The sequence below is a fragment of the Mycobacterium sp. NGS61 genome, from assembly GCF_059812325.1.
The window spans coordinates 398,598-511,217 of sequence record NZ_JCALCL010000004.1; the positions used below are offsets into that span (position 1 = coordinate 398,598).

The window sequence follows — 112,620 nt, forward strand, 5'->3', positions numbered from 1 at the left end:
TGCTGCGGGTGCGCAGGTGCCTTGGGCCGCGGCGCAACACGTAGGTCCGGCCTGACCTGGTGAAGCGCAGCATCACATTCTGGGTGCCGCCGGTGATCGGAACGACGTCGTGCAGCGGACCTTCACCCAACCCCTGATCTGTCATCCAGCGGCCGACGGCGGCCAAGTCGACGCCGCTCATGCGCCGGCCTGCGCAGTGCACCGGTTTGACACGTCCCGCTCCCTCTGCAGCCTGTCGATCGTCTGGCAAAAAGCGTAGGGGATGCTCGGCCCGCCGCCCGAGGCGCAACCGGCTGGAACAATCGTCCTCGTGCCGCGCACCGACAATGACTCCTGGGATATCACCGAAAGTGTGGGCGCCACCGCCCTGGGCGTGGCTGCGGCGCGCGCCGCGGAAACCGAGAGCGCCGACCCGCTGATCCAGGACCCGTTCGCGCGGGTGTTCCTCGACGCGGCCGGCTCCGGAATGTGGAACGTCTATGCCGACCCGGCGGTGCTTTCCGGCGCGGTCGAGGTGGAACCCGAGGTGCTCGCCCGGGTGCGGCTGATGGTCGACTTCATGGCAACGCGCACCGCATTCTTCGACGAGTTCTTCCTGGGCGCGGCTGACGCCGGTGTTCGGCAGGTGGTGATTCTGGCGTCCGGCCTGGACTCCCGAGCGTGGCGGCTGGACTGGCCCGACGGCACCGTCGTGTACGAACTCGACTTGCCGCGGGTGCTCGACTTCAAGTCTGCCGCGCTGCGCGAGCACGGTGCGCAGCCCACGGCGCAACTGGTGAGCATTGCCGTCGACCTGCGACAGGACTGGCCAAAAGCGTTGCGGGACGCCGGTTTCGACCCACAGCTGGCCACCGCGTGGTCGGCCGAGGGCCTGGTGCGTTACCTGCCCGCGCGGGCGCAGGATCTGTTGTTCGAACGCATCGATGTGCTGAGTCCGGCCGGCAGTCAGCTGGCGACGAACGTGCCCGGGCCGGGCTTCCTGGATCCGGACCTGGTACGACGCCAGCGCGCGGACATGGCGCAGATGCGCACCACCGCGGCGCGGCTGGCCAACGTTGAAGTCAACGACAACGACGACCTGTGGTACGCCGAAGAGAGAACCGCCGTCGCCGACTGGCTGCGTGAGCGCGGCTGGGACGCGTCGGCGACCACCTTCGCCGAGCTGCTGGCCCGCTACGGTCGCAGCGTTCCGGACGATCTCGATCACTCGATTCCGCCGACGCTGTTCGTTGCAGCGTTGCGGCGGTGATGAATTCGCTACGTCGACGGCTCGGCCTGTTCCAGATCTTTCTTGATCGCTGCGATCGCATCGACCGGGGTGAGGTTCTGGCCCTGGCTGTCCTGCCCCAGCTGCGGCCAGCCGGCGCCCTGCGGTCCGCGCAGCTGATCCCAGATCTCGCGCACCTTGGTCAGCAGTTCGGTCTGCTCCTCATCGCTGAGCGCCATCAGCGGTCCTCCGTTCGTCACGATGCCGCACGCGGCGGCAAATTGTTGCGGTGTCAGTCCATTCGCGGAATTCATGTCACACCGACCGAACGGCGGTGCGCCTTGCGGCAGGTTGGGGCTGTACCCCTGCCCGTCGGTGTATTGGTGTGCGACCTGCCCGGGAAGGTTGGGGTTGGATCCGTAGCCGGCAGCCACCACCCGTAGTCCGGCCGGTCGCACCTGCCACATGTTGTAGAAGTCGTAGGCGTTGGCATAGCCGATGATGCGGGCCGGCGAACCCGCGTAATCGGCCAGGTTCCAATACAACTGGTTGATCCAGCTCGAGCCGTCACCTGGCGGATTACCGCCCGATTCGACGTCCAGCATCAACGCGACCCGCGGGTGCAACCCGCCCTCAGCTTCGATCATCGAGCGCACCGTGTCGGCGTTGGCCGACCAGTTCGGGCGTACATAGGTGTAGATGATCGCGAATGTCATTCGCCCACTGTCCAATGCCGCACGCACCCAGGCGTAATTGCGCGCGAAGTTGTGGTCCCGATAGGTGCCGTCGCAGACCCGGAACGACAACACCTGGTAGGGGTACGAGTCGTCCACCGGCACTTGATATTCCGAGACATCCGCGAACAACGTGTCGGGCACGGTGCCGTTAACCTCCTTGGCCGCAATGGTTGTCGGGACATGTTACCGAGGAGTTCCTCCGCACCCCGCAGCCGGATTGTGCCTATCCGCAGACCAGTGCGCGCTATGCGGACGTGATCATGAGCTGGCTGGAATCTGGGAGCGATCCGTCGGTGCGTGTCCGAGCCAATTGGCTGCCTGAAATCGGCGTCACCGAATTACCTGGGCTGGCCGCGGACACGTGCTGTCTCGCCCGTCGAAAGGCGGGCTGCCAGGTGGCTTGCCGAGCAGTCCGGATAGTACTCCGCCACGCCGCCTTTCATGTTTAGACACAGGTCCAACGGGTAACGCTCATCACACAGAAATTGGTTTCGGGATCAATGGAGGAAATTATGGTGCGCGGTCGCGGAATTCTCGGTGCAATTGTGCTGGTGTGGCTGCTCATCGGAGTCCTCGCGGCCTGGCAGCGCGACTACTTCAAAGGCGAGGCCACCAGCTGTGCGTCAGCGGGAACCGTTGCGGTAACGGTGATTGCGGGTCCGCTGAATTACATGGGAGTAAATCCGAAAGTAACTGACTGCCGCACCCCGCGTTTACCGCAGCCGAGTGCGATGCAAGCAATTGACCACATCCCCTCTATGTAAAGGAATCATCATGATTGTCGTGGGCGCTATCTTGCTCATTCTGGGATTTGTCTTCAACGTGCATTTATTGGCGATGCTGGGCGTGGTGCTGTTGGTCATCGGTGCGGTGATGTGGGCCATGGGTTCGGTGGGCCGGCCGGTAGCCGGACGGCGCAACTGGTACTAATCAGTCATTTCCCGAAGGTCGCGTGATCGCTGGTGCGGTCACGCGACCGTCTTGTTTCACAGCCGACACACAGTGCGGCCATAGCGCCGCCCTAGTGGGTTGTGCGGATACTGGAAGCCGTGGCCTCCCCCCGAACTTCCACCGAGCGCGTTGTCATGTGCCGCGCCGACGGCCAACCGGTCAACGTGCTGGTGGTTGACGACGAACCTGTTCTCGCGGAGATGGTGTCGATGGCCCTGCGCTACGAGGGCTGGAATATCGCCACCGCAGGGGACGGCACGACCGCCCTCGCTACCGCTCGCACCGAACGTCCCGACGTCGTGGTCCTCGACGTGATGCTGCCCGACATGAGTGGCCTGGAAGTGCTGCGCAAGTTGCGCGAAGAGAATCCGCGCCTGCCGGTGCTGCTGCTGACGGCCAAGGACGCGGTGGAGGACAGAATCGCCGGATTGACCGCTGGCGGAGACGATTACGTCACCAAACCGTTCAGCATCGAGGAGGTGGTGCTGCGGCTGCGTGCGCTGCTGCGGCGCACCGGCGTCACCACGGTCGACAGCGGTGCCCAGCTGGTGGTGGGCGATCTCGTCCTCGACGAGGACAGCCACGAAGTGTCCCGCGCCGGCGAGCCGATCTCGTTGACATCCACCGAATTCGAGCTGCTGCGCTTCATGATGCGCAACGCCAAGCGGGTGTTGAGTAAGGCGCAGATCCTGGACCGCGTGTGGAGCTACGACTTCGGCGGTCGGTCCAACATCGTCGAGCTCTATATCTCCTATCTGCGCAAGAAAATCGACAATGGTCGCGAACCCATGATCCACACATTGCGCGGCGCGGGGTATGTCCTCAAGCCGGCGCGCTAGACGGCCCCGGGTCTGGTCGCTGCGGCTGCGGCTGCTGGTCGGACAGGTGGCCGTGTTGGCCATGGTGTGCGTCGGCATCACCGCGGCAACCGAACTCGCGTTACGGCACCACCTGCTGGCCCAACTCGACAGTCAGCTCAGCGGCACCTCCTACCGCTCCTCGCTGCTCTACCCCGAGCCGCCGCGCCGTCACGAACCCCGCTACGTCAAAACCGGGCCCGGACCCAGATTTCTCGACGCGCCGGGCCAGCCGGCCGGCATGGTCGCCGCCGTGGTCAGCGACGGCACCACGGTGGACGCCGGATACCTGACCAGCAGCGGTGCGCGGGCCGCGCTGTCCGCGACCGCGAAACACCAACTGGAACAGATTGCCGGTAGCCGCTCGCCGGTGACGCTGGACCTCGACGGACTGGGCCGCTACCGGGTGGTGGCGGCTCCGAGCCGAAACCGGGCCGACGTGATCGTCACCGGCCTGTCGATGGCCAACATCGATGCCACCGAACTACGGATGCTGGTCATCTTCGGCGTGCTCACCTTCGTTGCGCTGGTCGCCGCGACCACCGCCGGGGTGATGATCATCCGGCGGGCGCTGGCGCCGCTGCGACGGGTCGCGCAGACCGCGACCGAGGTCGTCGACCTGCCGCTGGACCGGGGCGAAGTCGAATTGCCGGTGCGGGTGCCCGAGCCCGACGCCAACCCGGACACCGAAGTCGGCCAGCTCGGGTCGGCGGTCAACCGCATGCTCGACCACATCTCCGCTGCACTGTCGACGCGGCAGGCCAGCGAGACCCGGGTGCGCCAGTTCGTTGCCGACGCCAGTCACGAACTGCGTACCCCGCTGGCCGCGATCCGTGGTTACACCGAGCTGGCGCAGCGGATGGGGGACGACCGCGAAGCGGTGGCACACGCCATGAGCCGAGTCGCATCGGAGACCGAACGGATCACCCGCCTGGTGGAGGATCTGTTGCTGCTGGCGCGGCTGGACTCCGGCCGACCCCTGGAACGCGAACCGGTGGATCTGTCCCGGCTGGCCGTCGACGCGGTCAGCGACGCCCACATCGCTGGCCCGGATCACCAATGGGAACTGGATCTGCCGCCCGAACCGGTGGTGGTCATCGGCGACGAGGCGCGGTTGCACCAGGTACTGGCGAATTTGCTGGCCAACGCCCGCGTGCACACCGGCGCCGGCTCCGTCGTCACCACCCGGTTGAGCACTGAGCCGACGCACACGCTGCTGCAGGTGATCGACAACGGGCCCGGCATTCCGGCGGCGCAGCAGACCGAGGTGTTCGAGCGGTTCGTGCGCGGCGATACCTCGCGTTCCCGGAAGGGCGGCAGCACCGGGCTGGGCCTGGCGATCGTCTCCGCCGTCGTCAAAGCGCACAACGGGATGATCACCGTGCACAGCTCGCCCGGTCGTACCGAGTTCGCGGTGCGGTTGCCGGTTAATGGTCGGCAACCGCCCGCGTCCTCAGCTCAGCCCGTCAGCCCGAGCAGGTGACGTCGATTTCGAAGGACTTCTTGACCGGTGCCATGGGGTTGGCCATGTCCACTCCGGTGGCGGTGCCGCTGATCTTGTAGGCGTTGCCGTTCTTGGTGGCTTCGGCTTTGGCGTCCGGGGTGCCGGGGGCGTACCCGAGCGACACGCCGTTGACATTGCCGAGCGCAACCGACTTCACCTCAGGGGGATTGGCGTCGGAGAGGACCGCGCCGATGCCGGTCGCCGATCCGCCGATCGCGATGTTGACGGTGCCACCCGCCGTGGTGCACAGAGTTGTGCCGGTGACGTGCTGGTCCTGCCCGTCGATCAGCACCTTGGTCCCGGAGGCGCTGGCGCCTCCGCTGGCTGCAGCCGAACTGGAGGATCCACCACTCGATTTCGGCTTGTCATCCGAACACCCCGAAAGACCCGCGACCAGAATGGCCGCCCCCGCCACCGCGACCGTCAGTCCACGCTTCACCTGAGCTCCTTTGCTCGTCGTAGCGACCCTCGTGGTTGAAGACCGCTTCGGCAGTATGCGGCTTAACCGGAGCTGAGGTCTAGCAACTCAGGAAAATCGGCACTGCATGCGGGCACTTCCGGTGGAATCGCACTAGTGGCAAGGTGGAGACGGTGGACCACAAACCCCCGACCGCAACCATTGAAGCGGCGCATGGCAAACATTCCCTACCATGGCACGACTCAAGGGATTTCGACGACGCCGACCGCGGATTCCTTGCCGCACTATCACCGTGCGTGGTCAAAGCCGCCGACGGCCGGGTGGTGTGGGACAACGACGCCTATTCATTCCTGACCGACTCGGCACCGGTGTCGGTGCACCCCAGCCTGTGGCGCCAATCGACACTGGCCGCCAAACAGGGCCTCTACGAAGTGGTGCCGGGCATCTATCAGGTCCGCGGACTGGACATCTCCAACATCAGCTTCATCGAGGGCGACACCGGTGTCATCGTCATCGATCCGTTGATTTCTACCGAGACCGCCGCTGCGGCGCTGCAGCTGTACCGCACGCACCGTGGTGGGGACCGGCCCGTCGTCGCCGTGATCTACACCCACAGCCACGCCGACCACTTCGGCGGTGTACTCGGTGTCACCTCGCAGGCCGACGTGGACGCCGGCAAGGTGGCCATCCTGGCGCCCGAAGGCTTCACCGAACATGCCGTGCAGGAGAACGTGTACGCCGGTCCGGCGATGCTGCGTCGGGCGACGTATATGTACGGCGCGTTGTTGGACCGGGGTCCGCTGGGGCAGGTGGGGTGTGGTCTCGGACAGGTTGCCTCGACCGGCGAGGTGGCCCTGATCGTCCCGACGATCGATATCCGGACCACGGGGGAGACGCACACCATCGACGGGGTGCAGATCGAGTTCCAGATGGCGCCCGGCACCGAGGCGCCGGCCGAAATGCACTTCTATTTCCCGCAATTCCGTGCGCTGTGCATGGCCGAGAACGCCACCCACAACCTGCACAACCTGCTGACGCTGCGCGGGGCACTGGTCCGCGATCCACGCGCCTGGTCGGGGTATCTCACCGAAGCGATCGACACCTTCGCCGATCGCGCCGAGGTGGTGTTCGCCTCCCACCATTGGCCGACGTGGGGGCGGGAGCACATCATCGAGTTCCTGTCGCTGCAACGCGATCTGTACGCCTACCTGCACGACCAGACATTGCGGTTGCTCAATCAGGGTTATACGGGCGTCGAGATCGCCGAAATATTCCAGCTGCCGCCGGCTTTGGAGCACGCTTGGCATGCGCGGGGCTACTACGGCTCGGTCAGCCACAACGTGAAAGCCGTCTACCAGCGCTACATGGGCTGGTTCGACGGCAACCCCGGCCGGCTGTGGCCACATCCGCCCGAGGCGCTGGGACCCCGCTACGTCGAGGCGCTCGGTGGCATCGACCGGGTGGTGGAACTGGCAAGGTCCGCCTTCGATTCCGGTGATTTTCGCTGGGCGGCAACGCTACTCGACCACGCGATGTTCACCGACGAGCAGCACGGGCCCGCGCGGGAGCTGTATGCGGACACGTTGGAACAGTTGGGCTACGGCGCGGAGAATGCGACATGGCGCAATTTCTTCCTCAGTGGCGCCACCGAATTGCGGGTCGGCAAATTCGGCACCGCCGGCCAGGTCACCTCGCCGACCCTGTTGTCTCAGTTGACGCCCGAGCAGGTCTTCGACGGCCTGGCCATCCGGGTGAACGGTCCGCGCAGCTGGGACCTCGATCTGTCCATCGACGTCACGTTCGCCGATTCGAACACGAATTATCGGCTGGCCCTGCGCAACGGGGTGCTGGTACATCGCCAGGTGTCCGCCGATCCCGCCTCTGCGAACGTTACGGTCAAGCTGGCCAACAAGATTCGACTGCTGCTGGTCGCGACCGGTGACTTCACGTCGCCGGGCTTGGAACTGTCCGGTGACCAGACGGCGCTGCAGTCGCTGATCGAGGTCCTCGATGCGCCCGACCCGAATTTCAACATCGTCACGCCGTAACAACGCTTGTCATCCTGCGCTGGTGGCGTGGGCTGCTCGAACCTCACCGCCATAGCCGCAGGGTCAACGCCTAGTCGGCGACGTCGATGATCACCTTGCCCAGCACCTTGCGGTCGGCGACGTAGCGCAAGGCGGCCGCGGTATCGGCCAACGGGAACCGCGCGCCGATGTACGGACGAATCTTGCCGTCGGCGAACAACTTTGACAGCTCAGCGATGTCGCGCGCGCACTGCTGTGGGTAATCGTCGGCGAACGTGCGGATTTCCATGCCGCGGACCGTCACGTTTTTGAGCATCACCAGGTTGAGCGGAATGGCCGGGATGGAGCCTGCCGCGTAGCCGAGCGTGACGAACATGCCACCCCGGGCGAGACCGCGCAGGGCCGGCTCGGCATACGATCCCCCGACGGGATCGAGGACGACGCGCGCGTTGTCCCCGGTGAGTTCGCGGATACGCAGCTTGAGGTCCTCGTTGTCGTAGTCGACGGTGGCTTCGGCGCCGCGCTCCCGGCACAACGCCAGCTTCGCCGGACTCGACGCCGCCGCCAGCACGCGTGCCCCCATCGCCACCGCCAGATCGACAGCAGCCAGGCCCACCCCACCGGCCGCGCCGAGCACCACCACCCAATCACCTGTCGTCACCTCGGCCACCGAACGCAGTGCGTGATAGGCGGTGCGGTATGTCACGCCGAACGCCGCTGCGGAATCGAAGTCGACGCCATCGGGAATCGGTTCCGCAATAGCTTCTTCCAGCAACGCCAGTTCGGCGAACGCTCCGAACGTGGTGCCGAACACCCGTTGTCCCGGACGCGATGCTGCACCGGGGCCGGCCGCTACCACTTCGCCGGCAATCTCGTTGCCCGGTATGAACGGTGGCGGGATTTTGATCTGGTATTTGCCGGCGACGAACAGCACGTCCGGAAAGTTCACCGCCGCCGAGTGCACCCGCACCAACAGCTGACCAGGCGCCGGAACCGGGTCCGGCATGTCGGACAGCACCAGGTCTTCGGGCGGGCCGTACGCGCGGCAGACGATCGCGCGCATCAACCGACCCCGAGCCCGCGCAGGCAGAACCGCGAAAGGTGCTGTATGTCCGCATGGCCCGGCCGGTCGCAGGATCCCACATACCGCCGCATCATCGCCACCGTGCAACCGTAGACGGCCTCGACGTCGCGATCGACGTCGGCGCTGCCCAGAGCGGTGACCGGTTCGACGAGCAGGTCGCGCAGTGGCCGCATCAGCTCCTGGTCGGCGACGTGCCAGCTGGACAGCTGCCCGGTGACCGCGCGACTCATGCTGATCAGGTGCGGATCGGCGACCTGGGCCAGGGTCCCCTCGATCCAACGGGTCACTTTGTCCTGTGGGCGCAATTCCTTGGCCATCTGATGGTCGAGATAGGACACCACCAGCCCCACCCCACGCTCCATCACGGCCAGGATCAGATCGTCCTTCCCGGCGAAGTAGCGGTAGAACGCCTTATTCGACGAGCCCGCTTCGGCCACGATGTCGCTGACGCGGGGCGGATCCGGTGCGACGCGTTCCATCACCCGCACGGCGGCGGCCAGGATGCGCTCCACTTCCTCGGTGGCGCCGCGTTGCCGGTCGTCGAGAGCGCGTTCGACGGCCGCCACGGCTCTGGTGTTCACGGCGAATCGGGCAGCGCGGGAACGCGATCGATCAGGTCGGCGTACTTCTTCAGCGCGGCCTCGCGGCGCACGTGCAGCATCTCGCTGGGCCACTCACCGTCTTCGGCGTCGTAGCCTTTGAGCAGCATCCGCGCCAGGTTCACCTTGTGCGCCTCGGTGGGTCCGTCGGCCAGGCCGAGTGCGATCCCACCGAGCAACGCGTTCACCAGCGGCAGCTGGTCACTGAGTCCCAGTGCGCCGTGTACCTGAATGGCGCGCAGCGCAATGGACTTCAGTACCTGGGAGGCCAGGATCTTGCAGGCCGCGATCTCGGCGCGGGCGGCCCGCTCGTCCCCGGTGTCGATCAGCCACGCCGCGTGCAGGACGGTCAGTCGGAACGGGATCAACTCGGTGTAGGAGTCGGCGACGAACTCCTGCACCAGTTGTTTGTCGGCGAGCAGACTGCCTTGGGTGAAGCGGCTTTTCGCGCGGCGCGACATCATCTCGACCGCGCGGTGGGCAACGCCGAGCGACCGCATCGCGTGGTGCAGCCGACCACCGGCCAGCCGGGTTTGCAGGATCAGGAAGCCTTGTCCGGCCTCGCCCAGCAGCGCCTCCGGCCCGACCCGCACGTCGTCGTAACGGACCAGGGAATGCCCCGGCTCGTGCGGGTCCGATCCGACCAGGTGGTGGTTGGCCTCGATGGTCAGTCCCGGGGTGCCGGCCGGGATCAAGAAGGTCGACGCGCCGTGGTGGACCGGTACATCGGGGTCGGTGACGGCGACGACGATGAAGAACGATGCCACCGATGCGTTGGAGGAGAAGAACTTTCGTCCGGTGATCACCCAGTCTTCGCCGTCACGCACCGCCCGTGTGGTGAACACCCGCGGATCGGCGCCGCCTTGCGGCTCGGTCATGGAGAAACAGGAGAAGATCTCCCCGGACAGCAGACCCTGCAGGTAGCGGTCCTTCTGTTCGGGGGTGCCGAAGCGCGCGATGATTTCGGCGTTGCCGGTGTCGGGCGCCTGGGTGCCGAAAATGATCGGCGCCCAGGGGCTGCGTCCGAGGATCTCGTTGATCAACGTCAGCTTGACGGCGCCAAAGCCCTGCCCGCCCAGCTCCGGCCCCAGATGCGGGGCCCACAACCCCTGGTCGCGAACCTGCTGCTTGAGCGGATCGACGATCCGGCGCCGCTCCTCGTTGAGTGGCAGGAATTCGCAGCCCGGGAACAACACTTCCAGGGGTTCGACTTCGTCGCGGACGAAGTCGCGCACCCAGTGCAGCTTCTGCTCGAATTCCGGTTCGGTGGAAAAGTCCCACGACATACGAATCTTCCTCTCGTTAGGGGATGCCGCCGTCGGCCCGCACGATCGAGCCGGTGGTGAAACTCGACGCGTCGGAGGCCAGAAACAGTGCGGCACCGACGATTTCAGTCGGATCGCCGGCACGTTTGAGGGAAAGGTGCTCGAACGGGTTGCGCGTCGCCTGATCCAGATTCCACGCCTTGCTGACGTCGGTCAGGAACGGCCCGGCCATCAGTGTGTTGACCCGCACCGACGGGCCGAACGCCTTCGCCAGCGCCTCGGTCATCGCGTTGAGCCCGGCTTTGGCGCAGGCGTACGGAACGATGTCGGGTGTCGGACGCAACGACCCGGCGGTGCTCACATTGATGATCGAACCACTGCCCGCAGCCACCATCCGTTCCCCTACCAGTGTTGAAAGGCGAAACGGCCCTTTGAGATTGAGGTTGATCACCGAGTCGAACAGTTTCTCGGTGACATCGGTGAGCTTGTCGTACAGGGGCGACATGCCGGCGTTGTTGATCAGCGTGTCGACCTTGCCGAAAGCGTCGTACGTCGCCTCGACGAGCCCGTCGAGTTGGTCCCAGCGGCCCACGTGCACCTGGTACGGCAGGGCGGTGCGACCGGTCTGGGACTCGATATCTTTGGCGACGGCCACACAGTTGTCCATGTTGCGACTGGCGATCACCACTTCGGCGCCGCATCGCGCCGCGCCGAAGGCCATCTCGCGGCCCAGGCCACGGCTGCCGCCGGTGATCAGCACTACCCGATCGGTCAAGTCGAAAAGCTGTTCGGCGTAACTCATTTCACCTCCCGCTCGACCGCGCCAGCTCTGCCGCGGTGGCGATCAGCTGGGGGATCATCGCCCCGAACGCGTCTTTGATCTTCGGATCGACTTTTCCGGTCCGCACCCCGGCCGCATATGTCTTTTCCAGCACGATGCCCAGCTTCCAGTTCGCCAGTACCAGGTAGTAGTCGATGTTCTCGGTGGACAATCCGCTGATCGACTCGTAGTGCTGCAAGAGCTCACTGCGGGTCGGCATGCCCCGCATATCCAGATAGAAGCCGTCCGAACGGGGTTGCTCACCGTCGTAGCCGAGCAATGCCCAGGCCAGGTCCAGCAACGGGTCACCGACCGTGGTCATCTCCCAGTCCACGATCGCGGCCAGCCGGGCCGGCTCTCCGTGCGCGAACATCACGTTGGCGAATTGATAGTCACCGTGCATGATGCCGGCCGGGTAATGCGCGGGTCGATTGCGGCGCAACCACTCCGACGCTTCGTCCAGGCCCGGCAAGTCGCGCACCTTGTAGGCGTCGAGAAAGCTCAGCCACCGGTCGACCTGCCGCTCGTGGAAACCGTCCGGGCGGCCGAAACCGTCCAGACCCTGCGCGCGCCAGTCCACCCGTCCGAGCCGTGCGGCGCCCTCGACCAGTTGGAACGCCAGTTCACGCCGGGCAGTCAGGTCGTGGTCGAACGGCGCCTGCCAGCCGCCGTCCATCGGGCTCCACCCGTCGATCGCGCGCATCAGGTAGAACGGCATGCCGAGCACCGATCCGGTCTCGTCGGCGGCGATCAGTTCCGCGTGCGGCACGTCGGTGCCGTTCAGCGCCCGCACCAACCGGATCTCGCGCACCAGTCCGTCGATACGCGCGGCGTCGGCGCGCGGGCCGGGCATGCGCAGCACCATGCGCTCGGGACCGCGCTGCACCAGGTACAGGGTGTTCTGCGAGCCACCGCCCAGCTGCTCCAGCACTGGTTCCACCCCATGGCCGGGCGCCTGATTCGTATCGAGCCAACGACCCAGCACGCCGGTGTCCAATTCAGTTCTGCTCGCCGTCATCGCACACCCCAATCTCCGTAGGGAGAATAGCATTCTCCGCGCTGCACCGAAGCGGCCAGTGCCATCGTGTAAGGGTTGAGCCATGCAACTGCTCCTGGTCCGGCACGCGTTGCCGCTGCGTAGCGATCATGGCGAAGGTTCTGATCCGGAGTTGTCCGAGACCGGATTTCAGCAGGTGGCACGGCTGCCGGAGGCGCTGGCCCGATTTCCGATCGCCAGGGTGGTGAGCAGTCCGCAGCGCCGCGCGATCCAGACCGCCGATCCCGTCGCGCAGGCCCGCGAGCTGAAGGTCGATATCGACGACCGGTTGGCTGAGTACGACCGCGACCTGCAGTCCTACATTCCGGTCGAGCAGATTCGTACCGAGTTCCCCGACGAGTGGGCGCGCATGTCCCGGGGCCACCTGCCCAGTGGCGTCGACGAGGACGCGTTTCGCGCCCGGGTCCGGTCGGCAATCGACGATCTGGTCGCTACGGCCGACCCGGAGGAGACCGTCGCGGCGTTCAGCCACGGTGGGGTGATCAACGTGGTGCTGCACGAGGTGCTGGGCACGGCTCGGTTGTTGTCGTTCCCGATCGATTACGCCTCGGTGAGCCGGCTGTTGTTCTCCCGGACCGGCCAGGCGACCGTCGCGGCGGTCAACGGCACCGAGCACGTGTGGGATTTGCTGCCGCGGAATCAGCGGTGGTGATACGACGATGCAGGCTGGGTGCGGCCTGCGGAGGAGTGAACCAATAGGCAATGGTGAGGCGTGGTAAACAAGTTCGGTGACTTCGGTGGACCGCCTCGACGGCTTGGACCTGGCCGCGCTGGACGGGTATCTGTGTTCGCTCGGCATCGCACGCGACGGTGAGCTGCGTGGCGAGTTCATCTCCGGTGGACGTTCCAATCTGACCTTCCGCGTCTACGACGACGCGACGAGCTGGCTGGTGCGGCGCCCGCCGCTGCACGGGCTGACCCCCTCCGCGCACGACATGAACCGCGAGTTCAAGGTGGTGGCCGCGCTGCAGGACACTCCGGTGCCGGTGGCGCGCACGATCGGGCTGTGTCAGGACGAGTCGGTGCTGGGCGCACCCTTTCAGGTCGTGGAATTCGTTGCCGGGCAGGTGGTGCGGCGGCGCACCCAACTCGAGTCGCTCGGCCGCCGCGCCATCGACGGTTGCGTCGACGCGCTGATCCGGGTCCTGGTCGACCTGCACAACGTCGACCCGGCCTCAGTCGGGTTGGGCGACTTCGGAAAACCGAACGGTTACCTGGAACGCCAAGTGCGACGGTGGGGTTCGCAGTGGGAGTTGGTCCGGCTGCCCGACGACCGCCGCGACGGCGACGTCTCGCGGCTGCATTCGGCTCTGCAGCAAGCTATCCCGCAGCAGAGTCGGACCTCGATCGTGCACGGCGACTACCGGATCGACAACACCATCCTGGACGCCGACGATCCCACCATCGTTCGGGCGGTGGTGGACTGGGAGCTGTCGACGCTGGGCGATCCGATCAGCGACGCCGCCCTGATGTGCGTCTACCGCGACCCCGCGCTGGACCTGATCATCGACACGCAGGCGGCGTGGACGTCGCCATTGTTGCCCACCGCCGACGAGCTGGCCGACCGGTATTCACTGGTCTCCGGGCGTTCGCTGGGACCGTGGGAGTTCTACATGGCGTTGGCCTACTTCAAGCTGGCAATCATCGCCGCCGGTATCGATTTCCGGCGGCGGATGTCTGAGCAGGCCGACGGCCGGGACAGTGTCGACGACGCACCCGAAGTGGTGGCGCCGCTGATCTCTCGCGGACTGGCGGAGATCGCCCGGCTGAGTTAGCGGATGCCGGCGGTCAGGTTTTTCTTGGCCGCGCGGCGCAACTGCAAGATGCGCGCGGTGCCGACGGCCACCGTGAGCAGTCCGCCGGCGACAGCCGCCAGCAGCAGGGCCACCCCCTTGGGCAGGCTCCAATGCCAGCCAAGGAAGGTGAACGACGCGGGCTCGATGTTCTGGGTGACGAAGATCAGCAACAGGATCAGGACCAGGAAGCCCATGAATAGCGACGTCCACAGAGCGCCGGCGCGGGTGAACCGGGAGGCACTGTCCTTGGGTAGCGGACGGGATCGCTCTTCCGGGGTTAGCGCCGGCGGCTCACCGGACGCCTTCTTGTCGAAGGGCGCCGAGCCGGGAGGGTTGCTGCTCATGTCTACATCTTTCTCCCCTTCCACGCGGATTGAAACCAAACCACGCGGGAAAACTTGGATAGTGTCGGCACGGTGAGACTGCTGCGCCGCGTAGCACTTGTCGCGGCAGTGCTGTGCCTGGTCGCTGCCTGCAGCAATCCGGACCCGTTCGGGTCGGGTGCGGGCGGCCCGACGTCTATCGTAGTGGGGTCCGGCGATTTCCCCGAGTCCGAGATCGTTGCTGAGATCTATGCGCAAGCGTTGCAGGCCAATGGTTTTCAGGTCGGACGGCGGATGGGTATCGGCAGTCGCGAGACATACATCCCGGCCCTGAAGGACCATTCCGTGGACCTGGTGCCGGAGTACGTCGGCAATCTGCTGCTCTATTTCGAGCCGAACTCCAAGGCGACGGTCCTGGACGCCGTCGAATTAGAGCTGTACCGACGCCTGCCCGGGGACCTGTCGATCCTCGCCCCGGCGCCGGCCTCCGACACCGACTCTGTCACCGTCACCGCTGCGACCGCGGCGAAGTGGCACCTCAAAACCATCGCAGATCTGGCCGCGCATTCCGCCGAGGTGCGGTTCGCGGCGCCGTCGGCATTCGCCACCCGCCCGGCCGGACTGCCGGGACTGAAGCAGAAATACGGACTCGACATCAGCGCAGGCAATTTCGTGACCATCAACGACGGTGGCGGTCCGGTGACGGTGCGTGCCCTGGTCGAGGGCACCGTGACGGCCGCCAACATCTTCAGCACCTCCCCGGCCGTGCTGCAGGATCATCTGGTGGTGCTCGAGGATCCCGAGCACAACTTTCTGGCCGGCAACATTGTGCCGCTGATGAATTCGCGGCAGAAGTCCGACCGGCTCAAGAACATCCTGGATGCGGTGTCGGCCAAGCTCACCACCCAGGGCATCGCCGAACTCAACGCAGCCGTATCCGGCAACGGCGGCGTCGACCCGGATCAAGCAGCACGAAATTGGCTGAAGGACAACGGCTTCGATCACCCCATCGGCAGCCGATGATCAGATTCGACGATGTCAGCAAGCAATTCGCCGGTGGCACCATTGCCGTCGACCGGTTGACCCTGGACGCGCCTGTCGGCAAGCTCACCGTCTTCGTCGGTTCGTCGGGCTGCGGCAAGACCACGGCGCTGCGCATGATCAACCGGATGATCGAGCCCACTTCGGGCACCATCACCGTGGACGGTGCCGACGTGTCGGCGGTCAACCCGGTGCAGTTGCGCCGCGGGATCGGCTATGTCATCCAGAACGCGGGTTTGTTGCCCCATCAGCGGGTGATCGACAACGTCGCGACGGTGCCGGTGCTCAACGGGCAGTCGCGCAAGGCCGCCCGCGCCGCCGCCTACGAGGTGCTCGAACGCGTCGGTCTGAATCCCCAACTCGCGAACCGGTATCCGGCCCAGCTCTCCGGCGGGGAACAGCAGCGCGTCGGGGTGGCGCGCGCCCTGGCCGCCGACCCGCCGATCCTGTTGATGGACGAGCCGTTTTCTGCCGTCGACCCGGTGGTGCGGCACACCCTGCAGGACGAAATACTGCGGCTGCAAGGCGAATTGCGCAAGACCATCGTCTTCGTCACACACGACATCGATGAGGCGCTGCGGCTGGCCGACCGGGTCGCGGTGTTCGGCTCCGGTGGCGTGCTGCAGCAGTATGCCGAGCCGGCGCAGTTGCTCGCACGCCCGGCCAACGAGTTCGTCTCGAAATTCCTCGGCACCGGCCGGGGGTACCGCTGGCTGCAACTCCTGGACGCGACCGGGCTGCCCGTGCATGACATCGCACTGATCACCACCGGCGAGCTCGCCCGTGCCGAACCGCCGGACGGCTGGGTCCTGGTCGTCGACGACGGGACACCGAAGGGTTGGCTCGACGCCGACGGATTGCGCCGGCACCGCGACGGGCTACCGCTGGCCCACGCCATGACGTCGGTCGGGTCGGTGTTTCACCGCGGCGGCGATCTCAGCCAGGCGCTGGATGCGGCGCTGTCCTCGCCGGCGTCGGTAGGTGTCACCGTCGATGAGGCACGCCGGGTGATCGGCGGCGTCCTGGCCACCGATGTGCTGGCCGCGGCCGAAGCGCTCCGGCGGGCCTGATGCATTACCTGCTGACGCACTTGGACTCCGCGTGGGCGCTCACCGTGATCCACTTGCGACTGTCGCTGGTCCCGGTGCTGATCGGGCTGGCGATCGCGGTGCCGCTGGGGTTGGCGGTGCAGCGCGCCCCGATTCCGCGGCGGTTGACCACCGCGGCGGCCAGCGTGATTTTCACCGTCCCGTCCCTGGCGCTGTTCGTGGTGTTGCCGTTGATCATCGGCACCCGAATTCTCGACGAGGCCAACGTGATGGTCGCGCTGAGTGCGTACACCACCGCGCTGATGGTGCGCGCCGTGCTCGAGGCGCTCGACGCGGTGCCGGGCCCGGTGCGCGACGCGGCGATCGCAGTCGGCTATGCGCCGATCGCCCGGTTGGTGAAAGTTGAACTGCCGCTGTCCATCCCGGTCCTGGTGGCCGGTTTGCGGGTGGTGGTGGCGACCAATATCGCGATGGTGTCGGTGGGTTCGGTGATCGGCATCGGCGGTCTGGGCACGTGGTTCACGGCTGGATTCCAGACCAACAAGAGCGATCAGATCGTGGCCGGCATCATCGCAATGTTCGTGCTGGCGGTGGTCGTCGACGCGCTGATCGCCGTGAGCGGCCGGTTGCTCACCCCGTGGGAGCGGGATCGTGGCATCACCGGGCCGATCGTGGGAGGTGCCCGGTGAACTTCATCGGACAGGCCTGGTCGTTCCTGACGACGGCCGGCAACTGGGCCGGCCCCACCGGGGTGGCCGCCCGCATCGGTGAGCACCTCGAGTACACCGCCCTGGCGGTGGCGGCATCAGCGGTCCTCGCCATCCCGGTCGGGCTGATCATCGGGCATACCGGCCGCGGGCAGGTGCTGATCGTGGGTGCGGTCAACGGGTTACGGGCGCTGCCGACGCTGGGCGTACTGCTGCTGGGTGTACTGATGTTCGGTCTGGGGCTGGGGCCACCGATCGTCGCGCTGATGCTGCTGGGCATCCCGTCGCTGCTGGCCGGCACCTATGCCGGCATCGCCAGCGTCGACCCGCTGGTGGTCGATGCCGCTCGCGCGATGGGCATGACCGAATCGCAGGTGCTGCTGCGCGTCGAGGTACCCAATGCCCTGCCGCTGATCCTGGGCGGACTGCGCAACGCCACCCTGCAGGTGGTGGCGACCGCGACGGTCGCGGCGTACGCGAGCCTGGGGGGACTGGGCCGTTATCTGATCCACGGCATCCAGGAGCGGCAATTTCACACGGCGTTGGTCGGTGCGGTGCTGGTGGCTGCGCTGGCGTTGTTCCTGGACGGCCTGCTGGCGGTCGCGGCATGGGCCTCCGCCCCGGGCAGCGGGCGGCTGAGCAGGCCCACCGACCGAATTGACACCGCAGTTGGTGACAAACGTGTCGCGGCTCCCCCGGAGGTCCTACGGTAGAAGGGTGAACGCAGCCCCTTCGGAACCTTCGCGCGCTTTGACGGCGATGTTGACCTGGCGTGCCCAGGATTGTTCGCGCATGGAATCAGTACGAATTCAGTTGTCCGGCAAGCGAATCAAAGCCAATGGCCGCATTGTGGCCGCGGCTACCGAAACCAGTCCGGCGTTCGGTGCGTACTACGAATTGCAGACCGACGAGTCGGGGGCCACCAAACGGCTCGGGCTCACCGTCACGCTGGCCGAGCGGGAGCGCCAGCTCGCCATCGCACGTGACGAAGAGAACATGTGGTTGGTGACCGACCATCAGGGCGAGAAGCGGGCCGGTTACAACGGCGCCCTCGACGTCGACCTGGTGTTCAGTCCGTTCTTCAACGCGCTGCCGATCCGCCGTCTCGGCATCCACCAGAACGCGGAAGTGATCGCGTTGCCGATGGTCTATGTCAACGTGCCGGACATGTCGGTTGACGCGGCGACCGTGAGCTACGCCAGCGAGGGCCGACTGGACGGCATCAAACTTCGGTCGCCGGTGGCCAACACCACAGTGACCGTCGACGCCGACGGGTTCATTGTGGACTATCCAGGGTTGGCAGAGCGGATCTGATCACGCCACCGGCTCGGCCGGCCGCGGCCAGCTGCTGACGCCAGTTCTCTTCGCCGACGACGACGGCGACGATGTCGGAGCGCGGGAAGCTCTCGTAGCGGGTGCGCGCGGCGTGACCCTGGTTGACCAGGTCGGCGACCGAGCCGTTGACTGCCAGCGAGTCGCGGGCGCGGCCGAGCAACTCGATGATCCGGCTCGTCGCCGGCACCAATTGGCTGGTGTTGGCCTCGCACATGGCGCGCACCAGGTCCGGGGCGGTGCCCGCGACCCGGGTCGCATCCCGGAACGAGCCCGCTGCCAGCGCGAAAGCCAACGGCACTTCGGCCGCGGTGACGGCCAGCGCCTCGGCAAGTAGGTGCGGCAGATGCGAGATGGCGGCGGCGGCGGCGTCGTGCTCGTCGGACTTGGCGGGCACCACTACCGCGCCGCAGTCCAGGGCGAGGGTCAGCACCGTCGACCAGATCGCGGGGTCGACGTGGTCGTCCACACTGATCACCCACGGCGCCCGGTTGAACAGCCCGCCGTGTCCGGCGGCCCATCCCGAGTGCGCGGTACCGGTCATCGGGTGCCCGCCGACGAACCGGTCCGACAGGCCGGCTTTGGCTACTTCGTCGAGCACCGCGGTCTTGACGCTGGTGACGTCGGTCAACGGGCAGTCGGGGGCCAGCGCCTTGATATGGGCGAGCATGCTCGGCAGCGCGGGCATCGGGACGGCCAGCACGATCAGCGCATTGCTGTCCGCTGCGCGCCTCAACACGTCGCCGAGGTCGGTGCTGGCATCGAATCCGTCGGCGCGAGCGCCGGCGGCGCTCGCCACGGACCTGTTGTAACCGAAGACCTCGCGGCCCGCGCCCGCGGCGGCCCGCACAATCGACCCTCCGATCAGACCCAGGCCGAGTACACAAACCGGTGTCCCACTCACAGTCCAAGGTTGGCACAACCGCCCGACCGGGCTTCGTCTGGCCAGGGAGACAGGTCGGGGACTAGCGTAAGCGCCCATGGGAGCACAACGGGCTTCAGCAGCAGGCCCGTCCTCGGACGTTCCGGACGGCTTCGGCGTTGCGGTCGTGCGTGAAGAAGGACGGTGGCATTGTTCGGCGATGGGTGCCAAATCGCTGACCAGTCTGTCGGCGGCCGAGACCGAGTTGCGTGAACTGCGCAGCTCCGGCGCCGTGTTCGGGCTGCTCGACGTCGACGACGAGTTCTTCGTCATCGTGCGCCCGGCCCCCTCGGGGACCCGGTTGTTGCTGTCGGACGCCACCGCGGCCCTGGATTACGACATCGCCGACGAGGTGCTCGACAGCCTGGACGCCGATATCGATCCGGATGACCTCGAGGATGCCGACCCGTTCGCCGAGGGTGACCTGGGCTTGCTGTCCGACGTCGGACTGCCCGAGGCGGTGCTCGGCGTGATCCTCGACGAGACCGATCTCTACGCCGACGAGCAGTTGGGGCGGATTGCCCGGGAGATGGGGTTCGCGGAGCAGCTGTCTGCGGTGATCGACCGTCTCGGTCGGTGAAAGTTCCCGTTTCCGACGAGTCGTTGATCCGGGCCGCGTTGGCGGTGGCTGCGACGGCCGGGCCTCGCGATGTCCCGATCGGCGCCGTGGTAGTCGGTGCTGACGGCACGTTGTTAGGGCAGGCCGTCAATGCGCGCGAGGCACTAGGTGATCCCACCGCGCACGCCGAAGTGCTGGCGTTGCGGGCGTCCGCTGCGGTTCTGGGCGACGGCTGGCGGTTGGCGGGCGCGACCCTTGCGGTGACGGTCGAACCGTGCACCATGTGCGCCGGTGCGTTGGTGCTGGCCCGGGTGGGCCGGCTGGTGTTCGGCGCCTGGGAGCCCAAGACCGGCGCAGTCGGCTCGCTGTGGGACGTAGTCCGTGATCGCCGACTCAATCACCGCCCAGAGGTCCGCGGGGGAGTGCTTGCCGACGAGTGCGCCGCGCCGCTCGAGGAATTCTTCGCTCGCCAGCGATTGGGGTGAGACGCGGATAGTTCGGTAAGCTGCTCGGCGGTGGCGTGTCCGAGCGGCCTAAGGAGCACGCCTCGAAAGCGTGTGACGGCTAAAACCGTCCGAGGGTTCAAATCCCTCCGCCACCGCCAACAGCTGTGCGCTGTATGTCCAGCTAGATTTTGTTGGGTTTGCTGATGGTCCACGCGACGCTGGTGCGGCCACACTTTGGCGTGAATAGAGACGATCTAACTTGTGCCACCCGCGTCGAGGCCTGTCGAAATGAGCCTTCTCCGCCGAATCGATGTCGCGCTGTGGATGCATGCCACACGACATTGATCTTGCCTTCAACGAGATGCGACGCGCGAAGAGTTGTGGTCAGAGCCGGCTGCGCCAGAAGGCTCGATAGTGCAGAGCGCTACCCCCATCAAATATTCGCTGAGGCACCTGATGGAAGTCGAGTAGGAACTCAGTAACCGTCCCGCATGGTCCTGTAAGACCGTTGTCCCGCCGATCTATTCGCGATCCTGCTAGCCTCACACTTGTCGCGCAGTGGTCAGTATTCAGTTGCCGCCGACAGAACGTGACCTTTGTGGACTGTGCCCGAACATCCATCGCAGGGCCAGGACGTCACGTCGGCCGACATTGCGGCGCGGATACATTTCTGTTGTACGCCAACGCTTTTCGCCAACAAGCTCAACAGCCGCTGTCGCAGATTTGCCTGACCGTGTCAGTGGTCGACGCTACGCTGACCGCCATGGCTACCGAAATTATGGTTCGCGGGTACTTCGCGGCGTCCCGGCCACCGGAGCGAGGCACTGTTCACGCCTCGATCAGCTACGAGGGTCCGTCGATGGAACCGGTGTACAGGCGGGTGGTACGTGACCTGGACGTCGTGCAGAAGTCAGTGGCATCTCTTAAGGACGGCGATAGCCCTACGGTCACCTGGTGGTCCGCCGAGCGTTTGCGCACCTGGTCTACCCAGCCGTGGAATCAGGACGGTGAACAGTTGCCGCTCGTGCATCACGCCAGTGTCGCCATCGAGGTCAAGTTCTGCGACTTCGCCGCGCTGTCGAGTTGGGTCGGTGAGCACGCCACTAACACCGAAGGATTTCGTGTCACTCACATCGAGTGGGCTTTGACGGCGAAACGACGCGATGAGCTGACCCGTCAGGTCCGCGAGCAGGCCGTCCATGACGCCGTTGCGCGCGCCCAGTTATATGCGGATGTTCTCGGACTCGGCACGATCGCCCCCGTTGCGATCGCTGACGCCGGAATGTTGGGTGCGAACCTGTATCCCGACTCAAGCAATGGGCAGCTTTACACCGTGGCGAGGGCCGGACGGGGACAGGCCGTTCAGGAACCCGGATTCGAACTGGTGCCACAAGACATCGAGGTCGCGGCCTCAGTCGATGCGCGATTCGTCGTCGAGGGATTGCCATCAACCATGTTGAGCTCGCACGCTGACGCCACGGAGTCGACGGAACTGGCGTGCGAAGCCAGCGCTGAGGCCTACGTGTGTGAGTTTCGGGACGACGACTCCGGCTATTTGGGCTGGCTCGCCGCCAACCCCAATGGCTACGTGATCAACATCGCGCGCAGCCACAGCGCGACCCAAGCGAGGTTGCACAAGGCCGTTTGCCGGACCATTAGCGTTGAGAACCCACATGGTGGCGCGTGGACCGGGGCATTTGTCAAGGTTTGCGCGGAGCGTCTGGCCGAGCTGGACCGGTGGGCGATCAGCCAGGTGGGGCAACCGATTGGGCGGTGCGGTACCTGCCTTCCTGCGGGCCAGCCTCTCTCACCTAGTCCGATCAAGCCGTCTGAGCAAATGCTAGGCGCCGCGGTGCCCGACGGTCGCTGCGAGGTTGTTGGACCTACGACCGACGGGGCCGTCGTCCAAGCTTGGGCCGATGACTACATCCGTTTCGAACACCTGCCAATCTGGCAAAAGGATCTGCGGGATGAGATTCGAAGTCGCTGCCGACAGCTCGAGCCGTCGACCGAACAGTTGCTGCACGCCACGTTCTTCGGTCCCAAGCTCCCCAACGCCGACATCGAGAACGTGTTGCTCTACTACATTGATTCGTTCAAAGTCGCTGGTAGAAATGGGATTCGCTTCGAGCACGGCGCCGGGGTGCCGGCGGCGCCAAATAGTGCCCCTTACCGGTTTTGTTACCGCTATGCGCTCGCGCCTCGGTCGGGCGCCTTCGACACCTGGCAGCAGGGTCGAACGGTGGCCTCGTTCGACTGGACTGACCTAGGCGCGTTCGCTGGCGAGAAGCAGCTGGCTCAAGTATGGCTGGCGCTGGCCCGCGGCGAGGTCAGAGTGTTTGCGCCAACTGCGCCGGAGACGCCCTTCGCTGTCAGAGTAAAGCTTCGGCCGCCGGTCAATCGCCAGCCGGTTTGGGGTGGGCTGGTGAAGGGAGTCTTCGATGGGGTGATTTGCGCCTTACAGGCTCACATCGATACCGCAGTCCTGCCCGATGTCACGGCGCGGCTCGCGACGCAACTTCCGGCAGATCCCGCTGAGATTGAGTACCGCCTCCTCGATCAACGTCGAGCGGTATTGGGCGCAGTACACAGGCTCGTCTCTCCGTATCGGGCAGGCGTCAAATGGGACCCCTGCGATCATCTCTGCGTGGCCGGGGACTTACTGGCCGCTGAACCGGTCGATGACCGTTGGGCAATTAAGGCTGAGGTATTCGAACTTTCCCGCGAAAGCTAACGACTATTGACAAGGGTTGCGATCCATGTGAATGCGCCAGCTCACGTGTTCCAACAGGACTGCGACGTCCCCAATCCAGCACCTCAACAAGAACGCCGAGAACGCGCTGATGACAGCAACGGAATGCGGCCCCAAGATCGCTGCCTCGATCCTCACGAATGCTTCTCGATGTACTCGTCCGCGTCTTTCTCCCGGTTGCCGACGCCCGAGGTCCCCATGTGCTCGTCGATGAACTGCGCCCACTTCATGGCCAGCTCGTGCCGCAACTCGAGCGAAGCGCTCTTGATGAAGTCCGGCATCGCCTCGCGCTCTTCTTCTTCGAGGTGTTTGCCGTTCTGTTCGCGGGCTTCGTGGACGGCGGCGAACCATTCGTCACTGCCCGGCTCGTGCTGGCGCGACTGCCGGATCGCATCGCGGATCGCATTGTGGTCGGTGATGGCGTCTTCGGTCTCGTCCTCGGGGTCCCCGGACGGATTGCTGGGATGGTCGTGCCCGCCGTGCTTGAGCAGCGCCGGATAGAACACCACCTCCTCGGCTTCGGCATGAACGTCGAGGCGGGCGCTGAGAATATTCCAGATCGCGGCGAGATCCTCGTGGGACTTCGCGTCGTCGAGCCGGAAGAACTGCCGACGAAACCAGTCGTGGTCGGCGTAAACGAGGTCGATGATGTCCGCCATGGCGCCAGCCTAATCCGCCTGCACCGACACCAGGACGAATGTGCGCACCGCGCCGGGAACCGAGGCGCTGCACATCGACAGCAGCGGCTCGGACATCTGTTCTGCGAGAACAACTTTCACGGGCCCGGACGCACCTGCGAGCTCGACATGAATTCCGTCCTCTTTGTGTTCGATCCCCAGTGGCGACAACGCCTTGATCCGGTCCTCGCCGATCGCTTCCCGGGCGAAGTACTGCGCGGCTTGCACGGCATGCGGCAGACAGGTGCGGCCGCGCAGGTACCTGTGGTCCAACCGGCCGTCGAGATACAACGCCACCAAGCCGGCGGAGTCGGTCGAATCCACCCGTCCGTAACAGAGCCCCTCAGGCAACACCAGCATCGTTGCCGCAAACCGGTCGCCACCCAAATGCGAGCATTCCCAGGTGAATTCGGGATACTGTGACGCAATGGTAGCCGCCGCGGCGCGGCCTCGCACGGCGCAGCACTGATCGTGCTTGCCATGTGCACACACCGCGACGAGTGGTCCGGTGGTCAACGAGCCGTCGGAACCGTCCAGCGCGATGTCGAGGTATTCGGCGGGTTCGTTCACCTCCCCGTGGTACAGGGCCTCGCTGCCTTCGTCGCACTGTGCAATGAACCAACGCCAGCGCGGCTTCTCGGGACGGCGTCCCGGCCGACGAATCGCGGTGACCCGCATGCCTGCTGTCTCGAAGCGGCGGCAGATCTGGCGGCCGAGTCCACGATCGATGATTGCCGGCGAGTCGAGGAATGCCGATTTACCCCAGCCGCCGCACAATTCGAGCATCGCCCACGAAGGTCCGGCGCCCGCAGTGCCGTAGATGGGGTCGTTGCGTAGCAGCGACTGGTCGCTGCACGGTGTCCGCTTCGGGGTGCTCATCAAATCTGTTGTGGTGCTGTCGAACTGCCTTCGACTGGGACCAATACCGCCTCGCGCAGCAGACGGCGGATCAATACGATCGAGTCCGCACGGTCGAGGCCGGGTAGCGAATCGGTGGCGACCAGCCCACGATGGAGCGCTTCGATTGCCGGGGCGCACGACTCGGGAAAGGTCATGGTCCGATCCGGTAACCGCAATACAACACGGCCGTCGGATAGTCGCGGCGTGCCGACGAGTCCGCGGCGCCAGCGAACCGGTACCGCGCCGGCCGATTCCGCGGCCTCCATGTTGGCAAGCACCCGGACCGCGGCAGGCCGGGTCCGTTCGGCGTGCCGGTCGGACAGTCGGACAGCTGCACCGTCGCTCAGATCGCCAGCTCGATCCCGCATGACGTCGATCAAGTCAGCCATGACTTTGCTTGTCGTCGCCGCCATTTCATCGCGGTTGGTGGCGTCGATACCCAGCGGCAGCGACCTTCGAAATTCGCTGTCCCCGGCCAGGGTGTCGACGACCGCGCGGACGACGTCGAGATGTGTCAGCGCGGACACCCCGATGGTCATGTGAATCGATGTGGCGTCCTCGGATTGTGCGGAGTGCACCCAACCTCGAGGTAGGTAAAGCGCATCGCCGGCTTCCAGGACGGTGTCGATGACCGGGTCGTCGTCCACTCGGGCGGTGATCTCGTCGCGGTAATCGGTCCACGGTTGGGAGGGCAGCGGGTGCAGGTGGACGGGCTCGTGCACCGTCCAGTGCTTTCGGCCCGACGTCTGCAGGACAAACACGTCGTGGACGTCGTAGTGCGGATCGAATCCGCGGTTGCCCGGCGGGGTCACGTAGGCGTTGGCTTGCACGGGGTGACCCAGATCGTCGACCATGGATCGCACGAAGTCGATCAGCGGCGGCCACAGCCGGTGCAACCCCTGTAGCACGATGGTTGCACCAGATAAGAACTCCGCCAGTACCTTTGCCGAATCCACCTGGTCCGGCATCTCGGCGCCGAAACCGGCCGGTCCGGTATAACAGCCACGGGCGAGCAGGTCACCAGCCCTGGCCATGCGGATGAACGGCGTCCGCACCCCGCGCTCGCTGATCAGCTCGTCGACTGCCGACGGCGACAGCAAATCGCTGAAGTCACGCGGCAACGCATCAGCTCGGCTGAGCAACGGTCTGCGCCCCCAATACTGGGTTGCGAACAACCCAGCATCGGTGGCTATGCAGCGACTGAGCATCGACTAACGGTTAGGCGGTTCCGTCGGCTCCGCCGTCGTGGCCTTCGGGGTTGGAGCCGCCGTCGGCTGGGCCTTCGCCCGCGGATTCGCCCTTGGAGTCGTCGGCAGTCCCGTCGGCGCCGCCGTCGTGACCCTCGGGGTTGGAGCCGCCGTCGGCCGTACCTTCGCCACCGCCGCCTGATGTCGTGATGTCGTCATCGTCGAGTGCCATGATGATCCCTTCTCCTTGATTCCGGAATGCCGGACTGTTGCTGGCTTGCGCCGGTCGCAACCTATCAGCGGCCACGCATCAGGGGGTGTTCACGCGCGCGGCGCCGGTCAAACCCATGATCGGCCAGAAGGTCATTCTTGATTCTGCCCACTGGCCAGCTTCTTGATCAGCTGCATCTCGCCATCGGCAAACGGCCGACCGTTGGGCTGCAATAGGTCGGCGAACCATTGCTTCGGCGGTGTGGTGACCGGTCGATCCCAGGAACTCCACGGCAGATACGTCTGCGTCTTGCCGGCCACCAGACCCCAGTTGAGCGCACCCACATTGTGCCGCTTGGCAATGGGCAGCACACCTTCCACGGTGCTGCCCAGCGATCGCGCCAGATATTCGGTGCAGAGGATCGGGCGCCCCAAGGGAGCGAGTTCGGTGATGCGGCCTTCGAACTGGGACGGCGACCCGTAGTTGTGGAAGGTGATCACGTCGGCATTGTCCAGCTGGATGCCGGCGATCGCGCTGCGGCTGCCGGGGTCTCCCCAATTGCCCTGCCACACCCCACTTGTCAGCGGTTGAGCCGGGTCGACGGCACGTGCCCAGCGGAATACCTGTGGCAGCAGCGCGGCAACCTTGTCCAGTTTGTCCTTGCGTTCCACTTTGCGGTATTCACGGGCGGGATTGTCCGGTTCGTTCCACAGGTCCCAGCCCAGGATGCGGTCGTCGTTGCGGAACTGGCTCAACACCCCGGTGACGTAGTCCTGCAGCACGGGGAAGTAGCGGGGGTCGTCGAGGCGTTCGGCGCCCGGGCTCTGCACCCAGCCGGAATTGTGCACGCCAGGGGTGGGCGCCCGCTGGCGACCGAGTCGGGGGAACGGGTCCCAGCAGGAGTCGAACAACACGAAGAGTGGCTTGATGCCGCGGCGCGCCGCGATGCCGACGAACTGTGCCAACCGGGTCTGGAAGCCCTGTCGATCCTGCGCCCACAGCTGGTCGTGCAGGAAAACCCGCACCGAGTTGATCCCATAGAAACGAGCCGCAGCCAGCTCGTTGTCGATGCGCCGTGCGTCGAAGGTCTGCGCCTGGAACATCTCCAGCTGGTTGATGGCGGTGGAGGTGGTGTAGTTGACGCCGACGAGCCAGCCCTGTGCCTGATACCAGTTGTGGGCACGGTCGGCCGGCCAGCGGCCAGCCTCGGCGGAGGCACGCGGTACCCGAGCCAGAGCCGTGCCCACGGCCAGCGCAAGCGGCAGCTTGAGGGCGGTTCGACGGTCCACGACGCGACGGTAGTTTTCCGCGACGGTGTGTCGGGTGCGGCCCACCGGGGTGCGACACTTTGCGGTTGGTAATTGTTATCGCGCTGTCATCTTGAGCGCGGATACCGTGGCGGGGCCCGGGCCGCACGAGCCCCACCCGTCACCGCTCGGGCGGGCCTGCCGGGGCTGCCCAACTCCGAGCGATATTTCCACCAGAGCGCGACAATCCGCCGTCGCACGTGATGTGGCGGAATATGGAGCCGTGGCCGGACCTGCTGGCGCAATATCGCGGGTAGGTGGAAAAGTCGCGCAGAGTCGGGCAATGGTGGTGGTCGGTCCACCCGGCCCTACGCCGGCGAAAGCTCCCCGCTCACGATCAGCGGAAGCGAGATCATCCCGGCGCCGCCGGTAACCATCAGTACCCAGCGACCGTTCACCGGCAGGGTCACCTCGACGGGGAAGATGGCGAATCCGAGCTCGGCAGCGGTGGCGGCCTCGGGCAATGCGAATTCGATGTTCAACGGAACGTCCTCGGCAGGTGGCCTGATCTCGACCTCGATCCGCCGATCCGGACTGCCGGTCTCCGACTGCGTGAGCACCACCAGCAGGAACTGGGCCAGCCGATCTCGTTCCACCGCGAACCGCAGCAACACCCCGCCCGAGACGCTCAGCTTGTTGTCCACCGCCGAAGCTGCTTCGGCCAGGAACGCCCCCACTATCACCTGGCTGAACCTACGCCGCGACCTGCGGTAAGCCCATACCTCGATATATTCGACTGACCACCGGCCGAGGAGGGTGAGCGTGGATGATGCGGGCCCGGCCGTCGACTTTGACGATCTGACGTCGCCGCAGCTCACCGATGTGCAACGCCAGATCCTGGAGTTCACCGAGGCCAAGCCGGTCGCATTCGACATCGGGAAGATGCGCGCTGAGGCCGGCGAACAAGCCGGCGTGACCGACCTCGACGACACCGACGGCTTCACCGATCGGCTCACCGCGCACGTGGCCGCGATCGAAGCGGACGACGGACTGCGCCAGCTCACCCGGTCGAGTCTGCGGCAGCGGGTCGTGCGGCTGCTGCGTAACCGGATGTCGCTGACCGAACTGCTCAAGCGATATCCGGAGATCGAATCGATTCCTATTGAGAAGCCCTTCATCGTGGTCGGCATGCCGCGCTCGGGCACCACGCATCTGGTCAACCTGATTGCGGCCGACCCGCGTCGGCGTGCTCTGCCGTATTGGGAGAGCCAGGATCCGATGCCGCTGCCGGGCCAAGGTCCCGACGCGTACGGCGTCGACCCGCGCTACACGCGCACCAAGGCCGAACACGACGCATTGATGGCCAGCGCGCCGTTGGTGGCCGCCATGCACGACCGCTATCCCGAAGCCATCGAGGAGGAGGTAGAACTGCTGGATCTGGACCTGGCCTCCTACGTACTGGAATGGCATGCCCGCGTTCCGGATTGGCGCGACTATTACCTGTCGCTGGATCAGCATCACCACTATGCGTATTTGAAGAAGGTGTTGCAGGCATTGACCTTCCTGCGCGGACCGCGAACCTGGATTCTGAAGAGCCCGCAGCACTGTGAGCAACTCGGACCGCTGGTGGCCACCTTCCCCGATGCGACGGTGGCGTTCACCCACCGCGATCCCGCCGCGGTGATCCAATCCGCGATCACCATGATGGCGTATTCGGATCGGTTGCGCCGCAACAGCATCGACCCGGAATGGCTACTGGAGTATTGGAGTGACCGGGTGCACCGGCTGCTCAGCACCTGCGTACGCGACCGCGGTCTCGTCCCGGCCGAGCGCAGCATCGACATCAGCTTCCACCACCTCAACGGCAACGAAATGCCGCTGTTGGAAGAGCTTTACCGCTGCGGCGGCGTCGAACTGACCGCCAAGGTCCGTGACCGTTTCCAGAAGTACCTCGAGGGCAACCCCCGCGGTAAGCACGGCCGCATCCGCTATGACCTACGCCGGCATTTCGGAGTCTCGGCCGACGAACTGCGTGCCCGATTCGCCTTCTATTTCGACAGATTCGAAGTCCGCGCCGAATGAAGGAGGGTCAGTGAGTTTTGAACCGGTGTACCGCACCCGGCCCGGCGCCGACGCGATGCGCCCCGCCTGCGCCGAACACGCCGAGCCGATCGCCCCCGGACTCTGGTGCTCGCCCGGACTGTCGAATACCTACCTGCTGACCACCGACGAGGGACGGGTGATCGTCAACACCGGCATGGGATTCGAAGGCCCAGTGCACCGCGCCAACTTCGATGCGGTCGACTCCGGCCCGGTGCGTTACATCATCTTCACCCAGGGGCACGTCGACCATGTCGGGGGACTGGACAGCGTCCGTGACCCCGAAACCACCGTTGTCGCGCAAGCGAATTGGAAATTGTGGCGGGACGACAACGAACGCCTGATCCCGTACCGGGCCAGCCGCAGCGCGTTCGCCTTCAAAGACACCCTGGCCGACGGTATTCAGGCCATCCAACACCGCCTCGGCACCAAACGACTGCCCGGGCAGAGTGTGCCGGTGGTCGACCTCGACTTCGACGAGACCCTCACGCTACAGATCGGCGAGCGACGGCTGGAGCTGATCTCGGTGCCCGGCGGCGAGACCACCGACTCACTGGTGGTGTGGCTACCCGACGAGCGGATATGCCTGTGCGGCAACACCTTCGGCCCGATTTTCGGCCACATTCCCAATCTCGTCACCATGCGTGGCGACCGGTACCGCGACGCCTTGTCGGCGATCGCCTCCGTCGACCGGGTGCGTGACCTGCGGCCCGAGCTGTTGGTTACCGGCCACTTCGAACCGATCGCCGGAGCAGAACGCATCCACGCCGAACTGACGCGGCTGCGCGATGCGATCGCCCACATTCACGACCAGACCGTGGCCGGGATGAACGCCGGCAAGGATGTGCAGACGCTGATGCAAGAGATCAGGCTGCCCGCGGAATGTGAAGTGGGCCAAGGCTACGGGAAGGTCGCCTGGGACGTCCGGGCCATCTGGGAGAACTACTCCGGCTGGTTCCATCATCGCTCGACCACCGAGCTTTATCCGGTGCGGTTCGATGCCGTCGCCGCCGACGTGGTCGAACTCGCCGGCGCCGATGCCCTGGTCGCGCGGGCCCGGATGCATCTGGACGCCGGACGCCCGGTGCACGCCATCCACTTGGCCGAGCTGGTGGCCGAACAACATCCGGAGGCGCGCGCGGTGCTCAGGGCGGCCCACGAAAATCTGCTCGCCGACAGCACGAATTTCTGGGAAACCGCCTGGCTCACCCGACAGATAGCGAGCAACTCATGACCACGCCGGCATTGAAAGCCGAAGACCTTTACCACACCGGCATCGTGGTTCCCGACCTCGAGGCGGCGATGATCAGATTCACCGCGCTGGCGGGCTACCGGTGGATCAGTCCGATGAGCTACACCCTGCCGTTCCGCACCGCCGACGCAACCCGGGAACTGACCTCGACCATCACATACTCGGTGCAGGCGCCGTATCTCGAACTCATTCAAGAGCTTCCGGGCACGCCATGGGTGGCCGCGCCCGGCAACGCCGTCCATCACCTCGGCTACTTCACCGACAACCTCGCCGACACCGCCCGGCTGTTGCAGGACAACGGCCTCACCTTCGAAATGACCGCTGATGTGCCCGGTTCGGAGTTGGCGATGTTCGCCTACTACGTGGACCCGGATGGCACCCGCATCGAGGTCGTCGACCGGGCCCTGTTCCCCGACTTTCCCGCGTTCGTGCGGTCCCAGGCCCAGTAGCCGTTACGAGCTGACCCTCGCCCATATCGATCATCCGCTCAAGGTGACGGCCGGCGCCCCTGTGCTGGCCGCACACCGCGCTTAGAGACCGAACGACGGCGGCGGCGGCATTTCGGTCACCAGCACCGGCAGCGAGATCGCTCCGGTGCCACCGGTGACCACCATGACCCAGCGCCCGTCCGCAGGCAGGGTCAACTGCAGCTCGAAGAAGGCGAACCCGGGAAACTCTGCGACGGAGGCTTCGGGTACCTCGAATTCCAACCGGATCGGATCGTCGTCGTTGGGCGGACGCATCTCGATCTTGACCTGTCGGTCGGTGTTACCGGGCTCCGCCTGGGTGAGCACCACCAAGACGAACCGGGCCGACCGATCCGGTCCGAGCCCGAAGCGGGACAACACCCCGCCCGATACGTTGAGTTTGTTGTCGACGACGGCGGCCGCGTCGGCCAGGAATGCGCCCGTAAGTATCACGCCGCTGAACCTAGCCCATAGGCGCGGCGGACTGCAGATGCCCCTCGAAGCGGCAGATGCGAAAGCTCCGCCCAACCCGGCGCCGAGGGACAATACTGGGCACATGTCTGATCGCCTGCCTGATCGCAACGTGCTGGGTGGCCCGTTGGAACCGTGCGGCAACGAGCCGGTCACCGGCTTCTACCGGGACGGCTGCTGTTCCACCGGCGACGAGGACCGCGGCTTGCACACCATTTGTGCGGTCGTGACCGCCGAGTTCCTCGAGCATCAGCGCTCCATCGGCAACGACCTGTCCACCCCCGTGCCCGAGTACCGGTTTCCCGGGCTGCTGCCCGGCGACCGGTGGTGCGTCACCGCCCGAAATTGGCTGCGGGCTCACCAGGACGGGTGCGCAGCGCCAGTGGTGCTGGCGTCCACCCATCAGCGCACGCTGGACGTGGTGCCGCTCGAAGTCCTCGAGGAGCATGCTGTGGACGTGCCCGACGACCTGGCCAGCCTGTGATCACGGCACCTCGGTCGAATACAGCCAGGCCTCCCACAATGGCCGCAGCGACTCGTCGGTGTAGCCCGCCGCCAAGCCGGTGAAGTCGTCCGTGTCGGCCGTTGCGTGCCGATAGCGATTCGTCCAATCCTTCAGCAGCGCAAAGAAATTCGTGTCACCGAGCCGACCGCGCAGGGCGTGCAGCGTGAGCGCGCCGCGCTTGTACACCCGATCGTCGAACATCCGCCGCGGTTCGGGATCGCTCAACAGCAGGTCCTGTGCCTGGTGGCGTAACTCGGCGTGATACTGGTGGGCGAGTTCGTCGGCGCTGGGACCGCCGCTGTGCTCGGACCACAACCACTCCGCGTAGCAGGCGAATCCCTCGTGCAGCCAGATGTCCCGCCATCGGCGTGCGGTCACGGAGTTACCGAACCACTGGTGGGCCAGTTCATGGGCGATCAACCGCTCGCTGTCTGGGCTGCCATCGCAGTGGTTGGCTCCGAAGATCGAAATCCCTTGTGCTTCGAGCGGAATTTCCAGTGAGTCGTCAGTGACCACCACCGTGTACCCGTCGGCCAACGGGTAGGGTCCGAACAGGTCGATGAACACCTTCATCATCTCGGGTTGACGGCCGAAGGTGTGGTCGAAGTCCCTGCGCAGCCGCCGGGGGAGCGCGGCGCGGATCGGCACCGGTGTCCTTGTCAGCCGCGCCATCTCGTAGACGCCGATCTGCAGGGTGATCAGATACGTCGACGTCGGTTCGGACTGTTCGTAGGTCCACACCGTCTGCGAGGACCGGGTGCGGTGCGCTATCAACTTGCCGTTGGCCACTGCGCGGTAAGCACTTTCGGTGCTGACCTGAATGCGGAAGGCGGCCTTGGCGCTGGGATGGTCGTTGCAGGGGAACCAGGATGCGGCGCCGTTGGGCTGTCCGGCGACCAGCGCGCCCTCAGTCAACTCTTCGAAACCGACGTCGCCCCACAGTGTTCGGAACGGCTTGGGGTTGCCGCTGTAACGCACGACGACGGTCAACCCGGCACCGGACGCCAACTTCTCGGCCAGCGTGATGCGCAGTTTGCCGCCGCGGCAGCTGAAACGCTGCGCGCGCTTGCCGTTCACCGTCACCTTCGACACCGAGAGGGTGCTGGACAGATCGAGGGCGAATGCCTGCAGTTCGGTGAGGGTCACCGCGGTGATGGTCGCTGTCCCCGTCAAGCGGTTGACGCCGACTTTGTATTCCAGGTCCAACTCGTACCGCGACACCGAATAACCGACGTTGCCGTTGCGCGGCAGGTACGGATCCAGGGCAGCCTTCTTCGCCGGGGACTTCACGCCGCGGTGTCCTCGACGCGGGACGCGTTCTTGCGGGCCGACTTCTTGCGGCCGGCTTTGCGGGCCGCCTTCCCGTCCGCCTGCCAGGGCCGGACCGGATTGCCCTGCCAGCGAGTCGATCCGGGCACCTCGTCACCACGGACCACCAGCGACGCCGGGCCGACGGACGCCCCGGCCCCCAACCGCGCTGCCGGCAGTGCGACGCAGTGCGGGCCCAGCGTGGCACCCGACTCCAGCACCACGGTGTCCATCCGCATGATCCGGTCGTGGAACAGGTGAGTCTGCACCACGCAGCCGCGGTTGACGGTGCTGCCCGCGCCGAGCGAGACCAGGTCCGCCTCGGGCAGCCAGTAGGTTTCACACCAGGTGCCCCGCCCTACCGTCGCCCCCAGCCCCCGCAGCCACACGTTCAGCACCGGCGTGCCGGCCGCAGCCCGCGCAAACCACGGCGCCGCAACGGTTTCCACGAAGGTGTCGGCCAGCTCGTTGCGCCACACGAACGACGACCACAGCGGGTACTCACTGGCCTTGATCCGGCCCACCAGCAACCACTTGGCCACCACGCTCACCACGCCGGCGACCGCACCTGCCGCCAGCAGCACCAGTCCGGCGAAAAGGGCGGTCCACCAGATCCCCCATTCCGTTGCCAGAGCCTGCAGTACGCCCAGCACGGCGAGCCCGATGGCGGCGGTCACCACCATCGGCAGCAGCCGGCAACCCTCCACGGCCGCGCGCTTCAGCTTCAACCGTGTCGGCGGGTGGTAGGTGGTTTCGTCATCGGCCTCGGCGGGGCGTCGACGCAACCGCATCGGCGGACTGCCCAGCCAGGACGAGCCGCGTTTGGCCTTGGGCGGCGTGGCCGACAGCACCGCAACCAGACCCTCGTCGGGCACCCGTCGGCCCGGCTGGGTGATGCCCGAATTGCCGAGGAACGCGCGTCTCCCGACGGTCGTCTCGGCGGCGTAAATCCAGCCGCCGCCAAGCTCATACGAAGCAACCATGGTGTCGTCGGCCAGAAACGCCCCATCTTCGATGACGGCGAACGTGGGCGTCAGCAGCACGGTGGAGATCTCGGTGCCGCGGCCGACCTGCGTGCCCAGCAGCCGCAACCAGGCCGGCGTCAGCAGACTCGCGTACACCGGGAACAGGTAGGTGCGGGCGGCGTCCATCAGCCGCTCGGTGGTCCACAGTTGCCACCCCGACCGGCTGCGCACCGGGTGGTATCCGGCCCGCAATCCGAGCGATAGCGCCCGCACTGCCGCCACCGTCACCACCGCATAGACGATGACCGCAACCAGCGTGGCCGCCGGCGTCCACAGCAGCGCGGGCACCGCCGCCTGCGCCAGGCTGCGGGTGCCGTGGACGGCCCACGCGATGACCGCCAGCCCGCTCGCCACTGCGAGCAGCGGCAGGCCGGCCAGCAGCAGCGACGTCACCCCGTATACCGCCACCCAGTGTGAGCGACGGGCGGGTCGCTCATCGGGCCACGGGTGCTTGACCCGGCCGGATTTGGTCGCCGGGGACCCCTTCCAGTACTGGCCGTTCTTGATCTTGTCGATCACGCCGGAGCCGGGTGCCACGTCGGCGTTCTTGCCGACGACCGCGCCGGGCAGCAGCGTGGTCCGGGCACCGATGGTCGCGTCGTTGCCGATCGTGATGGCGCCGAGGTGAAAGGCGTCCCCGTCGATCCAATGCCCGCACAGATCCACTTCGGGTTCGATCGCGCTGCGTTCACCGACAGTCAGCAGACCCGTCACCGGCGGCATCGAATGCAGGTCGACCCCCTTGCCGATCTCGGCGCCCAGCGCGCGTGCGTAGTACACGAGCCACGGTGCACCGGCCAGGTTTTCGGCACCGCTGGCCGCGGCCAGCCGCTCGACGAACCACACCCGCAGATGCACCGAGCCACCGCGCGGATAGGTACCCGGCTCGACATTGCCCAGCAGCAGACGAGCGAACAGCACCGCGATCCCCATCCGTCCCGGCGGGGTGACGAACAGGATGAACGCGATGCCGACCAGCCACCAGCTCACCGTGGCCGTCCACGGCACCAGATGAAGAGCACGGGCGATGTTGTTCCCCAACGCCAGCCAGGTAACCCACTGTAGGGCGGCCAGCGTCGCCAGCGGGAGCGCTGCACAGAGCTGAATCATCTGAGCGCGCAGCGGGGTCGGTCGCACCACCCGTTCGGTGACCTGCGGCGGCGCGTCGAGCTCGTCGAGGAAACCGGCGAGCGAGCCCAGCCGCGGATGATCGTAGAGATCAGCGACGGTGAGCTGCGGGTACTGCTGTCGCAGGCTGACGATCAGCTGAGCGGCGGCCAGCGAGCCGCCGCCGAGCTCGAAGAAGTCGGCCTGCGCGCCGGTCACGGTGGCGCCCAGCAGGTCTCGCCACAGTTCGGCCAGCCGCCCCGCGGTGCCGGCCAGTTCCGGGATGTCCTCGGCGCTACCCGGCGCGGGCCACGGCAACGCGTCGCGGTCGACTTTGCCGGAGGTCCGGGTGGGCAACTCCTCGATGCGTACCAGCCGGGGCACCAGCCCGGCCGGTAGGTGCTGGGCAAGTCGGTTGCGCGCCTCGGCGATGTCGAAGTCCGGGTCGGCGCTGACGACGTATCCGACCAGTACCGCGGCGCCGCCGGCGGTGCGCCGGACCGCTGTCGCCCCGCCGCTGACCCCGGGCAGGCTGATCAGCGCCGCGTCCACCTCGCCCAGCTCGATGCGCCGGCCACCGACCTTGACCTGGTCGTCGCTGCGTCCACAGAAGTACAGCCCGTCGCGCTCGAGGCGGACCAGATCGCCGCTGCGGTAGGCCCGCGGCCAGTCCAAAGTCGGGATTGGCGCGTACTTTTCGGCGTCCTTGTCCTCGTCGAGGTAGCGAGCCAGACCCACCCCGCCAATCACCAATTCGCCGGTCTCGCCGTAGCCGACCGGTTCGCCGTCGGCGTCGACCACCGCCAGATCCCAACCGGCCAGCGGCAGCCCGATGCTGACCGGTCCCGTCGCGTCCAGGCGGGCAGCGCAGGCCACCACCGTGGCCTCGGTGGGCCCGTAGGTGTTCCACACCTCGCGGCCCTCGACGGCGAGGCGTTCGGCAAGCTCGGCGGGACAGGCCTCCCCGCCGAAGATCAACAGGCGCACCGCTTCCAGCGCTTCAGCCGGCCACAACGCGGCCAGCGAGGGCACCGTCGACACCACGGTCACGTCGCGGGTCACCAGCCAGGGTCCCAGGTCGATCCCGCTGCGTACCAGCGACCGCGGCGCCGGGACCAGGCAGGCGCCGTGCCGCCAGGCCAGCCACATCTCCTCGCACGACGCGTCGAACGCGACCGACAGCCCGGCCAGCACCCGGTCACCGGGTCCAATAGGGTTGTCTTGCAGAAACATTCGTGCCTCGGCATCGACGAATGCCGCGGCGCTGCGATGGGTGACCGCGACGCCTTTGGGAGTGCCGGTGGACCCGGAGGTGAAGATGATCCAGGCGTCGTCGCGGGCCAGCGGGGTCGCGGCCCGCCAGCCACGCGAGGCGCCCTGGGTGCGGTGGATGCCTTTGTCGGTGATCACCGCGACCACGTCAGCTTCACCGAACACCAACTCGGCGCGTTCGTCGGGATCGTCGGCGTCGACGGGCACGTAGGCGGCCCCCGCGGCCAGCACCGACAGGATCGCGACGTACAGCGAATAACTGCCTGAGGGCATCCGGATGCCGATCCGGTCACCGCGGCCAACACCGCGGCCGGCCAGCCAGGTGACGCTGGCCTTCATGTCCTCGAGCAACTCGCTGTAGGTGAGTTGCACCTCGCCGTCGTCGATGGCCACTGCGTCCGGGTAGCGCGCGGCGGTCTCTTCGACGATGTCGATCAGGGTGCGCGGGTTCGGCGCGTCAGCCGACAGCAGATACTGCGCGGGAATCTCGGGCACGCTAGGAACCCTAGCCGCGCCGCTCCAACCACTCGACCAGCGAGCGTCCGGCGTCCAGCACGTGTCGTTCGGCGATGGCGCGGGCCCGCTCGGAGTCCTTGTCGCCGAACGCGTCGAGCAATGCCTGATGGTCGTCGAGCGAGTGTTTCTCGTGGTCGGGAAATAGGGTGAGGAAGTTGGTGGGCACCACCCGCGCGGCCTGCTTGATCTGGGCCATCAGGCGCGGTGAGTGTGCGGCGCGGTGAATCTTCTGGTGGAAATGCCAGTTGGCCTCGCCGATGCTGTCGTCGCCGGACCGGGCGGCCACGTCGGCGGCAAGTTCGCGCAGCATGGCCAGTTCGTCCGGTTCGATGCGCTGCGCGGCCCAGGCTGCTGCCTGCCCGGTCAGCACGCCCAGGATGGTGAAGCTGTCCAGCACGTCGTCGGGGCTGATGCCGATCACCGTGACGCCGCTGCGCGGGGCGACCCGGACCAGGCCCTCGAAGGACAGTTCCAGCAGGGCCTCGCGGACCGGGGTCCGACTGGTGGCGAACTCCTCAGTGATGGCGTCGAGGTCGATACGAGCTCCGGCGGGTAGCGCGCCGGTGATGATGCGGTCGCGCAGTTCGCGGGCCGCCCGCTCCCGCACGGTGCCGGAGATGTCGATCCCTACCACCTGGCGAGCATACCAAACGTGACATTTGAAATCTGATATATCAGATGTTACATTCCGAACTATGCGAACCGATCAGATGTCCCTCGTCGCCTTCATGCAAGCGGGCAGCACCTCGGTGTATGCCGGATCGTGGCGGCACCCCGCGACCGAGCACCGCTATCTCGACGCGTCCTACTACGCCAAGATCGGCCGCCAGCTCGAAGAGGGCTGCTTCGACCTGATGTTCTTCGACGACCGGTTGGCCATGCCCGGGGTGTACGGCGGGTCGGTGGACGAGGCGGTGAAGTACGGCGCGCGGCCGGTCAAGCTCGACCTGGGCGTCGTGCTGGGCGTACTGGCGCAGGCGACCTCCCACATCGGGCTCGGTGCCACCTACTCGACCACCTACTACGCGCCGTTCCACGTCGCCCGCACCTTCGCGTCGCTGGACCACCTCTCTGCCGGGCGGGCCGCCTGGAACGTCGTCACCTCGGTCAACGACAGCGAGGCGCAGAACTTCGGTGTCGATGCGCATCTGGGTCACGACGAACGGTATGACCGTGCCGACGAGTTCATGGACGTGGTCACCGGCCTGTGGGACACCTGGGAGGACGACGCGATCCTGCACGACCGCGGCTCCGGTCGGTACGCCGACCCGGCCAAGGTGCACGAACTCGGCCATGTCGGCCAGTACTTCGCCGCCCGCGGGCCATTGACGGTGCCCCGCACGCCGCAGGGCCGGCCGGTCGTCATCCAGGCGGGGTCCTCGGGTCGCGGCCGCGAATTCGCCTCGCGCTGGGCCGAATTGATCTTCACCGGCGACCCGGGCATCGACGTGGCCCGTACCCACTACGCCGATCAGAAACAACGCATCGAAGACGCCGGGCGCGACCCCGCCTCAGTGCGCATCTGCCCGATGGCCTACGCCGTGGTGGGGGAGTCGGAGTCGCACGCCAAGGACCGCGAGGCGATGTTCCTGAACGACCTGGTGCACCCCATGGCGTCGCTGACCCTGTTGTCCGAGTTGATGAACTACGACTTCGCCCGGCACGACCTCGACGACCCGGTCACCGACGAACTCATCGCATCGGCGTCCGGAATCCGCGGCCTGGTGCAGAACCTGCGCACCCATATCGGGGGCGACACCGTGACGGTACGCGATCTGGCCGGCCACCGCGCCACGCTGTTGCAGGGGCCGCGATTCGTCGGCACCGGCGAGCAGGTTGCCGATCAGATGGCGGACTGGTTCGAAAGCGGCGCCTGCGACGGATTCGTTTTGGCGGCAACGCATCTGCCGGGCGCCTTCGAAGACGTGGTGCGCATGGCGGTGCCGGAACTGCAGCGACGTCGGCTGTTTCGCACCGCCTACGAGTCGTCGACCTTGCGGGGACACCTGGGCCTGCAACGACCGGTGGGCGCCCATGCTTGACGGTCTGCGGGTGCTGGACCTTGCGACCCTGGCGGCCGCGCCACTGGTGGCCACCTATCTCGGCGAGTTCGGTGCCGACGTGGTCAAAGTCGAGCAACCAGGGTGCGGTGATCCCATCCGGACGTGGGGCAACCAGCGCGACGGCGTCGGACTGATGTGGAAGTCGTTGTCGCGCAACAAACGGTCCGTCACGCTGGATCTGCGGTGCACCGAAGGCCAGGAACTGACCCGCAGGTTGGTCGCGCATGCCGACGTGGTGATCGTCAACACCCGGCCGCAAACGTTGCGCAAGTGGGGGCTGGACTACGAGAGCTTGCGGGGCGTCAACGAGCGAATTGTGATGCTGCATATCACCGGATACGGACTGAGCGGACCCAAGAGCGAACGGCCCGGGTTCGGCACCCTCGGCGAGGCGATGAGCGGTTTCGCCCATATCACCGGACAGGCCGGCGGGCCGCCGACCCTGCCGCCATTCATGCTGGCCGACGGTGTCGCGTCGCTGAACGCGGCGTATGCGGTGCTGATGGCGCTCTACCACCGCGACGTGCACGGTGGTCCCGGACAGCTCATCGACGTCAATCTCATTGACCCCCTGGCCCGATTGCTGGAGCAGACCCTGCTGGGGTACGACCAGTTGGGCCTGGTGCCGGAACGGTCGGGCAACCGTTGGGACATCTCGGCCCCGCGCAACACCTATCGCACCGCTGACGACCGGTGGCTGGCGATGTCGGGCAGTTCACCAGCGCTGGCGCTGCGGGTGTTCCGGGCCATTGGCAGAGACGATCTGGTGCAGGATACGGATTTCTCCGACCCGCAGCGCCGGCTGGCCCGGGCCCGTGAGGTCGATACCGTGGTGGCGGATTGGGTTGCCGGCAAGACACTTTCAGAAGCGATGGAGGTTTTCCAGGCCCATGAGGTGGCGGCGGCACCGGTGTATGACATCACCGATCTGGTCGACGACGAGCAACTCACCCATCGCGGCGTGTTCATCTCGGTCGACGACGACGAACTAGGCGCGATGACGGTGCAGGCTCCGGTGCCGCGATTCTCGGCGGCCACCGGCACCGTCGGACAGCTGGGTCCACGCCTGGGCCAGCACAACGCCGAGGTCTACGGCGAACTACTCGGTCTGAGTGCCAACGACATTGAGGACCTGCACGCCCGGGGTGTGCTGTGAGAGAGGAGCATTCATGACTGGACCACTGCGTCGCTCGGAACTCGCCGTGCCCGCCAGCAACGACAACATGTTCGAGAAGGCCGCGGGATGCGGCGCGGACCTAGTGTTCCTCGACCTCGAAGACGCCGTACCCGCGGCGTTCAAGGAACAATCGCGGGCCAAAGCAATTGCGGCACTCAACGACATCGACTGGGGCAGCACCGCCCGTGCCATCCGGATCAACGGCCTGGACACCCCGTGGTGCCATGACGATCTGATCGAGGTGGTGACCAAGGCCGGACGGAATCTCGACACCATCATCGTCCCGAAGCCGCGCACCGCCCGCGACGTGTGGTGGGTCGACGTGTTGCTCACACAGCTCGAATCAAAGTTGCTACTCAACAAGCAAATTCGCCTCGAAGTGCTGATCGAGGAAGTGGAAGGCCTGGCCAATGCCGAGGCCATCGCGGTAGCCAGCCCGCGGTTGGATGCGTTGATTTTCGGGGTGGGCGACTTCTCGCTGTCCCAGGGCGCGCGGGTGGACACCAACTTCGTCCCGCTCGGCGAATACCCCGGCGACTTCTGGTCTTACGCGCGCAACAAGGTGATCGTGGCGGCGCGCATCGCGGGCATCGATGCCATCGACGCGCCGTACCCGGACTATCAGGATCTCGCCGGCTATGAGCGGGACGCGCGCCGGGCCTCGCTGATGGGGTATACCGGCAAGTGGGCGATCCACCCCAGCCAGGTGCCGGTCGCAAACGGTGTCTACGCGCCGACCGCCGACGAAATCGCTGTAGCCAAACGTAATGTCGCGGCCTACCGGGAAGCAGAAGCCAACGGTCGCGGCGCGGTCGGGGTGAACGGGGTGCTCGTCGACGCTGCCCACGTGAAGATGGCCGAGCAGACGCTGGCGCGCGCCACACTGATCAACGGGTCCTAGATTGTGATGACTATTGCGAAGATCCCTTGCGGGGATGGTTGACATACCACGATGGCAGCGATCTGCTACGCATGTGGTGAAGTGGCCACTTACCGCTGCGGATGTCTCGCAGTCGTTCTGGATGGGAGATACGGTGCCGTACGTCGAATCCGCGGTACGCACCAAGCAGGCAGTGGCCGCTGCGCGCGCAGTGCTGATGCGCGACGGGGTGGGCGGCACCACCATGCGCGCAGTCGCGACTGAAGCCGGCGTCCCGCTGGGCACCCTGCAGTACGTGTTCCCGTCCAAGCAGGGCCTGCTGCGGGCGGTGTTCGAAGACATCGTGGAAGAGATCGCCGAACTGCTGCGGGTTTCGGCGGAACTCGAAGCCGGTCTGGAGCATGCGATTCGGGTGGGGTTGCGCAACTTCTGGACGGAGTTGGTGGTCAACCATCGCGAATTGCAGTTGGTACAGCTCGAACTCGTCACCCATGCGTTGCGGACGGCCGGTCTGGAGGAACTGCCGCGCTGGCAGTACGAGCGGTACATCGAAATCGTTGCGCAGTGGTGTGAGTCGGCCGCGACGCGGGCGGGGGAGACCACGACGATTCCCTTTGATCGGCTGGCCCGGCTGCTGGTCGCCGGTATCGACGGCCTGATCCTGCAGCACGTGATCAGCGCGGACGCGGACCGGTCAAGGGCCGATCTCGACGCGCTGGTCGAGACGGTCGTGTCTCTCGCGGTGGTCCGGTCCCCCTCCAACTGACTCTTGCCCACGGCTCTGCAGTGCCCTAGTTTAAGCTCAACTAAGTCATACGACTGTATGAGTTGGGAAGGTGCAGGCAATGGTGGATGTCGATGTGGTGGTCGTCGGCGCTGGACTCGCGGGGCTGTCGGCGGCCCGCGAGCTGGTCGCCGCCCGAAAGTCCGTGTGCGTCCTGGAAGCCAGGGATCGCGTCGCCGGCCGCAACCGCGGCGGGTTTCTCAGCAACGGGGTTCCCGTCGAATTGGGCGGTCAGTGGGTCGGGCCAGGCCAGGACACGGTGCTGGCGCTGATCGACGAGCTCGGGCTCGAGACGTTCCCCACCTATGACACCGGTGAGGCGATCACTGCCATCGATGGTGAGACGTTGCGCTATAACGACGCATCGTTCGGACTTCCGGCCGACAACCTTGCCGAGATCGGCCGGGTCTGGGGCGAGCTCGAGACGCTGGCGGCCACGGTGCCGACGGCCTCGCCCTGGCAGGCGGCGGACGCTGCCGATCTGGATCGGCAGACCTTCGACGGCTGGTTGACGGCCCAAACCTCCGACCGGATCGCGCTCCGATTCTTCCGGCTCGTGGTGCCCACCTTGTTTTGTGCGGAGACGCCGGAACTTTCGTTGCTGCATCTGTTGTTCTACCTGCGGTCGGGTAGCGGCTTGGCCGGAATGCTCGCGGTGACCGGCGGTGCGCAGGAGCTGCGAGTACTGGGTGGGACGCACCAGATCTCCGAGCGATTGGCCGCGGAACTCGGTGACCGAGTCCAGTTGGGAGCGGTGGTCCGGACCATCGTGCAGGATCCGGATGGGGTCACGGTCACTTACGAGGATGCCGACGCGGCGAGCTCGGGCACGGTGACGGCCAGCCACGTGGTCGTCGCGATTCCGCCGACCCTGGCCGGCCGGATTCGGTATGTGCCGCCGCTGCCTTCCGCTCGCGACGCGTTGACCCAGCAGTTCCCGGCCGGGTCGGTGATCAAGGTCCAGGTCGGTTACTCGACACCGTTCTGGCGCGATGCCGGGCTGAGCGGCTTCGTGACCAGCCTCGACGATGCGTTGAGTGTTGTCATGGACAACTCACCGCCCGACGCATCCTGCGGGGTCTTGGTCGGGTTCATGGACGGCGCCCATGCCCGGGATGCGGCCGAGTTGCGGGCTGAGCAGCGCCGCAAGCTGATCATCGATGCGCTGGTGAAATATTTCGGGCCGCAGGCCGCCGAGCCGTTCGACATCACCGAACTTGATTGGGCGGCAGAAGAATTCACCCGTGGTTGCTACGGCGGACGCCTCGCCGCCGGCGCGCTGACCCAGTTCGGCAAGGCGCTGGCCGCTCCGGTCGGCCGGATCCACTGGGCCGGCGCCGAGACTGCCCAGCAGTGGTGCGGTTACATGGACGGCGCCATCACGTCGGGTCGCCGCGCAGCCGGGGAGATCCTCGACACCAGGTGACAATGCGGCACACTGGGTCGGTGGTCGAGGTAGCCGTCGAGTCAGGCGTAGTTCGCGGACGACGGCACCGCGACGTGGAGATGTGGCGGGCGATTCCCTATGCGGCACCACCGGTCGGCCCGCTACGCTTCCGGGCGCCGCAGCCCGTCACGCCCTGGTCCGGCGTGCGCGATGCGACCCAGTTCGCCTATGCCGCGCACTCGCACCGGTTCAGCTCGCCACTCGGCGTCGTCAAGCGGCAGATTCAGCACGAGGACTGCCTGACGCTGAACGTGTGCGCACCCGCCAAACGCACCGACGGTCCGCTTCCGGTCCTGGTCTTCATTCACGGCGGCGGTTACTTCGAGGGCACATCCGCGCTGCCGGTGCACGATCCGACGCCGCTGGTGCGGCGCTTCGGGATTGTGCTCGTCACCATCAACTACCGGCTCGGTGGTTTGGGCTTCGTCGATTTCTCCGGCTACGCAACGGAATTCGAGTCCAACCTGGGGCTACGCGATCAAGTGGCCGCGTTGAGTTGGGTGCGGCGCAACATCGCAGCTTTCGGCGGTGATCCCGACTGCGTCACCGCCTGCGGCCAGTCCGCCGGTGCGAGCGCCGTCCTGACCCACCTCGCCGTGCCCGCTGCGCAGGGTCTGTTCCAGCGGGCGATCGCGCAGAGTCCGATACCCGACGCGGTGCGCACGCCGGAGCAGGCCGCAGACACCGCGCGTCAGGTCGTCGATGTGCTCGGCGGTGATCACACCCTGCTGCGCACGGCGCCTCCCGCCGCGATCACCCGGGCCGCGATCCGGGTGATGTTGCGGACCGCGCGCACCGTCCCGTGTCAGATGGCGCTGGCACCGGTGATCGACGGGGACTTCCTGCCCGAAGATCCGACGGCGGCGATCGGCGCCGGCCGCGCCCACCGCGTCCCGCTCATCATTGGGTCGATGCGCGACGAGATGGGGCACGCCGGCTGGGTGCCGGTGCGGCCGTTCGTCGATCTGTTCCCGACCACCCCGGCGCGGGTGGACCGCATGTTCGCGGCAACCGATCCCGCCGCCCGGAAAAACGTGTTGGCGCACTATCCGGATTACCCCAGCGCGGCGACGCTGACCCGGCTCGCCACGGATTGCTTCTTCGTCCGGCCGATGATCGCCGCGGCCGAGGGCCACGCCCGACACGCGCCGACCTACCTCTATCGGATCGATTACGCCCCGCCGGTGCTGCGCCGGATCGGGATGGGCGCCATCCACGCCACCGATGTACCGCTGTTGTTCGGCAGCGCGGGTGCTGCGGCGCTGGCGGTCGGAGGACGCCGCGAACACCGCGCCATCGGCGACTGGGTACAACAGCACTGGGTCGAGTTCGCGCGGACCGGCAGCGCCGCTTGGCCCGCCTACGCCGACGGGGAGGCCGCCATGGTGATTGATCGCCCGGAACCGCGTATGGTCGACGGACTCTACAGCGCGACCCGCGACGCATGGTGTCATTACCGTGGACCGCAGCGGGACGCGAAACCTACTGCAGCGCATTAGCAGGCACCGATGCGCCGGGTAGCGATACTGGATGATTACGCGGGTCTTGCTCTGCAGCTGGCTGACTGGTCGGAGATTCAGAAACACTGTGAGATAACGGTTTTCGATCGGCACCTGACCGAAGACGAGGCAGCCGAGGGGCTGCTGCCGTTCGACGTGCTGTGCACGATGCGCGAGCGAATGGTGTTCCCGCGCGGCCTCATTGCACGGTTGCCGAATCTGAAGCTCATCACCATCGTCGGTCGCAGCCTGCCCAACCTCGACCTGGCCGCCGCTACCGAGCACGGGATACTGGTCGCCCATTCCGACTTCGCGCATCCGCGATTCCGCGCGGTGCGCGACGCCACCCCCGAACTGGCCTGGGGACTGATGATCGCGACCGTGCGGAATCTGGCCGAAGAGCACCGGCGCATGCGCGGTGGTGGATGGCAGAGCACCACCGGTATGACATTGTCCGGCAAGACTTTGGGATTGCTCGGACTCGGCCGAGTCGGTAAACGTATGGCCGAATATGCAACCGTATTCGGTATGGACGTGGTGGCCTGGAGTCAGAACCTGACCCCGGATGCCGCCGCGCAAGCGGGCGCACGGTGGGTCGAGAAGGCGGCGTTGTTCGAACAGTCCGACGTGGTGTCCATCCACCTCGTACTATCCGAGCGCACCCGCGGGCTGATCGGTGCGCCCGAGCTTGCCCTGATGAAGCCGACGGCGTTCCTGGTCAACACGTCTCGCGGGCCGATCGTCGACGACACAGCGCTCGTCGAAGCCCTGCGCCGGGGCCGACTCTCCGGAGCGGGCCTGGACGTCTACGACACCGAACCGCTGCCCGTCGACCATCCGCTGCGGACGCTGCCGAACGTGACACTCTCGCCCCATCTCGGCTACGTCACGCGAGAAATGCTGAGCGCGTTCTATTCCGACGCCATCGAAGCCGTGGCCGCCTGGCTGGACGGTACTCCGACGCGGATCGCGAATCCCGAAGCGCTGCGCTAGACGGTGCGGCCACGCCGTCAGCCCCGACCAGCAATCCAGCGGGGGCTTCGCACCGCCTCCAGGGCCTCAGCTACGCAGCGATCCAGCGGCTGCCGAGCCGGGTCTTGCCGCACCCAGCGCTGGAACCCGAAATCGGCGGCGGCAAAACTCAAATGCACCAACAGACCTGGCCGGATGTCGGTGTCAGGATCCACACCCATCCGGTGCGCGGTGATTCCGGTGGCTCGCTGCCGGTCATCAGCGGTGTGAAACTGCAGCCGCTCCAGGACTTCGGGTGCCACCAGCAGCGCCGACCGCCACTCCTCGGTATCGGCCGCACCGAAGGATCGGGTGCGACCGACGATGGCATTGGCCAGTGCGACATCCGGTGATTCGGTGGCCGGCTGCTGTTCGAGCAGGCTTACCACTTCGGCTCCGCCATGCCGTGCCGGCGCCAGCAGCAGATCCTCCTTGGTGGTCACGTGCCGGAACAAGGTGCGCGTGGAAACGCCTGCGGCGGTAGCGATCTGATCCGTCGTCACGCCGTCGTAGCCGCGCTCAGCGAACAATTTGAACGCAGCGCGACGGATGTCGGCGCGGATCTGGGCACGCTGGCGGTCCCGCAGCGACTCCCCCGAGACACTCACCGGAAGCTGCCGATCCCACCGTCGACATGGATGGTCTGCCCGGTGAGGAACGTCGAATCGGCGCCCAGCAGGAACGCAACCAGTGCACCCACATCGGTACGCACGTCCCCGATCCGCTTCATCGGGACCCGTCCGACTGCCTTGGCGTAGTCGTCGGGAGCGAGCTGCTTCCACAGCTTGACGCCGTCGGATTCGGCGAACGGGCAGATGACGTTCACCCGGATGTTGTCGCGGCCCCACTCCAGCGCCGCGACCTTCGACAGGCCGCGGATCGCTTCCTTGGCGGCGGCGTATCCACCGAACTTGGGTTCGCCGCCGGTGCCCGAACCCGAGCCGAGGTTGACGATCGAGCCGCCACCGGCAGCGACCATCACCGGGTATACCGCCTGCATCAGCAGAAACGTGGCGCGCGGACCGACGTCGTAGCCGAGTGCCAGGTCGGTGGGGGTGATGTCGACGAACGGCTTGGGCTCGTTGCTGGCGATCGCATTGTTCACCAGGCCGTGCACGGTGCCGAATGTGCCGACGGCGGCGGCCACGATCTGCGGCACACTGTCCACGTCCCGCAGGTTGGCCGATAGCGTCGAAAGCCGTTCTCCGGCATTGAATTCCGCTTGCAGTTCAGCCGCGGTCGCGGAGAGCTTGTCGTCTTGGATGTCCACCAGCAACACCGAGGCACCCCGTTCCAGCAGTGCGGCGCTCACCCCTTTGCCGATGCCCTGCGCGGCGCCGGTGACGACGACGACCTGCCCGCGCAGCGAGTCCGGGTGCGAGTAACTCATCCGGCTGGGCCCAATCGCAGGGGCACCCCACGATGCAACTCGTAGGTGCTGCGTACCGCTCCCGGCAGTTCGATGAACTCGACCGCGGTACCGTCCGGGTCCTTGACGAAAAACATTCGCACACCGCTGATTTCGAAAGGCTCCTGCTCCGGGGCATAGCCGGCGTCCCGAACCCGGCGGTGGGTGTCGTCCAAATCGGTGACCGACAGGGACAGGTTGTGAATGCCGGCGATGCCGGGACGGGCCGGCTGGTGGTGCGGCGCGGCTGGCCCCAGCGAGAGCAGTTCGATCATCAGCCCGCCCAGCAGCCCACCGACCACCCGGCCCTGCTGCTTGCGGGTGGAATGCAGGACGGCGTTGAACGGCTCGCCGGAGATGGTCTGGTCGAACACCACGTCGAGGCCGAGCAGGTCGCGATAGAACCCCAGCGCGCGGTCCATGTCGGTCACCCCGACGACCAGGTGACAGAACGAAACATCCTCGAGCACGCTCATGGCTTCTCCCGCGCGCGAGCCGAAACCAGCGGTGGCGCAGGCAGATCGAACGAGGGCTTGGTGGTGCCGCCGTCGACCCGCAGGATCACCCCGGTCACCCAGGACGAGGCGGGCGAGGCGAGATAGAGCGCCGCGGCGGCGATGTCGCGTGGGGTCCCGATACGGCCCATCGGGGTGTTCGCCACGAACTCGGTGCGCAGCGCGTCGTTGGTCGTCACGAAATCCATCGACTGTGTCGCCACCCCACCGACACCGATCGCGTTGACCCGCACCAGGGGCGCCAGGTCGGCCGCCATGTCCTGAGTCATCATGTTCAGCGCCGCCTTGCCCGCGCCGTAGGCCGTCATGCAGCGCATCGCCATGTCACCGGACCGGGATGAGATGTTCACGATCGATCCGGATCCGTCGGTGTCCACCATGGCCTGCGCGGCTAGGCGACTCAACACGAACGGTGCGACGGCATTGAACTGCAGCGCGGTGCTCAGGTACCGCGAGGAGGTCTGCATGGCCGGGCGCGGCTGGGTTCCGCCGGCGTTGTTGACCAGGATGGACAGTCGGCCGAAGTGCTCGACGGTCACTGCGACCAGCCGCTCCAGGTCGTCCTCGACCAGCACGTCGGTGACGACGGAAAGGCCACGGCGACCGGTCTTTTCGATCAGCCGCACGGTTTCGTCCAGATCGGACCTGGTGCGCGCGGCCACGACGACGTCCGCACCCGCCTCAGCGAACGCGACCGCGATGTCGCGACCGATCCCGGCGCCGGCGCCGGTCACGATGGCGACGCGGTCGGTCAGGCGAAAGGAGTCCAGGATCATCGGTTGCCGCCCGCGAGGTGCGGCGCCGGACGTCCGGCGAACAACGGCAGGTCCAGGTAGGTCTTGATACCGGGCTCGGCCGCGCACACGTCGGGGATGGCGTTGACGCAGTGGTTCGCGGTGGCGACCACGCCGGGATTGCGGATCAGACCCTCGGCGACGCTGGGCGGTTGCAGCCCCTTGAAGGTGAGGTTCACGGTGGGGTCACCGGTGATCTCGACCTCGAACCGCTCGCCTTCGCCGCCGAAGTTCCAGGCGGGTTCCAGGTTCTCCTCGCCCATCAGCCAGTTGACCGCGGCGGTGATGACCGGTTCGCCGTCGACGGTCGCTTGCCACCGAAACCGCCGTGCGGCAACGGTTCCCGCAGTGATGGCGAATGGCTCGTAGTCGATCTCGGCGGTGGCTACCGCGATCTCCTGAAGCGTCTGGATGCCGGAATCGATGCGGAAACCCATGTGGTCGGCGATCATCCGGACCGACATCTTGAAGCCTTGCTCCAGCAGCGCGGCCATCGGTCCCTGCACAGCCTCCTCGGGGGTGCCGCCGAATCCCATGATGTGTCGCACCACGTCCGGGGCGTTGTAGGTGCGGATGTCCGAGAATTCCTCGGCGCGCACGTGGGTGACCGCCGAGGACAGCCCGGACAGCATGAGCGGGAAGCGCTCGGTGATCCCGCCGGGGTGAATCCCCGACCCGTGCAACGTGACCCCGGCCTCGAGTGCGGCGTCGGCGACGGCCCGGTGTCGGGGATGGGTCAGGTCCGGGTAGACCCAGCCGACTGGGGTGACGATGTTTTTACCTGACCGCAGGATCGCCAGCACTTCGTCGTCGTTAGGGATCAGCGGGCTGTAAACGACGCAGTCGGCGTCCAGAGCCAGGATCTCGTCGACGTTGGTGGTGGCGGTGACACCTATGGGGTCGACTCCCACGATCTCGCCGACATCTCGGCCGTTCTTGTCCGCGGAGTGGACCCAGCAACCCACCAAATCGAGTTGCGGATGGTTCAGCACGCATTGGACGGCGGCTTTCCCGACGCCCCCGGTCGCCCACTGGATGACGCGAAGTGTGGGCGCAGCGATCATGGGACACCTTTCCGACGGAACTGAGGGCAGTGGTGGCAATGTATGACGATATGGCAGTGACTGTCAATATCGTCGGCACCAACCAGCCGCTACTGGACGGTCCGAACCCGACCGCGGTGTTACGCCTGTGGGGTGACGGCGGCGCGCTCGGCAGCCGCCTGATCGGTGCGGCGGACGAATCGGCGCAGCAGGGTGGTGGCGGTCCCGATGCAGGCGACCAGCAGGATCGGGCCGGTGGTGACGATCAGGATCTGCGAGATGTCCACCGGCAGAGCGAAGATGCACGCGACCGCGGCGATCGGGAACATCCCGCAGACCAGTCCGAGCTGCACGCACAGGCGGGTGTGCAGGCTGTGCCAGTCGCGGATCTCCCGCTCCGACCAGCCGCGCTGCGGTAGCGCCGCTTCCGCGAGGCTGGGCACGATCGCACCGGTGATCACCTTGGAACTTGGTTTGCGCAGCACACCGCTGACGACCACCGACCACACCAGGAACGTGGCCGGAATGAGCTCGGTGACCTGGACGATGCGCGGATTTTTGGTGGTGAACGCGACCGCGAGGGAGACGGCGGCGCACACCAGCACAGCCACGTTGAGAAACTCCACCTTGCGCTTGCGGACCACCGTGTACAGACCCTGCAGGGTCGCCACGACGATCGCACCCACCAGGGCCAGGTAGGGCGTGACGCCGAAGAGGCGCAGGCCGTAGTAAGCCAACACCGGCGGGACCATGTTGACGACGGTGGTCATGGCGTACTCGCGCAAGCTTTTCGGTGCATCGAACCCCGCGTTGGGGGCTTCGATGGTCACGGGCTCGGATTGGTGAGACACGGTTCGAGGGTAGCCGAACGTTAGGTACACCTAACATCGAGCGGGTGGCGAAGCTGAGCGCCGGTCTGCTGTTGTACCGGACACGAGCCGGGGTCGTCGACGTCTTGATAGCGCACCCGGGCGGCCCGTTCTGGGCGCGCAAGGACGACGGCGCGTGGTCGATCCCGAAAGGCGAGTACGCAGACTCCGACGATCCGTGGGCCACGGCGCAGCGCGAGTTCACCGAAGAGATCGGGCTGCCGGTGCCCGACGGACCGCGGACCGACCTCGGTGCGGTGCGACAACCCAGTGGCAAAGTGGTCACCGCCTTCGCCGTCCGCGGGGACCTCGACATCACCGATGCGCGTAGCAACACCTTCGAAATGGAGTGGCCGCGCGGGTCGGGGAAGATTCGCGAGTTCCCCGAGGTCGATCGCGTCGGCTGGTTTCCGGTGGCCCAGGCCCGAAGCAAGCTACTCAAGGGGCAGCGGGTCTTCCTCGATCGCCTGCTGGCCCAACCCGGCCTGCCCGGGTCGGGTCAGGATGCTCCGTGAGCGACTGTGTCGGACAACCACTTTCGCGGGTCAGCCAGCGGCGCGCGACAGCCCGTTGATGCAACGTGCGCCGGGCGGCGCGGCCGCCCCGTGCACAATGGGCAGCATGCCATCGACGCCAACCCAGGCCGACTCGCAGACGCTGCTGCTACGGCTGCTGGACCAGGCAAACCGCGCCAATCCGTATCCCGTGTGCGCGGAGCTGCGCGAGCTCGGACCCATCGAGCTGCCGGGCGGCAACTTCGTCCTGTTCTCCACCTACCGCGACTGCGACGAGGTGCTGCGGCATCCGGCCTCGAGCAGCGACCAATTCAAGTCCACCGCGGCGCAGCAGATGATCGAGGCGGACCAGGCGATGCGCCGGGAAGTACCGCCGGGCTTCCTGTTCCTGGACCCACCCGATCACACCCGGCTGCGCAAATTGGTCAGCAAAGCGTTCGCGCCCCGGGTGGTGAGTGCGCTGCAACCCGAGATCAGCGCGTTGGTGGACGGCATGCTGGACCGGATCGCCGAGCGGGGGAGTTTCGACGTGGTCGCAGACTTCGCCTACCCATTGCCGGTGGCAGTCATCTGCCGGTTGCTCGGGGTGCCCTTGGCGGATGAGCCGCAATTCAGCCGCGCCTCCGCGGTGGTGGCCAGGGCGTTGGACCCGTTCCTGGTCGACGATCAAGACGACGGTGTCGAAGAATCGCTGGATGCCGGGGCGAGTTTGCGCGAGTACTTGCACGGCCAGATCGACCGTCGCCGTGCCCAACCCGGTGACGACCTGTTGTCTGCGCTGGTGGCCGTCAACGAATCGGGCGATCAACTGACCGAGGAGGAGATCGTCTCGACCTGCCTGCTGCTGCTGGTGGCCGGACACGAGACCACGGTGAACCTGATCGGGAATGCGATCCTGGCGATGTTGCGCGACGGCCGCCAGTGGGGTGCGCTCGGCGCTGATCCCGGTCGGGCCGCGGCGATCGTCGAGGAAACCCTGCGTTACGACCCGCCGGTGCAGCAGTTGAGTCGAATTGCCCTGGACGACATCAGGATTGGCGATACCGAAGTCGCCAGGGGTGACGTGATGCTGTTGCTGCTGGCCGCCGCGCATCGCGATCCCGCCGAGTTCGATCGACCGGACAGCTTCGACCCGGACCGCACCTCGTTGCGGCACTTGGGATTTGGTCGCGGTGTCCACTACTGCCTGGGGGCCCCGCTGGCTCGGTTGGAAGCGACGGTGGCGCTCTCAGCGGTGACGGCCCGCTTCCCGAACGCCCGGCTCGCCGGCGAACCGCTCTACAAACCCAACATCAACTTGCGGGGTCTGTCGACACTGCGGGTCGAGGTTTAACGGCGCCCGGCCAGGCTGATCAACAGCGGTATCGGAGTGCCTACCGGATCGAGGGCTTCCGCGTCGCGGTAGACGCCGATGGTGTATTCACCGGTGGTCTCGATGGCGAACGACAGTTGCGGGGTGAAGCACCGGTACTTCGACGGCTTGCCCTCTTCGTCCGGCCACTGCCAGGCCGAGCGGACGGTGCCGCGGATCGTCCCGCCCGGATCTTTGCAGACGATGAACAACTGCGGGTCGAAATCCCCACCTGCCGGTGCATGGACCACCAGCACCAGCGGGACCGTCAGCCAAATCGGAACCTGGTTGACGTCGTAGCTGGTGATCGGCAAACGGGTGGCGTCGATAGCGGAGTCGTCGATGTTGGCGGAGCCCGCCACGAGCAATGCGGCAACGTGCATCGCGCCAGCCTATTCGGGACTGTCGGCGTCTGGGGTGGCATCGGGCAAAACGATAGAAATCGGCACCGGCGTGGACAACTCGAATTTCCCGTCGGCGTCGTAGTACGCCCCGACCGTGTACTCGCCTTCGGACGCCACCTGGAACGAGAGTTCCTGGGTGAAACACCGGTACTTCGACGCGAGCTTTGCGTCATCGGGCCAGTGCCACGTCGCCCGCAGGGATCCCAGCGGTTGCCCGGATGGATCCTTGCACACGACGTGCAGGTCAGGGTCGTAGTCGCCACCTGCAGGTGCGTGCACCACCAAGACCACGGGAACTGTTGCCCACAAGGGCATTTGGTCAACCTGAAACCACGCCATCGGAATGGACGTGGCATTGATCGCGCCGTGTTCGTCGAACGCGGCGGTACGTGCAACGAACAACGCACACACGTGCAGCATCACGACATCCTAAGTGCGGGCCAGGCCAGGTCCGCGATCGCGATGCAGTACCCGTCGCCGACCGGCGTACCGCGCGCGAACATTCAGCGGCGCCAGGTCGTTCATCCGACAAGACCCGGCGCGTCCTGCGCTGGCCGGCGTGAACACAATGAACTGATGGAGCTACCCGTGATGCCGCCGGTCTCGCCGATGCTGGCCAAGTCGGTGAAGTCGATTCCGCCCGGGGCCTCGTATGAGCCCAAATGGGACGGTTTCCGCTCAATCTGTTTCCGCGATGTCGACGAGGTCGAGCTGGGCAGCCGCAACGAACGGCCGTTGACCCGCTACTTCCCGGAGTTAATCGCGGCAGTCAAAGCCGAGTTGCCGCGACGCTGCGTCATCGACGGCGAGATAGTCATCGCCGGCGCACAGGGCCTGGATTTCGAAGCTTTGCAACAACGCATCCATCCGGCCGAGTCGCGGGTGCGGATGCTGGCCGAGCGCACTCCGGCGTCTTTCATCGCGTTCGACCTACTGGCCCTTGCCGATGAGGACTACACGAAGCGGCCGTTCAGCGAGCGGCGTGCCGCCCTGGTCGAGGCGCTGGCCGGGTCGGGTCCGTCGATCCACGTCACGCCGGCCACCACGGATCCGGCCACCGCTCAGCGGTGGTTCGAAGAATTCGAGGGAGCCGGCCTCGACGGCGTCATCGCTAAGCCGATCGCCGGCACCTACCTGCCGGACAAGCGAGTCATGTTCAAGATCAAGCACGAACGCACCGCCGACTGCGTCGTCGCCGGCTACCGGGTGCACAAGTCCGGCGGTGACGCTATCGGTTCGCTGCTCCTCGGACTCTACGAGGATGGTGGCCCCTCAGGACAGCTGGCCTCGGTCGGCGTGATCGGTGCGTTCCCGATGGCCGAGCGCCGACGGTTGTTCACCGAATTGCAGCCGCTGGTCACCACTTTCGATGGCCATCCCTGGAATTGGGCGGCACATGAGGCGGGTGAACGCACTCCCCGCAAGAACGAGTTCTCCCGCTGGAACGCGGGCAAGGACCTGTCCTTTGTGCCGCTGCGCCCGGAGCGAGTCGTCGAGGTTCGCTACGACCACATGGAAGGCCGACGGTTCCGCCACACCGCGCAGTTCAACCGGTGGCGCCCCGATCGTGACCCACGGTCGTGCACCTACGAACAGCTGGAGCAGCCACTGACCTTCAGCCTGGGGGACATTGTGCCGGGCCTCGGCTAGGCGAACCGGGGGCGTAAAGCTGCTTCGACCCCCGCGGGATGGTCTGCTGCTAACTCGGCGTGCTGGAATCGACTCATGGCGGCCAAGGCAGAAGAGCTCGATGTCGACGGCATCGCCGTGCGGTTGACCAATCGGGACAAGATGTACTTCCCCGAACTCGGGACGGAAGGCACCAAGGGCCGACTCGTCGAGTACTACCTGGCGGTGGCCCGGGGGCCGATGCTGGCGGCGCTGCGTGACCGCCCCACGCACCTGCAACGTTTTCCCGACGGCATCGACGGCGAAGAGATCTACCAGAAACGGGTGCCGCAACACCATCCCGATTACCTGGAAACCTGCCGGATCACCTTCCCGTCCGGACGCACGGCCGATGCGTTGCAGGTGACCCATCCGGCGGCGATCGTGTGGGCGGCGCAGATGGGTACCGTCACGCTGCATCCATGGCAGGTGCGCTGCCCCGATACCGAGCACCCCGACGAGTTGCGCATCGACCTGGATCCGCAGCCCGGCACCGGTTTCGTCGAGGCGCGCACAGTGGCGGTGGACGTGCTGCGGCCGCTGCTGGACGAACTCGGGCTGGTGGGTTATCCGAAGACCTCCGGAGGCCGCGGCGTGCATGTCTATCTGCGCATCGCCACCGACTGGGATTTCATTCAGGTGCGCCGCGCCGGCATCGCACTGGCCCGCGAGGTGGAACGGCGTGCGCCGGACGCGGTCACCACGTCCTGGTGGAAGGAAGAACGGGGGGAGCGGATCTTCATCGACTTCAACCAGAACGCCCGCGACCGCACCATGGCGTCGCCGTACTCAGTGCGGCGCACCCCGATCGCGACCGTGTCGATGCCGCTGAGCTGGGACGAACTGGCCGAGGCGGACCCGGATGACTACACCATGGCCACGGTGCCGGATTTCGTCGCCGCCCGGGACGATCCGTGGGCCGGTATGGACGATCACGCGCAGTCGCTGACCCCACTGCTCGAGCTTGTCGAGACCGACGAAGAGCGCGGCCTGGGGGATATGCCGTATCCGCCCAACTATCCGAAGATGCCGGGCGAACCCAAACGCGTCCAGCCCAGTCGGGATACCGACCGGAAGAAGGCCTAGAGCCCGAACCTCCGCGTCCCTGAGTCTGCAATCTCCGCGTTTGCGCCGATGTTTTACGCGCGGTGCCCCCCGCATGCTGGCTAGCATGGACGAGATCGATCCGCACCTGGATATGCCGCTGGCGAGCTGGAGCAAAGTTGGCGTGAGCGGGCTGTTGCCGACGGGCATCGTGTCGTTGCTGCTGGCAGATGTCGAGGGTTCGACGCGGCTGTGGGAGACCCAGCCCCAGGAGATGACCACCGCACTCACCCGGTTGAACAACGCCGTCAACGAGATCGTCGCTGCACATCAAGGGGTGCGGCCGGTCGAGCAGGGTGAAGGCGACAGCTTCGTCGCGGCATTCGCCCGTGCGTCCGACGCCGTCGCGGCGGCGCTGGAGTTGCAACGCGCGCCCCTGGCTCCCATCCGGTTGCGCATCGGCATCCACGTCGGCGAAATTCAACTGCGCGACGAGGGTAACTACGCCGGCCCGACGATCAACCGGACCGCCCGGCTGCGCGACCTGGCGCACGGGGGCCAGACCGTGCTGTCCGGCGCGGCAGAGGAATTGGTGGCTGATCGACTGCCCGCCGATGCCTGGCTGGCCGACCTGGGCAGCCACACCCTGCGCGACCTACCCCGGCCGGAACGGGTACTGCAGCTTTGCCATCCCGACCTGGTCAACGAGTTTCCGCCGCTGCGGACTTCAAAGGGCACGAAAACCGTTGCCGTGCATAACCTTCCACCGGATCTCACCAGCTTCGTCGGTCGCGTGGCGGAGCTGACCCGGGCGCGGGAACTGCTGGCGGCCAACCGGCTGGTCACCCTGACCGGCGCGGGCGGGGTAGGCAAAACCCGGTTGGCGGCCGAGATTGCGACCCGGTTGGCGAGCGAGTTCATCGACGGCGTCTGGTATGTGGATCTGGCTCCGTTGACCGATCCGGAGGTCGTCCCGATCGCCGCGGCGCGTGTGTTCGGACTCGGTGACCATCCGGGTCGATCCACGATGGAAGCCCTCCTCCGGTTCGTCGCGGAGCGCCGGATGCTGGTGGTGCTGGACAACTGCGAGCATCTGCTGGACGCCAGCGCGGAATTGATCGTCGGCCTGGCGGGTGCCGCCCCTGACCTGACGTTGCTGGCCACCAGTCGCGAGCCGATCGGTGTCGCAGGCGAGGTGGGCTGGCGGGTGCCGTCGCTGCCCCTGGCCGACGAGGCCGTCGACCTGTTCGTCGACCGGGCACAACGCGCCCGGCCCGACTTCTCCGTCACCGACGAGAATGCTGCTGCAGTCACTGAGATCTGCCGCCGCCTCGACGGATTGCCGTTGGCGATCGAACTGGCCGCGGCTCGGGTGCGCGCCTTATCGCTGACCGAGATCGTCGACACTCTGCACGACCGTTTCCGGTTGCTGACCGGTGGAGCGCGCACCGCGGTGCGCCGCCAGCAGACATTGCGCGCATCGGTGGACTGGTCACACGCGTTGCTGACCGCGTCCGAACGAATCCTGTTCCGTCGGCTGGCGGTGTTTCTCGGCGGCTTCGATATCGCCGCGGCGCAAGCGGTTACCGGATTCGACGAGGTGGAGCATTACCAGGTTCTGGATCAGCTCACGTTGTTGGTCGACAAGTCGCTGGTGGTCGCGGACGACCGCCGAGGCCGTACGCGGTATCGGTTGTTGGAGACGGTCCGTCAGTACGCCCTGGAGAAGCTGGGTGAGTCGGGGGAGGGAGACGCTGTCCGATCGCGCCACCGCGATCACTACACCTCAGTGGCGATCGCGGTTGACGCACCCGCGGGCACAAATTACGACAACCAGGTCGAGCAGGCCGAACTGGACTTCGACAATATGCGTGCCGCGTTCGGGTGGAGTTGCGAAAACAACGACACCGCAATGGCATTGACGTTGGCTTCCGCCCTGCAACCGCTGTGGATCGGCCGCGGCCGAATTCGGGAAGGACTGGGGATGTTCGAGACCGTCCTCACCGACGACGTCGCCGACGATACCGGTTTGCCTCTTGCCGTCCGCGCCCGAGCGTTGGCCGACAAAGCTTTCCTGGATTCAGCTTTCGGGGGCGTGGACTGCCTCGGTCAAGCACAACAAGCCTTAAGGCTTGCGCGGGAAGCCGACGACCCCGCGGTGTTGGCCAGGGTGCTCACGGCGTGCGGTTTCACCGCCGCCTACAACGCCGTGTTGGCGGGTGAGTATTTCGCCGAAGCGGCATCACTGGCTCGGCAGTTGGACGACAAGTGGCGGCTCAGTCAGATCCTTTCATGGAACGCCAGTTCGCTGATCGCGACAGGCGATTTATTCGGCGCGGAAGCGGCCGCCGAAGAGGGGCGTGATGTCGCCGACGCCATCGGTGACCGATTCAATTCGCGCCAGTGCCGGCTGTGTCTCGGTGTGGTTCGGATCTACCGAGGCGATGTTGCCGGAGCGGTTTCCGGACTGCAGGAGGTGATAGCCGAGGCGCGGGCGGAGGCCGGCGACGCTCTCAGGCTATTGGAAGGGACCTGCCTGGCTCATTGCGGTACAGCGCTGGCGTGGCAAGGTGACGTGGACGCGGCCCGGGCCGCGTCGGAGGCGAGCATCGAGGCCTTATCGGAAGTGGGCGGGATGTTCACCGGTCTCGGCTATTTGGCATTGGCAAACTCAGGCCTGGCCGCCGGTGATGCGCGGCAGGCACTGGACGCTGCTACGAAATCATGGGAGTTCGCGAGTTCGGTGCCGGGCCTGGCCGTGCATGTTCGAGCCGCCCAAGCGCAGGCTCTATGCGCGAGCGGGGATCTGATCGAGGCGCGGCGCTGGGCCGACGAGGCGGTGGCGACAACGCTGGGCTGGGCGGTACAGATGTATTCGCTGACAGCTCGTGCCCGCGTCGCGATCGCACAGGGTGAGCCAGAGCAGGCGCGGCGCGACGCCCAAGACGCGCTGGCATGTATGCCAGCCGGTTTCTTCGGCGCCACCGGTACCGACACCCTGGATTGCGTCGCCACCGTCGCGGCGGAATCCGGCAGCTACCCTGAATCCGCGCGGCTCTTTGGTGCGGCGGCGGGCATTCGGCAGCGGATGGGCATCGTGGGCTTGAAGGTCTGGGCGGCCGGCTACGAGGCCTCCGTTGCTGTGCTGCGCAATGCTATGAGCGACAACGACTTTGAAGCCGCCTGGGCCGAAGGGGCAGCGATGTCCCCCGCGGAGGCAACTTCCTACGCGCAACGCGGTCGCGGCCAACGCAAACGCCCCGCGAGTGGCTGGGGTTCGCTGACCCCTACCGAGCGCGACGTGGTGCGACTGGTCACCGAAGGGCTGGGCAACAACGACATCGCCGCAAGGCTTTTCGTCTCACCCCGCACGGTCCAGTCCCACCTGACGCACGTCTACCAGAAGCTGAGCCTGAGCTCCCGGGTGCAACTGGTGCAAGAAGCCGCCCGCCACCCCTGAGTGCTCAGATGGCGATGGACTTGGTCTCCAGGTAGGCGTCCAGGCCCTCCGGGCCCAGCTCCCGCCCGTAGCCACTGCCCTTCACGCCGCCGAACGGCGCGAACGGATCCATGGTGTAGCCCTGATTGATGCCAAGGGTTCCGGTGCGGATGCGGCGCGCGATCGCCAGCGCCCGGTCGGTGTCGCCGGTGAAGACCGAGCCGGCCAGGCCGTAGTCGGAGTCGTTGGCGATGGCCACCGCATCGTCTTCGTCCCGGTATCCGATGACGGTGATGACCGGACCGAAGATCTCCTCGCGCGCGATGCGCATGCTGTTGTCGGCATTGGCGAACAGGGTGGGTTTGACGTACCAGCCGGTGTCGAGGCCGTCGGGCATCTCGGTACCGCCGATGACCAGTCGCGCGCCCTCCTGTTGGCCAAGCTCGATGTAATCGCGCACGCGGCTCTGCTGGCGTTGCGAGACCAGCGGGCCGAGCTGGGTTTCGGGGTCGTCGGGGTCGCCCACCCGCAGCCCGCTCATCTCGGCCGCAAGCGCGTCGACGTACTCGTCCTGGCGGTGCTCGGGGACCAGCACCCGGGTCAACGCGTTGCAGATCTGGCCGCTGTTGGCCAGGCTGGCCGATCGCACTCCGGCGGCGACCTTGTCGGGTGCCGCATCGTCGAGGACAACCGCTGCGGATTTGCCGCCGAGTTCGAGGCTGACCTTGGTGAGGTTGGCACCGCACGCGGCCGCGACAGCGCGCCCGGCCGCGGTGGATCCGGTGAACGACACCTTGTCCACACCGGGGTGCGAGACCAGCAGCTCGCCGACTTCGCGGTCGCCGGGGACGACGCTGACCACACCCGGCGGTAGGTCGACCGAACCCAGCATTTCAGTCAAAAGTAGTGCGTCCAAGGGTGATTCGAGTGCCGGCTTGAGTACCACCGCACAACCGGCCAGCAGTGCGGGCACCAGTTTGGTGACGATCAGGAACTGCGGCATGTTCCACGGCACGATGGCGGCGACCACACCCACCGGTTCCTTGCGGACGCGCACGTCGGCCCCGAAGTAGCCGGCCCGGGCCTCTTCCCACGGGTGACGCTCGGCCAGGTCGCAGAACGCACCCATCATCATCGCGGGCAGGCCTACCTGCGCACGCTTGGCGAAGGTGATGGGAGCGCCGATTTCGGAGCTGATGGTTTGGGCCATCTCCTTGCGCCGTTCCTGGTAGATCTCGGCGAGCCGGCGGACGGCGGCGATGCGCCGAGACGGCTCGGTGCGTCCCCATGCGTCGGCGGCCTCCCGCGCTGCCTGCACGGCGGCGTCGACGTCGGCGGCCCCGGCGGCAGTCAGCTCGGCGATCGGCTTCTCGGTGTGCGGGGAGATGACCTCGAAAACCTGCGATCCCATCCAGACCCTCCAGTATCAACTACTTGCGATTACCGGGACGAGCATATACCGTCGGCCCGACGGAGTATGGACAGGAGCCGTTATGCCCCGATTCCCCAAGCCCCCGGAGGGCAGCTGGACCCAGCACTACCCCGACCTGGGCACCGGCCCGGTGTCCTACGAGGACTCGATCAGCCCCGAGATCTACGACCTGGAGCGCGCCGCAATCTTCAAACGCGCCTGGCTCAATGTCGGTCGGGTAGAACAACTTCCACGTAAGGGCAGTTACTTCACCAAAGAACTGAAGGTAGCCAACACCTCGATCATCCTGGTGCGCAACACGTCCGGTGAGATCAACGCTTTCCATAATGTCTGCCGGCACCGCGGTAACAAGCTGGTGTGGAATGACATGCCGCTGGAGGAGACCCGCGGGGTGTGTCGCCAATTCACCTGTAAGTACCACGCGTGGCGGTACGACCTGGACGGGAACCTGACTTTCGTCCAGCAGGAGGAGGAGTTCTTCGACCTCGACAAGAGTCGGTACGGCCTGGTGCCGGTGCACTGCGAGGTCTGGGAAGGCTTCATCTTCGTCAACTTCGCCAAACAGCCCGAACAGTCGTTGCGCGAGTTCCTGGGTCCGATGGTGACGGCGCTGGAAGGTTATCCGTTCGATTTGATGACCTCGCGCTGGTACTACCGCTCAGAGGTGAAGGCGAACTGGAAGCTCTACATGGATGCGTTCCAGGAGTTCTACCACGCACCGGTATTGCATGCGAACCAGTCGCCCACCGCGTACTCGAAAGCCGCGGCCGAAGCCGGATTCGAGGCCCCGCATTATCGGCTGGAGGGTCCGCACCGGTTGGTCAGCACCTCGGGGGTGCGGGCCTGGGAGATGGCCGAAGAAATGCGCAAGCCGATCGAGGACATCTGCCAGAGTGGGCTGTTCGGGCCGTGGGACAAGCAGGATCTGGGTGAGATGCCAGCCGGTCTCAATCCCGCGAAATGTGAACCGTGGGGCCTGGACTCGTTCCAGCTGTTTCCCAATTTCGTCATCCTGTTCTGGGGTCAGGGGTGGTATCTGACCTACCACTATTGGCCGACGTCGTACAACAGCCACATCTTCGAAGGCACACTGTATTTTCCGCAGCCGCGCACCCCGCGCGAGCGGGTCGCGCAAGAGCTGGCCGCGGTGTCGTTCAAGGAGTACGGGCTGCAGGACGCCAACACGCTCGAAGCGACTCAGTCGATGATCGAGTCCAACGTCATCAACGACTTCCTGCTCTGTGATCAGGAGATCCTGATCCGGCATCTGCATACCGAGACCGCGGCCTGGATCCAGGACTACCAACAGCGTGCCGGGGTGCGCGTCTGATGAACGAGTCCCCGGTTCTGCCAGTCGAATTCGCCGATCTGGAACCCTTCGTCGACTGGTGTCTGCCCACCGAACCGCAGCGCTACGCCAAACGGCTCGCCAGTTCGATGACCGAGATGAAGGCGTTCTACGACGCGATCACCCCGCGCGCCGAAGAGGCGTTGAGCTACTGCGACAAGTTCCCGCTCGACGACCTGCCCGAGGACGTCCTGAACTTGATGCACCTGCTGTACTCGATGATCATGGTGTCGTTCCCGGTGGAGTGCTGGAAGCAGCCACGCGTGCCCGACTCGGGTGCCTCCACCCTGGACTGCGTGTCCGAGCCCTACCCGTGATCACCGTCCTGCGGGCCGAGCGCTGGGCCGACGTCGATGCCGGGCAGGTCCGCTCACCCGCAGTGGTGGTGGTCGACGGGAATCGCATCCTGGCCGTCAATCCCGAAGGCGCACTGCCGGATTCGGCTGAGGTCATTGACCTCGGGGACGTGACGCTGTTGCCCGGGCTGATGGACATGGAACTGAACTTGTTCATCGGCGGTCCCGGCGGCCCGGAGGGTTTGCCGGCCCCCATGCACGGCGTCCAGGATGACCCTGCCTATCGCACGCTGCGCGCCGCGGTCAACGCGCGCACCACGCTGGAAGCCGGCTTCACCACGGTGCGCAACCTGGGGCTCATGGTCAAGACAGGCGGTTACCTGCTCGACGTCGCTCTGCAGCGCGCCGTCGAGCAGGGGTGGCACGCCGGCCCGCGGATCTATCCGGCCGGCCACGCCGTCACGCCCTACGGCGGGCACCTCGACCCGACCGTCTTTCAGCGCCTGGCGCCCGGGATCATGCCGCTCTCGATCGCCGAGGGCATCGCCAACGGCGTGCCCGACGTGATCGCTTGTGTGCGTTACCAAGTCCGGCACGGCGCCAAATTGATCAAGGTCTCGGCCTCCGGTGGAGTGATGTCGCACAGCACCGCTCCGGGTGCCCAGCAGTACTCCGATGCCGAATTCGCCGCGATCGCCGACGAGGCGCACCGCGCCGGGGTGCGGGTGGCCGCGCATGCGGTCGGGGACAGTGCGATCCGGGCGTGCATCCGAGCCGGTATCGACTGCATCGAGCACGGCTTCCTGGCCTCCGACGACACGATCCAGATGATGGTCGACCACGGCACCTTTCTGGTCTCCACCACCTACCTCACCGAGGCGATGGCGATCGACCGGATCGCACCCGAGTTGCGCAAGAAGGCCGAAGAAGTCTTTCCCCGCGCAAAGGCCATGTTGCCCAGGGCGATTGCCGCCGGGGTCCGGATCGCCTGCGGCACTGACGCACCAGCCATCCCGCACGGCCAGAATGCCAAGGAACTCGGGGCGCTGGTCTCGCGCGGCATGACGCCCATGCAGGCCATCCGGTCGGCCACGGTGGTGGCCGCCGAACTCGTCGAGGCCGACCACGAACTCGGCCGCCTCGCGCCGGGCTACCTCGCCGACATCATCGCGGTGCCCGGCGACCCGTCCCGCGACATCGCTACCACCCTGGAGGTGTCATTCGTGATGAAAGACGGCCAGCTGGTCAAGGTGCCGACATGATCGGCCAGGACCAGGATCCGGCGATGGAGCTCACCGAGAACCTGCTGTGGTTGCTCAAACAGGCGTTCTACTTCTCGCTCACCACCGTCAACGACGCGGTGAGTTCGCACGGCGTCAGCACCGCCCAGATCGGTGTGCTGCGTCAGCTTCTCAACGAACCGGGGTTGTCCGGCGCCGAATTGGCCCGACGGTTGTTGATCACGCCGCAGGGAGTGCAGCTCGCGCTGACCGCGCTGGAACGCCGCGGACTGGTGGAGCGCCGCCAAGATCCGCAACACAAGCGCATCCTGCGGGCCCACCTCACCGACCAGGGGAAAAACGTGGTGACCACGGTGGTCAGCGACGCGGTGGCCGCGCACGAGGAGGTGTTCGGCGTGCTTACCGGCGACGAGCAGGAAACCCTGCGTGACCTGCTGAGCCGCGTCGTCGAGAAGGGCACCGGCCACGAACTCGTCAAAGACCACGTCTGATCGGCCGTCAGTGTCTTCAGTACTTGATACCTATCGCAAGTACTTGATATTGTGGGAGCATCATGCCTGATCCCACGCCGGCTGTAGCTGACAGCACAGTCACCGAAGAGGTGACCATCGAGCTGAACCGACGCTCCACCACCGTCTCCTACAGTGCCGGGGACACCTTGTTGCAGACCGCCCGCATGGCCGGGTTGCAACCGCCGTCGTCCTGCGAAATTGGTTCCTGCGGAACGTGTATGGCCCAACTGACCGAAGGGTGCGCCCGGATGATCAACAACGACGCGCTCGAGGACGACGAGGTGGCCGAAGGTTGGGTGCTGACCTGCCAGGCCTTGCCCACCACTCCCACCGTGCGGGTGGTGTACGAGTGAGCCGGGTGGCGGTGGTGACCGGCGGAGCCTCGGGCATGGGTGAAGCGACCTGCCACGAACTGGGTCGGCTGGGGCACCGGGTCGCCGTTCTCGACATCGACGAGCAGGCGGCGCACCGCGTCGCCGAAGACCTACGGGCACAAGGCTGCACCGCCCTCGGGGTGCAGGCCGACGTCACCGACCGACCCGCCGTCGAGCGGGCCTTCGCCCAGGTACGCAGCGAACTCGGACCGGTCTCGGTCCTGGTGACCAGCGCCGGCCTGTTCGGGTTGGCACCGTTCCTCGAAATCACCCCCGAATCCTGGAACCAGATCGTCGACGTCAACCTCAACGGCACCTTCCACTGTTGCCAGGTGGCCCTGCCGGACATGCTGGCCGCCAACTGGGGCCGCATCGTGATGATCTCGTCGTCCAGCGCCCAGCGGGGCACTCCCTTCGCCGCGCATTACGCGTCGTCCAAGGGTGCGGTCATCACGCTCACCAAAGCGTTGGCGCGCGAATACGCAGCGCAGGGAATCACCGTCAACAATATTCCGCCGTCGGGCATCGAGACGCCGATGCAGCATCGCGCGCAGGCGGCCGGATACCTCAAATCCAACGAGGAGATCGCCGCAAATATCCCTATGGGCCGGCTGGGCGCCGGCGCCGACATCGCCGCGGCCGTCGGATTCCTGTGTTCAGAACAAGCCGGGTTCATCACCGGGCAGGTGTTGGGAGTCAATGGCGGAGCGGTGATGTGAGAGAGGTGGACCGATGACGCGAGAAGGCAGACCGGCTGAGGGCTCCTGGACCGAGCACTATCCCGAATTGGGCACCGGCCCAGTCTCTTTCGCTGACTCTACGTCGCCGGAGTTCTACGAGCTGGAACGCGAAGCCGTGTTCAAACGGGCTTGGCTCAACGTGGCCCGCGTCGAGGAACTGCCCCGGATCGGCAGCTACCTGACCAAGGAGATCGAGGTCGCGCGCGTCTCGATCATCCTGGTCAAGGGTCGTGACGAGGTCATCCGAGCTTTCTACAACGTGTGTCGGCACCGCGGAAACAAGCTGGTGTGGAACGACTTTCCCCACGAACCGACCCGCGGCACCTGCCGCCAGTTCACCTGCAAGTATCACGGCTGGCGCTACGGCCTGGACGGTGCGCTGAAATACGTGCAGCAGTCCTCGGAGTTCTTCGACCTCGATCCCGCCGAGCACGGTCTGGCCCCGGTGCACTGCGAGGTGTGGAACGGGTTCGTCTTCATCAACTTCGACCCCGAACCGCGACAGACCCTGCGCGAATTCCTGGGCCCGATGATCACCGGCCTCGACGACTACCCCTTCGGCAAGCTGACCGAACGCTACGAGTGGGTCGCGCACAACAACAGCAACTGGAAGATTTTCGCCGACGCCTTCCAGGAGTACTACCACGTGCCCTCGCTGCACACCCAGCAGGTGCCCCCGGAGGTTCGCGACCCGAACGCCGGATTCACCTGCGGTCATTTCCAACTCGACGGACCGCACCGGCTGGTGTCGACGGCGGGGCGGCGTCGCTGGCTGCTGCCGCCCGAGTACATGTACCCGATCGAGCGCGCCACCCGCAGCGGGCTGGTCGGTCCCTGGCGCACCCCGGACATCGGCGAACTACCCGCCGGTCTGAACCCGGGTGGCATCGACCCGTGGGGGATCAGCAACTTCCAGATCTTCCCCAACACCGAGATCCTGATCTACGGCGGCTGGTATCTGCTCTACCGGTACTGGCCGACCTCCTACAACACCCATCGGTTCGAGGCCTACACCTACTTCTCTCCGGCGAGCACGGTGCGGGAACGCATCGAGCACGAAGTCGCCTCGGTGGTGCTCAAGGAATTCGCGTTGCAGGACGCGGGCATGCTCGGCGGCACCCAGGCCGCGCTCGAATACGGGATCGTCGACGACTTCCCGCTCAATGACCAGGAGATCCTGGTACGCCATCTGCACAAGGTCGTGGTGGACTGGGTGGAGTCGTATCAGCGCGAAATCGCACCGGCGCCGGCAGGGGTGTGATCGTGCCGGAACCATTGCTGCCCAGTGCATTTGCCGAGCTGGAGGACTACGCCAAGATTTGGTGTCTGGCCACCGAAACCGAACGGTGGAACCAGCGACTGGCCAGCACCATGCCCGAGATGCGTCAGTTCTACGACGCGTTCTTCCCGCGCCTGGAAGAGGCGATCGAGTATTGCGACAAGTTCGCCCTCGACGACCTGCCCGAGGACGTGCTGAATCTGCTCCACCTGATCTATTCGCTGATAATGGTCGCCATGGCCGTGGAGATCATGCATCAACCTGCCCCGACCGACGCCGCGGACGCGGTGATGGTCCGCACCGGCGAACCAACGCCCTGATCACGTAATCCGAGGGGAACACCGACATGAGTCTGCTCACCATCACCAAGCTCAACCAATCGGTCGGCGCCGAAGTCACCGGCCTGGACCCGGGTCGGTTGGCCTCCGACGACACCAGCGCCGAGGCGATCCTGGATGCGTTGGAGGACAACGGAGTTCTGGTTTTCCGGGATCTGCGACTGGACCCGGAGGCGCAGGTGGCCTTCTGCCGTCGTCTCGGCGAGGTCGACCACTCGTCCGACGGCCACCACCCCGTCGCCGGCATCTATCCGATCACACTGGACCCGGCCAAGAACGCGTCAGCCGCCTACCTGAAGGCGACCTTCGACTGGCACATCGACGGGTGCACCCCCACCGGGGACGAGTGCCCACAGAAGGCCACCGTGTTGTCGGCCGTCCAGGTTGCCGAGTGGGGCGGTGAGACCGAATTCGCCAATTCCTATGCGGCATATGATGCCTTGACCGAAGAAGAGAAACAGCGCTACGGCGCGTTGCGGGTGGTCCACTCGCTGGAGGCCTCGCAACGGCGGGTGACACCCGACCCCACCCCGGAGCAGCTGGCGCGCTGGCGGTCCCGGCGCACCCACGAACACCCGTTGGTGTGGACGCATCGCAGTGGCCGAAAGTCGTTGGTGCTCGGCGCTTCTGCTGACTATGTGGTCGGTATGGATCTTGATGAGGGCCGAAATCTGTTGGCGGAGCTGCTGGAACGGGCCACGGTGCCCGAGCGGGTGTACAGCCACAACTGGTCGGTCGGGGACACCGTGATCTGGGACAACCGCGGCGTCTTGCATCGGGCCGCGCCGTACGACCCGGATTCGCCCCGCGAGATGTTGCGTACCACCGTCCTGGGTGACGAACCGATTCAGTGAGGCCATGTGGCCGACAGCACGGTTAGACAGCTCGATCAGCGGGAATTGTCTCGGCATGTCTCTGGGATTCAAGGACGTGATCCAGTCCAAGTACTTGCTGTTGACCACCTTCACCAAAGACGGCCGCGCCAAGCCCACGGCAATCTGGGGCGTCCCCGACGGCGACAAGCTGTTGATCATCACCGATGACAACTCGTGGAAGGTCAAGCGGATTCGCAACACCCCCCGGGTGACCATCGCCCGCAGCGGCGCGCTCGGCAAGCCGAAGAGCGAAGCCGTCGAAGGTGTCGCGCGGGTGCTGCCGAAATCGGAAACCCGCCGGGTCTACAACGCCGTGCTCAAGCGGTACTGGTATCACGCCCCGTGGTTCTACGTGCACTCGCTGGTGCGCGGCGGTATCGACAAGGTGCACGTCGGACTCGAGGTCGAGCCCGCCGCGTAACGCGCAATTCCTGGCACGATAGAGAGCGTGACCACCGCAATCATCGTGGTGACGGCCGTGCTGCTGGGCCTCGGGATTCTGATCAACGGATTGCTGAGGCTCAAAGACTGGTTGAAGAATTCACCGCCGTTGCCGCCGCTGCTCGACCCAGACGACGAGGACGACTGAGCTAGCCGCGCAGGGCGGCCACCGTGTCGGCGATCGTGGTACGCGGATCCCGGTACGAAACTCCCAGTTCCTCTTCGCTGGGCGAGTCGTCGGACTGCGGCATCTGCGTGTAGTACTGCATGCCCGCTGCTGTGACCGGGTTCTCGAACGGCAGGTATGGGCCGGCCAGATCGAGCACCCTGCCGGCGACCCGCAGCACGGTGTCGGGCACCGGGACAGTGAGCATCGTGGTATCGGCGGCCTGGCCCAGCATGTCCGCCAGGTCGCCGACCGGCACCCGATGCCCGCCCACCATGTACCGGCGCGGTCCGCGACCCGGTTCCAACAGCGCGGCATGCACCGCAGCGACGTCGCGAGCGTCGATCACCAGCCAGGCCGCGCTGCGACCCGGGATCGCGTGCATCTGCAGTGCCGCCCGCACGCCCTCGCCGGCCTCGCCGTATTGGTCGCCGACGGGTGGGCCCAGCACCATCCCGGGATAGGTGATGTTCACCGGCGCGCCGGCGTCCTGCAGGCCGCGCGCATAGATCTCCACCTGCGCTTTGGACGTTCCGTAGCCGTCGGTGCCGCCTACCACCGGCAGGTCCGCGCGCAGTGTCTCCAACCCGGGGTGGAACAGCGCGGTGAAGCTCGACACGTGGATCACCGGGTCCAGGCCCAGCTGGACGGCCTGGCCGAGCACGTTGCGGGCGCCGTCCATATTCGTGCTCAGCATCTGCGGAGTCTGGCGCGGGTCGGTGGCGACCAGGGCGGCGCTGTGCACGACGGCGTCGCACCCGGTCAGCGCCGCCCGAACCGAGTCGCGGTCCTTGATGTCGCCCTGGACGTAGTCGGACACGTCGACGCCCAGTTTGCCGACGGAAGTCTCCAGCTTGCCCGGGGTACGGACGAAGAACCGGACCTGGTGGCCCGCGTCGGCGATGGCCTTGGCGGTCCAGCCGCCCACGAATCCCGTCCCGCCAGTTACCAGCACACGCATGTTGCGATTGTGCCGTTACAGGTGACTGGCGGCGAACTCGGCTGCCTGATTGGTCATGCCGTTGACGGAATAGGAAATGTGCTCGAATCCCGGCGGGCCGGGAGCGCCCGAACAGATGTTGTCCCCGTCAGCGCAGAGCTGGATGGTCTTGGCCTGATACAGCGGCCCGATGGTGATCTGGGGTGCCCCGTACTGGCTCAGGAACTGCGGTGACGGCGTGCCGAACAGGGCGACCGCCGCAACGTGACTCGCGACCTGCGGCGACAGCGGTTGCGGTACCGCCGAGGCTGGTACGCCGGCCGGGACGGCCGGTGAAGTCACGTAGCCGGCCAGTGCCGCACCCTGGGAGTAACCGCCGAGCACCTCCCTGGTGTTGGGGCAACTGGACGCCATCGACTGGATGTGCCCGCCCGCGTCGCGGATACCGTCGATGACGGTCGTGGCGAAGTCGCTGCTGCTGAAGTCGGTGCTGGCGGCGTAATTGACCGCGTAGATGCCGAGCGACCTGGCACCGATCGCGGTCTGCAGCGCATCTGCGAAGGATTGGCCCACTCCGCCGAGGCCAGGGGGCTCACCACTGCCGCGGGCGAATACCACCTCGACGTCCGGGCACGGCGCGGCGGAAGCGGCCGGCGCCGGCTCGGACAGCAGGGCAAACGCGCCGACCAGCGCGGTGATTCCGATCGCGACCGCGACCCGGCGTAGCACAGTGGTGCCGAACATATGCGAAACCTTTCCATGACGATCAGCCAGGGATAGCCAGAATCCGGCACCTCAACCAGGCCAGAAAACAAGCTGTCCCGCGCGGATTTTCGCGCGGGACAGCTTGGGAGAGGACTTATTTCTTGAAGGCGTCCTTGATCTTCTCGCCGGCGTCCTTCAGGCTCGACTTCGCCTGGTCCACGCGGCCCTCGTTTTCGGTATCCCGGTCGCCCGAGACACGACCGACAGCTTCCTTGGCCTTGCCGCCCAGGTCTTCGATCTTGTTCTTTGCTTTGTCTTCGGTGCTCATCTGCGTCAGCGCTCCTGTCGGTTATTTCGTTGACCGTCAGCGGGTACCCGATTGCGGGTGGCCCCGAAACCCACCTCGAAACCCGCGGCCCAGCCCCCGTCGCTGCTGGCGCCGGAACGCGTCCCGCGCGCGCAACCCGGTGTCTTTGACGTTTGCCCTGGTCTGGTCGAAGATGCCCTCGAACTCGGTGCGCCGGTTGCCGGTGAGCCTGCCGACGGTTTCTTTAGCCCTGCCGCCCCAGTACTGGGCAGCGTTGCTCAATCTGTTGTTCGCCATGCGGGGAGGCATACCCGCTGGCCGATGCCATTATTCAGGCGCCGCGCGGCACCGTTCCGCGCGGCAGGGTCAACGGCAGATCGGCGTAGGTGGCAATGCCGGGCGCGGCGGCCACCACCGCCGGTATCGCGTTGATTGCGGGCATGGCGGTCATGATGTGTCCGATCGCCATGAACTCGGCCAGCGTGGTGGCCTGGAAGTACGGCGGCGGCAGGAAGCCGACTCGGGTGGTCACCGTCGGCTGGCCGTCGACCTGGATGACCCAGCCGTCCTGGTCGATCTGCCAGTCCGGTTCCAGGGTCTGGCCTTTGCGCCACCGCACGTTGAGGTCGACGACGGTGTTGCCGCCGACGATGCCCCGCCAGCTGATGTAAGTCCCCGCGACGCATCCCGCGGGGATGGTCCAGGATTCCATCACGAGATCTTCGGTGGTCTGGGCGAATTCGGCCACGCACCGCACCTCGTCCAGCTCGACGCCCAGCGCATCGGCGACCAACCGGACCGCCTCGCCGAAGATCGCCGTCCCCTTCTCCGCCATTTGCGGCAGTTCCGGGTTGTCGATCGGCTGACCGAACCCGACCGGCCTCTCGGTGTCCGGGGAGTCGTAGAACGTGGTGTCCGCCGCCTCGTTGACGGTGACCTTGTCGACGCGATTGCACACCATCGCCGACACGATGGCCAACAGCTCGGCGAAGCCGGGGCTCACCCCGGACCCGAACATCGTCGCGCCACCTTTCTCGCACGCCTCCACGATCCGGTCCCGCCCGGCGCCCAGGTTGTGTCCGGTGATGAACGACGCCGTCGTCACCACGTTGACCCCCGCCGACAAGATGCGAACCAACTCGTCGACGTCGATCCACATCGGGTTGTAGACCACGCAGTCCGGTTTGAGGGCGAGCAGCTCGTCGACGTCGTTGGTGGCCGGCACGCCGAGCGGGTCGATGCCGACCAACTCACCGGCATCACGGCCGACCTTCTCCGCCGACCAGGCATAGCAACCGACGAGTTCGAACTGGGGGTTGGTGGCGATCGACTGTAGCGAGCTGGTACCGACGTTTCCGGTGGTCCACTGCACGACGCGATATTTGTTGGGCACTCGCTCAGCATAGGCAGGTTAGACGCGCTCAGTAAGAGGCTTCAGCCGCCAGGATCTCGGCGAGGAACGCGTCCGGCGGTGGTTGGTCCAGTCGCAGCCGCACCCAGCGGCGGATCCGGTCGCGTACGTCGCGGGGTTCGCTGACCGGCACGCCGACGACCACGGACGTCGCGGGCCAGTCCTGGTTCCAGGCGGCCGACTCTGTCAGCGCCTGTTGTTGCGCATCGAACAGGGGAACAGTGGCCCGGCCACCGGGATCCAGGGCGCCGGCGCCGCTGACCTTCCCCGACCTCACCCGCACGGCGATGTCGGTGGCCGGGCCGGGGCCCAGGACGGCCGTTCGGACGACGGCGACAACCGCCGGACCCGCTGCCTGCACACTCCACTCGACGGTGTCCTCAGCCGCGTCGAACACGCCCGGCGGCACCGCGGCCCAGTTGATCGACGCGACTCCGCGGCCGATCGCGGCGGCGGACCGCGGACCCGCGTCAGCGCCGGCAGCCAGCGCGTAGTCGTCGCGTCGTCCGGCCGGAACAGTCCCGGTGATCTTCGAATCCTGCAGTGCGACAGCCAGTTCCGGCCATCCGTCACCGTCGACGCCGACCTCGTCGGCAAGCTCGGACCCCGCCCGCACCAACTCGCGAACCCGCGGATCGCCGGTGCCCAGGTGGGCGGTCAGCGCCGCGCCGTGCGGACTCAGCAAGGCGGCGACGTCCGAATCCAGGGTGTCGTCGGTGAAAAAGTCCTGCAGGCCGACCGTCAGCAGCGCCACCTCGGCGTCGAGCAGGGGCTGATCAAGACCGGGAATGCCGTCACGCCGACTGGCCGGCCACCAGCGCCGCAGCCAATGACCGATCGCCAGCCGGCGCAGTGGTTCCATCGAACCGGCTGCCACGTCGAGTTCGACCGGCCCGGTGCCGGCGATCAGCGCGAGGTGACCAGCTGACCCGACGACGCGCCACAACCAGTCGGCGCGGGCCACGTCGGTGAAGGTCACGGTGGGCGAGTCCGCGGCCGGCTCGTCCACCAGCCAGGACAACACGGCACCGCTGACCTCCAGCACCGCGACCAGCGGAGCCGGCTGCCCGAGCGGATCGTCGACAACCCTCACCCCGCCACCTGCAATTCCAGCATCGACTTGATCCGCTGCCGGTGATCCAGGCTCACCGACCTGGCGACGCCGTCCAGCAACGCGCGGACGTCCTCGACGTCTGCACACGGTTCCTGCCACACGTCGCGTCCATGCAGGCGTGCCCACAAACGGCTCAGATACGGCTGCGCGAACGCGGCGAGATCGTCGATGATCTGTTGCTGGCGCGGGTGGATCGGGCCGTTCCCGGCCACATACCGTCGGGCGTGCAGGACGTAGGCCTCCTTGCGCAACCGGGACTGGATCTGCGCGGCCAGCGCGTAGCGGGCGGTGACCGTGCGGTCCAGTGGCGCCAGTCCGACCGCTACCTCGATGCCGGCCACCATGGTGGCCTGCTTGTCCTCAGCCAGCAGACCCCAGGGCGCGCTCGCCCGGTCCACCTCCTCGGCGCACAGCAGCGGGATGTCGGGCAAGGCGTCCCGGTCCAGGGTGCGCCGCAGTGTCGACCGCACCCGATCCACCACCGTGCGATCCAGCGGGCGGTCGCTGTCGGCGCCACCGGCAATTTCCGGCGGGCGTTGTGGCGCAACAGAACTCAAGCCCAGCTCGACGATGGACCACGGCAGCTCGGCCTCGTGGACGCGGGCCAGGGCACCCAGGTTGTATGGCGTGGTGTCGGCTATTACCGCCGACCACACCCGCTGGCGCGCAGTGGTCGCGTTGTGACTGTCGGCCGGCCCGAGCACGGTGGCCAACTCGGCCAGAAACGGTTCGAGCACCGCGTCCTGCGCCCGCACATCACACCAGCTCCGTTGGAGCTGGGCTGCCAAGGTAGCGACGACCTGCGGATCGGCGATGTAATCGTTGAGCACCTCGACCGCAGTGCGGTCCCGGCCGCGGTGGATCTCCTGCAGCACCGCACCAGCGGTCTCGCGGTCTTGCGGCGCGGGTGCGCCTCTGGTCACCGCGAGCTCGAAGCACACCGGGAAATACAGCTCCTGGGCGTTGCCGCTGCGGATCCGCAATCGACGCCGCTCGATCTTGAGCACCTCGAACCAGGCTGCGGCGCAGCGTAACTGGACGGAATTCCCGACGATCAGGTCATGCATGGCCGCCGCGGTGCCGGCTGCGACCACCGGCGCCGAATACTGCGGATTGGACCGCAGCCGAAGCACTAGTGGATCGATGATGCGTTTCACGGTCCTGCTCAACGGCCCGCCATCATCGCTGCTGAGCACCTCGACACCGGAACCGATTGCGCGCCAGCCCCGATCGATGACCGCACGGCGGGGATAGCCGGGATCGTTTCCGCTGTAGAAGGCAGCCGCTACCTCCTGCGGATCGGCGCTCATGACGACAGAATAGGGGCACCGGGCACGATATCGGTATCTGCGAAGTTGGGTTCGGTAGCCGGTCGGGTCCGCGGCGCTGGTCGTATCCGCAGGGCGGACAGCGCAATTGGCCCCCACCTGAGGTCACCGTGCCCGGTCGACGGCGAAAGTGACCAGCGCGCCCCAGTACAGCGGACTGGCGGTGACATCGCCGTCTCGCCAGCGCCGCAGCTGGGCGCGCTGCCAGCGGTTCACGGCGCAGCCCGCGGCGTCCTCCTCGTGTGCGTCGTCGACGGCAGCGACCAGGTCGGACATCGGGTCCGGGAACTGATCGGTCGGGTCGGCGGCGACCGTGCCGAATTGTCGGTATGCCGCGGTGGTGGGCAGCGACCAGAGCGTGGCAGTCACCAACTGTGCCCCGCACAGGATCATCGCCGCCACCAGACCGGTCGCTTCGTCGAACTGATAGTCACCGCCGGATGCGCAGGCCAGCAGCGCCACCCGCGGTGGTACCGGCAATCGCAGGGCCATCAGATCCGAGGCGGTCAACGGCCGATGGTCGCCGATCGCCGCGGCGTCTCCGGGGGTCGCGGCGGTACATGCCAGGTGCAGCGAAGCTCGGTCTGCGTGCCCAGCTGCGCCGTCGGCCGAGCTCGCGTGACCGACGTAGAGGAGCCGGCTTGGTTGTTGCGCGAGCAGTCCCGCCAACCAGTCGCGGTCGGCGTCTGGACGGCGGAACAATTCGACAGCCGTGTCGACGCGGGGCAACACCGCGCGGTGTTGCTTGAGGGCAGCGAAATGCCTGGCCAGCGCAGTCTTTTCGGACGGTCTGCCGAGCACCGATCCGAGGGCCGAGTCGGGTCGCTGGCCCGGAACCCGGGGATCCAGGACCAGTACCGCCGGCCCGTCGCGCCGGGCGCGCCATTGCGCGGGGACGCGAGGTGCGTGCGTAATGTGCTGCGGCACCGCCAACAGGATGTCGACCAACTCCATCAGCCGATAGCCATCAGTGTGCTGCTCGATATCGGCCAGCTGCCAAGCTATGTGGGCGGCCGTCGGACCGCTGGCGGTGAATGCGCCGTGGCGGGCCTGAACCAGTTCTGCGGTGCTGGGCCCCGACTTGGGCAGCGCGAGCTGACCCCAGGGCACCCGCGCCAGCCGGGTGCTGGGTGAGACGAACAACCTGGGCCGCGGCGAGGCCACGCACTGCGTCAGCAGTTGCCACCCGGCCGTTCCGATCAACAGCGCACCGAGGATGTAAGAGGTGGTCAGTTCGGCCGCAGGCGACGCGAACGGACCTCGGGTCAGGGCCCGTTCGATCGCGTCATGCCGGTTCTCGGCACCGACCGGTTCGGGTAATGTGTCGGCCAGTTCCTGTAAGGCGGCCAACAGGATTGGCTCCTCGATCACCCAGGTGACGGTGCTGGACGGATCGCCGACCACCCGCAGGCTCGCATAGGTGGCGACGCCCAGATCGGCGTAGCGCAGGATGAGCGTCACCGAGTCAGTCATGCCAGGTCGACCACGGTGGCTCGGCGGCGGTGACCTGCCGGCCGTACCGCTGCAGCGCCAGCGCGCGATACCGATCCAGGATCGGCGCCGAGTCCGGCTGCATCTGCAACGGAGGCAACGGCCCGATCCGGATCAGGGACCTGCCGCCCGACCTGACCGGCCCCGCGGCTGCCGTCGCCATCTCGTCCGCTCTCCCGGTGACCGCCGGTGGCACGGCCGTCGACTCCCACTCGCCGGGTTGCCGGGTTGGCAGGTCGCTGTGGAAAGTACCACGCGCACTGTGATATTCGACGAGCTCGCTGAGCAACGCGGTGTTCTCCGACTCCCAGGCGACCGCGAAGGCACCGGCCAGCACGGGTGCCGCGACATGGTTCGCCCAGCGGGATCTCGCATCGGCATCGACGATCGAATAACGCACCGAGTCGACGGCCAGTGCCGCGGGCACTTTGAGGTCGGCCGCCTGTTCGAGCTTGGTCATCGCTCGTCGATGCTGCCGGGTGCCGCCCTCGCCGTGCAGGACGCCGAGTGAGGTGAGGTGGCGGTACTCGACGTGCCGCAACGGCTCGTCGGGATCTCCATAGGCATCAAAACCCATATCCGCCAATGCATCTGCACGCCACACGGTGCCCAACTGATTGTCGAGCAATGCGTACTGCAGCCAGCTGCTGCGTGGCGAGGAGTCGAGCAGCTCCCGGGCTTGGGCTATCAGCTCCACTGCCTGGGCGAACCGTCCCCAGAATATCGCAATCCAGCTGCGCTGCAGCAGAATACGGTGTAAATGCAGCGGCTTGCCCAATTCGCGCCAGTGCCGTTCGGCATGCTCCCAACATTCGTCGGCAGCCTCCAGTGCACCGCCGGACAGCCGGGTCAGGCCCAGGTACAGCCAGCAGCGCGACACCTCATGGGCCCGCGCGTAGCGGGCGATCACCGGATAGGCCGCCGAGACCAATTGCTCGGTCGTGTGATGGTCACCGACCGACCAGCTGGCCGCTGCCCGCTCCAATTGTGCTCTGGCGCAGTCGAGCTCCCAGCCGCGTGCCCGTGCCCGGGCGTCTGCGCGGCACAACCAGGGCTCGGCCTCGACAAGGCGTCCGGTCTCGACGCAGAACCTGCCGTACCCGGTGGCTGCCAGTACCCAGAGGTGATCGGCGTATGCACCGCCGTCCGTCGCACCATCCAGCCAGGTGAGCACCCGTTCCCATAGCGGTACCGACCGGACGTGCAGATCGTCGTCGCACAGAGCCGTCGCGGACAGCAGCTGGGCGTAGCAGAGTAACTGCCGGTGCTCGGCGACGAGATCGGGAAAGGCGTCGTCGGAATCGGCCAGGGCAGCCAGCGCTGCTTCGACCCCCTCGTGATCACCTTGTGCCGCAGCCAATCCCGTCTGCAGGAACTGGGCCCGCCGGGTGTAACGGCACACCATGTGTGCGATCGCGGTGTGCGAGATGTGCACCTGCGCCGCGGCCTCCGGCATGGTCCCGGCCAGGATTGCACGGTAGATTGCCAACGGGTCCAGAATCCGTCGAATACATTCCCGCACTCCGTCATTCGCGCCGCGGACCAGGTAGATCTCGCCGAGCTGAGCGAACACCTCCAGTAGCAGGTCGTCTCGAACTTCCTGCTCGGTCCGCGGCATCAGCGACAGCAACAGATCGCGGGCCGCCTCGTCCTCGGCGGCGCACCCCAGATGACGAGCGCGCTGCAGGTCGTCACCGATCGACACGGCTGCATCATAAGTCCGTCTGACCACCCGGAACGGCGGACGTGCGTCGCACGCCCGCCGGGCCGAACCGCGGCGCATCAGCCGCAGGTCACCTTGATGCTGAAGTCCTTGGTGATCATGCCGGCCATCGGGTTCTTCAGGTCGGCACCCTGCGCCTGTCCGGTGATGGTGTAGGTCTTGCCGTCCACCGAAACCTTGGCCGAACCGACCTTGGAGCCCATGCTGTCGGCCACCGACAGTGCGTTGCCTTCGACCACCAGCGCCAACGAGTCCACGGTCGGCGGGTTCGCGTCGGTCATCACCACGGCCAGCGCCTGCTGGGGGCCACCGGTGGATCCACTGCCGATGTTGATCTTCCCGGCCTGCTTCACACAGGTCACCGAGGCGGGGTCCAGGCCGGCAAGGTCGGCGCCGGCCACTTTGACCTCGGTCTTTCCGCCGCCGGTGGACACACTCGCCGGCGCGTTCGGCGCCGGGGTGGCCGTCTGGCCGCCGCTGGAGCAGCCCACCAACACCGAAGCGCAGCCAAGGGCGCCAATCGCAGCAGCGATAACACGTTTCATCGGACTTCCTTCCGTCATGCGCCGCCCCGATGGCGTCGTCATTGCTGAAGTACAGCCCGCAGCGATCGCTACCGATCCCAACAAATGAGACCGACGGCAACGCAGCTACCGCCCTGGGGAATCACCGCAGTCGCAGTAGTTCTGGTGTAGTAGTGAGCGTGATCGAAATCGAAGCTGTGGGTGGGGTGCGGGTACTGACGTTGTCGGCGGGACGGGTGAACACCCTCGACGTCGAGTTCCTCGGTGAGCTGACGGAGGCTGTGCGGGAACAGGAACGATCGGGCGGGCCACCGTTGGTCCTCTCCGGCGCCGGTCGGGTGTTTTCTGCCGGGGTAGACCTCAACCGCCTCGTGGCGGGCGGGGCCGCATACACCGACCAATTGGTTCCGGCGTTGTCGAGTGCGTTCGACGCGGTGTTCCGGTATCCGGGACCGACGGTGGCCGCGATCAACGGCGCCGCGATAGCCGGCGGATGCGTGCTGGCCTGCGCCTGTGATTGGCGGCTGGCTGCTCCGGGCGCCCAGATCGGCGCCGCCGAGGTCCGGGTGGGGGTGCCGTTCCCGGTCGCCGCGCTCGAAGTGATGCGCTACGCGTGTGGTGACCGCGCCGAAGAGGTCCTGCTGAGTGGGCGGAGTTACCGCGGCGACGAGGCCGTGGCCCGCGGGCTGGCCCATCGCATCGTCGCCGACAATCTGCTCGACGCGGCTGTTGCCGAGGCGTCCGACCTGGGTGAGATCCCGGCGGCGGCGTACAGCCACACCAAAGCACAGTTGCGGGCGCCCACGCTGGCGCGCATCGACGCCGGCACCGACATCGACCGCGAGGTTCGCCGGGTGTGGGCATCGGACCAGACTCAGCAGGGCGTGGCCGCCTACGTCGAACGGTTGAAGAACCGCTGAGGCCCTATTCCTCGACCGTGACCCCACCCCGGGTGCGTCGCCGACGATGCGAGGTCTTGCCGGTCGGACGGCGGTTGCGCAACCGCGGCTGCACGGCGGCTTCGACGGTTTCTTCCGCCGGTGCGTCTTCCCCGTCAGCCTTGGCCGCTGGTGCCGGCTCATCGTCGGAGTCTTTGTCCAGGCTGACACCCGCGGGTGCCTCGACGGTCTCCGCTTCGACAGGTTCGGCCTCGGCGCTCGGCGCTACGACAGTGTCGGCCTCGACCTCTTCTGCCGCTTCGACCTCTTCTGCGTCCGCGATGTCGGAATCGGCGCCCTCGGCGGCGTCCTCAGTTCCGTCAGCCTCGTCGTCGAGCTCATCTTCCTCAGCGTCTTCGACGTCGGCGGCGGCGACCTTGCCCCGCTGCTTGCCCCGGACGCGGCGTTTCTTGTCCTTCTTCGGCTTGATCGGTTTCGGCGGCGGCGGCGGGAGTTCGGCAGCGAACGACAGGTAGAACATGAAAATCCCCAGCACCGCGATGGCGGCGGCGGCACCGTAGATCGCGAACAACCACTGACCGGCCTTGTCCAGGCTGAGCCAGTACTCGCTGATCGCGGTACCGATGATCAGCACCCCCGCCAGCACGTGGGCCACGATTGCCCACGTCCGGATCGATAACGCCAGCTGCGGCACGCCGAGTTCGGGCTTGCGGGTCCGCGACAGGTCGAACACCACCGGCAACGCGGCCAGACCGATCAGCACGCCGGTCAGGATGCGAAGGGCGTTGCCCAGGCCGTGCGAGGTGTCACCCACCAGTTCGGGCCACCGGGGCAATACGAAATAGAAGAAGAGGACGCCGGCGCCGATCGAAAACGACGCGTGCCAAAGCACGGCGACTTTGCGCCCCATACCCCTCCTCAGGCAGATCACTCTGCTGCCGACAGGCGACCAGGATAGACATCCGCCCTGGTCACCCGGCAGACCATACAGCGGAGGATGCGGGATTTGAACCCGCGAGGGCTGTTAACCCAACCCGCGTTCCAGGCGAGCGCCATAGGCCACTAGGCGAATCCTCCGTGGTCATGGTAGCCGTTGGACCGCGCAGAGTGCCTCCGGCACCTGCCTCCGCCGCTGACGAGTCGCCAAGAACAGGTCGGCGGCCAGGTACTACACTCGCCGATGGACCCCGCGCGGCGTCTATCCTGTGAACTCCCCCAGGGCCGGAAGGCAGCAAGGGTCAATGGGCTCTGTCGGGTGCGCGGGGTCCCCTTCATGTCACGACGGTGAAAGGGCCGCATGGCTTCGCTCGATTCCCTCAGCCCTGAAGATCTGTCGGCGGTGCACGCGCGCCACCAGCAGGAGTACGCGGGGCTACAGGCCAAGAAGTTGTCGCTCGACCTGACCCGAGGGAAACCGTCACCCGAGCAGCTCGACCTGTCCAACCGGCTACTGAACCTGCCCGGAGACGAATTCAAAGACCCGGAGGGCACCGACACCCGCAACTACGGCGGTTTGCACGGACTGCCGGGTCTGCGCGGAATCTTCGCCGAGTTGTTGGGCCTTCCGGTGCAGAACCTGATCGCCGGCAACAACGCCAGCCTGGAATTCATGCACGATGTCGTCGTCTACTCCATGCTGCACGGTGGCGTGGATTCGCCGCGGCCCTGGATACAAGAGCCGGGCGGCGTCAAATTCCTGTGCCCGGTGCCCGGATACGACCGTCACTTCGCCATCACCGAGACCCTGGGCATCGAGATGATCCCGGTTCCGATGCTCGAAGACGGTCCGGATGTCGACCTGATCGAGGAGCTGGTGGCGGTCGACCCGGCCATCAAAGGCATGTGGACGGTGCCGGTGTTCGGCAACCCCACCGGGATCACCTACTCGTGGGAAACCGTGCGCCGGCTGGTGCAGATGCAGACCGCGGCCCCCGACTTCCGCCTGTTCTGGGACAACGCCTACGCAGTGCACACGCTGACCCACGACTTCACCCGTCAGGTCGATGTCCTCGGCCTGGCCACCAAGGCCGGCAACCCCAACCGGCCCTACATCTTCGCCTCCACGTCCAAGATCACCTTCGCCGGCGCCGGGGTGAGCTTCTTCGGCGGGTCGCTGGGCAACATCGCGTGGTATCTGCAGTACGCCGCCAAGAAATCGATCGGCCCGGACAAGGTGAATCAGCTCCGGCACCTGCGCTTCTTCGGGGATGCGGACGGGGTGCGCCTGCACATGCTGCGCCACCAGCAGATTCTGGCGCCGAAGTTCGCGCTGGCGGCCGAGATCCTGGAGCAGCGGCTCGGCGGCTCGAAGATCGCCTCCTGGACCGACCCCAAGGGCGGCTACTTCATCAGCCTCGACGTCCTGCCCGGCACCGCGCGCCGCACCGTCGCCCTGGCCAAGGACGCCGGCATCGCCGTGACCGAGGCCGGCGCATCCTTCCCGTACCGCAAGGATCCCGACGACACCAACATCCGGATCGCGCCGTCGTTCCCGTCACTGACAGATTTACGCAACGCGGTGGACGGGCTCGCTACCTGCGCGCTGCTGGCCGCCACCGAATCGCTGCTGGCGGTCAGGGCCGCCGCAGGCTGACGACGGCGACGTCGTCGTCAGTGGCACCCATCACCGACGCCATCGCCGACCAGATCCGCGACGCGGAGGCGTTGCCGACCCGGGTGAGAGTTTCGGCCAGGCGGTCCAGACCGGCATCGATCGGTTCGCCCCGGCGTTCCACCAAGCCGTCGGAGTACATCACCAGCCCCTGGCCGGGCCCGATGGTGAACGTGCTCGGGGCGTAGGTCACCCCGCGGATGCCGATCGGCGGCGAAAGCTGGACCGAGGCCGCCAGCACCCCCGGATTCGTCAGGTACGGCATCAGGTGGCCGGCGCACGCCGCCTCCACGAGCCCCGAATCGAGGTCAATCCGCGCCACGATGACGGTCGCGAACGCGCCGGGCAACATGTGCACCGAGAAGTCGTTCAGTTGATTCAGGGCTTCGGCCGGCGTGGCGCCGCCGAACAGCTGCGCGCGCAGCGCGTTGCGCAGTTGCGCCATGGTGCCGGCCGCCGCGACACCGTGACCCGCGACGTCGCCGAGCAGCAGGATCAGCCGGCCGTCGCGCAGCTCGAACGCGTCGTACCAGTCGCCGCCGACGTTGTCGCCCGCCGCCGGCTCGTAGTGCGCCGACAGCTGCCAGCTGTCCAGCTTGGGGATCGATTCCGGCAGCAGACTGCGCTGCAGGGTCTCGGCCATGCGCAACGCGCCGCGCGTGCGGCGGTACAGCGATTCGACCAGGTGGCGGCGCAGCGATTCGGCAGAATCCGCTTCGCTGGGCGTCCACGCCTCGCTGCGTTCCCGCACGATCTCGCGCCACCGCTCGAAAGACTTTCGCGGGCTGAGCCGGATGCCGTCGCTGCCCTCGCGGATCGCGATGGCCTTGTTGTGCGGGTCGCCGCCCCAGTCGACTGACCGCTGGACCTCGCGGCGAAACCAGATCGCGTACTGCCCGTCGGGCAGGTTGAGAGCGAGCGCCCCGGCGACGAGCTTCGGATCGAGATCCAGCGCCGACAACTCCTGGGTCAGGCACTCGGTACTGGCGACCTCCTCGCCCGCGCCGCGGGCCCACGCCGCGACCATGGATGCGACCTCCGGCGGCGGCACCGCCCCGATGACCCGGTATTCACCCTGGATGTTGACGACGACTCCGTCAGCGGGCACCAGGTCGAGCAGGTTCGGCGCGCCGAGCAGCGCCGCCGCCAGGGACTCGCTGTCGTCCAGCGTGGCCGCAATCAATTTCGTCAGCACCGCATTAGCAGCTAACCGCTGGTGCAACTGGTCGTCTTCGAACCGGTCGACCAGTCGCAGCGACAGGGTCGAACCGAGGAACTCCGCCGCCACCCGGGTGCCGTACGGCGGCAGGTGTGGCCCGGCGTAGTGGTGGCAGGCGATCAGGCCCCACAGCCGGCCGTGTCGTAGCAACGAGATCGACATGGACGCGTGCACACCCATGTTCTGGAGGTACTCGATGTGGATAGGGGAGACGCTGCGCAACGTGGCATAGGTGAGGTCCAGCGGTTGGCCGCTGGCCGGGTCGACCGCGGGGACCAGAGGGGCCGGCGTGTAGTTGACGTCGGAGATGAGCCGAATCCAGTTCTTCTCATACAACGCCCGCGCCTGGGCCGGGATATCGGTCGAGGGGTAGTGCAGGCCGAGAAAGGAGTTGAGGTCGTCGCGCCTGGATTCGGCGACCACCTCGCCGTTGTAGTCCTCGTCATACCGGTACACCATCACGCGGTCGAAGCCGGTGAGCGCGCGGACCGATTCCGCGGTGGTGTCATACAGTTCGGTGAGCGTGGTGGCCCGGTTCAGCTCCTCGACGGAGTTGCGTACCGCCTGGTACGTGTTCGGAAACGAAAACGGGCGTTCGCCGTACGCGATTTCGAGTTCGACCAGCAGGATCCCGCCCGGCTCGCGGCGCAGGATGACGTCGAACGCCCGCGTTTCGCCGCCGACGTCGATATCGCACTCGAGCGGGTTGCGTTGCCGGAGATCGCCGAAAGTCGACGCCGTCTGCTCGACCCGGGCGGCTTGGGCGGTGCCGATCAGATTCGACAGCGGCCGGTCCAGCACGGCCTCGGTAGGGCGGCCGAGCAAATCCGCGACGTTGGCGCTGACCTGGCGCACCACGAAGTCGGGTTCATGCACCACCGCCAGCACCCCGCGCGGCTGGATGCTGCCGGGAATGTGGATCGGCTCCCGGGCGCAGTTCTCCAAGTCGATGGGGGTGCCGACCGGCACCAGATCGTTGTTGATCACACGATCAACCCCGTTGTGTGCGTGACGTGCACGTCCCACATGTCATCAATAGACTCCTCGCTGCGCAACGCTCCTGTGAGGTGCAGCAGTGACTGGTGAGTGCCACCGGCTTTCGTCGAATCATGATTGCCCGAATCAATTACTACAGGGATTGACGGGGCGACCAATTTTCAACCCCGCTCAGGCCACGAGTGGTCCGCGCCACTCCGCCGCGCGATCACGCGCGACTCCGCGGCGCGCATCGTCACCGGGCGTGGTTGATTGCCCGCCTCCTCCTCGCGCCACTCCGCCGCGCGATCACGCGCGACTCCGCGGCGCGCATCGTCACCGGGCGTGGCGGATTGCCCGCCTCCTCCTCGCGCCACTCCGCCGCGCGATCACGCGCGACTCCGCGGCGCGCATCGTCACCGGGCCAAAGTAGCCTGCTCACCGTGGCCCTCTACCGCAAGTATCGACCGGCAACCTTCGCCGAAGTGGTGGGGCAGGAACACGTCACTGAACCGCTGTCGGTGGCCCTGGAAGCGGGCCGGATCAACCACGCGTACCTGTTTTCCGGGCCGCGCGGTTGCGGGAAGACGTCGTCGGCGCGGATCCTGGCCCGCTCGCTGAACTGTGCGCAGGGTCCCACCGCCACGCCCTGCGGTGTCTGCGATTCCTGCCAGGCGCTGGCACCCAACGCCCCGGGGAGCATCGACGTGGTCGAGCTGGACGCGGCCAGCCACGGCGGCGTCGACGACACCCGCGAGCTGCGCGACCGCGCCTTCTACGCGCCTGCTCAGTCGCGCTACCGGGTGTTCATCGTCGACGAAGCCCACATGGTGACCACCGCGGGCTTCAACGCGCTGCTGAAAATCGTCGAAGAACCACCCGAGCACCTCATCTTCATCTTCGCCACCACCGAACCGGAGAAGGTGCTTCCGACGATTCGGTCGCGCACCCACCACTATCCGTTCCGGTTGCTGCCGCCGCGCACCATGCGCGCCCTGATCGCCCGGATCTGCGAACAGGAGCGTGTCGTCGTCGACGACGCGGTGTATCCGCTGGTCATCCGGGCCGGCGGCGGTTCGCCACGGGACACCCTTTCGGTGCTGGATCAGCTGGTAGCCGGTTCCGACGGGGGCCGGGTGACCTACCAGCGGGCGTTGGGGTTGCTGGGGGCCACCGACGTCGCCCTGATCGATGACGCCGTCGACGCGCTGGGCGCCGGCGACGCCGCGGCACTGTTCGGTGCGGTCGAATCGGTGATCGATGCCGGGCACGACCCCCGGCGCTTCGCCACCGATCTGCTGGAGCGGTTCCGCGACCTCATCCTGCTGCAGGCGGTGCCGGACGCTGTGTCCCGCGGCGTGGTGGACGCACCCGAGGACGTGCTGGAACGCATGCGCGAACAGGCCGCACGCATCGGGCCGGCGACCCTCACCCGCTACGCCGAGGTGGTGCAGGCCGGGCTGGGGGAGATGCGCGGCGCGACGGCGCCGCGGTTGCTGTTGGAGGTGGTGTGCGCGCGGCTGCTGCTGCCGTCGGCCTCGGACGCCGAGTCGGCGCTGCTGCAGCGGGTCGAACGCATCGAGACCCGGCTGGCCATCTCGGTACCGGCAGCGGAGGCCGCGACGTCCACCCCGCCTGCGGTTGCCCGCCCCGCGGTGACGCCGGTGCGCCGGTCTGCTGCGCCGCAGGTGGCGCGCCCGGCCGCAGCACCTGACCCCCCGGTTCGGCCGGAACCCGCCCCCCGGCCGGTGGCTCGACCCGAACCCGCGCCCGAGCGCAAACCCGCGCCCGAGCGCAAACCCGAGCCGGCCGCGGCGCCCGGTGAACTCAACGCGACCGCGGTCCGCAGCATGTGGCCCACCGTGCGCGACAAAGTCCGTGAGCGCAGTCGCACCACCGCGGTGATGCTGGCGGGCGCCACCGTCCTTGCCTTGGAGGGCGACACGCTGGTGCTGACGCACGAAGCGGCGCCGCTGGCCAGACGGCTGTCGGAACAGCGCAACGCCGACGTGATCGTCGAGGCACTCAAAGACGCGCTCGGAGTCAACTGGCGGGTGCGCTGCGAAGCCGGCCCACCGGCTGGGGCCGATATCAGCGTCGCTGCGCCGACAGTGGCCGAGCCGGACCCGGCGCCCGACACCTCAGCGCGCGACGACGAGGAGAGCATGCTCGCCGAAGCCGGCCGCGCTGACCCCGCAGAACCACGGCGCGACCCCGAGGAGGTTGCCCTGGAGCTGTTGCAGAACGAGCTGGGTGCCCGCCGCATCGACGGGTAGCGATCACCGCCACCTATATCGTGGTCCTACACAATCGACACGAAGGAGTTGCACCCGATGGGACAGGTAAGGGCAGCCAGCACGATCTTGATCAACGCTGAGCCTGACGCCGTGCTCAGTGCGGTCGCCGATTACGAGAAGGTCCGCCCCACGATCCTGCCCTCGCAATACAGCGAGTACCAGGTGCTGCAGGGCGGCCAGGGCCGCGGCACCGTCGCCAAGTGGCGGCTGCAGGCAACCGAGTCGCGGGTGCGCAACGTCCAGGTCGACGTGGACGTCGCCGGTCACACCGTCATCGAGAAAGACGCCAACTCATCGATGGTCACCAACTGGACGGTCGCACCGGCCGGACCCGGGGCCAGCGTCACCGTCACGACCACCTGGACCGGCGCCGGCGGGATCAAGGGTTTCTTCGAGAAGACATTCGCGCCGCTGGGGCTGAAGAAGATTCAGGCTGAGACGCTGCAGAACCTGAAAGGCGCCATAGAAGGGCGTGACTAGCGGGCCTGGCCCTGGGTGGCCAGAAACCCTGCGACGCCGCGGACCAGCGCGTCGGCGTACTTCTGGCGCCCCTCCGCTGACTCCATCAACGCCGAATCCGCCGGGTTCTTCATGTTTCCCAGTTCGACCAGGATCGACGGATACTGCGCCAGGTTCAATCCGGTCAGGTCCGAACGTCCGTACAGGCCACTTTGGCCGATGTAGGTGGCAGGCGTCAGTCCCGACGCTTGGAGTTGGTCCCGCATCACCCGGGCGAACTGCACCGATGGTCCGGATTGGGCCGCGTTGAGCGGCGGCGACGAATAGTTGACGTGGAATCCGCGCCCGGAGGCGGGTCCGCCGTCCGCGTGCAGGCTGACGACGGCGTTGGGGTGCAGTGCGTTAGCCATGTTGGCGCGTTCGTCGACGCAGGGACCTAACGCGTTGTCATTGCCGCGGGACATGGCGGTCCGCACGCCCAGCGCGTTCAAAGCGGCCCGCAACCGCAGGGCGGTGTCCCACGTAAAGGTGTGTTCGGCATATCCGCTGTTGGTCGACGTGCCACTGGCCTGGCAGTCTTTCGTGCCGCCGCGACCGGTGGGTACCTGACGGCTGATCGACGCGTCATTGGCGCCATTGTGGCCGGGATCGATGAACACGACCATGCCGGCCAGGCTGCCCGGGGCTGCGCCGGCGGCGGGCAGCAACGGCTCGGCGAACGGTGCCACCGCGGCTACCAGCATCCCCAACAACAGGGCCACCCCGACACGAAGGCACATCCGTACGTCCACTGCGCCAAGGTAACGCGGTGCGGACTACGCTGAAGTTTTCGAATCGCCGACACCCGCAGGCGAAACCAACTCGAGACCAAGATGCGAGGGGACTGTCATGCAACCCGGAGGCGATATGTCGCAGCTGCTGGCTCAGGCGCAGCAGATGCAGCAGAAACTGCTCGAGGCTCAGCAACAGCTGGCTAATTCCGAGGTGCATGGTCAAGCCGGTGGCGGGCTGGTCGAGGTCGTCGTCAAAGGCAGCGGTGAGGTCGTCGGCGTCAAGATCGACCCGAAGGTCGTCGACCCCAACGACATCGAGACCCTGCAGGACCTGATCGTCGGGGCGATGGGTGACGCATCCAAGCAAGTCACTCGGATGGCTCAGGAGCGGCTCGGTGCGCTGGCAGGTGGGATGCGTCCGCCCGCACCGCCCGCACCGTCCGCGCCTCCTGCGCCGCCGGGTACGCCGCCCGGTGCGCCGGGTGTGCCGGGCCTGTAGACCGGCCGCATGTTCGAAGGGCCCGTCCAGGATCTGATCGACGAACTCGGCAAGCTGCCGGGCATCGGACCCAAGAGCGCGCAACGCATCGCTTTCCACCTGCTGTCGGTCGAGCCACCGGAGATCGATCGGTTGACCGCCGTGCTGGGCAAGGTTCGGGACGGAGTTCAGTTCTGCGCGGTATGCGGCAACGTGTCCGACGACGAACGGTGCCGGATCTGTGCCGATCCGCGCCGGGACGGTTCGCTGGTGTGCGTCGTGGAGGAGCCCAAGGACATTCAGGCCGTGGAGCGCACCCGGGAGTTTCGCGGCCGCTACCACGTGCTGGGCGGGGCGCTGGACCCGCTGTCCGGCATCGGCCCTGAACAGCTGCGGATCCGGGAGTTACTGACCCGGATCGGCGAGCGGGTGGACGGCGTCGACATCGCCGAGGTGATCATCGCCACCGATCCCAACACCGAGGGCGAGGCCACCGCCACCTACCTGGTGCGGATGCTGCGCGACATCCCTGGCCTCACAGTGACGCGGATCGCCTCAGGCTTGCCGATGGGCGGCGATCTGGAATTCGCCGACGAGCTGACCTTGGGGCGCGCACTCATCGGCCGCCGCGCGATGGTCTAACGCGCCGATAGCCGCTCGCGGCGCAGCAGGTCCACCTCCGGAAGCTGTAGCGGCGACAGCTCGCCTACTACTTTGCTCAGCAGCAGATCGGCGAGTTCGGGATTGCGGGCCAGGCACGGGCCGTGCATGTAGGTCGCGATGACGTTGCCCTGCACCACCCCGTCGAATCCGTCGCCCGCCCGGTTGCCGGCACCCTTGACCACCGCACTCAACGGCCTGGCCAGGGAACCAAGATCTGTTCCGCCCCGGTGGTTCTCAAAGCCGGTGAGGCGTTCGGTCAGACCGGGCAGCAGAGGTTTGGCCACCAGTTCGCCGATGGTCCGCACCTGCTGCGGCGATGTCGTCGCATCCAGCATTCCGACACCGTCGACCCGTTCGCCCGACGACGTCTCATACCAGTGCCCCAGCACCTGCACGGCCGCGCAGATCGCCAGTACAGGGGCGCCGCGGTCGGCCGCCCGCTGCAGGCCGGGGTGGCGGATCAGGTGGCGGGTGGCCAGGCGTTGCGCATAGTCTTCCGCGCCGCCGAGGGTGTAGAGGTCCAATGAATCCGGGACCGGGTCGGCCAGGGTGATCTCGACAATCTCGGCCGGGATATCGCGCAGCAGTAGCCGTTGCCGCAACACCACGGCGTTGCCGCCGTCGCCGTAGGTGCCCATCACGTCGGGCAACACCAGCCCGATCCGCACGCGGGATTCAGCCATTGCGGGCCAGCCTCCGGTTGAGCTGCAGGAAGGCGGTGTAGTTGGCGACTACCTCCACCCGGCCGGGTGGACACGACGCGATGGCTGCCACCGTGTCGTGCACCAGGGTGTGCTTGACGCCCGCGTACCCCAGCCGCACCGCGAGGTCGGTGCCCCGCTCGCCTGCCGCGACAACGGCGGTGTTCTCGAAGTGCTCGAACCGGACGTCCCACAGCCAGGACAGATCCTCCCCGTCCGGCACCTGTCCGTTGACCGCGATCACCACACCGTCGGCGTGCTTGTCGACCATCGACAACGCTTCCTGCCAGCCGGCCGGGTTCTTGGCCAGCAGGATCCGGGCCTCGTGCGCGCCCACCCGCACCGTCCGGTACCGCCCGGCGACCTCGTCGACCCCGGCCACCGCCGCGACCGCGTTGGCGGGGTCGGCGCCCAGCGCGACGGCGGCCGCCACCGCCTGCGCCGCGTTGCCCCTGTTCACCGCGCCGGGCAGGCCCAACTGCATCGGCAACGCCAGCCCGTCGGGCCCGTATAGCGTCTCCTCGTCGAACCACCACTGCGGGCTGGGCCGTTTGAAGTCGGCACCGGTGGAATACCAGTGACCCCGGTCCCGGACGATGACCTCACCGCTGCGCGGGCAACTCACCGAGTCGTTGGCCCACGATCCGCCCGCAGCCACCCAGACCACGTCCGGGCTGTCGTACGCGGCCGACGTCATCAGCACGTCGTCGCAGTTGGCCACGACGACCGCCGTGGGATGGCGGGCCAGCCCGGCGCGCAGGGTGCGTTCGATGACGTTGATCTCGCCGACCCGGTCCAGCTGGTCGCGGGACAGGTTGAGCAGCACGATGGCGGCCGGTTCGACCGCGTCCGACACGTGCGGCACATGCATCTCGTCGACTTCCAGGGCGGCCAACCCGGCCCGACGGTCGGCGGCCAGCGCCGCCACCAGGCCGGCGTCCATGTTGGCGCCTTCGGCGTTGGTGGCCACCGCCCCGAGCGTGCTCAGCGCGGCAGCGGTCATCCGGGTGGTCGTGGACTTGCCGTTGGTGCCGGTCACGATGACGGTGCGCCGACCCACTCCGAGTTGCCGCAGCACCGAGCGGTCCAGCGTCATCGCGACCAGGCCACCGATCATCGCGCCGGCCCCGCGACCGGTGACGCGCGACGCCCACCGCGCACTTGCTCCGGCGGCAAGGGCCAGTCGTGCGCGAGCGGTGATCACCCGGGGAAGTTTAAGGCGATCGCAAGCGCAGCGCTTTTCCGGGCGAAGCGGGTCGCCGTCAGAAACCGAGCCGATCGCGAGCGCGGCGCTTTTCCGGGCGAAGCGGGTCGCCGTCAATCATGTTCAGCGCCGACACGGCGCGCTGCTTTGTCGGCGATGTCGGCCGGGCGTGCCATCCTCGACCCATGAACCGGATGTCCTGGGGCCGGCCCGCCCGAGAGCAGGACGGGGGATGGGCCGTCATCGACGTCGAGACTTCGGGCTTTCGCCCAGGTCAGGCCCGGGTCATCAGTATCGCCGCACTGGGTCTCGATCAGTTCGGGCAGGTCGAGCAGTCAGTGGTCAGCCTGCTCAACCCGGGCGTGGACCCGGGTCCTACGCATGTGCACGGACTGACCCCCGCGATGCTCGAGGACCAGCCGCAATTCGCCGACATCGTCGACGACGTGATCGAGGTGTTGCGCGGCCGCACCCTGGTGGCCCACAACGTCGCGTTCGACTATTCGTTCCTGGCGGCGGAGGCCGAGATGGCCGGGGCCGAACTGCCGATCGACTCAGTCATGTGCACGGTCGAGTTGGCCCGACGCCTGGAACTCGGCGTGCAGAATCTGCGGCTGCAGACGTTGGCCGCGCACTGGGGCGTGACTCAGGAACGCCCGCACGACGCGTTCGACGATGCGATGGTGTTGACCGAAGTGCTCGCCGCTGCCCTGCAGCGGGCGCGGGCCCGCGACATCTGGCTCCCCGTGCGCCCAGTGACCCGGCGCTGCTGGCCGAACGGGCGGGTCACCCATGAGGAGCTGCGACCGCTCAAAGCGCTGGCTGCCCGGATGCCCTGTCCTTATCTGAACCCGGGTCGCTACATCTCGGGCCGGCCACTGGTACAGGGCATGCGGGTGGCGCTGGCGGCCGAGGTCGGCCGCACCCACGAGGAACTGGTCGAGCGGATCCTGCACGCCGGGTTGGCCTACAGCGATGACGTCGACCGCGAGACTTCGCTGGTGGTGTGTAACGACGCCGCACCGGAGCACGGCAAGGGCTATCACGCCAGGCAGTTGGGGGTCCCGGTGGTGCCCGACGCGCTGTTCATGGACAGCGTCGAGTCCGTCGTCGGTGGCCGGAGCATGGAGCACTTCGTCGACGCCACCGCGGACGACGAGCAGTTCGTTCTGTTCTGACGTCGTGCCGAATGTGCCGCAAATCGCGGTTCGACGTTTCGTACCGCAGCCTCCGGGCTATTCAACACATGTAAGAGAGAGACTCGAAACGCTTATCCGGTAAGCGATTTCGACCGGGGACTCACTCTTCAGCTAACAAACCGCAAACCCGGCCCGACCCCCGACCCCCCAGGGCCGGGTTTGCCCTGTGGAACGCAATTCTCAGCGGGAGGCCCGGTTCACCGCTGACATTACCGCCCGTAGCGATGCCGTGGTGATCGACGGGGCGATCCCGACACCCCACACCGTCTTTCCGGCGACCGAAGCCTCGACATACGCCGCGGCCTGCGCGTCGTCACCGGCGCTCATCGCGTGCTCGGAGTAGTCCAGCACCGCCACGTCGAATCCGACGGTCCCCAGCGCGTCGATGAACGCGGCAAGTGGGCCGTTTCCGGCGCCGCTGATCTCGGTCTCCACCCCGTCGATCTTGACCGTGGCCGCAATGGTGGTGGTACCGGTGTCTTCTTCGGACGCGTCCACCCGCTGCTTGACCCTTTCCAGCGGCAGGACCGGGGCGAGGTACTCCTCGGAGAACGCTTCCCACATCTCCTTGGGCGATACTTCACCGCCGTCCCCGTCCGCCATTTTCTGAATGACTTGGGAAAACTCGATCTGCAGCCGGCGTGGCAGGGCCAAGCCGTGGTCGGCCTTCATGATGTAGGCCACGCCGCCCTTGCCGGACTGCGAGTTGACCCGGATCACCGCCTCGTAGGTGCGACCCACGTCCTTGGGGTCGATCGGCAGATACGGCACCTGCCACAACATGTCCTCGACGTCCGAGTTCGCGGCATCGGCATCGACCTTCATCTGGTCCAGCCCCTTGTTGATGGCGTCCTGATGGCTACCCGAGAACGCGGTATAGACCAGGTCGCCACCATAGGGATGGCGTTCGTGGACCGGCAGCTGATTGCAGTACTCCACCGTGCGGCGGATCTCGTCGATGTTGGAGAAGTCGATTTGGGGGTCCACGCCGCGGGAGAACAGATTCAGGCCCAGCGTGACCAGGCACACGTTCCCGGTGCGTTCGCCGTTGCCGAACAGGCATCCCTCGATCCGGTCGGCACCGGCCTGGTAGCCGAGTTCGGCTGCGGCGACGGCGGTTCCGCGGTCATTGTGCGGGTGCAGGCTCAGGATGACGGAGTCGCGACGCGCCAAGTTACGGCTCATCCACTCGATCGAGTCGGCGTAGACGTTGGGTGTGGCCATCTCCACGGTGGCTGGCAGGTTGAAGATGATCGGGTTGTCCGGCGTCGGCTGGATGACAGCACCCACGGCGTCGCACACGTCGCGGGCGTACTCCAGCTCGGTTCCGGTGTAGGACTCCGGCGAATATTCGAAGCGCCACCGGGTTCCCGGGTACTTGGCCGCTTCCTCGACGCACTTGCGCGCGCCGTCGGTCGCGATGGCCTGCACCGCGTCCCGGTCGGCGCGGAACACCACCCGGCGCTGCAGGATCGACGTCGAGTTGTAGAAGTGCACGATCGCCTGCGGCGCGCCGTCGCACGCGAGGAAGGTGCGTTCGATCAATTCGGGACGACACTGGGTCAGCACCTGAATGGTGACGTCGTCCGGGATGGCGCCGTCGTTGATGATCTCGCGGACGAAGTCGAAGTCGGTCTGGCTGGCTGAGGGGAAACCGACCTCGATCTCCTTATAGCCCATCCGGACCAGCAGATCGAACATGCGCCGTTTGCGGGCCGGACTCATCGGGTCGATCAACGCCTGATTTCCGTCGCGCAGGTCGACGGCACACCACAGCGGTGCGTGCTCGATGACGCGGTCGGGCCAGGTGCGGTCGGTCAGCCGGATCGGCTCGACCTCGTCGGCGAACGGGCGGTAGCGGTTGACCGGCATCGATGTGCCGCGTTGCGGGTTCCAGGCGGGCTGACCGGACCGCGGCGGGCCGGCGGGTTTGATGACGGTGCGGGCCGATACGTAGGCATCGGATGAATTGGGATTAGTCACGGTGGGTGCTCCAGGGGGTGTGAATGAGGAACCTCAGACCGGCGCATCGCGAAACACCCGCGACGGGAAGCCGGTCTGGATCAGACCCCGTCGCGGCGTCCGAGAAGGAGCACCCGCTGCACGTGCTGAACTCTACCGCGGTCGGCCCGATCACCAAAACCGCATGGATTCACCTTTGTAGCGGGCTCTTCAGCCAATCCCAGTCCAACCCCACCAGTCCGGCCACCCAGCCGAAACTGCCCAGCAGCCACAATGTCGCAACCGTCACGGCGGCGGTGAGCAATGTCGCGGCGGCCCGTACCGCCGGATGCTGCCGGCCAAGCCACTGCATGACAGCGTCGTAGCGACCACGGACGTACTTCAGCAGCCGCCGGAAAACGTCGAACTCGGTGGCCAGCACGGCCAGCCCCAGGAACACGATCGCCCAGCCCGGTCCCGGATAGGGGATGGCGATGATCCCCACTGTCAGTAGCGCCACGCCTACGACGCCCACCAGGATGCGGTAGCCGAAATCCACCGTGGGCCACTCCCGCAGCCGATCCCGTGCCCGGCCCAATCGGCGCCTGACCGGCTTGTGCTCCTTGCTCACCCCTGCACCGTATCGACTACGCGTCGATGTAAATCGAGATGCGCCGCCGCGTATCCTGTTGTGGACTTAGAGCCGGTTAAGTAATCCCAGACAGGACAATTCAGTGGCGCTCGTCGTGCAGAAGTACGGCGGATCCTCGGTGGCTGACGCCGACCGGATTCGTCGCGTTGCCGAGCGGATCGTGGAGACCAAGAAGCAGGGCAATGACGTCGTCGTAGTGGTGTCCGCGATGGGCGATACCACCGATGACCTGCTCGACCTGGCCCAACAGGTCTGCCCGGTGCCCCCGCCGCGCGAACTCGACATGCTGCTGACCGCGGGTGAGCGCATCTCCAATGCGCTGGTAGCCATGGCGATCGAGTCGTTGGGCGCCCACGCCCGCTCGTTCACCGGTTCGCAGGCCGGTGTCATCACCACCGGCACGCACGGCAACGCCAAAATCATCAACGTCACGCCCGGCCGGTTGCAGGCCGCGCTGGACGAGGGCCGGATCGTCCTGGTGGCCGGCTTCCAGGGTGTCAGCCAGGACACCCGCGACGTCACCACGCTGGGTCGCGGCGGGTCGGACACCACGGCGGTCGCGCTGGCTTCGGCGCTCGGCGCCGACGTCTGCGAGATCTACACCGATGTAGACGGCATTTTCAGCGCCGACCCGCGGATCGTCCCTAATGCCCGCAAGCTCGACACCGTCACCTTCGAGGAGATGCTCGAGATGGCGGCCTGCGGGGCCAAGGTGCTGATGCTGCGGTGCGTCGAATATGCCCGCCGTTACAACCTGCCAGTGCATGTTCGGTCGTCCTACTCGGACCGGCCAGGCACCGTCGTCGTCGGATCGATCAAGGACATCGCCATGGAAGACCCCATCCTGACCGGAGTCGCGCACGACCGCAGCGAGGCCAAGGTAACCATCGTCGGGATCCCCGACATCCCCGGCTATGCGGCCAAAGTGTTCCGAGCCGTCGCCGACGCCGACGTGAACATCGACATGGTGTTGCAGAACGTGTCCAAGGTGGAGGACGGCAAGACCGACATCACCTTCACCTGCGCTCGCGACAGCGGGCCGACCGCGGTGGCCAAGCTGGACTCGCTCAAAGACGAGATCGGCTTCCTGCAACTGCTCTACGACGACCACATCGGCAAAGTGTCGCTGATCGGAGCCGGTATGCGCAGCCACCCCGGCGTGACCGCGACGTTCTGTGAGGCGCTGGCCGCGGTCGGCGTCAACATCGAGCTGATCTCCACCTCTGAGATCAGGATCTCAGTACTGTGCCGCGACACCGAACTGGACAAGGCCGTCGTGGCGTTGCACGAAGCCTTCGGCCTGGGCGGCGAGGAGGAGGCGACGGTGTACGCGGGGACGGGCCGGTAGATGGGCCTGTCGATTGGTGTAGTCGGCGCCACCGGCCAGGTAGGCCAGGTGATGCGCACCCTGCTCGAGGAACGGGATTTCCCGGCCGAATCCGTGCGGTTCTTCGCCTCGGCCCGCTCCCAGGGCCGCAAGCTACCGTTCCGGGGCCAGGAGATCGAGGTCGAGGACGCCGAAACCGCGGACCCGACCGGCCTGGACATCGCGCTGTTCTCCGCCGGGGGAGCCATGTCGAAGGTGCAGGCGCCGCGGTTCGCCGCGGCCGGAGTGACGGTGATCGACAACTCCTCGGCCTGGCGCAAGGACCCCGATGTGCCGCTGGTGGTTTCTGAAGTGAATTTCGAACGGGATGCCGGTAATCGCCCAAAAGGCATCATCGCCAACCCGAACTGCACCACGATGGCCGCGATGCCGGTCCTCAAAGTGCTGCATGACGAGGCGCAGCTGACCCGTTTCGTCGCGTCGTCCTACCAGGCGGTTTCGGGCAGTGGCCTGGCCGGGGTCGAGGAACTTGCCACCCAGGCGCGTGCGGTGATCGACGGCGCCGAGCAGTTGGTGCACGACGGACGTGCGGTCGATTTTCCCCCGCCGAGCAAGTACGTCGCCCCGATCGCGTTCAACGTGGTGCCGCTGGCGGGGTCCCTGGTCGACGACGGCTCCGGGGAGACCGACGAGGACCAGAAGCTGCGTTCGGAGAGCCGCAAGATCCTGGGCATTCCGGACCTGCTGGTCAGCGGCACCTGTGTACGGGTCCCGGTGTTCACCGGGCACTCGCTGTCCATCAACGCCGAGTTCGCCCGGCCACTCTCCCCCGAGCGGGCGCGCGAACTGTTGGACGGCGCGCCGGGGGTCAAACTGGTCGACGTGCCCACCCCGCTGGCCGCCGCCGGTGTTGACGAGTCCCTGGTCGGCCGGATCCGCCACGACCCCGGCGTCCCGGACGGGCGCGGACTGGCGCTGTTCATCTCCGGGGACAATCTGCGCAAGGGCGCCGCGCTGAACACCATTCAGATCGCGGAGCTGCTGGCTGCGCAGTCATAGCTGCTACATAGCTTGCCCATAGCGGTCACTACTGGTTGGCCCGGCATCATCCATTTCATGAGCCAAATTTCTGACATCCCGCCCACTACCACCACCACCGCGGTCGCCCCTGCAGAACGCGTCGAACACCGCACGCCGAAGGTCTTCAAGGCCGCGGCTTGGGTCGCCATCGTCGCCGGCATCGTGTTCATCGTCTCGGTCATCTTCTTCACCGGATTCCGGCTGGGCCTGGCCGCCGGGCACGGCGGCGGCCATCACCGCCACCACAAGCACCACCCGGCGATGTTCCATCGCTCGGGTTACCCCGGGGGCGGGGCCCCGTCAGTTGCCCCCGGCAACGGGCCCGGCGGTCCCGGCCAGGTACCTCCCTCGGTCTCGCCGTCCACCACGGTCGCCCCGACTCCCGGTCGCTGAATCTCGGCATAATCGACGCCCGGCGCTCGTCAGAGCGCCGGGCTTCATCAATTCACGGCAACTTTGTTGCCGCATCCCTTTACGGTGCCGCGGACCTAGGCAATATTCGAAGATGTGAGTGATACCGCCCTGCCGCCGACTTCCACCGCCTCGACCGACACCGCCCCGCCACCCCCGCCGCCGCGCCACTACGAAAAACCGCCGCCCCTCTTCCGGGTTGCCGCGTGGGTGGTGATCGTCGCCGGCATCACGTTCATCGCCTCGACCCTGTTCTTCGCCGGGGCGATGGTGGTCGGCGCCGGCAAGTGCCACCACCATCACCGCCATCACCACGGCATGTTCCAGCCCGGTGGTCCGGGTTGGCAACCCGGACCTCCGCCGCCTGGGATGGGGCCCGGCCTCCCGCCCGGGGGTCCCAATGGTCCGCCAGGTCCGGGTCAGTCCCCGAATACCTCCGGACCCGGCGCGCCGTCCACCAGTGCGCCCGGGCGCTAGCCGTCTTTCTCGAATAACTTTGCAGCCCTTGAGTTTTCCGTTAACAGCCCAGTTACAGGAGATAACGTAATGACGGAGCGTTACACCACCACCGACGGTGGCAGCCCGGCACCCAGCGACAAGGAGTCGTTGTCCATCGGTCCGGACGGCCCACTGCTGCTGCAGGACCACTACCTGATCGAGCAGATGGCGCAATTCAACCGGGAGCGCATCCCGGAGCGTCAGCCCCACGCCAAAGGCGGCGGCGCGTTCGGCCAGTTCGAGGTGACCAACGACGTGAGCCAGTACACCCGGGCCGCGGTATTCCAGCCGGGTGCCAAGACCGAGATGGTGGCCAGGTTCTCGACGGTGGCCGGCGAGCGCGGCAGCCCAGACACCTGGCGCGACCCCCGTGGCTTCGCGCTGAAGTTCTACACCAGCGAAGGCAACTTCGACATGGTCGGCAACAACACCCCGGTTTTCTTCATTCGCGACCCGTTGAAGTTCCAGCACTTCATCCGGTCCCAGAAGCGGCTCCAGGCAAGCAATGTGCGCGACCACAACATGCAGTGGGACTTCTGGACTCTCACGCCGGAGTCGGCGCATCAGGTGACGTGGTTGATGGGGGATCGCGGTATCCCGAAGAACTGGCGGCACATGAACGGATACAGCAGCCACACCTACAGCTGGATCAACGCCAACGACGAGATCTTCTGGGTGAAGTATCACTTCATCACCGACCAGGGCATCGACTTCCTCACGCAGGAGGACGCCGACCGGCTGGCCGGTGAGGACGGCGACTATCACCAGCGCGATCTGTACGACAGCATCGAGGCCGGAAACTTCCCCAGCTGGACGCTCAAGATGCAGATCATGCCGTTCGAGGAGGCCAAGACCTACCGGTTCAATCCCTTCGACCTCACCAAGGTGTGGCCGCACGGCGACTACCCGCTGATCGACGTCGGCAAGATGACGCTGAACCGCAACGTCACCGACTATCACGCCGAAATGGAGCAGGCGGCGTTCGAGCCCAACAACATCGTGCCGGGCACCGGGTTGAGCCCGGACAAGATGTTGCTGGGCCGGGGTTTCTCCTACGCCGACGCGCACCGGGCCCGGTTGGGCGTCAACTACAAGCAGATTCCGGTGAATTCGCCTCACGTTGAAGTCAACAGCTATTCCAAGGATGGGGCGATGCGGATCAAGAATGCGTCCGACCCGGTGTATGCGCCCAATTCGTTCGGTGGGCCGCACGCAGATCCGCGTCGCGCTGCCGAGGTGCGCTGGTTCGCCGACGGCGAGATGGTCCGCTCGGCGTACACGCTGCGGCCGGAGGACGACGACTGGGGCCAGGCCGGCACCCTGGTCCGCGACGTTCTCGACGACGCCCAGCGGGATCGGTTGGCGCATAACATCATCGGGCATGTCTCTGATGGTGTGAAGGAGCCGGTCCTGTCGCGGGTGTTCGAGTACTGGCGAAACGTCGACCCCGACTTGGGCAAGAAGGTGGAGGAGGGCGTGCGGGCGAATCTGGGTTGACGCCGGTATTCCGGGGCCAGCTCGAGGGGCCGCCAGGCCGAGCGGCCGGACGGAAATTGGGTACATGTTTAACCCGTGCACTCCAACCGTGCGGGAATATGTCGGCGCCGTCTGGAAGATGAAGTGATGGTGGTTGTCGTAATCACCGTTGCGAATCAGCTGGGTTCCGGAGGGATGGTGCTATGACCCGGACCGCCGGCACCGCCGCCGCGTTGTCGCTCGATGCCGAGCTGGACAGCTCGGCCGCGGTTGCGCAGCTCATCGCCGATGAATGCCTGGTGGACGGTCCGCTCGGGCGGGTCGGTCTGGAGGTCGAGGCACACTGCTTCGACCCCGCCGATCCGGCCCGTCGTCCGAGCTGGGGGGAGATCTCCGGCGTGCTCGATTGGCTGGGTCCGCTCCCGGGCGGCAGTGCGGTCACCGTGGAACCCGGTGGTGCGGTGGAACTTTCCGGTCCGCCGGCCGACGGCGTGCTGAACGCGATCGACGCGATGCGCCGCGATCAGGCGGTATTGCGGGCAGCTGTCGCCGAGGCGGGGATGGGATTGGTGTTTCTGGGCACCGACCCGTTGCGGTCACCGGCCAGGATCAATCCCGGCGCACGGTACCGGGCCATGGAGCAGTTTTTCGCAGCCAGTGACAGTGGGGCGGCCGGCGCGGCCATGATGACCTCGACGGCGTCGATCCAGGTCAATCTGGACGCCGGCCCGGAGTCAGGCTGGGCGGGTCGGGTGCGGCTGGCCCATGCCCTGGGGCCGACCATGATCGCGATCGCCGCCAACTCCCCGATGCTCAATGGCGAGTTCTCGGGCTGGCAGTCCACCCGGCAGCGGGTCTGGGGCCAGATGGACTCCGCGCGGTGCGGGCCGGTGCTCGGGGTCAGCGGCGACGATCCCGGCACCGACTGGGCACGGTACGCGCTGAAGGCGCCGGTGATGCTGGTCCGAAGTCCGGGATCCCAGCAGGCATCCCCGGTTACGCACTATGTGCCGTTCACCGACTGGGTGGACGGGCGGGTTCTGCTTGACGCGCGCCGCCCCAACCTCGCCGACCTGCAGTATCACCTGACCACGCTGTTTCCGCCGGTGCGGCCGCGGCGATGGCTGGAGATCCGTTACCTCGACAGCCTCCCCGCGAACATCTGGCCGGCGCTGGTGTTCACCCTGGTCACTCTCCTCGATGATCCTGTGGCGGCACAGCTCGCAGCTGAGGCTGTCGAGCCGGTGGCCACCGCGTGGGACACCGCGGCCCGGGTCGGGCTGCTTGACCGGCGCCTGTACACCGCGGCCAACCGCTGTGTCGCGATCGCCGCCGAGCGCGCGCCCGCCGCGCTCGCTCCGGCGGTGCAGCGGCTGCTACTCGACGTTGAACTCGGGCGATGTCCCGCCGACGACTTCGCCGACCGGGTGATCGAACACGGCATCGCCGTCACGGTCACCCGGTTGGCGCAGGGTGACTCGTGATCGCACGCGACCGGCTCGCCGAGGATCTGGAGCGGGCACGGACACGCACCCTGCGGCTGGTGGACTTCGATGACGACGAACTGCTGCGCCAGTACGACCCGCTGATGAGTCCGCTGGTGTGGGACCTGGCCCACATCGGCCAGCAGGAAGAACTGTGGCTCTTGCGCGGCGGCGACGTGCGGTGTCCAGGCACCCTGCCCCCGGAGATCGAGGGGCTGTACGACGCTTTCGTGCACTCCCGCGCCAGCCGGGTCGATTTGCCGTTGCTGTCCCCGGCCGAGGCCCGGTCCTACTGCCGCACCGTGCGGGCGGCCGCGTTGGACGCGCTGGATGCGCTCCCCGAGGACGCCGGCGACTTCCAGTTCGGCCTGGTCATCAGCCATGAGAGCCAGCACGGCGAAACCATGCTGCAGGCCCTCAACCTGCGCACCGGTGCGCCGCTGCTGGCCAACGCCACCGTGCTGCCGACGGGCCGGGCCGGCTTGCCGGGAACGTCGGTGCTGGTGCCTGCCGGGCCGTTCGTGCTGGGTGTGGACGCCGCGACGGAGCCGCACTCGCTGGACAACGAACGTCCCGCGCACGTCGTGGAGGTGCCGACCTTCCGGATCGGCCGGGTGCCGGTCACCAACGGCGAATGGCGGCACTTCGTCGACGACGGCGGGTACGCGGATCCGCGCTGGTGGTCGCGCCGCGGTTGGCAACACCGGCAGCAGGCGGGTCTGCAGGCGCCGCAGTTCTGGAGTCCGGACGGCCGGACGCGAACCAGGTTCGGCTATGTCGAGCACATTCCCGCGGACGAACCGGTCCAGCACGTCAGCTACTTCGAGGCCCAGGCCTACGCGGCGTGGGCCGGTGCCCGGCTGCCCACCGAAATCGAATGGGAGAAGGCCTGCGCCTGGGATCCCGCGACCGGCTCGCGCCGCCGCTACCCCTGGGGAGATGACGAGCCCTGCGCCCGACGCGCCAACCTCGGCGGGGAGTCCCTGCGTCCGGCACCCGTCGGCGCCTACCCGTCCGGCGCGTCGGCATACGGCGTCGAGCAGATGCTCGGGGATGTCTGGGAGTGGACAAGTTCGCCGCTGCGCCCGTGGCCCGGTTTCGTGCCGATGATTTATGAGCGTTACTCCCAACCGTTCTTCGACGGGGACTACCGGGTGCTGCGCGGCGGGTCCTGGGCGGTGGCGCCGTCCATCCTGCGGCCGAGCTTTCGCAACTGGGATCACCCCTACCGTCGGCAGATCTTTTCCGGTGTGCGCCTTGCGTGGTCGGTCTGATGTGCCGTCATCTGGGGTGGTTCGGAACGTCCGTCAGCGTCGCTTCGCTGGTGCTCGATCCGCCGCAGGCTCTGCGGGTGCAGTCCTATGCGCCGCGCCGCCAGCAGCACGGGTTGATGAACGCGGACGGCTGGGGCGTGGGCTTTTTCGACGGTGACACGCCGCGACGCTGGCGCAGCGCGGCCCCGTTGTGGGCAGACCCGTCGTTCGCGTCGGTGGCGCCGGCGTTGCACAGCCATTGCGTGGTGGCGGCGGTGCGTTCGGCGACCATCGGTATGCCCATCGAGCCGAGTGCGACAGCGCCGTTCACCGACGGCCAGTGGTTGCTCTCGCATAACGGCGTGGTCGACCGGACGGTGCTGCCTGCGACTGGTGCGGCCGAATCCGTGTGCGACAGTGCGGTTCTCGCCGCATATGTGTTCGCCCAGGGGGTAGACACTCTGGCTCAGACCATCGTCGAGATCGGTACCGCCGATCCGCTGGCCAGACTGAACATCCTGGCCGCCAACGGTTCGCGTCTCATCGCCACTGCGTGGGGTGACACGCTGTCCATCCTGCGTCGCGGCGACGGCGTCGTGCTGGCCAGCGAACCCTACGATGACGACCCGGATTGGGAAGACGTGCCCGACCGCCATCTGGTGGAGGTCGACCACGGCGGTGTGACCGTCGTAGCGCTCAACCGCCCGAAAGGAATCTGATGACGCTCACGTTATCGAACCATCTCGCAGCCGACGCGGCCCTGCGCGCGTTGCGCCGTGACGTGTTGGCCGGTCTGCAGCAGACACCGAAATCGTTGCCGCCCAAGTGGTTCTACGATGCGGTCGGCAGCGAGTTGTTCGACCAGATCACCCGGTTGCCGGAGTACTACCCGACCCGGGCCGAGGCCGCGATCCTGCGCGCCCGCGCTGCCGAAATCGCCGCGGCCAGCCAGGCCGACACATTGGTCGAACTGGGCAGCGGAACCTCGGAGAAGACCCGACTCCTGCTCGACGCGTTGCGCGCAGGTGGGGCGCTGCGCAGCTTCGTACCGTTCGACGTCGACGCCAGCGTGCTGTCCGGGGCTGCCGCCGCCATTCAGCGTGAATACGCGGGCATCGAGATCAACGCCGTGTGCGGGGATTTCGAAGAGCACCTGACCGAGATCCCCTCCGGTGGCCGGCGGTTGTTCGTGTTCTTGGGCTCCACGATCGGCAATTTGACGCCGGGCCCGCGCTCGGACTTCCTGACGGCGCTTTCCGGGGTGATGCGTCCCGGTGACAGCCTGCTGTTGGGTACCGATCTGGTGAAGGACACCGCCCGGTTGATCAGAGCCTACGACGACGCCGCGGGTGTCACCGCTCAGTTCAACCGCAACGTGCTGGCGGTGATCAACCGCCAGCTCGCCGGGGATTTCGACGTCGACGCCTTTGAGCACGTCGCGCGGTGGAACGCCGAGGAGGAACGCATCGAGATGTGGCTGCGCTCGACCCGACCCCAGCGGGTCCGCGTTGGTGCGCTCGACCTGACCGTCGACTTCGACGCGGGCGAAGAGATGCTGACGGAGGTGTCGTGCAAGTTCCGCCCGGATGCGGTCGAAGCCGAATTGGCCGCCGCCGGCCTGCGCCGCCTGCGGTGGTGGACCGACGACGCGGGTGACTTCGGTTTGTCGCTGGCCGTTAAATGACGTCGCTGCAGCAGCTTTGGCGAGATTCCCGGCCGCCGGCGGCCGGGTTGCACCTGGACAGTGCTGCCTGTTCGCGGCAGAGTTTCGCCGCGCTGGACGCTGCGGCGCGGCACGCCGTGCACGAGGCGGAGGTCGGCGGATACGTCGCTGCTGAGGCCGCGACGTCGGTCCTGGACGCCGGGCGTGTCGGCGTCGCAACCTTGTGCGGGGCACTCGATGCGGAGGTGGTGTTCACCACCGGGTCGTTGCACGCGCTGGATCTGCTGCTGAGCAGTTGGCCGGCCGACCGCAGGGTGCTGGCCTGCCTGCCCGGTGAGTACGGTCCGAACCTGACCGTGATGGCTGCGCACGGGTTCGAGGTGCGTCAGCTGCCGACGCTGGACGACGGCCGGCTGGCGATCGACGACGCGGCTTTCGACCTGGAGGAGAACCCCCCGGACCTGGTGCATCTCACCCCGGTGGCCAGCCACCGCGGCACGGTGCAACCGCTGGCGATGGTGGCCGAGTTGTGCCGGGAGCTGAGTTTGCCGCTGGTGGTGGATGCCGCTCAGGCACTGGGTCAGATCGACTGCGCGGTGGGTGCCGACGTCACCTATGCGTCGTCGCGCAAATGGCTCGCCGGGCCGCGGGGCGTTGGCGTGCTTGCGGTGCGACCCGATCTGATGCAGCGGTTGACGCCGCGGGTGCCGGGCGCGGAGCTCGGCTTTGGTGAGGCGAATGTCGCGGCGCGCGTGGGTTTCTCGGTGGCGGTAGGGGAGTACCTGGCCTGTGGGCCGGAGTCGGTGCGTGCCGGGTTGGCGGACCTCGGCGCGGCGGCGCGGTCGCTGTTGGCCGATGTCGACGGTTGGCTGGTGATCGAGGAGGTGAACGAATCCAGCGCGATCACCACGCTGCTGCCGGTCGACGGCGCTGACGTCGAAGCGGTGCGGGCCTGGTTGCTGGCCGAGCGAGGCATCCTGACCACCTATGCTGGGCTGCCGCGTGCCCCATTGGAGTTGACCGCGCCCGTACTGCGCATTTCGCCGCACCTGGACACCACGGCCGAAGATCTGGAGATGTTCGCCGAATCGCTGATCGAAGCGACTGCGGCGACCACCGCCGACTAGACATACCGCGAAGTTTGGCCGGAGCATTTGATCCATCCAAAAGGTCCCGGGAAATGCCGTCGAGGTACTAGTCACGTTGCACGCGTGTGGAGTAACTTGACGCTCGGTACGCGTTTGGGTGCAGGGTGGGCACCTATGCCCTTTCGCTGCAGGTCGCTGACGACTCCGGTGAAAGGTCCCTGATGAGTTTCTTTGTGCTGCCACCCGAACTCAACTCGTTGCGGCTCTTCACCGGCGCCGGACCAGGCCCGCTGCTGGAGGCCGCTGCGGCCTGGGACGGTCTGTCCGCGGAATTGAGTTCAGCCGCTGAGACTTTCGCGTCAGTGACCTCGGGTCTGGCCGGCCAGGCGTGGCAGGGGCCGGCGGCGGCAGCGATGGCGTCAGCGGCACTGCCGTACGCGGGGTGGCTGAGTTCGGCGGCCACGCATGCTTCCGTCGCCGCGGCGCAGGCCCAAGCGGCGGTGAGTGCTTTCGAATCGGCGGTGGCGGCTGCCGTGCATCCCCTTGCCGTGGCCGCCAATCGAACCGACTTCGTGCGCCTGGTGGTGTCGAACATCTTCGGGTTCAACGCGCCGGCGATCGCGGCCGCCGAAGCGGTCTACGAGGAGATGTGGGCCGCCGATGTCGCCGCGATGGTTGGCTATTACAGCGGCGCGTCGGCCGCGGTCTCCGCGCTCGTACCGTTCGCGCAGCCACTGCAAGCGCTGGCCGGTATGGCCGGGAGCACGCCGTTGGCCGCAGCGGCCACTCGGACGATCGACATCACCATCGGCCTGGCCAACGTCGGTGCCTCGAATATCGGTCTGGGCAACGTTGGTATCGGCAACTTCGGCAATGGCAACTCCGGCAACGGCAACATCGGCTCAGCCAACTTGGGTAATTCCAACATCGGCTGGGGCAACCTGGGTATCTCGAACCTCGGATTCGGTAATTTCGGTGGCGGCAATCAGGGTTTCGCTAATTCCGGTAACTTCAACGTCGGGTTCGGAAACACTGGTAACAACAACTTCGGCATCGGGCTCACCGGGGACAACCAAGTCGGCATCCAGCTGAATTCTGGTACCAACAACATCGGTCTGTTCAACTCCGGCAGCGGGAACATCGGTTTCTTCAACTCGGGAACCGGCAACTTCGGGCTTTTCAACTCCGGTAGCTACAACACGGGCTTTGGCAACTCGGGTATTGCCAACACTGGATTCTTCAACCCCGGCTCCTTCAATACCGGTAACTTCAACGCGGGTTCAACCAACTCCGGGAGCTACAACGTCGGTAGCTTCAACACCGGTGACGTCAACCCGGGCTCGACGAACACCGGAAGCTTCAACATCGGCAACACCAACACCGGATTCTTCAATTCGGGCAACCTCAACACCGGTGCCTTCAACTTCGGTAACCAGAACAACGGCTTCTTCTTCACCGGTGACCACCAGGGCGGGGCCTACGTCAGAATCGGCACCCCTGACATCACGCTGCCGCCCATCCACGTCCCCCCGATCCCGGTGGGGGCGTTCTCGCTGCCAGAGATCACTATTCGTCCGATCGACTTCCCAGGATTAGTGCTGCCGCCGATCGGCCTTGGTGCGTTCGATCTGCCGGCGATTGCGGTGCCGCCGATCGCAATACAAGCGGGATCGCTGCCCCAGTTCAGTATCGGCGGGTTCGATCTGCCGGAGATCACCACACCAGCTATATCGGTACCTAAGGTAACGCTGCCCGAGATCGTTATCCCGAACTTCGAGACACCGCTGGTTACGGTAAACGAATGGAATTTGCCGACGGTGACCGTGCCTTCCATCGCCATCCCCACGCTGAACATTCCGCTATTCAATATCGCTATCAGTGGTGGTGGGCAAACGGTGATCCGGCTTATCGATACCGGCATCATTTTGCCGGCGCTCGGTGTCAATCTGGAATCGTTTAATATTCCGATCACGATCACGAATATCGCCGGCGGATCTATCGGAGCGTTCTTCTTCCCCAGTGTGGGGATCGGCGATATGACGCTGCCCACCCTCACCATCAGCGGACCTGGCGGCAACCCGTACAGCATCCCGCCGATCACCCTGAACGGATTCACGATCGATCCCATCACTATTCCCCCGATTCACCTCGAGCCGTTCGAGTTACCGGCAATCAGCTGGCCAGATTTCAGCTTGCCCACGATCAACATTCCGCCGATCGAACTCGACGCATTCAACCTTCCGCAGATCACCATTCCACCGTTCAGCACCCCGGAATTGGTCATCCCACCGATCGGGCTGGGCGACTTCAGCCTGCCGGCCATCGACATCCCCAGCATCACCCTGGATGCGACCACCATCGCGGAAATCCAGATCCCGCCGGCCCCCGGCTTCTTCAACGCCGTCGACTACCCGTCGTCGGGATTCTTCAACAGCGGCGTCGGTGGCAGTTCGGGCTTCTACAACCGGGGAACCGGGTTGTCGGGCTTCGTCAACCAGAACCCGCTGGGAATTCTGTCGACCTCGGGCTGGAATGTCTTCGGCGAAGGGTCGTCAGGGATTTCGAACTGGGGCAGCGCGATCTCCGGATTCGGCAATATCGGCACGCTTGGGGTGGCCGCCAACAACGTGCTTTCCGGCATCGAGAACATCGGGCATCACCTGGCCGGTATCTTCCTGCAAGGCACCACCTAAGCCTTACGCGCGGACAGTAAGAACGCGGGCATCATCACGCGGCCCTTGTCGTCGCGCGGATGCGGCCACGGTGGCGCGTCCGGGAGGTCGGGCATCCGGGCGTGCACAGCGGCCGGGCGCACCTCGTCGATTTCGAAGTACTTGCCGACGGCGGCGCGCAACTCGTCCTCGTCCACTTCGTTCGGCTTGACCGGAAGATCCTCGGGGAACGCGCCTTTGGCGAACACCAGCACGTAATAGTTCGCGCCGGGAGCCGCCGCGCGATGTACCGCTTGCAGATACGCGTCGCGATCCTCGACCGGCAACGAATGGAACAGCGTGCTGTCGATCACCGTGCCGAACCGTTCGTCGTATCCGGAGAACTTGGTGATGTCGTCGACGGCGAACGTGACATTACCCAGTCCGCGCTCTTCCGCCGCCTTGATGGCCGCAGCAATGGCGGTCGGCGAATTATCGACGCCGACAACGGTGTATCCAGCAGCTGCCAGTGTCAACGACAATTCGGCGACCCCGCATCCGGCGTCCAGGACCACGCCGTGCACCTTTCCCGCAGAGATCAGTGCGGCAAGCTCTGGTTGCGGTTCGCCGATATTCCACGGTGGCGGCGCCTGGAAGACTTCCTCTTTGTACGCCGCGTCCCAGTCCATCGGCTCCGGTGTCGTCATGACCCCAACGTACGCGCCGCTAGATATCCCAGGTGTGCACCGGTTCGTTGGCGTGCATGTGCGCACAGTATCGGCGCAACATCTCGGCCAGGGCCTGTGGCCGGGTCATTCCCGCTTCCTCCAATGCTGCGACGGTGGCCACCTGCCAACTCGCACCGTTACGCCGGGCCTTCGCGCGGGCCTCGATCACGCCGAGAAACCGGTCCCGCACTGCCACCTCGACACCCCAGCGCTGCAGGCCGGCATCCGCCATCGGAAGCAACGTGTCCAACACCAATCGTTGAGTACCGATCACCCCGACGCCGGGCCAGTGCAACTGTGCCTCGATACCCTGCTGCGCCGCCTGCAAGAAATTACGTTGTGCCACCGGAAAACTCATCTCCGTCCACACCGGCCGCTCGGCCTCCGACAAGCTGCGCAGCATGCCGTAATAGAAAGCCGAATTTGCAAGCATGTCAACAACACTGGGTCCGGCCGGTAATACGCGGTTCTCCAGCCGTAGATGCGGGCGGCCGTCCACCACGTCGTACACCGGGCGATTCCACCGGTAGACCGTGCCGTTGTGCAGACGAAGTTCCGACAGCGCCGGGGCGCGTCCCGCGGTCAGTTCGGCGACGGGGTCTTCGTCGGACACCTCGGGAAGGAGAGACGGAAAATAGCGGACGTTCTCCTTGAACAGGTCGGCAACAGAGCCGATCCAGCGCTCACCGAACCACACCCGGGGCCGTACGCCCTGAACTTTCAATTCCTCCGATCGGGTGTCGGTGGACTGTGCGAACAGTTCGATACGGGTTTCCGACCAGAGTCGGTGGCCGAAGAAGAACGGCGAATTCGCGGCCAATGCCAATTGCGGTCCCGCCAGGACCTGCGCCGCATTCCAGTTGGCGGCGAAATCCTCCGGTGCCACCTGCAGGTGCAATTGCATGCTGGTGCAGGCGGATTCGGGTGCTATCGAGCCGGCCTGCCAGTGCAGCGGCTCCGGACCGGCAATGTTGATGGGGATGTCCTCACCGCGGGCGCGGAAGATGGACTCGTTGAGAGCGGTGTAACGCAGCGATTCGCTCATCCATCCGCTGTCCGAGAGATGTTGGGGCATCAGGGTGGGCAGGATGCCGATCATGACGATGTGCGATCCGCTTGAATTCGCTTTCAGCTCCGCGTCATTGAGGCTGGTGCGGACCTCTTGTTCGAGGTCCAGACCGGTGCGACCGCGCAGCGGACGGGGTGGCACGTTGAATTCGATGTTGTAGGCGCCCAATTCGGTTTGGTAGGCCGGGTCGGCGATCGCCTCCAGCACGAATCGGTTGGACATGGCTGGTTGATAGTCGGCATCGACAAGATTGCATTCGATCTCCATGCCGGTCAGCGGCTGCTCGACGTCGAAGCTGCTGCGGGTGAGCATCGTCTCGAGGACATCGAGACACAGCTGCACCTTGCGCCGGTATTCCCGCCGATGTGCACGGTCATACGTGGTGCGCTTGACCTCTTCGCCCACAACAACGATGCAACAGGTTCAGCGGGCGCTGCGCAACCGGCTTGCCACCGCGACCAGCGGCAGGGGCCGTAAGGACCTGTTGAACACGGTGCCGCCCCGCAACGTGACTTCGATCGCAGGGTCGGCGTGCCGGGCCAGCGCGAGGAGCGCGGAGCGGCTGTACGCTCGCAGCGAGCTGATCACGCCGTCATGCGTCATCGCGAACATCGCCAGCGGCAGCATGTGCGCCAGTCGCAGGATGTGCAGCGCCGGCCGCGGCCGGGGCAGGTCGATGATCACCAATTTCGCCGCGACGCGCGTGCCTTCGGCGAACACCCGGGCCGCCGGCAGCGGCGGCAGATGGTGAAACGACAGGGCGAAGACGGCGAGGTCAAAGGCGCCGTCGGGTGCGTCGATGGCGGTCGCGTCCATCACCCGGACGGTGGCGCGCGGGTGCGAACCGAGGTCGCCGGCGCCGATGGCGGCCACCAGTGCCGGATCCACGTCGGTGACGGTGAGCCGCACGCCGGGGTGGATGCTCAGCAGGGTGCGGGAGAGCCCGCCGTGGCCGGACCCGAGTTCGAGGATCCTGGGTTCGACCACGTCGCGGACTTCCTCGAGCACGATGCCGGCGATGGTCTTGTGCAGCCCGAACAGCCGTCCCATGCGATCCAGGGAACGGATCGCCGCCCGCTTCTTCCTCCCTGCGTCGTCGCGGTCGATGTACTCCAGCCGTTGGGTTTCCAGCCGCCGGTCGAGCCACGACGCGTCGGGACCGCCGCGTGGCATCCCCTCGATGTCAACAGCCACATAAGCAATCATGAACGATGAAGCAATCCCGCCACTTTAGGAGTGCATCTTGGCCGAATCTCCTGACTTGATAGCTGCCATCGATCAGGGCACCACCAGCACCCGCTGCATGATCTTCGATCAGGACGGCACCGAAGTGGGCCGCCACCAACTCGAGCACGACCAGATCCTGCCCAAAGCCGGTTGGGTCGAACACAACCCGGTGGAGATCTGGGAGCGCACCGTCTCGGTGCTGCGGACTGTGTTGAACTCGTCCAAGTTCACCTCGAAAGACATTGCGGCACTGGGCATCACCAACCAGCGCGAGACGACTCTGGTGTGGGATCGCAAGACCGGGCGGCCGTATTACAACGCGATTGTCTGGCAAGACACCCGCACCGACCGCATTGCCACCGCGTTGGACCGCGACGGTCGCGGCGACGTGATCCGCCGTAAAGCCGGACTGCCGCCGGCGACATATTTCTCCGGCGGGAAGTTGCAGTGGATCTTGGAGAATGTCGACGAGGTGCGCGACGCGGGCCGTCGCGGCGACGCGCTGTTCGGCACCGCCGACAGTTGGGTGCTGTGGAACCTGACCGGCGGTCCGCGCGGCGGGGTGCACGTCACCGACGTCACCAACGCCAGCCGGACCATGCTGATGAACTTGGAGACACTGGACTGGGACGACGAGCTGCTGTCGTTTTTCGACATCCCGCGGGAGATGCTGCCCAAAATCGAGCCGTCGTCGGCGCTGCAACCCTACGGCGTCACGACCGAAGACGGGCCGGTCGGCGGTGAGGTTCCGATCACCGGCGTGCTCGGCGACCAGCACGCCGCGATGGTCGGCCAGGTCTGCCTGAACTCCGGCGAGGCGAAGAACACCTACGGCACCGGCAATTTCCTGTTGCTGAACACTGGTGAGACGATTGTGCGGTCCGAGAACGGTCTGCTGACCACCGTCTGCTACCAATTCGGCGACGCCAAACCTGTTTATGCACTTGAGGGTTCGATCGCAGTAACCGGATCGGCGGTGCAGTGGCTGCGGGATCAGCTCGGCATCATCAGCGGCGCCGCACAAAGCGAGTCACTGGCCCGTCAGGTCGACGACAACGGCGGGGTCTACTTCGTGCCGGCATTCTCCGGATTGTTCGCCCCCTATTGGCGATCCGACGCCCGCGGCGCAATCGTCGGTCTGTCGCGGTACAACACCAACGCGCACGTGGCCCGTGCGACGCTGGAGGCGATCTGTTATCAAAGCCGCGACGTGGTGGATGCGATGGCTGCCGATTCCGGTGTGCGACTTGAGATATTGAAGGTCGACGGTGGTATCACCGCCAACGATCTGTGTATGCAGATCCAGGCCGACGTGTTGGGTGTGGACGTGGTACGACCGGTGGTCGCCGAGACCACTGCACTGGGTGCGGCCTACGCGGCGGGTCTGGCGGTCGGAGTCTGGAACGACGCGTCTGATCTGCGCGCCAACTGGCAGGAAGACCGGCGCTGGACGCCGAATTGGGACGACGACCAGCGTGCCGCCGGGTACGAGGGTTGGCGAAAGGCGGTGCAGCGGACCCTGGACTGGGTTGATGTGTCCTGAGGTCCAGGGTCCACTGCCACGACGGCAGCTTCAGTCCTCGCCGAGAATGCCGTAGATCTCCCGCCGCGCGTTGTTGAGTACGTCGACAATGCGTTGCTGCTGCTCGGAGTTGGCCGCCTGGGCCGACTGGCCCACCGCGCCGAACAGCTGGCGCGCTGCGGTCCGCAACTTCAGATGGGCGGGGTCCACGCCGTCGGCGATCTCCTCCCAAGGCGGGGTGGCAACCTGTTGTGCGGCAGCGCGACCCTCGTCGGTCAGCTCGAAAAGCTTTTTGCTGCCATCGGTTTCGTTGGCGGTGATCAGGCCTTCGTCATCCAGGAGTTGCAAGGTCGGGTAGACCGAACCGGGGCTCGGCTTCCAGAAACCGTTGCTGCGTTCGGCAATCTGCTGGATCATCTCGTAGCCGTGCATGGGCCGCTCGCCGAGCAGCACCAGGATCGCGGCGCGCACGTCGCCGCGACGACCGCGGCCGCCTCGCCGTCCGCCGCCGCGGGGTCCGCCGAATCCCGGTCGGCCGAAACCGAAACCAGGTCCGAAGCCGGGGCCGGGTCCGAAGCCGGGGCCGAAACCGAACGGTGCGTCCTGGTCGCCGGCGTTTTCACGCAGGTTCTCGATGAATTCGCGTCGGGCGTGTCGCTTAGTGCCGTGGAACGCCCGTCGCTGGGCGGGGCCCGGACCGAAGCCGAATCCGGGGCGGGCGCCCAACGGACCGGGGCCGAATGGGCCGGTAGGGGGTGTGAATGGGGTGTTCAATGGTATGTCCTTCGAATATTTCGATGTGTTGATTAATATCACGATATATCGGAAAGGAGCGTAGTGCAACGCCCTGCCGGTGGGACCGGTGGGCCGTGGTGGCG

The 112,620-nt window shown here is 66.5% G+C and carries 111 protein-coding genes, 2 tRNA genes, 1 other RNA gene and 1 pseudogene (1 of these 115 cut by a window edge); 64 read left to right on the forward strand and 51 right to left on the reverse strand.

All coding sequences use genetic code 11. The annotated features are described in order from the left end of the window. Positions 1-181, reverse strand: the 5' portion of a protein-coding gene (locus AC5Y3Z_RS11915) for a phosphotransferase family protein (RefSeq protein ID WP_473138617.1). 854 nt of this gene lie to the left of the window's left edge; 181 of the gene's 1,035 nt are visible here — the first part of the coding sequence; its start codon is at positions 179-181; its stop codon lies off the left edge, out of view. 129 nt (positions 182-310) lie between these two features. On the opposite strand from AC5Y3Z_RS11915, the gene AC5Y3Z_RS11920 reads away from it, so the two are divergent. Continuing rightward, the gene (locus tag AC5Y3Z_RS11920) at positions 311-1,249 is read left to right on the forward strand and encodes a class I SAM-dependent methyltransferase (RefSeq protein ID WP_473138616.1); all 939 of its coding nucleotides are present in this window, start codon (positions 311-313) and stop codon (positions 1,247-1,249) included. Positions 1,250-1,257: 8 nt separating this feature from the next. On the opposite strand, the gene AC5Y3Z_RS11925 is transcribed toward AC5Y3Z_RS11920, so the two are convergent. Continuing rightward, on the reverse strand, positions 1,258-2,085 hold the full coding sequence (locus tag AC5Y3Z_RS11925; RefSeq protein WP_473138615.1) for a hypothetical protein: 828 nt from the start codon (positions 2,083-2,085) through the stop codon (positions 1,258-1,260). A gap of 359 nt (positions 2,086-2,444) precedes the next feature. Here AC5Y3Z_RS11925 and AC5Y3Z_RS11930 point away from each other — a divergent pair, with 359 nt between their 5' ends. From AC5Y3Z_RS11930 to AC5Y3Z_RS11945, 4 genes are all read left to right on the forward strand, one after another. After that, a complete protein-coding gene (locus tag AC5Y3Z_RS11930) occupies positions 2,445-2,708 on the forward strand; it encodes a hypothetical protein (RefSeq protein ID WP_463826141.1) in 264 nt (87 codons plus the stop codon). 10 nt (positions 2,709-2,718) lie between these two features. Next, the gene (locus tag AC5Y3Z_RS11935; RefSeq protein WP_463826140.1) at positions 2,719-2,874 is read left to right on the forward strand and encodes a DUF6131 family protein; all 156 of its coding nucleotides are present in this window, start codon (positions 2,719-2,721) and stop codon (positions 2,872-2,874) included. A gap of 155 nt (positions 2,875-3,029) precedes the next feature. Beyond that, on the forward strand, positions 3,030-3,734 hold the full coding sequence (locus AC5Y3Z_RS11940) for a response regulator transcription factor (RefSeq protein ID WP_463826420.1): 705 nt from the start codon (positions 3,030-3,032) through the stop codon (positions 3,732-3,734). Next, positions 3,712-5,235, forward strand: a complete 1,524-nt coding sequence (locus AC5Y3Z_RS11945; RefSeq protein WP_473138614.1) for a sensor histidine kinase — start codon at positions 3,712-3,714, stop codon at positions 5,233-5,235. The genes AC5Y3Z_RS11940 and AC5Y3Z_RS11945 overlap by 23 nt, the downstream gene beginning before the upstream one ends. On the opposite strand, the gene AC5Y3Z_RS11950 is transcribed toward AC5Y3Z_RS11945, so the two are convergent. Continuing rightward, positions 5,219-5,695, reverse strand: coding sequence for a lipoprotein LpqH (locus AC5Y3Z_RS11950; RefSeq protein ID WP_463826138.1), 477 nt, complete (start codon positions 5,693-5,695; stop codon positions 5,219-5,221). The two genes, AC5Y3Z_RS11945 and AC5Y3Z_RS11950, sit on opposite strands and share 17 nt — an antisense overlap. A 152-nt stretch (positions 5,696-5,847) precedes the next feature. On the opposite strand from AC5Y3Z_RS11950, the gene AC5Y3Z_RS11955 reads away from it, so the two are divergent. Continuing rightward, positions 5,848-7,722, forward strand: a complete 1,875-nt coding sequence (locus AC5Y3Z_RS11955) for an alkyl/aryl-sulfatase (protein WP_473138613.1) — start codon at positions 5,848-5,850, stop codon at positions 7,720-7,722. A 70-nt stretch (positions 7,723-7,792) separates the two neighbouring features. Here the strand turns inward: AC5Y3Z_RS11955 and AC5Y3Z_RS11960 are convergent, their stop codons facing one another. Genes AC5Y3Z_RS11960 through AC5Y3Z_RS11980 form a run of 5 tightly spaced genes read right to left on the reverse strand, consistent with a single transcriptional unit; the run spans position 7,793 to position 12,487 of the window. Further along, complete coding sequence (locus AC5Y3Z_RS11960) at positions 7,793-8,764, reverse strand: NADPH:quinone oxidoreductase family protein (RefSeq protein ID WP_463826136.1); 972 nt, start codon at positions 8,762-8,764, stop codon at positions 7,793-7,795. Beyond that, positions 8,764-9,366 (reverse strand): TetR/AcrR family transcriptional regulator, encoded by a 603-nt coding sequence (locus AC5Y3Z_RS11965; RefSeq protein WP_463826135.1) that lies wholly within the window; start codon positions 9,364-9,366, stop codon positions 8,764-8,766. Before AC5Y3Z_RS11965 ends, AC5Y3Z_RS11960 begins: the two co-directional genes overlap by 1 nt. Continuing rightward, positions 9,363-10,670 (reverse strand): acyl-CoA dehydrogenase family protein, encoded by a 1,308-nt coding sequence (locus AC5Y3Z_RS11970; protein WP_463826134.1) that lies wholly within the window; start codon positions 10,668-10,670, stop codon positions 9,363-9,365. The genes AC5Y3Z_RS11965 and AC5Y3Z_RS11970 overlap by 4 nt, the downstream gene beginning before the upstream one ends. Positions 10,671-10,686: 16 nt before the next feature. Then, a complete protein-coding gene (locus AC5Y3Z_RS11975) occupies positions 10,687-11,451 on the reverse strand; it encodes an SDR family NAD(P)-dependent oxidoreductase (RefSeq protein ID WP_473138612.1) in 765 nt (254 codons plus the stop codon). A gap of 1 nt (position 11,452) precedes the next feature. After that, the gene (locus AC5Y3Z_RS11980) at positions 11,453-12,487 is read right to left on the reverse strand and encodes a phosphotransferase family protein (protein ID WP_473138611.1); all 1,035 of its coding nucleotides are present in this window, start codon (positions 12,485-12,487) and stop codon (positions 11,453-11,455) included. An 82-nt stretch (positions 12,488-12,569) separates the two neighbouring features. On the opposite strand from AC5Y3Z_RS11980, the gene AC5Y3Z_RS11985 reads away from it, so the two are divergent. Both AC5Y3Z_RS11985 and AC5Y3Z_RS11990 read left to right on the forward strand, forming a co-directional pair. Further along, positions 12,570-13,178 carry a histidine phosphatase family protein gene (locus tag AC5Y3Z_RS11985; RefSeq protein ID WP_473138610.1) on the forward strand — a complete coding sequence of 203 codons (609 nt, stop codon included), beginning with the start codon at positions 12,570-12,572 and terminating at the stop codon, positions 13,176-13,178. 76 nt (positions 13,179-13,254) lie between these two features. Beyond that, positions 13,255-14,301, forward strand: a complete 1,047-nt coding sequence (locus tag AC5Y3Z_RS11990) for a phosphotransferase family protein (RefSeq protein WP_473138609.1) — start codon at positions 13,255-13,257, stop codon at positions 14,299-14,301. On the opposite strand, the gene AC5Y3Z_RS11995 is transcribed toward AC5Y3Z_RS11990, so the two are convergent. Beyond that, entirely contained in the window at positions 14,298-14,666 is a 369-nt protein-coding gene (locus AC5Y3Z_RS11995; protein WP_473138608.1) for a LapA family protein, read from the reverse strand. The genes AC5Y3Z_RS11990 and AC5Y3Z_RS11995 overlap by 4 nt on opposite strands. Positions 14,667-14,738: 72 nt before the next feature. On the opposite strand from AC5Y3Z_RS11995, the gene AC5Y3Z_RS12000 reads away from it, so the two are divergent. Genes AC5Y3Z_RS12000 through AC5Y3Z_RS12020 form a run of 5 tightly spaced genes read left to right on the forward strand, consistent with a single transcriptional unit; the run spans position 14,739 to position 18,756 of the window. After that, complete coding sequence (locus AC5Y3Z_RS12000) at positions 14,739-15,668, forward strand: ABC transporter substrate-binding protein (protein WP_473138607.1); 930 nt, start codon at positions 14,739-14,741, stop codon at positions 15,666-15,668. Further along, entirely contained in the window at positions 15,665-16,756 is a 1,092-nt protein-coding gene (locus tag AC5Y3Z_RS12005; protein WP_473138606.1) for an ABC transporter ATP-binding protein, read from the forward strand. Before AC5Y3Z_RS12000 ends, AC5Y3Z_RS12005 begins: the two co-directional genes overlap by 4 nt. Beyond that, the gene (locus tag AC5Y3Z_RS12010; RefSeq protein ID WP_473138605.1) at positions 16,756-17,424 is read left to right on the forward strand and encodes an ABC transporter permease; all 669 of its coding nucleotides are present in this window, start codon (positions 16,756-16,758) and stop codon (positions 17,422-17,424) included. Before AC5Y3Z_RS12005 ends, AC5Y3Z_RS12010 begins: the two co-directional genes overlap by 1 nt. After that, entirely contained in the window at positions 17,421-18,155 is a 735-nt protein-coding gene (locus AC5Y3Z_RS12015) for an ABC transporter permease (protein WP_473138604.1), read from the forward strand. Before AC5Y3Z_RS12010 ends, AC5Y3Z_RS12015 begins: the two co-directional genes overlap by 4 nt. Before the next feature lie 46 nt (positions 18,156-18,201). Next, positions 18,202-18,756 carry a putative glycolipid-binding domain-containing protein gene (locus AC5Y3Z_RS12020; protein WP_463826419.1) on the forward strand — a complete coding sequence of 185 codons (555 nt, stop codon included), beginning with the start codon at positions 18,202-18,204 and terminating at the stop codon, positions 18,754-18,756. Here the strand turns inward: AC5Y3Z_RS12020 and AC5Y3Z_RS12025 are convergent. Further along, positions 18,719-19,678: a prephenate dehydrogenase gene (locus AC5Y3Z_RS12025; protein ID WP_463826124.1), complete on the reverse strand. Its 960-nt coding sequence runs from the start codon at positions 19,676-19,678 to the stop codon at positions 18,719-18,721. The two genes, AC5Y3Z_RS12020 and AC5Y3Z_RS12025, sit on opposite strands and share 38 nt — an antisense overlap. Before the next feature lie 76 nt (positions 19,679-19,754). Here AC5Y3Z_RS12025 and AC5Y3Z_RS12030 point away from each other — a divergent pair, with 76 nt between their 5' ends. The 4 genes from AC5Y3Z_RS12030 (at position 19,755) to AC5Y3Z_RS12045 (ending at position 23,435) form a co-directional block, all read left to right on the forward strand. Beyond that, the gene (locus tag AC5Y3Z_RS12030; RefSeq protein WP_463826123.1) at positions 19,755-20,276 is read left to right on the forward strand and encodes a tRNA adenosine deaminase-associated protein; all 522 of its coding nucleotides are present in this window, start codon (positions 19,755-19,757) and stop codon (positions 20,274-20,276) included. Then, entirely contained in the window at positions 20,273-20,740 is a 468-nt protein-coding gene (locus tag AC5Y3Z_RS12035; protein WP_473138603.1) for a nucleoside deaminase, read from the forward strand. Before AC5Y3Z_RS12030 ends, AC5Y3Z_RS12035 begins: the two co-directional genes overlap by 4 nt. Before the next feature lie 29 nt (positions 20,741-20,769). After that, positions 20,770-20,859, forward strand: a tRNA-Ser gene (locus AC5Y3Z_RS12040). Between the two features lie 605 nt (positions 20,860-21,464). Then, on the forward strand, positions 21,465-23,435 hold the full coding sequence (locus AC5Y3Z_RS12045; protein ID WP_473138602.1) for an SIMPL domain-containing protein: 1,971 nt from the start codon (positions 21,465-21,467) through the stop codon (positions 23,433-23,435). A gap of 152 nt (positions 23,436-23,587) precedes the next feature. Here AC5Y3Z_RS12045 and AC5Y3Z_RS12050 read toward each other — a convergent pair whose 3' ends face one another. The 6 genes from AC5Y3Z_RS12050 to AC5Y3Z_RS12075 form a co-directional block, all read right to left on the reverse strand. Beyond that, the gene (locus AC5Y3Z_RS12050) at positions 23,588-24,112 is read right to left on the reverse strand and encodes a hemerythrin domain-containing protein (RefSeq protein WP_473138601.1); all 525 of its coding nucleotides are present in this window, start codon (positions 24,110-24,112) and stop codon (positions 23,588-23,590) included. A gap of 9 nt (positions 24,113-24,121) precedes the next feature. Then, positions 24,122-25,009: a ferredoxin family protein gene (locus tag AC5Y3Z_RS12055; RefSeq protein ID WP_473138600.1), complete on the reverse strand. Its 888-nt coding sequence runs from the start codon at positions 25,007-25,009 to the stop codon at positions 24,122-24,124. Further along, a complete protein-coding gene (locus tag AC5Y3Z_RS12060) occupies positions 25,009-26,238 on the reverse strand; it encodes a cupin domain-containing protein (protein WP_473138599.1) in 1,230 nt (409 codons plus the stop codon). Before AC5Y3Z_RS12060 ends, AC5Y3Z_RS12055 begins: the two co-directional genes overlap by 1 nt. Before the next feature lie 10 nt (positions 26,239-26,248). Beyond that, the gene (locus tag AC5Y3Z_RS12065) at positions 26,249-26,449 is read right to left on the reverse strand and encodes a hypothetical protein (RefSeq protein ID WP_463826081.1); all 201 of its coding nucleotides are present in this window, start codon (positions 26,447-26,449) and stop codon (positions 26,249-26,251) included. 131 nt (positions 26,450-26,580) lie between these two features. Further along, entirely contained in the window at positions 26,581-27,717 is a 1,137-nt protein-coding gene (locus tag AC5Y3Z_RS12070; RefSeq protein WP_473138598.1) for a glycoside hydrolase 5 family protein, read from the reverse strand. A gap of 326 nt (positions 27,718-28,043) precedes the next feature. After that, entirely contained in the window at positions 28,044-28,418 is a 375-nt protein-coding gene (locus tag AC5Y3Z_RS12075) for a hypothetical protein (protein ID WP_463826079.1), read from the reverse strand. Positions 28,419-28,497: 79 nt separating this feature from the next. Between AC5Y3Z_RS12075 and AC5Y3Z_RS12080 the strand changes: the two genes are divergently transcribed. Genes AC5Y3Z_RS12080 through AC5Y3Z_RS12090 form a run of 3 tightly spaced genes read left to right on the forward strand, consistent with a single transcriptional unit; the run spans position 28,498 to position 31,476 of the window. Further along, on the forward strand, positions 28,498-29,757 hold the full coding sequence (locus AC5Y3Z_RS12080; RefSeq protein ID WP_473138597.1) for a sulfotransferase family protein: 1,260 nt from the start codon (positions 28,498-28,500) through the stop codon (positions 29,755-29,757). Between the two features lie 55 nt (positions 29,758-29,812). Further along, positions 29,813-31,009 carry an MBL fold metallo-hydrolase gene (locus AC5Y3Z_RS12085; protein WP_473138924.1) on the forward strand — a complete coding sequence of 399 codons (1,197 nt, stop codon included), beginning with the start codon at positions 29,813-29,815 and terminating at the stop codon, positions 31,007-31,009. After that, positions 31,006-31,476: a VOC family protein gene (locus AC5Y3Z_RS12090; RefSeq protein ID WP_473138596.1), complete on the forward strand. Its 471-nt coding sequence runs from the start codon at positions 31,006-31,008 to the stop codon at positions 31,474-31,476. Before AC5Y3Z_RS12085 ends, AC5Y3Z_RS12090 begins: the two co-directional genes overlap by 4 nt. Before the next feature lie 81 nt (positions 31,477-31,557). Here the strand turns inward: AC5Y3Z_RS12090 and AC5Y3Z_RS12095 are convergent, their stop codons facing one another. Next, positions 31,558-31,947, reverse strand: a complete 390-nt coding sequence (locus AC5Y3Z_RS12095; protein ID WP_463826076.1) for a hypothetical protein — start codon at positions 31,945-31,947, stop codon at positions 31,558-31,560. A 115-nt stretch (positions 31,948-32,062) separates the two neighbouring features. Here AC5Y3Z_RS12095 and AC5Y3Z_RS12100 point away from each other — a divergent pair, with 115 nt between their 5' ends. Further along, positions 32,063-32,449 (forward strand): DUF2237 family protein, encoded by a 387-nt coding sequence (locus tag AC5Y3Z_RS12100; protein ID WP_463826417.1) that lies wholly within the window; start codon positions 32,063-32,065, stop codon positions 32,447-32,449. On the opposite strand, the gene AC5Y3Z_RS12105 is transcribed toward AC5Y3Z_RS12100, so the two are convergent. The 3 genes from AC5Y3Z_RS12105 to AC5Y3Z_RS12115 are packed head-to-tail and all read right to left on the reverse strand — an operon-like array spanning position 32,450 to position 38,332. Then, on the reverse strand, positions 32,450-33,760 hold the full coding sequence (locus AC5Y3Z_RS12105) for a M1 family metallopeptidase (protein WP_463826075.1): 1,311 nt from the start codon (positions 33,758-33,760) through the stop codon (positions 32,450-32,452). Then, on the reverse strand, positions 33,757-37,677 hold the full coding sequence (locus AC5Y3Z_RS12110; protein WP_473138595.1) for a Pls/PosA family non-ribosomal peptide synthetase: 3,921 nt from the start codon (positions 37,675-37,677) through the stop codon (positions 33,757-33,759). Before AC5Y3Z_RS12110 ends, AC5Y3Z_RS12105 begins: the two co-directional genes overlap by 4 nt. A gap of 10 nt (positions 37,678-37,687) precedes the next feature. Continuing rightward, on the reverse strand, positions 37,688-38,332 hold the full coding sequence (locus AC5Y3Z_RS12115) for a GntR family transcriptional regulator (RefSeq protein ID WP_463826073.1): 645 nt from the start codon (positions 38,330-38,332) through the stop codon (positions 37,688-37,690). Positions 38,333-38,393: 61 nt separating this feature from the next. On the opposite strand from AC5Y3Z_RS12115, the gene AC5Y3Z_RS12120 reads away from it, so the two are divergent. The 7 genes from AC5Y3Z_RS12120 (at position 38,394) to AC5Y3Z_RS12150 (ending at position 46,541) form a co-directional block, all read left to right on the forward strand. After that, entirely contained in the window at positions 38,394-39,740 is a 1,347-nt protein-coding gene (locus tag AC5Y3Z_RS12120) for an LLM class flavin-dependent oxidoreductase (protein ID WP_499918358.1), read from the forward strand. Continuing rightward, positions 39,733-40,917 (forward strand): CaiB/BaiF CoA transferase family protein, encoded by a 1,185-nt coding sequence (locus AC5Y3Z_RS12125; RefSeq protein ID WP_473138594.1) that lies wholly within the window; start codon positions 39,733-39,735, stop codon positions 40,915-40,917. Before AC5Y3Z_RS12120 ends, AC5Y3Z_RS12125 begins: the two co-directional genes overlap by 8 nt. Positions 40,918-40,930: 13 nt before the next feature. Continuing rightward, a complete protein-coding gene (locus tag AC5Y3Z_RS12130) occupies positions 40,931-41,839 on the forward strand; it encodes an HpcH/HpaI aldolase/citrate lyase family protein (RefSeq protein ID WP_473138593.1) in 909 nt (302 codons plus the stop codon). A 133-nt stretch (positions 41,840-41,972) separates the two neighbouring features. After that, entirely contained in the window at positions 41,973-42,584 is a 612-nt protein-coding gene (locus AC5Y3Z_RS12135) for a TetR/AcrR family transcriptional regulator (RefSeq protein ID WP_473138592.1), read from the forward strand. Positions 42,585-42,663: 79 nt separating this feature from the next. Further along, a complete protein-coding gene (locus tag AC5Y3Z_RS12140; protein WP_473138591.1) occupies positions 42,664-44,028 on the forward strand; it encodes a flavin monoamine oxidase family protein in 1,365 nt (454 codons plus the stop codon). A gap of 20 nt (positions 44,029-44,048) precedes the next feature. After that, positions 44,049-45,548, forward strand: coding sequence for a carboxylesterase/lipase family protein (locus AC5Y3Z_RS12145; protein WP_473138590.1), 1,500 nt, complete (start codon positions 44,049-44,051; stop codon positions 45,546-45,548). Between the two features lie 9 nt (positions 45,549-45,557). Continuing rightward, positions 45,558-46,541 carry a D-2-hydroxyacid dehydrogenase family protein gene (locus tag AC5Y3Z_RS12150; protein WP_473138589.1) on the forward strand — a complete coding sequence of 328 codons (984 nt, stop codon included), beginning with the start codon at positions 45,558-45,560 and terminating at the stop codon, positions 46,539-46,541. A gap of 17 nt (positions 46,542-46,558) precedes the next feature. Here AC5Y3Z_RS12150 and AC5Y3Z_RS12155 read toward each other — a convergent pair whose 3' ends face one another. The 6 genes from AC5Y3Z_RS12155 to AC5Y3Z_RS12180 all read right to left on the reverse strand — a co-directional run bounded on the left by AC5Y3Z_RS12155 (position 46,559) and on the right by AC5Y3Z_RS12180 (position 51,089). Continuing rightward, positions 46,559-47,167: a TetR/AcrR family transcriptional regulator gene (locus AC5Y3Z_RS12155; RefSeq protein WP_473138588.1), complete on the reverse strand. Its 609-nt coding sequence runs from the start codon at positions 47,165-47,167 to the stop codon at positions 46,559-46,561. After that, positions 47,164-47,949: an SDR family NAD(P)-dependent oxidoreductase gene (locus AC5Y3Z_RS12160; RefSeq protein WP_473138587.1), complete on the reverse strand. Its 786-nt coding sequence runs from the start codon at positions 47,947-47,949 to the stop codon at positions 47,164-47,166. The genes AC5Y3Z_RS12155 and AC5Y3Z_RS12160 overlap by 4 nt, the downstream gene beginning before the upstream one ends. After that, the gene (locus tag AC5Y3Z_RS12165; protein WP_473138586.1) at positions 47,946-48,443 is read right to left on the reverse strand and encodes a VOC family protein; all 498 of its coding nucleotides are present in this window, start codon (positions 48,441-48,443) and stop codon (positions 47,946-47,948) included. Before AC5Y3Z_RS12165 ends, AC5Y3Z_RS12160 begins: the two co-directional genes overlap by 4 nt. After that, positions 48,440-49,258, reverse strand: a complete 819-nt coding sequence (locus tag AC5Y3Z_RS12170) for a glucose 1-dehydrogenase (RefSeq protein WP_473138585.1) — start codon at positions 49,256-49,258, stop codon at positions 48,440-48,442. The genes AC5Y3Z_RS12165 and AC5Y3Z_RS12170 overlap by 4 nt, the downstream gene beginning before the upstream one ends. Then, the gene (locus tag AC5Y3Z_RS12175; protein WP_473138584.1) at positions 49,255-50,340 is read right to left on the reverse strand and encodes an NAD(P)H-dependent amine dehydrogenase family protein; all 1,086 of its coding nucleotides are present in this window, start codon (positions 50,338-50,340) and stop codon (positions 49,255-49,257) included. Before AC5Y3Z_RS12175 ends, AC5Y3Z_RS12170 begins: the two co-directional genes overlap by 4 nt. Positions 50,341-50,459: 119 nt before the next feature. Then, on the reverse strand, positions 50,460-51,089 hold the full coding sequence (locus AC5Y3Z_RS12180) for a VC0807 family protein (protein ID WP_473138923.1): 630 nt from the start codon (positions 51,087-51,089) through the stop codon (positions 50,460-50,462). Between the two features lie 125 nt (positions 51,090-51,214). On the opposite strand from AC5Y3Z_RS12180, the gene AC5Y3Z_RS12185 reads away from it, so the two are divergent. Together AC5Y3Z_RS12185 and AC5Y3Z_RS12190 are read left to right on the forward strand one after the other, a co-directional pair. Further along, a complete protein-coding gene (locus AC5Y3Z_RS12185; protein WP_473138583.1) occupies positions 51,215-51,703 on the forward strand; it encodes an NUDIX hydrolase in 489 nt (162 codons plus the stop codon). Between the two features lie 106 nt (positions 51,704-51,809). Further along, positions 51,810-53,036 carry a cytochrome P450 gene (locus AC5Y3Z_RS12190; RefSeq protein WP_473138582.1) on the forward strand — a complete coding sequence of 409 codons (1,227 nt, stop codon included), beginning with the start codon at positions 51,810-51,812 and terminating at the stop codon, positions 53,034-53,036. On the opposite strand, the gene AC5Y3Z_RS12195 is transcribed toward AC5Y3Z_RS12190, so the two are convergent. Continuing rightward, positions 53,033-53,437, reverse strand: a complete 405-nt coding sequence (locus AC5Y3Z_RS12195; RefSeq protein WP_463826058.1) for a hypothetical protein — start codon at positions 53,435-53,437, stop codon at positions 53,033-53,035. The two genes, AC5Y3Z_RS12190 and AC5Y3Z_RS12195, sit on opposite strands and share 4 nt — an antisense overlap. A gap of 9 nt (positions 53,438-53,446) precedes the next feature. Continuing rightward, the gene (locus AC5Y3Z_RS12200) at positions 53,447-53,878 is read right to left on the reverse strand and encodes a hypothetical protein (RefSeq protein ID WP_463826057.1); all 432 of its coding nucleotides are present in this window, start codon (positions 53,876-53,878) and stop codon (positions 53,447-53,449) included. 156 nt (positions 53,879-54,034) lie between these two features. Here AC5Y3Z_RS12200 and AC5Y3Z_RS12205 point away from each other — a divergent pair, with 156 nt between their 5' ends. The 3 genes from AC5Y3Z_RS12205 to AC5Y3Z_RS12215 all read left to right on the forward strand — a co-directional run bounded on the left by AC5Y3Z_RS12205 (position 54,035) and on the right by AC5Y3Z_RS12215 (position 59,630). Next, entirely contained in the window at positions 54,035-55,108 is a 1,074-nt protein-coding gene (locus tag AC5Y3Z_RS12205; RefSeq protein WP_473138581.1) for an ATP-dependent DNA ligase, read from the forward strand. Between the two features lie 75 nt (positions 55,109-55,183). Beyond that, positions 55,184-56,212, forward strand: a complete 1,029-nt coding sequence (ligD, locus tag AC5Y3Z_RS12210; RefSeq protein WP_473138580.1) for a non-homologous end-joining DNA ligase — start codon at positions 55,184-55,186, stop codon at positions 56,210-56,212. Between the two features lie 73 nt (positions 56,213-56,285). Then, positions 56,286-59,630 (forward strand): LuxR family transcriptional regulator, encoded by a 3,345-nt coding sequence (locus AC5Y3Z_RS12215; protein WP_473138579.1) that lies wholly within the window; start codon positions 56,286-56,288, stop codon positions 59,628-59,630. A gap of 4 nt (positions 59,631-59,634) precedes the next feature. On the opposite strand, the gene AC5Y3Z_RS12220 is transcribed toward AC5Y3Z_RS12215, so the two are convergent. After that, entirely contained in the window at positions 59,635-61,020 is a 1,386-nt protein-coding gene (locus tag AC5Y3Z_RS12220) for an aldehyde dehydrogenase (protein WP_473138578.1), read from the reverse strand. Positions 61,021-61,102: 82 nt separating this feature from the next. Between AC5Y3Z_RS12220 and AC5Y3Z_RS12225 the strand changes: the two genes are divergently transcribed. The 11 genes and pseudogenes from AC5Y3Z_RS12225 (at position 61,103) to AC5Y3Z_RS12275 (ending at position 68,633) form a co-directional block, all read left to right on the forward strand. Continuing rightward, a complete protein-coding gene (locus AC5Y3Z_RS12225) occupies positions 61,103-62,371 on the forward strand; it encodes an aromatic ring-hydroxylating oxygenase subunit alpha (protein ID WP_473138577.1) in 1,269 nt (422 codons plus the stop codon). Then, positions 62,371-62,706 carry a hypothetical protein gene (locus tag AC5Y3Z_RS12230; protein WP_463826052.1) on the forward strand — a complete coding sequence of 112 codons (336 nt, stop codon included), beginning with the start codon at positions 62,371-62,373 and terminating at the stop codon, positions 62,704-62,706. The genes AC5Y3Z_RS12225 and AC5Y3Z_RS12230 overlap by 1 nt, the downstream gene beginning before the upstream one ends. Continuing rightward, positions 62,703-63,947, forward strand: a complete 1,245-nt coding sequence (locus tag AC5Y3Z_RS12235; protein WP_463826051.1) for a metal-dependent hydrolase family protein — start codon at positions 62,703-62,705, stop codon at positions 63,945-63,947. Before AC5Y3Z_RS12230 ends, AC5Y3Z_RS12235 begins: the two co-directional genes overlap by 4 nt. 23 nt (positions 63,948-63,970) lie before the next feature. After that, positions 63,971-64,417 carry a MarR family winged helix-turn-helix transcriptional regulator gene (locus AC5Y3Z_RS12240; RefSeq protein ID WP_463826415.1) on the forward strand — a complete coding sequence of 149 codons (447 nt, stop codon included), beginning with the start codon at positions 63,971-63,973 and terminating at the stop codon, positions 64,415-64,417. 98 nt (positions 64,418-64,515) lie between these two features. Beyond that, positions 64,516-64,791: pseudogene (locus AC5Y3Z_RS12245) on the forward strand (2Fe-2S iron-sulfur cluster-binding protein); the annotation flags it as partial. Then, the gene (locus AC5Y3Z_RS12250; protein WP_463826050.1) at positions 64,788-65,531 is read left to right on the forward strand and encodes an SDR family NAD(P)-dependent oxidoreductase; all 744 of its coding nucleotides are present in this window, start codon (positions 64,788-64,790) and stop codon (positions 65,529-65,531) included. The pseudogene AC5Y3Z_RS12245 and the gene AC5Y3Z_RS12250, both read left to right, overlap by 4 nt. Positions 65,532-65,544: 13 nt before the next feature. After that, on the forward strand, positions 65,545-66,813 hold the full coding sequence (locus AC5Y3Z_RS12255; RefSeq protein ID WP_463826049.1) for an aromatic ring-hydroxylating oxygenase subunit alpha: 1,269 nt from the start codon (positions 65,545-65,547) through the stop codon (positions 66,811-66,813). Positions 66,814-66,815: 2 nt separating this feature from the next. Then, positions 66,816-67,151, forward strand: coding sequence for a hypothetical protein (locus tag AC5Y3Z_RS12260; RefSeq protein WP_463826048.1), 336 nt, complete (start codon positions 66,816-66,818; stop codon positions 67,149-67,151). Positions 67,152-67,177: 26 nt separating this feature from the next. Continuing rightward, on the forward strand, positions 67,178-68,023 hold the full coding sequence (locus tag AC5Y3Z_RS12265) for a TauD/TfdA dioxygenase family protein (RefSeq protein WP_473138576.1): 846 nt from the start codon (positions 67,178-67,180) through the stop codon (positions 68,021-68,023). 55 nt (positions 68,024-68,078) lie between these two features. Beyond that, positions 68,079-68,465 carry a PPOX class F420-dependent oxidoreductase gene (locus tag AC5Y3Z_RS12270; RefSeq protein WP_463826046.1) on the forward strand — a complete coding sequence of 129 codons (387 nt, stop codon included), beginning with the start codon at positions 68,079-68,081 and terminating at the stop codon, positions 68,463-68,465. Positions 68,466-68,492: 27 nt separating this feature from the next. Beyond that, positions 68,493-68,633, forward strand: coding sequence for a hypothetical protein (locus AC5Y3Z_RS12275; RefSeq protein WP_463826045.1), 141 nt, complete (start codon positions 68,493-68,495; stop codon positions 68,631-68,633). Between the two features lies 1 nt (position 68,634). Here the strand turns inward: AC5Y3Z_RS12275 and AC5Y3Z_RS12280 are convergent, their stop codons facing one another. The 10 genes from AC5Y3Z_RS12280 to AC5Y3Z_RS12325 form a co-directional block, all read right to left on the reverse strand. Then, positions 68,635-69,612, reverse strand: coding sequence for an NAD-dependent epimerase/dehydratase family protein (locus tag AC5Y3Z_RS12280; protein ID WP_463826044.1), 978 nt, complete (start codon positions 69,610-69,612; stop codon positions 68,635-68,637). 15 nt (positions 69,613-69,627) lie between these two features. Then, entirely contained in the window at positions 69,628-70,335 is a 708-nt protein-coding gene (locus AC5Y3Z_RS12285) for a cutinase family protein (protein WP_463826043.1), read from the reverse strand. A gap of 115 nt (positions 70,336-70,450) precedes the next feature. After that, positions 70,451-70,624 (reverse strand): CsbD family protein, encoded by a 174-nt coding sequence (locus AC5Y3Z_RS12290; RefSeq protein WP_463826042.1) that lies wholly within the window; start codon positions 70,622-70,624, stop codon positions 70,451-70,453. Between the two features lie 36 nt (positions 70,625-70,660). After that, on the reverse strand, positions 70,661-70,900 hold the full coding sequence (locus AC5Y3Z_RS12295; RefSeq protein ID WP_473138575.1) for a CsbD family protein: 240 nt from the start codon (positions 70,898-70,900) through the stop codon (positions 70,661-70,663). Positions 70,901-70,934: 34 nt separating this feature from the next. Further along, positions 70,935-71,996 carry an NAD(P)H-dependent amine dehydrogenase family protein gene (locus AC5Y3Z_RS12300; protein ID WP_473138574.1) on the reverse strand — a complete coding sequence of 354 codons (1,062 nt, stop codon included), beginning with the start codon at positions 71,994-71,996 and terminating at the stop codon, positions 70,935-70,937. Between the two features lie 28 nt (positions 71,997-72,024). Then, positions 72,025-73,107, reverse strand: a complete 1,083-nt coding sequence (locus tag AC5Y3Z_RS12305; RefSeq protein ID WP_473138573.1) for a hypothetical protein — start codon at positions 73,105-73,107, stop codon at positions 72,025-72,027. Then, positions 73,104-74,438 carry a hypothetical protein gene (locus AC5Y3Z_RS12310; protein ID WP_463826038.1) on the reverse strand — a complete coding sequence of 445 codons (1,335 nt, stop codon included), beginning with the start codon at positions 74,436-74,438 and terminating at the stop codon, positions 73,104-73,106. Before AC5Y3Z_RS12310 ends, AC5Y3Z_RS12305 begins: the two co-directional genes overlap by 4 nt. Positions 74,439-74,561: 123 nt before the next feature. Next, positions 74,562-75,929 carry a CHAT domain-containing protein gene (locus AC5Y3Z_RS12315; RefSeq protein ID WP_473138572.1) on the reverse strand — a complete coding sequence of 456 codons (1,368 nt, stop codon included), beginning with the start codon at positions 75,927-75,929 and terminating at the stop codon, positions 74,562-74,564. After that, positions 75,922-77,652: a hypothetical protein gene (locus AC5Y3Z_RS12320; protein ID WP_473138571.1), complete on the reverse strand. Its 1,731-nt coding sequence runs from the start codon at positions 77,650-77,652 to the stop codon at positions 75,922-75,924. The genes AC5Y3Z_RS12315 and AC5Y3Z_RS12320 overlap by 8 nt, the downstream gene beginning before the upstream one ends. A 77-nt stretch (positions 77,653-77,729) precedes the next feature. After that, complete coding sequence (locus AC5Y3Z_RS12325) at positions 77,730-78,215, reverse strand: lipoprotein LpqH (protein WP_473138570.1); 486 nt, start codon at positions 78,213-78,215, stop codon at positions 77,730-77,732. Positions 78,216-78,367: 152 nt separating this feature from the next. On the opposite strand from AC5Y3Z_RS12325, the gene AC5Y3Z_RS12330 reads away from it, so the two are divergent. Further along, the gene (locus AC5Y3Z_RS12330; RefSeq protein ID WP_473138569.1) at positions 78,368-79,114 is read left to right on the forward strand and encodes an enoyl-CoA hydratase/isomerase family protein; all 747 of its coding nucleotides are present in this window, start codon (positions 78,368-78,370) and stop codon (positions 79,112-79,114) included. A 4-nt stretch (positions 79,115-79,118) separates the two neighbouring features. Here AC5Y3Z_RS12330 and lucA read toward each other — a convergent pair whose 3' ends face one another. Together lucA and AC5Y3Z_RS12340 are read right to left on the reverse strand one after the other, a co-directional pair. Further along, complete coding sequence (gene lucA, locus AC5Y3Z_RS12335; protein ID WP_463826033.1) at positions 79,119-80,003, reverse strand: lipid uptake coordinator LucA; 885 nt, start codon at positions 80,001-80,003, stop codon at positions 79,119-79,121. An 81-nt stretch (positions 80,004-80,084) separates the two neighbouring features. Next, positions 80,085-80,170 (reverse strand) — tRNA-Ser (locus AC5Y3Z_RS12340). Between the two features lie 102 nt (positions 80,171-80,272). Here AC5Y3Z_RS12340 and ffs point away from each other — a divergent pair. Both ffs and AC5Y3Z_RS12350 read left to right on the forward strand, forming a co-directional pair. Beyond that, positions 80,273-80,367: signal recognition particle sRNA small type (ffs, locus tag AC5Y3Z_RS12345), an RNA gene on the forward strand. Between the two features lie 23 nt (positions 80,368-80,390). Beyond that, complete coding sequence (locus tag AC5Y3Z_RS12350) at positions 80,391-81,686, forward strand: aspartate aminotransferase type Ic (RefSeq protein ID WP_473138568.1); 1,296 nt, start codon at positions 80,391-80,393, stop codon at positions 81,684-81,686. On the opposite strand, the gene AC5Y3Z_RS12355 is transcribed toward AC5Y3Z_RS12350, so the two are convergent. Then, positions 81,667-83,910, reverse strand: a complete 2,244-nt coding sequence (locus AC5Y3Z_RS12355; protein ID WP_473138567.1) for a SpoIIE family protein phosphatase — start codon at positions 83,908-83,910, stop codon at positions 81,667-81,669. The genes AC5Y3Z_RS12350 and AC5Y3Z_RS12355 overlap by 20 nt on opposite strands. A 431-nt stretch (positions 83,911-84,341) precedes the next feature. Here AC5Y3Z_RS12355 and AC5Y3Z_RS12360 point away from each other — a divergent pair, with 431 nt between their 5' ends. Both AC5Y3Z_RS12360 and AC5Y3Z_RS12365 read left to right on the forward strand, forming a co-directional pair. Continuing rightward, the gene (locus AC5Y3Z_RS12360; RefSeq protein ID WP_473140329.1) at positions 84,342-86,174 is read left to right on the forward strand and encodes a DNA polymerase III subunits gamma/tau; all 1,833 of its coding nucleotides are present in this window, start codon (positions 84,342-84,344) and stop codon (positions 86,172-86,174) included. A gap of 57 nt (positions 86,175-86,231) precedes the next feature. Beyond that, positions 86,232-86,675 carry an SRPBCC family protein gene (locus AC5Y3Z_RS12365; protein ID WP_473140328.1) on the forward strand — a complete coding sequence of 148 codons (444 nt, stop codon included), beginning with the start codon at positions 86,232-86,234 and terminating at the stop codon, positions 86,673-86,675. Here the strand turns inward: AC5Y3Z_RS12365 and AC5Y3Z_RS12370 are convergent. Beyond that, positions 86,672-87,433, reverse strand: coding sequence for an Rv3717 family N-acetylmuramoyl-L-alanine amidase (locus AC5Y3Z_RS12370; RefSeq protein WP_463826414.1), 762 nt, complete (start codon positions 87,431-87,433; stop codon positions 86,672-86,674). The two genes, AC5Y3Z_RS12365 and AC5Y3Z_RS12370, sit on opposite strands and share 4 nt — an antisense overlap. Positions 87,434-87,542: 109 nt before the next feature. Between AC5Y3Z_RS12370 and AC5Y3Z_RS12375 the strand changes: the two genes are divergently transcribed. Together AC5Y3Z_RS12375 and recR are read left to right on the forward strand one after the other, a co-directional pair. Beyond that, positions 87,543-87,926 (forward strand): YbaB/EbfC family nucleoid-associated protein, encoded by a 384-nt coding sequence (locus tag AC5Y3Z_RS12375; RefSeq protein WP_473140327.1) that lies wholly within the window; start codon positions 87,543-87,545, stop codon positions 87,924-87,926. A 9-nt stretch (positions 87,927-87,935) separates the two neighbouring features. Continuing rightward, entirely contained in the window at positions 87,936-88,547 is a 612-nt protein-coding gene (gene recR / locus AC5Y3Z_RS12380) for a recombination mediator RecR (protein WP_463826027.1), read from the forward strand. On the opposite strand, the gene AC5Y3Z_RS12385 is transcribed toward recR, so the two are convergent. Together AC5Y3Z_RS12385 and AC5Y3Z_RS12390 are read right to left on the reverse strand one after the other, a co-directional pair. Next, positions 88,544-89,251, reverse strand: a complete 708-nt coding sequence (locus tag AC5Y3Z_RS12385; RefSeq protein ID WP_473140326.1) for a type 1 glutamine amidotransferase — start codon at positions 89,249-89,251, stop codon at positions 88,544-88,546. The two genes, recR and AC5Y3Z_RS12385, sit on opposite strands and share 4 nt — an antisense overlap. Further along, positions 89,244-90,473 (reverse strand): Mur ligase family protein, encoded by a 1,230-nt coding sequence (locus AC5Y3Z_RS12390; RefSeq protein WP_473140325.1) that lies wholly within the window; start codon positions 90,471-90,473, stop codon positions 89,244-89,246. The genes AC5Y3Z_RS12385 and AC5Y3Z_RS12390 overlap by 8 nt, the downstream gene beginning before the upstream one ends. Before the next feature lie 185 nt (positions 90,474-90,658). Between AC5Y3Z_RS12390 and AC5Y3Z_RS12395 the strand changes: the two genes are divergently transcribed. Further along, the gene (locus AC5Y3Z_RS12395; protein WP_473140324.1) at positions 90,659-91,651 is read left to right on the forward strand and encodes a DEDDh family exonuclease; all 993 of its coding nucleotides are present in this window, start codon (positions 90,659-90,661) and stop codon (positions 91,649-91,651) included. Positions 91,652-91,852: 201 nt separating this feature from the next. Here the strand turns inward: AC5Y3Z_RS12395 and leuA are convergent, their stop codons facing one another. Both leuA and AC5Y3Z_RS12405 read right to left on the reverse strand, forming a co-directional pair. Then, positions 91,853-93,655: a 2-isopropylmalate synthase gene (gene leuA / locus AC5Y3Z_RS12400; RefSeq protein WP_473140323.1), complete on the reverse strand. Its 1,803-nt coding sequence runs from the start codon at positions 93,653-93,655 to the stop codon at positions 91,853-91,855. Positions 93,656-93,824: 169 nt separating this feature from the next. Further along, positions 93,825-94,244: a TIGR02611 family protein gene (locus AC5Y3Z_RS12405; RefSeq protein WP_463826022.1), complete on the reverse strand. Its 420-nt coding sequence runs from the start codon at positions 94,242-94,244 to the stop codon at positions 93,825-93,827. 103 nt (positions 94,245-94,347) lie between these two features. Between AC5Y3Z_RS12405 and AC5Y3Z_RS12410 the strand changes: the two genes are divergently transcribed. The 11 genes from AC5Y3Z_RS12410 to AC5Y3Z_RS12460 all read left to right on the forward strand — a co-directional run bounded on the left by AC5Y3Z_RS12410 (position 94,348) and on the right by AC5Y3Z_RS12460 (position 107,238). After that, a complete protein-coding gene (locus tag AC5Y3Z_RS12410) occupies positions 94,348-95,613 on the forward strand; it encodes an aspartate kinase (protein ID WP_463826021.1) in 1,266 nt (421 codons plus the stop codon). Next, on the forward strand, positions 95,614-96,651 hold the full coding sequence (locus AC5Y3Z_RS12415) for an aspartate-semialdehyde dehydrogenase (protein WP_473140322.1): 1,038 nt from the start codon (positions 95,614-95,616) through the stop codon (positions 96,649-96,651). Between the two features lie 57 nt (positions 96,652-96,708). After that, positions 96,709-97,065 carry a hypothetical protein gene (locus AC5Y3Z_RS12420; protein ID WP_473140321.1) on the forward strand — a complete coding sequence of 119 codons (357 nt, stop codon included), beginning with the start codon at positions 96,709-96,711 and terminating at the stop codon, positions 97,063-97,065. 114 nt (positions 97,066-97,179) lie between these two features. Next, entirely contained in the window at positions 97,180-97,560 is a 381-nt protein-coding gene (locus AC5Y3Z_RS12425) for a hypothetical protein (protein ID WP_473140320.1), read from the forward strand. A gap of 69 nt (positions 97,561-97,629) precedes the next feature. Then, positions 97,630-99,078, forward strand: a complete 1,449-nt coding sequence (locus tag AC5Y3Z_RS12430; RefSeq protein WP_463826017.1) for a catalase — start codon at positions 97,630-97,632, stop codon at positions 99,076-99,078. A gap of 182 nt (positions 99,079-99,260) precedes the next feature. Next, complete coding sequence (egtA, locus tag AC5Y3Z_RS12435; protein ID WP_473140319.1) at positions 99,261-100,541, forward strand: ergothioneine biosynthesis glutamate--cysteine ligase EgtA; 1,281 nt, start codon at positions 99,261-99,263, stop codon at positions 100,539-100,541. After that, a complete protein-coding gene (gene egtB / locus AC5Y3Z_RS12440; protein WP_473140318.1) occupies positions 100,538-101,815 on the forward strand; it encodes an ergothioneine biosynthesis protein EgtB in 1,278 nt (425 codons plus the stop codon). Before egtA ends, egtB begins: the two co-directional genes overlap by 4 nt. After that, positions 101,815-102,513, forward strand: a complete 699-nt coding sequence (gene egtC / locus AC5Y3Z_RS12445) for an ergothioneine biosynthesis protein EgtC (protein WP_463826014.1) — start codon at positions 101,815-101,817, stop codon at positions 102,511-102,513. Before egtB ends, egtC begins: the two co-directional genes overlap by 1 nt. Beyond that, positions 102,513-103,478 carry an L-histidine N(alpha)-methyltransferase gene (gene egtD / locus AC5Y3Z_RS12450; protein ID WP_473140317.1) on the forward strand — a complete coding sequence of 322 codons (966 nt, stop codon included), beginning with the start codon at positions 102,513-102,515 and terminating at the stop codon, positions 103,476-103,478. The genes egtC and egtD overlap by 1 nt, the downstream gene beginning before the upstream one ends. Next, positions 103,475-104,584, forward strand: coding sequence for an ergothioneine biosynthesis PLP-dependent enzyme EgtE (gene egtE, locus AC5Y3Z_RS12455; protein ID WP_473140316.1), 1,110 nt, complete (start codon positions 103,475-103,477; stop codon positions 104,582-104,584). Before egtD ends, egtE begins: the two co-directional genes overlap by 4 nt. Before the next feature lie 182 nt (positions 104,585-104,766). Then, positions 104,767-107,238, forward strand: coding sequence for a PPE domain-containing protein (locus tag AC5Y3Z_RS12460; protein ID WP_473140315.1), 2,472 nt, complete (start codon positions 104,767-104,769; stop codon positions 107,236-107,238). Here the strand turns inward: AC5Y3Z_RS12460 and AC5Y3Z_RS12465 are convergent. From AC5Y3Z_RS12465 to AC5Y3Z_RS12475, 3 genes are read right to left on the reverse strand one after another with little or no spacing between them, the layout of a single operon-like run. Next, the gene (locus tag AC5Y3Z_RS12465; protein ID WP_463826011.1) at positions 107,235-107,903 is read right to left on the reverse strand and encodes a class I SAM-dependent methyltransferase; all 669 of its coding nucleotides are present in this window, start codon (positions 107,901-107,903) and stop codon (positions 107,235-107,237) included. The genes AC5Y3Z_RS12460 and AC5Y3Z_RS12465 overlap by 4 nt on opposite strands. 19 nt (positions 107,904-107,922) lie before the next feature. Beyond that, on the reverse strand, positions 107,923-109,398 hold the full coding sequence (locus tag AC5Y3Z_RS12470) for a glutamate-cysteine ligase family protein (protein ID WP_473140314.1): 1,476 nt from the start codon (positions 109,396-109,398) through the stop codon (positions 107,923-107,925). 18 nt (positions 109,399-109,416) lie between these two features. Next, positions 109,417-110,199, reverse strand: a complete 783-nt coding sequence (locus tag AC5Y3Z_RS12475; protein WP_473140313.1) for a class I SAM-dependent methyltransferase — start codon at positions 110,197-110,199, stop codon at positions 109,417-109,419. Between the two features lie 37 nt (positions 110,200-110,236). Here AC5Y3Z_RS12475 and glpK point away from each other — a divergent pair, with 37 nt between their 5' ends. Continuing rightward, positions 110,237-111,763, forward strand: a complete 1,527-nt coding sequence (gene glpK, locus AC5Y3Z_RS12480; protein ID WP_473140312.1) for a glycerol kinase GlpK — start codon at positions 110,237-110,239, stop codon at positions 111,761-111,763. A 30-nt stretch (positions 111,764-111,793) separates the two neighbouring features. On the opposite strand, the gene AC5Y3Z_RS12485 is transcribed toward glpK, so the two are convergent. Beyond that, positions 111,794-112,516, reverse strand: a complete 723-nt coding sequence (locus AC5Y3Z_RS12485; protein WP_473140311.1) for a PadR family transcriptional regulator — start codon at positions 112,514-112,516, stop codon at positions 111,794-111,796. Between the last annotated feature and the right edge of the window lie 104 nt (positions 112,517-112,620).

What these genes read in the sequence shown, in the direction of transcription:
- AC5Y3Z_RS12215 (WP_473138579.1), top strand. Translation starts at nt 56,286, where the DNA reads ATGCTGGCTAGCATGGACGAGATCGATCCGCACCTGGATATGCCGCTG.
- AC5Y3Z_RS12030 (WP_463826123.1), top strand. Translation starts at nt 19,755, where the DNA reads ATGGGAGCACAACGGGCTTCAGCAGCAGGCCCGTCCTCGGACGTTCCG.
- recR (WP_463826027.1), top strand. Translation starts at nt 87,936, where the DNA reads ATGTTCGAAGGGCCCGTCCAGGATCTGATCGACGAACTCGGCAAGCTG.
- AC5Y3Z_RS12295 (WP_473138575.1), bottom strand. Translation starts at nt 70,900, where the DNA reads ATGGCGAACAACAGATTGAGCAACGCTGCCCAGTACTGGGGCGGCAGG.
- AC5Y3Z_RS12290 (WP_463826042.1), bottom strand. Translation starts at nt 70,624, where the DNA reads ATGAGCACCGAAGACAAAGCAAAGAACAAGATCGAAGACCTGGGCGGC.
- AC5Y3Z_RS12385 (WP_473140326.1), bottom strand. Translation starts at nt 89,251, where the DNA reads ATGGCTGAATCCCGCGTGCGGATCGGGCTGGTGTTGCCCGACGTGATG.
- lucA (WP_463826033.1), bottom strand. Translation starts at nt 80,003, where the DNA reads ATGGGGCGCAAAGTCGCCGTGCTTTGGCACGCGTCGTTTTCGATCGGC.
- AC5Y3Z_RS12225 (WP_473138577.1), top strand. Translation starts at nt 61,103, where the DNA reads ATGCCCCGATTCCCCAAGCCCCCGGAGGGCAGCTGGACCCAGCACTAC.
- AC5Y3Z_RS12010 (WP_473138605.1), top strand. Translation starts at nt 16,756, where the DNA reads ATGCATTACCTGCTGACGCACTTGGACTCCGCGTGGGCGCTCACCGTG.
- AC5Y3Z_RS11970 (WP_463826134.1), bottom strand. Translation starts at nt 10,670, where the DNA reads ATGTCGTGGGACTTTTCCACCGAACCGGAATTCGAGCAGAAGCTGCAC.
- AC5Y3Z_RS11930 (WP_463826141.1), top strand. Translation starts at nt 2,445, where the DNA reads ATGGAGGAAATTATGGTGCGCGGTCGCGGAATTCTCGGTGCAATTGTG.
- egtD (WP_473140317.1), top strand. Translation starts at nt 102,513, where the DNA reads ATGACGCTCACGTTATCGAACCATCTCGCAGCCGACGCGGCCCTGCGC.
- AC5Y3Z_RS12150 (WP_473138589.1), top strand. Translation starts at nt 45,558, where the DNA reads ATGCGCCGGGTAGCGATACTGGATGATTACGCGGGTCTTGCTCTGCAG.
- AC5Y3Z_RS12020 (WP_463826419.1), top strand. Translation starts at nt 18,202, where the DNA reads ATGTTGACCTGGCGTGCCCAGGATTGTTCGCGCATGGAATCAGTACGA.
- AC5Y3Z_RS12170 (WP_473138585.1), bottom strand. Translation starts at nt 49,258, where the DNA reads ATGATCCTGGACTCCTTTCGCCTGACCGACCGCGTCGCCATCGTGACC.
- AC5Y3Z_RS12350 (WP_473138568.1), top strand. Translation starts at nt 80,391, where the DNA reads ATGGCTTCGCTCGATTCCCTCAGCCCTGAAGATCTGTCGGCGGTGCAC.
- AC5Y3Z_RS12460 (WP_473140315.1), top strand. Translation starts at nt 104,767, where the DNA reads ATGAGTTTCTTTGTGCTGCCACCCGAACTCAACTCGTTGCGGCTCTTC.
- AC5Y3Z_RS12125 (WP_473138594.1), top strand. Translation starts at nt 39,733, where the DNA reads ATGCTTGACGGTCTGCGGGTGCTGGACCTTGCGACCCTGGCGGCCGCG.
- egtA (WP_473140319.1), top strand. Translation starts at nt 99,261, where the DNA reads ATGACCCGGACCGCCGGCACCGCCGCCGCGTTGTCGCTCGATGCCGAG.
- AC5Y3Z_RS12315 (WP_473138572.1), bottom strand. Translation starts at nt 75,929, where the DNA reads ATGACTGACTCGGTGACGCTCATCCTGCGCTACGCCGATCTGGGCGTC.
- AC5Y3Z_RS11975 (WP_473138612.1), bottom strand. Translation starts at nt 11,451, where the DNA reads ATGAGTTACGCCGAACAGCTTTTCGACTTGACCGATCGGGTAGTGCTG.
- AC5Y3Z_RS12140 (WP_473138591.1), top strand. Translation starts at nt 42,664, where the DNA reads ATGGTGGATGTCGATGTGGTGGTCGTCGGCGCTGGACTCGCGGGGCTG.
- AC5Y3Z_RS12370 (WP_463826414.1), bottom strand. Translation starts at nt 87,433, where the DNA reads ATGTGCCTTCGTGTCGGGGTGGCCCTGTTGTTGGGGATGCTGGTAGCC.
- AC5Y3Z_RS12325 (WP_473138570.1), bottom strand. Translation starts at nt 78,215, where the DNA reads ATGAAACGTGTTATCGCTGCTGCGATTGGCGCCCTTGGCTGCGCTTCG.
- AC5Y3Z_RS12310 (WP_463826038.1), bottom strand. Translation starts at nt 74,438, where the DNA reads ATGAGCGCCGATCCGCAGGAGGTAGCGGCTGCCTTCTACAGCGGAAAC.
- AC5Y3Z_RS12065 (WP_463826081.1), bottom strand. Translation starts at nt 26,449, where the DNA reads ATGGCACTCGACGATGACGACATCACGACATCAGGCGGCGGTGGCGAA.
- AC5Y3Z_RS11985 (WP_473138610.1), top strand. Translation starts at nt 12,570, where the DNA reads ATGCAACTGCTCCTGGTCCGGCACGCGTTGCCGCTGCGTAGCGATCAT.
- egtC (WP_463826014.1), top strand. Translation starts at nt 101,815, where the DNA reads ATGTGCCGTCATCTGGGGTGGTTCGGAACGTCCGTCAGCGTCGCTTCG.
- AC5Y3Z_RS12005 (WP_473138606.1), top strand. Translation starts at nt 15,665, where the DNA reads ATGATCAGATTCGACGATGTCAGCAAGCAATTCGCCGGTGGCACCATT.
- AC5Y3Z_RS12270 (WP_463826046.1), top strand. Translation starts at nt 68,079, where the DNA reads ATGTCTCTGGGATTCAAGGACGTGATCCAGTCCAAGTACTTGCTGTTG.
- AC5Y3Z_RS12050 (WP_473138601.1), bottom strand. Translation starts at nt 24,112, where the DNA reads ATGGCGGACATCATCGACCTCGTTTACGCCGACCACGACTGGTTTCGT.
- AC5Y3Z_RS11940 (WP_463826420.1), top strand. Translation starts at nt 3,030, where the DNA reads ATGTGCCGCGCCGACGGCCAACCGGTCAACGTGCTGGTGGTTGACGAC.
- AC5Y3Z_RS12085 (WP_473138924.1), top strand. Translation starts at nt 29,813, where the DNA reads ATGCGCCCCGCCTGCGCCGAACACGCCGAGCCGATCGCCCCCGGACTC.
- AC5Y3Z_RS12395 (WP_473140324.1), top strand. Translation starts at nt 90,659, where the DNA reads ATGAACCGGATGTCCTGGGGCCGGCCCGCCCGAGAGCAGGACGGGGGA.
- AC5Y3Z_RS11935 (WP_463826140.1), top strand. Translation starts at nt 2,719, where the DNA reads ATGATTGTCGTGGGCGCTATCTTGCTCATTCTGGGATTTGTCTTCAAC.
- ligD (WP_473138580.1), top strand. Translation starts at nt 55,184, where the DNA reads ATGGCGGCCAAGGCAGAAGAGCTCGATGTCGACGGCATCGCCGTGCGG.
- AC5Y3Z_RS12475 (WP_473140313.1), bottom strand. Translation starts at nt 110,199, where the DNA reads ATGATTGCTTATGTGGCTGTTGACATCGAGGGGATGCCACGCGGCGGT.
- AC5Y3Z_RS11945 (WP_473138614.1), top strand. Translation starts at nt 3,712, where the DNA reads ATGTCCTCAAGCCGGCGCGCTAGACGGCCCCGGGTCTGGTCGCTGCGG.
- AC5Y3Z_RS11980 (WP_473138611.1), bottom strand. Translation starts at nt 12,487, where the DNA reads ATGACGGCGAGCAGAACTGAATTGGACACCGGCGTGCTGGGTCGTTGG.
- AC5Y3Z_RS12205 (WP_473138581.1), top strand. Translation starts at nt 54,035, where the DNA reads ATGGAGCTACCCGTGATGCCGCCGGTCTCGCCGATGCTGGCCAAGTCG.
- AC5Y3Z_RS12240 (WP_463826415.1), top strand. Translation starts at nt 63,971, where the DNA reads ATGGAGCTCACCGAGAACCTGCTGTGGTTGCTCAAACAGGCGTTCTAC.
- AC5Y3Z_RS12420 (WP_473140321.1), top strand. Translation starts at nt 96,709, where the DNA reads ATGAGCCAAATTTCTGACATCCCGCCCACTACCACCACCACCGCGGTC.
- AC5Y3Z_RS12165 (WP_473138586.1), bottom strand. Translation starts at nt 48,443, where the DNA reads ATGAGCGTGCTCGAGGATGTTTCGTTCTGTCACCTGGTCGTCGGGGTG.
- AC5Y3Z_RS11960 (WP_463826136.1), bottom strand. Translation starts at nt 8,764, where the DNA reads ATGCGCGCGATCGTCTGCCGCGCGTACGGCCCGCCCGAAGACCTGGTG.
- AC5Y3Z_RS12255 (WP_463826049.1), top strand. Translation starts at nt 65,545, where the DNA reads ATGACGCGAGAAGGCAGACCGGCTGAGGGCTCCTGGACCGAGCACTAT.
- egtE (WP_473140316.1), top strand. Translation starts at nt 103,475, where the DNA reads ATGACGTCGCTGCAGCAGCTTTGGCGAGATTCCCGGCCGCCGGCGGCC.
- AC5Y3Z_RS12415 (WP_473140322.1), top strand. Translation starts at nt 95,614, where the DNA reads ATGGGCCTGTCGATTGGTGTAGTCGGCGCCACCGGCCAGGTAGGCCAG.
- AC5Y3Z_RS12465 (WP_463826011.1), bottom strand. Translation starts at nt 107,903, where the DNA reads ATGACGACACCGGAGCCGATGGACTGGGACGCGGCGTACAAAGAGGAA.
- AC5Y3Z_RS12220 (WP_473138578.1), bottom strand. Translation starts at nt 61,020, where the DNA reads ATGGGATCGCAGGTTTTCGAGGTCATCTCCCCGCACACCGAGAAGCCG.
- AC5Y3Z_RS12160 (WP_473138587.1), bottom strand. Translation starts at nt 47,949, where the DNA reads ATGAGTTACTCGCACCCGGACTCGCTGCGCGGGCAGGTCGTCGTCGTC.
- AC5Y3Z_RS12175 (WP_473138584.1), bottom strand. Translation starts at nt 50,340, where the DNA reads ATGATCGCTGCGCCCACACTTCGCGTCATCCAGTGGGCGACCGGGGGC.
- AC5Y3Z_RS12430 (WP_463826017.1), top strand. Translation starts at nt 97,630, where the DNA reads ATGACGGAGCGTTACACCACCACCGACGGTGGCAGCCCGGCACCCAGC.
- AC5Y3Z_RS12130 (WP_473138593.1), top strand. Translation starts at nt 40,931, where the DNA reads ATGACTGGACCACTGCGTCGCTCGGAACTCGCCGTGCCCGCCAGCAAC.
- AC5Y3Z_RS12090 (WP_473138596.1), top strand. Translation starts at nt 31,006, where the DNA reads ATGACCACGCCGGCATTGAAAGCCGAAGACCTTTACCACACCGGCATC.
- AC5Y3Z_RS12365 (WP_473140328.1), top strand. Translation starts at nt 86,232, where the DNA reads ATGGGACAGGTAAGGGCAGCCAGCACGATCTTGATCAACGCTGAGCCT.
- AC5Y3Z_RS12265 (WP_473138576.1), top strand. Translation starts at nt 67,178, where the DNA reads ATGAGTCTGCTCACCATCACCAAGCTCAACCAATCGGTCGGCGCCGAA.
- AC5Y3Z_RS12180 (WP_473138923.1), bottom strand. Translation starts at nt 51,089, where the DNA reads ATGACCACCGTCGTCAACATGGTCCCGCCGGTGTTGGCTTACTACGGC.
- AC5Y3Z_RS12280 (WP_463826044.1), bottom strand. Translation starts at nt 69,612, where the DNA reads ATGCGTGTGCTGGTAACTGGCGGGACGGGATTCGTGGGCGGCTGGACC.
- AC5Y3Z_RS12190 (WP_473138582.1), top strand. Translation starts at nt 51,810, where the DNA reads ATGCCATCGACGCCAACCCAGGCCGACTCGCAGACGCTGCTGCTACGG.
- AC5Y3Z_RS12055 (WP_473138600.1), bottom strand. Translation starts at nt 25,009, where the DNA reads ATGAGCACCCCGAAGCGGACACCGTGCAGCGACCAGTCGCTGCTACGC.
- AC5Y3Z_RS12045 (WP_473138602.1), top strand. Translation starts at nt 21,465, where the DNA reads ATGGCTACCGAAATTATGGTTCGCGGGTACTTCGCGGCGTCCCGGCCA.
- AC5Y3Z_RS12120 (WP_499918358.1), top strand. Translation starts at nt 38,394, where the DNA reads ATGCGAACCGATCAGATGTCCCTCGTCGCCTTCATGCAAGCGGGCAGC.
- AC5Y3Z_RS12285 (WP_463826043.1), bottom strand. Translation starts at nt 70,335, where the DNA reads ATGTTCGGCACCACTGTGCTACGCCGGGTCGCGGTCGCGATCGGAATC.
- AC5Y3Z_RS11995 (WP_473138608.1), bottom strand. Translation starts at nt 14,666, where the DNA reads ATGAGCAGCAACCCTCCCGGCTCGGCGCCCTTCGACAAGAAGGCGTCC.
- AC5Y3Z_RS12060 (WP_473138599.1), bottom strand. Translation starts at nt 26,238, where the DNA reads ATGCTCAGTCGCTGCATAGCCACCGATGCTGGGTTGTTCGCAACCCAG.
- AC5Y3Z_RS12200 (WP_463826057.1), bottom strand. Translation starts at nt 53,878, where the DNA reads ATGCTGCACGTGTGTGCGTTGTTCGTTGCACGTACCGCCGCGTTCGAC.
- AC5Y3Z_RS12195 (WP_463826058.1), bottom strand. Translation starts at nt 53,437, where the DNA reads ATGCACGTTGCCGCATTGCTCGTGGCGGGCTCCGCCAACATCGACGAC.
- AC5Y3Z_RS12375 (WP_473140327.1), top strand. Translation starts at nt 87,543, where the DNA reads ATGCAACCCGGAGGCGATATGTCGCAGCTGCTGGCTCAGGCGCAGCAG.
- AC5Y3Z_RS12230 (WP_463826052.1), top strand. Translation starts at nt 62,371, where the DNA reads ATGAACGAGTCCCCGGTTCTGCCAGTCGAATTCGCCGATCTGGAACCC.